Origin of the sequence: Maribacter algae, from assembly GCF_047345745.1 — a bacterium.
Lineage (GTDB): Bacteria > Bacteroidota > Bacteroidia > Flavobacteriales > Flavobacteriaceae > Maribacter.
On record NZ_JBLFES010000001.1, the window covers coordinates 1 to 115,343 of the forward strand.

The 115,343-nt window shown below is 37.7% G+C and carries 101 protein-coding genes and 2 tRNA genes (1 of these 103 running past the window's edge); 83 read left to right on the plus strand and 20 right to left on the minus strand.

Annotated elements, in window-relative coordinates:
- Nucleotides 1-160 precede the first annotated feature (160 nt).
- From ACKWBX_RS00005 to ACKWBX_RS00210, 42 genes are all read left to right on the plus strand, one after another.
- Nucleotides 161-2,311: a nuclease-related domain-containing DEAD/DEAH box helicase gene (locus ACKWBX_RS00005; RefSeq protein ID WP_413966582.1), complete on the plus strand. Its 2,151-nt coding sequence runs from the start codon at nucleotides 161-163 to the stop codon at nucleotides 2,309-2,311.
- 591 nt (nucleotides 2,312-2,902) lie between these two features.
- Complete coding sequence (locus tag ACKWBX_RS00010; protein ID WP_413966583.1) at nucleotides 2,903-3,748, plus strand: alpha/beta fold hydrolase; 846 nt, start codon at nucleotides 2,903-2,905, stop codon at nucleotides 3,746-3,748.
- Nucleotides 3,745-4,206 carry an RNA polymerase sigma factor gene (locus tag ACKWBX_RS00015; RefSeq protein ID WP_413966584.1) on the plus strand — a complete coding sequence of 154 codons (462 nt, stop codon included), beginning with the start codon at nucleotides 3,745-3,747 and terminating at the stop codon, nucleotides 4,204-4,206. Before ACKWBX_RS00010 ends, ACKWBX_RS00015 begins: the two co-directional genes overlap by 4 nt.
- On the plus strand, nucleotides 4,196-4,807 hold the full coding sequence (locus ACKWBX_RS00020) for a hypothetical protein (RefSeq protein WP_413966585.1): 612 nt from the start codon (nucleotides 4,196-4,198) through the stop codon (nucleotides 4,805-4,807). The genes ACKWBX_RS00015 and ACKWBX_RS00020 overlap by 11 nt, the downstream gene beginning before the upstream one ends.
- Before the next feature lie 563 nt (nucleotides 4,808-5,370).
- The gene (locus ACKWBX_RS00025) at nucleotides 5,371-6,672 is read left to right on the plus strand and encodes a hypothetical protein (protein WP_413966586.1); all 1,302 of its coding nucleotides are present in this window, start codon (nucleotides 5,371-5,373) and stop codon (nucleotides 6,670-6,672) included.
- A gap of 594 nt (nucleotides 6,673-7,266) precedes the next feature.
- On the plus strand, nucleotides 7,267-7,833 hold the full coding sequence (locus ACKWBX_RS00030; RefSeq protein WP_413966587.1) for an adenylate kinase family protein: 567 nt from the start codon (nucleotides 7,267-7,269) through the stop codon (nucleotides 7,831-7,833).
- 367 nt (nucleotides 7,834-8,200) lie between these two features.
- Complete coding sequence (locus ACKWBX_RS00035) at nucleotides 8,201-8,545, plus strand: hypothetical protein (RefSeq protein WP_413966588.1); 345 nt, start codon at nucleotides 8,201-8,203, stop codon at nucleotides 8,543-8,545.
- Between the two features lie 276 nt (nucleotides 8,546-8,821).
- A complete protein-coding gene (locus tag ACKWBX_RS00040) occupies nucleotides 8,822-9,547 on the plus strand; it encodes a tetratricopeptide repeat protein (RefSeq protein WP_413966589.1) in 726 nt (241 codons plus the stop codon).
- A gap of 400 nt (nucleotides 9,548-9,947) precedes the next feature.
- Nucleotides 9,948-10,652, plus strand: coding sequence for an MBL fold metallo-hydrolase (locus ACKWBX_RS00045; protein ID WP_413966590.1), 705 nt, complete (start codon nucleotides 9,948-9,950; stop codon nucleotides 10,650-10,652).
- 612 nt (nucleotides 10,653-11,264) lie between these two features.
- Complete coding sequence (locus ACKWBX_RS00050) at nucleotides 11,265-12,098, plus strand: sterol desaturase family protein (protein ID WP_413966591.1); 834 nt, start codon at nucleotides 11,265-11,267, stop codon at nucleotides 12,096-12,098.
- A gap of 506 nt (nucleotides 12,099-12,604) precedes the next feature.
- Entirely contained in the window at nucleotides 12,605-13,069 is a 465-nt protein-coding gene (locus ACKWBX_RS00055; protein WP_413966592.1) for a GNAT family N-acetyltransferase, read from the plus strand.
- Between the two features lie 569 nt (nucleotides 13,070-13,638).
- Nucleotides 13,639-14,097, plus strand: coding sequence for a hypothetical protein (locus tag ACKWBX_RS00060; protein ID WP_413966593.1), 459 nt, complete (start codon nucleotides 13,639-13,641; stop codon nucleotides 14,095-14,097).
- A gap of 308 nt (nucleotides 14,098-14,405) precedes the next feature.
- A complete protein-coding gene (locus ACKWBX_RS00065) occupies nucleotides 14,406-14,846 on the plus strand; it encodes a DUF4279 domain-containing protein (RefSeq protein WP_413966594.1) in 441 nt (146 codons plus the stop codon).
- Nucleotide 14,847: 1 nt separating this feature from the next.
- Complete coding sequence (locus ACKWBX_RS00070) at nucleotides 14,848-15,081, plus strand: hypothetical protein (protein ID WP_413966595.1); 234 nt, start codon at nucleotides 14,848-14,850, stop codon at nucleotides 15,079-15,081.
- Between the two features lie 516 nt (nucleotides 15,082-15,597).
- A complete protein-coding gene (locus ACKWBX_RS00075) occupies nucleotides 15,598-16,068 on the plus strand; it encodes a type II secretion system protein GspG (RefSeq protein ID WP_413966596.1) in 471 nt (156 codons plus the stop codon).
- Nucleotides 16,069-17,133: 1,065 nt separating this feature from the next.
- On the plus strand, nucleotides 17,134-18,363 hold the full coding sequence (locus ACKWBX_RS00080) for a transglutaminase domain-containing protein (RefSeq protein ID WP_413966597.1): 1,230 nt from the start codon (nucleotides 17,134-17,136) through the stop codon (nucleotides 18,361-18,363).
- A gap of 162 nt (nucleotides 18,364-18,525) precedes the next feature.
- Nucleotides 18,526-19,092 (plus strand): hypothetical protein, encoded by a 567-nt coding sequence (locus ACKWBX_RS00085; protein ID WP_413966598.1) that lies wholly within the window; start codon nucleotides 18,526-18,528, stop codon nucleotides 19,090-19,092.
- Between the two features lie 528 nt (nucleotides 19,093-19,620).
- Complete coding sequence (locus ACKWBX_RS00090; RefSeq protein ID WP_413966599.1) at nucleotides 19,621-20,232, plus strand: hypothetical protein; 612 nt, start codon at nucleotides 19,621-19,623, stop codon at nucleotides 20,230-20,232.
- A gap of 269 nt (nucleotides 20,233-20,501) precedes the next feature.
- Nucleotides 20,502-20,720: a hypothetical protein gene (locus tag ACKWBX_RS00095; RefSeq protein WP_413966600.1), complete on the plus strand. Its 219-nt coding sequence runs from the start codon at nucleotides 20,502-20,504 to the stop codon at nucleotides 20,718-20,720.
- Complete coding sequence (locus ACKWBX_RS00100; RefSeq protein WP_413966601.1) at nucleotides 20,720-21,025, plus strand: type II toxin-antitoxin system RelE/ParE family toxin; 306 nt, start codon at nucleotides 20,720-20,722, stop codon at nucleotides 21,023-21,025. The genes ACKWBX_RS00095 and ACKWBX_RS00100 overlap by 1 nt, the downstream gene beginning before the upstream one ends.
- Nucleotides 21,026-21,044: 19 nt before the next feature.
- Nucleotides 21,045-21,470: a hypothetical protein gene (locus ACKWBX_RS00105; RefSeq protein WP_413966602.1), complete on the plus strand. Its 426-nt coding sequence runs from the start codon at nucleotides 21,045-21,047 to the stop codon at nucleotides 21,468-21,470.
- Between the two features lie 596 nt (nucleotides 21,471-22,066).
- On the plus strand, nucleotides 22,067-22,882 hold the full coding sequence (locus ACKWBX_RS00110; protein WP_413966603.1) for an AraC family transcriptional regulator: 816 nt from the start codon (nucleotides 22,067-22,069) through the stop codon (nucleotides 22,880-22,882).
- Nucleotides 22,883-22,956: 74 nt separating this feature from the next.
- Nucleotides 22,957-23,451 carry a VOC family protein gene (locus ACKWBX_RS00115; protein WP_413966604.1) on the plus strand — a complete coding sequence of 165 codons (495 nt, stop codon included), beginning with the start codon at nucleotides 22,957-22,959 and terminating at the stop codon, nucleotides 23,449-23,451.
- Between the two features lie 554 nt (nucleotides 23,452-24,005).
- Nucleotides 24,006-25,163, plus strand: a complete 1,158-nt coding sequence (locus ACKWBX_RS00120; protein ID WP_413966605.1) for an ImmA/IrrE family metallo-endopeptidase — start codon at nucleotides 24,006-24,008, stop codon at nucleotides 25,161-25,163.
- The gene (locus tag ACKWBX_RS00125) at nucleotides 25,160-25,699 is read left to right on the plus strand and encodes a DUF4411 family protein (RefSeq protein ID WP_413966606.1); all 540 of its coding nucleotides are present in this window, start codon (nucleotides 25,160-25,162) and stop codon (nucleotides 25,697-25,699) included. Before ACKWBX_RS00120 ends, ACKWBX_RS00125 begins: the two co-directional genes overlap by 4 nt.
- Nucleotides 25,700-25,937: 238 nt before the next feature.
- Nucleotides 25,938-26,201, plus strand: coding sequence for a hypothetical protein (locus ACKWBX_RS00130; protein ID WP_413966607.1), 264 nt, complete (start codon nucleotides 25,938-25,940; stop codon nucleotides 26,199-26,201).
- 476 nt (nucleotides 26,202-26,677) lie between these two features.
- Nucleotides 26,678-26,866, plus strand: a complete 189-nt coding sequence (locus ACKWBX_RS00135) for a type II toxin-antitoxin system HicA family toxin (RefSeq protein ID WP_413966608.1) — start codon at nucleotides 26,678-26,680, stop codon at nucleotides 26,864-26,866.
- A gap of 4 nt (nucleotides 26,867-26,870) precedes the next feature.
- A complete protein-coding gene (locus tag ACKWBX_RS00140) occupies nucleotides 26,871-27,266 on the plus strand; it encodes an XRE family transcriptional regulator (protein WP_413966609.1) in 396 nt (131 codons plus the stop codon).
- Nucleotides 27,267-27,861: 595 nt separating this feature from the next.
- The gene (locus ACKWBX_RS00145) at nucleotides 27,862-28,239 is read left to right on the plus strand and encodes a VOC family protein (protein ID WP_413966610.1); all 378 of its coding nucleotides are present in this window, start codon (nucleotides 27,862-27,864) and stop codon (nucleotides 28,237-28,239) included.
- The gene (locus tag ACKWBX_RS00150) at nucleotides 28,229-28,693 is read left to right on the plus strand and encodes a helix-hairpin-helix domain-containing protein (protein WP_413966611.1); all 465 of its coding nucleotides are present in this window, start codon (nucleotides 28,229-28,231) and stop codon (nucleotides 28,691-28,693) included. Before ACKWBX_RS00145 ends, ACKWBX_RS00150 begins: the two co-directional genes overlap by 11 nt.
- The gene (locus ACKWBX_RS00155; RefSeq protein WP_413966612.1) at nucleotides 28,678-28,821 is read left to right on the plus strand and encodes a hypothetical protein; all 144 of its coding nucleotides are present in this window, start codon (nucleotides 28,678-28,680) and stop codon (nucleotides 28,819-28,821) included. Before ACKWBX_RS00150 ends, ACKWBX_RS00155 begins: the two co-directional genes overlap by 16 nt.
- 464 nt (nucleotides 28,822-29,285) lie before the next feature.
- Nucleotides 29,286-29,573 (plus strand): hypothetical protein, encoded by a 288-nt coding sequence (locus tag ACKWBX_RS00160; RefSeq protein WP_413966613.1) that lies wholly within the window; start codon nucleotides 29,286-29,288, stop codon nucleotides 29,571-29,573.
- Complete coding sequence (locus ACKWBX_RS00165) at nucleotides 29,570-29,770, plus strand: hypothetical protein (RefSeq protein WP_413966614.1); 201 nt, start codon at nucleotides 29,570-29,572, stop codon at nucleotides 29,768-29,770. The genes ACKWBX_RS00160 and ACKWBX_RS00165 overlap by 4 nt, the downstream gene beginning before the upstream one ends.
- Nucleotides 29,771-30,001: 231 nt before the next feature.
- A complete protein-coding gene (locus ACKWBX_RS00170) occupies nucleotides 30,002-30,334 on the plus strand; it encodes a type II toxin-antitoxin system RelE/ParE family toxin (RefSeq protein ID WP_413966615.1) in 333 nt (110 codons plus the stop codon).
- Nucleotides 30,335-30,365: 31 nt separating this feature from the next.
- Nucleotides 30,366-30,677: a helix-turn-helix domain-containing protein gene (locus ACKWBX_RS00175; RefSeq protein ID WP_462043765.1), complete on the plus strand. Its 312-nt coding sequence runs from the start codon at nucleotides 30,366-30,368 to the stop codon at nucleotides 30,675-30,677.
- 437 nt (nucleotides 30,678-31,114) lie between these two features.
- Entirely contained in the window at nucleotides 31,115-31,708 is a 594-nt protein-coding gene (locus ACKWBX_RS00180) for an outer membrane beta-barrel protein (protein ID WP_413966617.1), read from the plus strand.
- 221 nt (nucleotides 31,709-31,929) lie between these two features.
- A complete protein-coding gene (locus ACKWBX_RS00185; RefSeq protein WP_413966618.1) occupies nucleotides 31,930-33,063 on the plus strand; it encodes an FAD-dependent monooxygenase in 1,134 nt (377 codons plus the stop codon).
- Nucleotides 33,060-33,491, plus strand: a complete 432-nt coding sequence (locus tag ACKWBX_RS00190; RefSeq protein WP_413966619.1) for a DUF3995 domain-containing protein — start codon at nucleotides 33,060-33,062, stop codon at nucleotides 33,489-33,491. The genes ACKWBX_RS00185 and ACKWBX_RS00190 overlap by 4 nt, the downstream gene beginning before the upstream one ends.
- 432 nt (nucleotides 33,492-33,923) lie before the next feature.
- The gene (locus tag ACKWBX_RS00195) at nucleotides 33,924-34,493 is read left to right on the plus strand and encodes a Crp/Fnr family transcriptional regulator (RefSeq protein ID WP_413966620.1); all 570 of its coding nucleotides are present in this window, start codon (nucleotides 33,924-33,926) and stop codon (nucleotides 34,491-34,493) included.
- A 60-nt stretch (nucleotides 34,494-34,553) separates the two neighbouring features.
- Entirely contained in the window at nucleotides 34,554-35,003 is a 450-nt protein-coding gene (locus tag ACKWBX_RS00200) for a hypothetical protein (RefSeq protein ID WP_413966621.1), read from the plus strand.
- Between the two features lie 292 nt (nucleotides 35,004-35,295).
- Nucleotides 35,296-35,766 (plus strand): DinB family protein, encoded by a 471-nt coding sequence (locus ACKWBX_RS00205; protein WP_413966622.1) that lies wholly within the window; start codon nucleotides 35,296-35,298, stop codon nucleotides 35,764-35,766.
- A gap of 334 nt (nucleotides 35,767-36,100) precedes the next feature.
- The gene (locus tag ACKWBX_RS00210; RefSeq protein WP_413966623.1) at nucleotides 36,101-36,475 is read left to right on the plus strand and encodes a hypothetical protein; all 375 of its coding nucleotides are present in this window, start codon (nucleotides 36,101-36,103) and stop codon (nucleotides 36,473-36,475) included.
- Nucleotides 36,476-36,522: 47 nt separating this feature from the next.
- On the opposite strand, the gene ACKWBX_RS00215 is transcribed toward ACKWBX_RS00210, so the two are convergent.
- The 3 genes from ACKWBX_RS00215 to ACKWBX_RS00225 are packed head-to-tail and all read right to left on the minus strand — an operon-like array spanning nucleotide 36,523 to nucleotide 38,330.
- A complete protein-coding gene (locus ACKWBX_RS00215) occupies nucleotides 36,523-36,966 on the minus strand; it encodes a GNAT family N-acetyltransferase (protein ID WP_413966624.1) in 444 nt (147 codons plus the stop codon).
- On the minus strand, nucleotides 36,966-37,886 hold the full coding sequence (locus tag ACKWBX_RS00220) for a cation diffusion facilitator family transporter (protein ID WP_413966625.1): 921 nt from the start codon (nucleotides 37,884-37,886) through the stop codon (nucleotides 36,966-36,968). The genes ACKWBX_RS00215 and ACKWBX_RS00220 overlap by 1 nt, the downstream gene beginning before the upstream one ends.
- A 12-nt stretch (nucleotides 37,887-37,898) precedes the next feature.
- On the minus strand, nucleotides 37,899-38,330 hold the full coding sequence (locus ACKWBX_RS00225) for an RpiB/LacA/LacB family sugar-phosphate isomerase (RefSeq protein WP_413966626.1): 432 nt from the start codon (nucleotides 38,328-38,330) through the stop codon (nucleotides 37,899-37,901).
- Between the two features lie 646 nt (nucleotides 38,331-38,976).
- Between ACKWBX_RS00225 and rnr the strand changes: the two genes are divergently transcribed.
- The 3 genes from rnr to ACKWBX_RS00240 are packed head-to-tail and all read left to right on the plus strand — an operon-like array spanning nucleotide 38,977 to nucleotide 42,585.
- A complete protein-coding gene (gene rnr / locus ACKWBX_RS00230; RefSeq protein ID WP_413966627.1) occupies nucleotides 38,977-41,163 on the plus strand; it encodes a ribonuclease R in 2,187 nt (728 codons plus the stop codon).
- Between the two features lie 60 nt (nucleotides 41,164-41,223).
- Entirely contained in the window at nucleotides 41,224-41,901 is a 678-nt protein-coding gene (locus tag ACKWBX_RS00235) for a head GIN domain-containing protein (RefSeq protein WP_413966628.1), read from the plus strand.
- Nucleotides 41,902-41,907: 6 nt separating this feature from the next.
- Nucleotides 41,908-42,585 carry a LysE family translocator gene (locus ACKWBX_RS00240; protein WP_413966629.1) on the plus strand — a complete coding sequence of 226 codons (678 nt, stop codon included), beginning with the start codon at nucleotides 41,908-41,910 and terminating at the stop codon, nucleotides 42,583-42,585.
- Nucleotides 42,586-42,627: 42 nt separating this feature from the next.
- Here the strand turns inward: ACKWBX_RS00240 and ACKWBX_RS00245 are convergent, their stop codons facing one another.
- From ACKWBX_RS00245 to ACKWBX_RS00270, 6 genes are all read right to left on the minus strand, one after another.
- Nucleotides 42,628-43,134, minus strand: a complete 507-nt coding sequence (locus tag ACKWBX_RS00245; RefSeq protein ID WP_413966630.1) for an OmpH/Skp family outer membrane protein — start codon at nucleotides 43,132-43,134, stop codon at nucleotides 42,628-42,630.
- Between the two features lie 265 nt (nucleotides 43,135-43,399).
- Nucleotides 43,400-44,227, minus strand: coding sequence for a class I SAM-dependent methyltransferase (locus tag ACKWBX_RS00250; RefSeq protein ID WP_413966631.1), 828 nt, complete (start codon nucleotides 44,225-44,227; stop codon nucleotides 43,400-43,402).
- Nucleotides 44,205-44,831 (minus strand): hypothetical protein, encoded by a 627-nt coding sequence (locus ACKWBX_RS00255; protein ID WP_413966632.1) that lies wholly within the window; start codon nucleotides 44,829-44,831, stop codon nucleotides 44,205-44,207. The genes ACKWBX_RS00250 and ACKWBX_RS00255 overlap by 23 nt, the downstream gene beginning before the upstream one ends.
- 65 nt (nucleotides 44,832-44,896) lie before the next feature.
- Nucleotides 44,897-46,765: a tRNA uridine-5-carboxymethylaminomethyl(34) synthesis enzyme MnmG gene (mnmG, locus tag ACKWBX_RS00260; RefSeq protein ID WP_413966633.1), complete on the minus strand. Its 1,869-nt coding sequence runs from the start codon at nucleotides 46,763-46,765 to the stop codon at nucleotides 44,897-44,899.
- Nucleotides 46,766-46,767: 2 nt separating this feature from the next.
- A complete protein-coding gene (gene ybeY / locus ACKWBX_RS00265; RefSeq protein WP_413966634.1) occupies nucleotides 46,768-47,187 on the minus strand; it encodes an rRNA maturation RNase YbeY in 420 nt (139 codons plus the stop codon).
- Nucleotides 47,180-50,635, minus strand: a complete 3,456-nt coding sequence (locus ACKWBX_RS00270) for a hypothetical protein (RefSeq protein WP_413966635.1) — start codon at nucleotides 50,633-50,635, stop codon at nucleotides 47,180-47,182. The genes ybeY and ACKWBX_RS00270 overlap by 8 nt, the downstream gene beginning before the upstream one ends.
- 143 nt (nucleotides 50,636-50,778) lie before the next feature.
- On the opposite strand from ACKWBX_RS00270, the gene gltX reads away from it, so the two are divergent.
- Complete coding sequence (gene gltX, locus ACKWBX_RS00275; RefSeq protein WP_413966636.1) at nucleotides 50,779-52,305, plus strand: glutamate--tRNA ligase; 1,527 nt, start codon at nucleotides 50,779-50,781, stop codon at nucleotides 52,303-52,305.
- On the opposite strand, the gene rlmF is transcribed toward gltX, so the two are convergent.
- Together rlmF and ACKWBX_RS00285 are read right to left on the minus strand one after the other, a co-directional pair.
- Nucleotides 52,306-53,262: a 23S rRNA (adenine(1618)-N(6))-methyltransferase RlmF gene (gene rlmF, locus ACKWBX_RS00280; protein WP_413966637.1), complete on the minus strand. Its 957-nt coding sequence runs from the start codon at nucleotides 53,260-53,262 to the stop codon at nucleotides 52,306-52,308.
- 9 nt (nucleotides 53,263-53,271) lie between these two features.
- Nucleotides 53,272-53,694, minus strand: coding sequence for a VOC family protein (locus tag ACKWBX_RS00285; protein ID WP_413966638.1), 423 nt, complete (start codon nucleotides 53,692-53,694; stop codon nucleotides 53,272-53,274).
- Nucleotides 53,695-53,822: 128 nt separating this feature from the next.
- On the opposite strand from ACKWBX_RS00285, the gene ACKWBX_RS00290 reads away from it, so the two are divergent.
- Nucleotides 53,823-54,767 (plus strand): SPFH domain-containing protein, encoded by a 945-nt coding sequence (locus ACKWBX_RS00290; protein WP_413966639.1) that lies wholly within the window; start codon nucleotides 53,823-53,825, stop codon nucleotides 54,765-54,767.
- A 72-nt stretch (nucleotides 54,768-54,839) separates the two neighbouring features.
- Here the strand turns inward: ACKWBX_RS00290 and ACKWBX_RS00295 are convergent, their stop codons facing one another.
- Nucleotides 54,840-56,120, minus strand: a complete 1,281-nt coding sequence (locus ACKWBX_RS00295; protein ID WP_413966640.1) for a POTRA domain-containing protein — start codon at nucleotides 56,118-56,120, stop codon at nucleotides 54,840-54,842.
- 190 nt (nucleotides 56,121-56,310) lie between these two features.
- Nucleotides 56,311-57,996 carry a glutamine--tRNA ligase/YqeY domain fusion protein gene (locus ACKWBX_RS00300; protein WP_413966641.1) on the minus strand — a complete coding sequence of 562 codons (1,686 nt, stop codon included), beginning with the start codon at nucleotides 57,994-57,996 and terminating at the stop codon, nucleotides 56,311-56,313.
- A 225-nt stretch (nucleotides 57,997-58,221) separates the two neighbouring features.
- Between ACKWBX_RS00300 and ACKWBX_RS00305 the strand changes: the two genes are divergently transcribed.
- The 7 genes from ACKWBX_RS00305 (at nucleotide 58,222) to ACKWBX_RS00335 (ending at nucleotide 78,667) form a co-directional block, all read left to right on the plus strand.
- A complete protein-coding gene (locus tag ACKWBX_RS00305) occupies nucleotides 58,222-60,468 on the plus strand; it encodes a T9SS type B sorting domain-containing protein (RefSeq protein ID WP_413966642.1) in 2,247 nt (748 codons plus the stop codon).
- A gap of 7 nt (nucleotides 60,469-60,475) precedes the next feature.
- Nucleotides 60,476-62,620 (plus strand): PorP/SprF family type IX secretion system membrane protein, encoded by a 2,145-nt coding sequence (locus tag ACKWBX_RS00310; RefSeq protein ID WP_413966643.1) that lies wholly within the window; start codon nucleotides 60,476-60,478, stop codon nucleotides 62,618-62,620.
- Nucleotides 62,621-63,000: 380 nt separating this feature from the next.
- A complete protein-coding gene (locus tag ACKWBX_RS00315; RefSeq protein ID WP_413966644.1) occupies nucleotides 63,001-77,013 on the plus strand; it encodes a T9SS type B sorting domain-containing protein in 14,013 nt (4,670 codons plus the stop codon).
- Between the two features lie 19 nt (nucleotides 77,014-77,032).
- Complete coding sequence (locus tag ACKWBX_RS00320; RefSeq protein WP_413966645.1) at nucleotides 77,033-77,992, plus strand: PorP/SprF family type IX secretion system membrane protein; 960 nt, start codon at nucleotides 77,033-77,035, stop codon at nucleotides 77,990-77,992.
- A 44-nt stretch (nucleotides 77,993-78,036) separates the two neighbouring features.
- The gene (folB, locus tag ACKWBX_RS00325; protein ID WP_413966646.1) at nucleotides 78,037-78,393 is read left to right on the plus strand and encodes a dihydroneopterin aldolase; all 357 of its coding nucleotides are present in this window, start codon (nucleotides 78,037-78,039) and stop codon (nucleotides 78,391-78,393) included.
- Nucleotides 78,394-78,436: 43 nt separating this feature from the next.
- Nucleotides 78,437-78,508, plus strand: a tRNA-Cys gene (locus ACKWBX_RS00330).
- Nucleotides 78,509-78,593: 85 nt separating this feature from the next.
- Nucleotides 78,594-78,667, plus strand: a tRNA-Cys gene (locus ACKWBX_RS00335).
- A 27-nt stretch (nucleotides 78,668-78,694) separates the two neighbouring features.
- Here the strand turns inward: ACKWBX_RS00335 and ACKWBX_RS00340 are convergent.
- Both ACKWBX_RS00340 and ACKWBX_RS00345 read right to left on the minus strand, forming a co-directional pair.
- Nucleotides 78,695-79,093 carry a DoxX family protein gene (locus ACKWBX_RS00340; RefSeq protein ID WP_413966647.1) on the minus strand — a complete coding sequence of 133 codons (399 nt, stop codon included), beginning with the start codon at nucleotides 79,091-79,093 and terminating at the stop codon, nucleotides 78,695-78,697.
- 4 nt (nucleotides 79,094-79,097) lie between these two features.
- On the minus strand, nucleotides 79,098-80,261 hold the full coding sequence (locus ACKWBX_RS00345) for a DNA polymerase III subunit (protein ID WP_413966648.1): 1,164 nt from the start codon (nucleotides 80,259-80,261) through the stop codon (nucleotides 79,098-79,100).
- Nucleotides 80,262-80,388: 127 nt separating this feature from the next.
- Here ACKWBX_RS00345 and ACKWBX_RS00350 point away from each other — a divergent pair, with 127 nt between their 5' ends.
- The 3 genes from ACKWBX_RS00350 to ACKWBX_RS00360 all read left to right on the plus strand — a co-directional run bounded on the left by ACKWBX_RS00350 (nucleotide 80,389) and on the right by ACKWBX_RS00360 (nucleotide 84,340).
- Complete coding sequence (locus ACKWBX_RS00350) at nucleotides 80,389-81,579, plus strand: phosphoglycerate kinase (protein ID WP_413966649.1); 1,191 nt, start codon at nucleotides 80,389-80,391, stop codon at nucleotides 81,577-81,579.
- 107 nt (nucleotides 81,580-81,686) lie between these two features.
- Complete coding sequence (locus ACKWBX_RS00355) at nucleotides 81,687-83,327, plus strand: lytic transglycosylase domain-containing protein (protein ID WP_413966650.1); 1,641 nt, start codon at nucleotides 81,687-81,689, stop codon at nucleotides 83,325-83,327.
- Between the two features lie 14 nt (nucleotides 83,328-83,341).
- The gene (locus ACKWBX_RS00360) at nucleotides 83,342-84,340 is read left to right on the plus strand and encodes a DUF4837 family protein (RefSeq protein ID WP_413966651.1); all 999 of its coding nucleotides are present in this window, start codon (nucleotides 83,342-83,344) and stop codon (nucleotides 84,338-84,340) included.
- An 83-nt stretch (nucleotides 84,341-84,423) separates the two neighbouring features.
- On the opposite strand, the gene ACKWBX_RS00365 is transcribed toward ACKWBX_RS00360, so the two are convergent.
- The 4 genes from ACKWBX_RS00365 to tatA all read right to left on the minus strand — a co-directional run bounded on the left by ACKWBX_RS00365 (nucleotide 84,424) and on the right by tatA (nucleotide 88,134).
- Complete coding sequence (locus ACKWBX_RS00365; RefSeq protein ID WP_413966652.1) at nucleotides 84,424-84,600, minus strand: DUF6747 family protein; 177 nt, start codon at nucleotides 84,598-84,600, stop codon at nucleotides 84,424-84,426.
- Between the two features lie 214 nt (nucleotides 84,601-84,814).
- Nucleotides 84,815-84,931: a DUF6747 family protein gene (locus tag ACKWBX_RS00370; protein ID WP_413966653.1), complete on the minus strand. Its 117-nt coding sequence runs from the start codon at nucleotides 84,929-84,931 to the stop codon at nucleotides 84,815-84,817.
- Nucleotides 84,932-85,124: 193 nt separating this feature from the next.
- Complete coding sequence (locus ACKWBX_RS00375; RefSeq protein ID WP_413966654.1) at nucleotides 85,125-87,629, minus strand: OmpA family protein; 2,505 nt, start codon at nucleotides 87,627-87,629, stop codon at nucleotides 85,125-85,127.
- 319 nt (nucleotides 87,630-87,948) lie between these two features.
- On the minus strand, nucleotides 87,949-88,134 hold the full coding sequence (tatA, locus tag ACKWBX_RS00380; protein WP_413966655.1) for a twin-arginine translocase TatA/TatE family subunit: 186 nt from the start codon (nucleotides 88,132-88,134) through the stop codon (nucleotides 87,949-87,951).
- 202 nt (nucleotides 88,135-88,336) lie between these two features.
- On the opposite strand from tatA, the gene ACKWBX_RS00385 reads away from it, so the two are divergent.
- The 23 genes from ACKWBX_RS00385 (at nucleotide 88,337) to purD (ending at nucleotide 112,708) form a co-directional block, all read left to right on the plus strand.
- Nucleotides 88,337-89,206 carry a M23 family metallopeptidase gene (locus ACKWBX_RS00385; protein ID WP_413966656.1) on the plus strand — a complete coding sequence of 290 codons (870 nt, stop codon included), beginning with the start codon at nucleotides 88,337-88,339 and terminating at the stop codon, nucleotides 89,204-89,206.
- Nucleotides 89,207-89,211: 5 nt separating this feature from the next.
- On the plus strand, nucleotides 89,212-90,717 hold the full coding sequence (locus tag ACKWBX_RS00390) for a GH3 family acyl-acid amido synthetase (protein ID WP_413966657.1): 1,506 nt from the start codon (nucleotides 89,212-89,214) through the stop codon (nucleotides 90,715-90,717).
- An 82-nt stretch (nucleotides 90,718-90,799) separates the two neighbouring features.
- Nucleotides 90,800-91,810: an NAD-dependent epimerase/dehydratase family protein gene (locus ACKWBX_RS00395; protein WP_413966658.1), complete on the plus strand. Its 1,011-nt coding sequence runs from the start codon at nucleotides 90,800-90,802 to the stop codon at nucleotides 91,808-91,810.
- Between the two features lie 87 nt (nucleotides 91,811-91,897).
- Nucleotides 91,898-93,580, plus strand: a complete 1,683-nt coding sequence (locus tag ACKWBX_RS00400) for a DUF6909 family protein (RefSeq protein ID WP_413966659.1) — start codon at nucleotides 91,898-91,900, stop codon at nucleotides 93,578-93,580.
- Nucleotide 93,581: 1 nt separating this feature from the next.
- Nucleotides 93,582-94,568, plus strand: a complete 987-nt coding sequence (locus tag ACKWBX_RS00405; RefSeq protein ID WP_413966660.1) for a hypothetical protein — start codon at nucleotides 93,582-93,584, stop codon at nucleotides 94,566-94,568.
- A 1-nt stretch (nucleotide 94,569) separates the two neighbouring features.
- Nucleotides 94,570-95,565, plus strand: a complete 996-nt coding sequence (gene rfbB / locus ACKWBX_RS00410) for a dTDP-glucose 4,6-dehydratase (protein WP_413966661.1) — start codon at nucleotides 94,570-94,572, stop codon at nucleotides 95,563-95,565.
- On the plus strand, nucleotides 95,562-96,419 hold the full coding sequence (gene rfbA, locus ACKWBX_RS00415; RefSeq protein ID WP_413966662.1) for a glucose-1-phosphate thymidylyltransferase RfbA: 858 nt from the start codon (nucleotides 95,562-95,564) through the stop codon (nucleotides 96,417-96,419). Before rfbB ends, rfbA begins: the two co-directional genes overlap by 4 nt.
- Complete coding sequence (gene rfbC, locus ACKWBX_RS00420; protein WP_413966663.1) at nucleotides 96,420-96,959, plus strand: dTDP-4-dehydrorhamnose 3,5-epimerase; 540 nt, start codon at nucleotides 96,420-96,422, stop codon at nucleotides 96,957-96,959.
- A 1-nt stretch (nucleotide 96,960) separates the two neighbouring features.
- Nucleotides 96,961-97,740 carry a dTDP-4-dehydrorhamnose reductase gene (rfbD, locus tag ACKWBX_RS00425; RefSeq protein ID WP_413966664.1) on the plus strand — a complete coding sequence of 260 codons (780 nt, stop codon included), beginning with the start codon at nucleotides 96,961-96,963 and terminating at the stop codon, nucleotides 97,738-97,740.
- A gap of 98 nt (nucleotides 97,741-97,838) precedes the next feature.
- Nucleotides 97,839-98,894 carry an N-acetylneuraminate synthase gene (neuB, locus tag ACKWBX_RS00430; RefSeq protein WP_413966665.1) on the plus strand — a complete coding sequence of 352 codons (1,056 nt, stop codon included), beginning with the start codon at nucleotides 97,839-97,841 and terminating at the stop codon, nucleotides 98,892-98,894.
- Nucleotides 98,885-100,177, plus strand: a complete 1,293-nt coding sequence (locus ACKWBX_RS00435; RefSeq protein WP_413966666.1) for a GNAT family N-acetyltransferase — start codon at nucleotides 98,885-98,887, stop codon at nucleotides 100,175-100,177. Before neuB ends, ACKWBX_RS00435 begins: the two co-directional genes overlap by 10 nt.
- Nucleotides 100,167-101,264 carry a DegT/DnrJ/EryC1/StrS family aminotransferase gene (locus ACKWBX_RS00440; protein WP_413966667.1) on the plus strand — a complete coding sequence of 366 codons (1,098 nt, stop codon included), beginning with the start codon at nucleotides 100,167-100,169 and terminating at the stop codon, nucleotides 101,262-101,264. Before ACKWBX_RS00435 ends, ACKWBX_RS00440 begins: the two co-directional genes overlap by 11 nt.
- Nucleotides 101,261-102,295, plus strand: coding sequence for a GDP-mannose 4,6-dehydratase (gene gmd, locus ACKWBX_RS00445; protein ID WP_413966668.1), 1,035 nt, complete (start codon nucleotides 101,261-101,263; stop codon nucleotides 102,293-102,295). Before ACKWBX_RS00440 ends, gmd begins: the two co-directional genes overlap by 4 nt.
- A 9-nt stretch (nucleotides 102,296-102,304) precedes the next feature.
- Nucleotides 102,305-102,982, plus strand: coding sequence for an acylneuraminate cytidylyltransferase family protein (locus tag ACKWBX_RS00450; RefSeq protein WP_413966669.1), 678 nt, complete (start codon nucleotides 102,305-102,307; stop codon nucleotides 102,980-102,982).
- Nucleotides 102,983-102,996: 14 nt separating this feature from the next.
- Nucleotides 102,997-104,409 carry an oligosaccharide flippase family protein gene (locus ACKWBX_RS00455; RefSeq protein WP_413966670.1) on the plus strand — a complete coding sequence of 471 codons (1,413 nt, stop codon included), beginning with the start codon at nucleotides 102,997-102,999 and terminating at the stop codon, nucleotides 104,407-104,409.
- Between the two features lie 54 nt (nucleotides 104,410-104,463).
- Entirely contained in the window at nucleotides 104,464-105,492 is a 1,029-nt protein-coding gene (locus ACKWBX_RS00460; protein WP_413966671.1) for a hypothetical protein, read from the plus strand.
- A gap of 11 nt (nucleotides 105,493-105,503) precedes the next feature.
- On the plus strand, nucleotides 105,504-106,901 hold the full coding sequence (locus tag ACKWBX_RS00465; protein WP_413966672.1) for a hypothetical protein: 1,398 nt from the start codon (nucleotides 105,504-105,506) through the stop codon (nucleotides 106,899-106,901).
- 289 nt (nucleotides 106,902-107,190) lie between these two features.
- The gene (locus ACKWBX_RS00470; RefSeq protein WP_413966673.1) at nucleotides 107,191-108,048 is read left to right on the plus strand and encodes an O-antigen ligase family protein; all 858 of its coding nucleotides are present in this window, start codon (nucleotides 107,191-107,193) and stop codon (nucleotides 108,046-108,048) included.
- 57 nt (nucleotides 108,049-108,105) lie between these two features.
- Nucleotides 108,106-108,561: a PssD/Cps14F family polysaccharide biosynthesis glycosyltransferase gene (gene pssD, locus ACKWBX_RS00475; RefSeq protein WP_413967969.1), complete on the plus strand. Its 456-nt coding sequence runs from the start codon at nucleotides 108,106-108,108 to the stop codon at nucleotides 108,559-108,561.
- A 3-nt stretch (nucleotides 108,562-108,564) separates the two neighbouring features.
- Entirely contained in the window at nucleotides 108,565-109,047 is a 483-nt protein-coding gene (locus ACKWBX_RS00480) for a glycosyltransferase (protein ID WP_413966674.1), read from the plus strand.
- Nucleotides 109,048-109,056: 9 nt separating this feature from the next.
- Complete coding sequence (locus ACKWBX_RS00485) at nucleotides 109,057-110,409, plus strand: exopolysaccharide biosynthesis polyprenyl glycosylphosphotransferase (RefSeq protein WP_413966675.1); 1,353 nt, start codon at nucleotides 109,057-109,059, stop codon at nucleotides 110,407-110,409.
- A 5-nt stretch (nucleotides 110,410-110,414) separates the two neighbouring features.
- The gene (locus ACKWBX_RS00490) at nucleotides 110,415-111,398 is read left to right on the plus strand and encodes a UDP-glucuronic acid decarboxylase family protein (protein ID WP_413966676.1); all 984 of its coding nucleotides are present in this window, start codon (nucleotides 110,415-110,417) and stop codon (nucleotides 111,396-111,398) included.
- A gap of 38 nt (nucleotides 111,399-111,436) precedes the next feature.
- Nucleotides 111,437-112,708, plus strand: coding sequence for a phosphoribosylamine--glycine ligase (gene purD, locus ACKWBX_RS00495; RefSeq protein ID WP_413966677.1), 1,272 nt, complete (start codon nucleotides 111,437-111,439; stop codon nucleotides 112,706-112,708).
- 71 nt (nucleotides 112,709-112,779) lie between these two features.
- On the opposite strand, the gene ACKWBX_RS00500 is transcribed toward purD, so the two are convergent.
- Nucleotides 112,780-113,001, minus strand: a complete 222-nt coding sequence (locus ACKWBX_RS00500) for a DUF6341 family protein (RefSeq protein WP_413966678.1) — start codon at nucleotides 112,999-113,001, stop codon at nucleotides 112,780-112,782.
- A gap of 41 nt (nucleotides 113,002-113,042) precedes the next feature.
- Between ACKWBX_RS00500 and ACKWBX_RS00505 the strand changes: the two genes are divergently transcribed.
- The 3 genes in view from ACKWBX_RS00505 to ACKWBX_RS00515 are tightly spaced (at most 53 nt apart) and all read left to right on the plus strand, a layout consistent with a single transcriptional unit that may run on beyond the window.
- Nucleotides 113,043-113,981: a hypothetical protein gene (locus tag ACKWBX_RS00505; RefSeq protein ID WP_413966679.1), complete on the plus strand. Its 939-nt coding sequence runs from the start codon at nucleotides 113,043-113,045 to the stop codon at nucleotides 113,979-113,981.
- A 30-nt stretch (nucleotides 113,982-114,011) separates the two neighbouring features.
- Nucleotides 114,012-114,632, plus strand: coding sequence for a DUF4254 domain-containing protein (locus ACKWBX_RS00510; protein ID WP_413966680.1), 621 nt, complete (start codon nucleotides 114,012-114,014; stop codon nucleotides 114,630-114,632).
- Nucleotides 114,633-114,685: 53 nt separating this feature from the next.
- Nucleotides 114,686-115,343: the 5' portion of a glycosyltransferase family 9 protein gene (locus ACKWBX_RS00515; RefSeq protein WP_413966681.1), read on the plus strand. It continues 428 nt past the right edge of the window; the window shows 658 of its 1,086 coding nt (coding positions 1-658); the start codon lies at nucleotides 114,686-114,688; the stop codon falls past the right edge of the window.

A 115,343-nucleotide genomic window follows, 5' to 3' on the forward strand; every position in this document is an offset into this window, starting at 1 on the left:
CGGCAGGCCTGACCGAGAACCATGACAGAAGATAAAGCGGATGTCCGACTTCTCCTGTCATGGTTGAAAGGATTTTGCTATATTTCCTTAAAATTCGCCGGACTGCACATAGCGCGGCGTTATGCTTCATACTAAAAAAGAGACACTACCAATAAACTAAATGGCTACATTGATTCCGACATATGACAAAATTCTTTCTTCAAAAGTGAAACCTGAAGAAGGAGAGTTGCATTTGTTAAAATTCTTGGATTCACAACTTGACAATTCTTTTGAAGTATATTTTAATCCATATATGAATGGAGACCGACCTGACGTTGTTGTAATGAAGAAAGGTCAAGGTGTTTTAATAATAGAAGTCAAGGATTACAATCTCAATAGCTACGAATTAGATGAAAGAAAAAATTTTGTAATTAAAAGCACCCATGCCAAAACTCATAAATCGCCTATCTCACAAGTCCTAAAGTATAAAGACAATTTATTTGAGTTACATATTGAGAAGTTACTCGAAAAGAAAATTAAAGATATAAGACATTTTAATACGGTTTCTTGTTGTGTTTATTTTCATAATGCAAACTCAAACAGTATTAATGAGTTATTAGTTGAACCATTTAATCACGATAAAAAGTATCAAACTTTTTTGAAATATAATATAAACCTTATTGGTCGTGATAATTTGAATGAATTTGATTTGAATAAGTTGTTGAAAAAGACATATTTAAAATCAAACTCTCCTTCTTTTCTTTTTACAGACGACATTTACAAAAATATCAAACGCTTTCTGAAACCACCATTACATTTAAAAACAGAGGGAGAAGATATTGCTTATAGTAAAAAGCAATTAGAAATTATTTATGACGCAACAAAAAAGCAACAACGGATAAAGGGAGTTGTTGGTTCTGGCAAAACGACTGTGCTTGCTGCAAGAGCTGTACAAGCACATAAAAGGAACGGTGGAAAAGTACTGATTCTAACATACAACATTACTCTGCGAAATTTTATTAGAGATAAAATAAGTAAAGTGCGTGAAGATTTTGAATGGGAAAATTTTATAATTTCTAATTACCATTTATTCATAAATTCTGAACTAAATAATTTAGGTATAGACATCGAGATTCCTAAAGACTTCTCAGATTATACAGAAGACCAAAAAGACCAGTATTTTGAAAGGAATTACTACTCAAACAAACAGTTGTTTATTGAAAATCGAAACGAAATTAAACTTTATGACGTAATTCTTATTGACGAAATTCAAGACTACAAAAGAGCTTGGATGGAAATTGTTAAAGAGTGTTTTTTGAAAGAAGGCGGAGAGTATGTGTTATTTGGGGATGTAAAACAAAATATTTATAATAACAAAACAGATTCTAAGGATATTTCAACAAATGTTAAAGGTGTTACTGATTTAAAAAACTGTTTTCGTTCTGATTTTAAAATTAAAGATTTAGCTATTCATTATCAACAAGATATATTTAAAGACAAATACGAAATTGATTCTTTCAACAAAAAACAACAAAGTTTAGAAATTGCATTCGAAAGAAACCAAGAAGGCAGTATTAATTATATTTATTTACCCAAAGCAGATAGTGTAAGTACTTTATATACTATTATTCACGAAAATGCAATTAATAAGGATATTCCTACCAATGATATAACCATTTTAGGCAATTCGATTTCATTACTAAAAAAGTTTGAAGCATACTATCGCTACTCTTCAAATGAAAGAACGAATACAATGTTTGAGACGTTTGAAATGGTTTATAGAATGGGACTTAATTACTTGAAAAATGACAAACCAGAATGGCTTGTAAATGGAATTAAATTAATTCATCGCCAAAATGACAAGTCAGAGACAAGGGCGTTTAATCAGTTAAGTACATTATTCACGATAAGCGATTTATACTCAGAGTACCCTGAAAGATTTAAAGAAAAATTGGATATTTATTGCAAAAAAATCTCATCTAATAGTACTTATTTTTTGAATTATATTGAAAAATACAATGAGGAAATAAGCAATTTTAAAAGAGACTATGGTCCACAAAGGCAAACCAGTAATTTAAAAATGATTCGCAATAACAAAAAGATTCATTTTTATATGAATAGTGGTACAGTTAAAGTTTCAACCGTACACAGTTTTAAAGGATGGGAATGCGAAACTGTTTTTCTTATATTAGAAAACTATAATTTTCAAATGACATTTGATGAAATCCTTTATACAGGTATAACAAGGACTCGCGCTAATCTGATTTTGATAAATTATGGAAATGAAGAATACCATAATAAATTGAAAGATTTAATAGAGAAAGTAAAATAAAGTACGAAAGCATAACAATGTATAAAAATAATAGCCGAAACAGTAGTAATTTCAAGGGTTGTAGCCCGCTTCAGCTTTTCTGTAATTTGACAGGAAAGTGCAACGCAGTCGGCTACTATTTTTATACGAGCCGATGATGTCGAATACGCCTGCGGCGTACTTTTGTTGCACTGCTAACGCAGCTACCGCACCAAAAGCGGGTCGACATCATCGCCGCGCTATGCCGGATCGCCAAATCCGTAGGATAAGGGACCTCTTTGCCATAATCGCCGCTACGGCTTAACTACTCGACATATCAGGACACTAAATGCAATCCGGTTCGGCCAATTTTATTCCCAATACCGCAAAATCCCTAGACCATTAGACCGCTGCGCGGTCCGGCCGGGAACCATAACGAGAGACTAAGCGGAGGAACCTTTCTCTCGTTATGGTTTTACAGGATTTTGCTATATTTCCTTAAAATTAGCCGGACTGCACATAGCGCGGCGTTATATGCAACCCTACAAAAATTCTGCAAAAAAAATTCAAGGACTTTGTAACATTTTGTAGTTCCCCGTATCTAAAAGGCGAACCATTAAGAAAAACTACAAAATGAAAAACTTACATTTATTTGGTATCATCTTATTAATCGCCACTTCAGCTTTTGGACAAACGATTTCGGACTATCCTTTTGAAGTCGATAAAAGTGGGAACGGAAATCGGGCAATACTGCTAATCCCGGGATTTGCTTGTTCGGGCGAAGTATGGGCTGAAACCAAAACAGTTTATGAAAAAGACTATGTCTGCTATACCCTTACAATGGCAGGATTTGCAGACGCCGAACCTAGCCCAAATCCGACTTTTGAAAATTGGAAAATTGGAATTGCAGATTTCATCAAAGAAAAGAACCTTGAAAAGCCTATCTTGATTGGACACAGTATGGGCGGAGGTTTGGCGATGGCAATAGCTGCCGATTATCCTGAGCTGATCGAAAAAATAGTTGTCGTAGATGCTTTGCCCTGTTTAGCGGCCTTGACCAATCCAAGTTTTAAACAGCAGGAAAACATCGATTGTTCTGCTATCGTAGAACAGATTACAGCTTTATCAAAAGAACAATTTTATCAAATGCAAAAAATGTCTATGCCGCAACTCGTTCAAAACACGGAAACGCTAGAAACCATTGTAAATTGGAGTATTCAATCAGATAGACAGACCTTTGCCGAAGTGTATTGCGATTTTTCAAATACGGATTTAAGAGAAAAAATTAAGGATGTTAAATGCCCTACGTTAGTTCTACTGGAAGCTAACTTCAAGAACTTTAAGCCCGCCATTGAAGAGCAGTTCAGGAACCTCGGATCAGCTGATTTAAAATATGCCAACAAAGGGCTTCATTTTATAATGTACGATGATAAAGAGTGGTATTTTGACCAATTAGCCAATTTTTTAGCCCAAGATTGAACGTGTTCGAAGAAATCTACAAAAACTATTGGCAGAGAATCTTTCGGCTATGTATGGGCTACGTAAACGACAAAGATCTGGCTCAAGAAACTTTTATAGTTGTATTCAAAAAACTTCCTGAGTTCAGGGGCGAGGCGAAAATAGGCACTTGGATTTTTAGAATAGCATCGAATATTTGTTTACGCCACATCGAACGCCGAAAGCGTTATCCAAAAGACGAATTACCGAAAAATATTTCTGAAGAAAATGTACCTGATATTGAACCACAAATTAAGTTTTTGTACAAGTGTATATCGGAACTGGCCGAAACCGACAGAATAATAATATCACTCGAACTGGAAAACATCAAACAGGAAGACATTGCATATATAGTTGGACTTTCCAACACAAATGTTCGAGTTAAAATTCATAGAATTAAAGACAAAATAAGAACAAAATTCAGGGAATATGGACAATGACACAAACCTAAACGAATTGTGGTCTAAGCAAACCACCAAACCACCTCAAATGGAGGAATTACTTTCAAAGTTTGCTAAAATTAAGAGAAAGAACCTTACAAAATTAATTGCTATTAACATTTTGATGGTTGCCACAATTGCGTTTATCATTTTTATTTGGGTTTATTTTGAACCCAAATTGATTACAACAAAAATCGGAATAGTTTTAACGATTTTAGGAATAATCGTTTACCTGTTCGTTTACAATCAGCTTATTCCATATTTGAGAAAAATCAATGAAAATCAGAGTAATAACGATTTTTTAAAGGTGGTAATAAAACTGAAAGAGAAACAAAAATTTTTACAAACCAGAATGTTGCAGATTTATTTCATTACGCTTACCGTAGGAATATGTTTGTACTTATACGAGTATGTGTCGCTATTATCATTTCCTTGGACTATTTTTGCCTACACAGCCACCTTGATTTGGATTGGCTTCAATTGGTTCTATCTCAGACCAAAAGTAGTCGGAAAAGAACGAGACAAACTAGATGGAATTATTAAAAAGTTTGAAAACATAAATCGCCAATTCGATAAAAATACCGCCAAGGGCAGCATATAACACCGTATATAAAAAATAGGGCGAGTAAGTGCTAGGCCCATTGGCCTGGGCGTATTTTCTAGGTCGCCGAACCTTTTGATTTGGCAACTAAATGAAAAAGATAGTCACAAAATGCAAAAGGCTCGGCTTGTGCGAGGCCGATAGGCAATCGCCCGTCCCCTGCCCTACTTTTCATATACAATCCCGATGATGTCGAATACGCCTGCGGCGTACTTTTGTTGCGCCGCTAACGCAGCTACCGCACCAAAAGCGGGTCGACATCATCGCCGCGCTCTGTCAGATTGCTCAATCCCTAGGATAAGGGACCTTCTTGCCATAATCGCCGCTACGGCTTAACTACTCGACATATCAGGACACTAAATGCAATCCGGTCGGCAAATTTTATTCCCAATACCGCAAAATCCCTAGACCATAAGACCGCTGCGCGGTCCGGCCGGGAACCATAACGAGAGACTAAGCGGAGGAACCTTTCTCACGTTATGGTTTTACAGGATTTTGCTATATTTCCTTAAAATTCGCCGGACTGCACATAGCGCGGCGTTGTCATCAAGCTAAAAAAACATATGAACGAAGAAGGAAATATTTCTGATTTACCATCGTATAAAAAAACTCATAATGATTTCAAAGGAGCTCATACGATTGGGAAACTCATTAAAGTATTTAACTTTTTCGGCATAAAGGACCAAGGATTGAATGAGGCTTTTGCAAAACTTCCCAAATTAAAAGATGTCGAAAATTTAATTTCCCTACCTGACAGATTTAATTCTCAATTTGCTGAGATTGGATGGATTGCTCACGAGTCTATGAATTCCACGTTAATTGAGAAAGCAGTTGAGTTAGCTGAAAATGGTCAAAAATCTAAAGCCGAAAAATTATTATCAGAGCACTTTACTTCAACTGAAATTAAATGGCTTCAACACAGATTTAGGGTACTACCTGCTTTCTCTGTTCGTTTTGAATTGATTGAACAAGCATATAAAAATACTCTAGAAGAAAGATTTCATTCCTGCGTACCATTATTGCTTACCATAATCGATGGAGCTGTTAACGATATCAGTAAAAGCAAGGGCTTTTTTTCAGAAAACACGGAATTGAAAGCTTGGGACAGTATAGCATCTCACAGTAGCGGATTAACAGCAATTAAAGAGATTTTCAATGCTTCAAGAAAAAAGACCAATAGTAAAGAGATTTTCTTACCATATAGAAATGGAATTTTACACGGAAGAGATTTAAAGTTTAACAACAAACACGTAGTTGGTAAATGTTGGTCAACATTATTTGCGATTAACGATTGGGCTAGAGCACTTAAAGAGGAAAAAGAAAATCCACCAAGTCCACCAAAAGAACCAACATCGTTAAAAGATAGTTGGAAAGAATTGACAAAAGCCATTACGGAACATCAAGAATGGAAAGTTCAAAGTGATAAAAAATGGAAAGAACTTGAGAACTGGAAACCAAGAGAAAATATTAGTATTGAATTAGAGAATTTCAAAGAATTTAGCCCAGAAAAAACCGCTCTTGAAATTATTGAAAGTTGGAAAACAAAAAATTATGGCAAAATAGCTAAATTGATTCACAGAATAAGTGACAAAGAAATCAATATTGGTGTTGAAGCAGGGAAAATAAGAAGAGACTTAGAAAATAAAAATCTAAAGTCTTTTCAAATAAAGAAAATATCAGACAATTCAGCTGCTATTTCTGAAATTACTATGGACATTGATTATGAACTGAATGGAGAAGATAAAACGAAAGAAATAATTATACGTTTAATTTGCAAAGATGAAAATGGAGAAATGGGAATGAATGGTAAAGAAAATATTACTTGGGAATTTATAGATAATTTCTTCTTTACATTAGACTTCTGAGAAAAGCCAGATGACAACAATGTATATAAAAAATAGCGCAAGCCATTGCTAACACAAAGGTTCGGGCATTTTTGGAAAGTCGCCAAATTTTTAAATTTGACGATTTCCAATAAAAATATAAATAGTAAAATTTAAAAATTCGGCTTGTGTATAGCCAAAAAGTAGTCGCTCATTTTCAGCGCTACTTTTCATATACGGAGCCGATGATGTCGAATACGCCTGCGGCGTACTTTTGTTGCACTGCTAACGCAGCTACCGCACCAAAAGCGGGTCGACATCATCGCCGCGCTATGCCGGATCGCCAAAATCCGTAGGACAAGGGTCCCTTTTGCCAATATCGCCGCAACGGCTCCATTACTCGACATATCAATCGCTATATGCAATCCGGTTCGGCTAATTTTAATCCCAATACCGCAAAATCCCAAGGCTTCACGGCCTGCCAAGCAGGCCTGGCCGGGAACCATAACGAAAGACTAAGCGGAGGAACCTTTCTCTCGTTATGGTTTTACAGGATTTCGCTATATTTCCTTAAAATTAGCCGGACTGCACATAGCGCGGCGTTGGCATTCATTATCAAAATACACTAAATAAAATATGAACATAATAATTTTCGGACCTCCTCTTGCTGGAAAAGGAACACAAAGCAAAAGAATTATTAATGATTTTGGACTAACTCATCTTTCAACGGGAGATGCATTAAGAGAAGAAAAAGCTCAAAAATCAGAATTAGGAATTAAAGCGTCTGAATATAGTAGTAAAGGATTATTGGCTCCTGATGATTTAGTAGCTGAAATAGTTGAAAAATTCTATCATAATAATAAATCTGACAAAGGAATTTTATTTGACGGATATCCCCGAAATATTGAACAAGCAAAGCATTTGATGAATGTAATTGAGAAAGATGGAAATAATATTGACCGAATTATATTTTTAAAAGTCCCTAAAGAAGAACTATTAAAGCGAGCCATAAAAAGAGCTAAAGAGGAAAATAGAACTGATGATAAGGACAGTGAAATAGTTATGACTAGAATTAACGAGTTTGGAAACTCGACAATTCCTGCAATAAATTTCATAAAAGAATCTGGAATTAAAACTATTGAAATTGACGGAAATAAATCTATTGAGAATATTTATGAAACTATAAAAAGTGGATTAAAGTAAAACGAAATGCCAACAATATATAAAAAACATAGGGCTTTTGTTCTTAATCGAAAGGTCTGTGCTTATTTGCAAAATCGCCAACTATAAAATTTGGCGTTTACGAAAAATGATAAAAGCAAAATATTTATATTTGGCTTAGTACCAATCCGAAACGTATAGCTTGTCACCTGCCCTACGTTTCTTATACGAGACGATGATGTCGAATACGCCTGCGGCGTACTTTTGTTGCACTGCTAACGCAGCTACCGCACCAAAAGCGGGTCGACATCATCGCCGCGCTATGCCGGATCGCCAAAATCCGTAGGACAAGGGTCCCTTTTGCCAATATCGCCGCAACGGCTCCATTACTCGACATATCAATCGCTATATGCAATCCGGTTCGGCTAATTTTAATCCCAATACCGCAAAATCCCAAGGCTTCACGGCCTGCCAAGCAGGCCTGGCCGGGAACCATAACGAAAGACTAAGCGGAGGAACCTTTCTCTCGTTATGGTTTTACAGGATTTCGCTATATTTCCTTAAAATTAGCCGGACTGCACATAGCGCGGCGTTGACTACAAGTGCTCCCCAAAATTCAAAAGACGGAATCCGTAATAAAAAAACGGGCGGAAACGGAACCGAGCAACAGGGCGCAAATCGAAACGGAACGGAAAATCGGAACCCCCGAAGCGCCGCCAAATGGACTTTCCCCTGCCCGCGGATCTTAAAATAAACGGAACCTGAACAATAACGGCGGACTTTTTGGCCGCCCGCGCAACGGAAAAACGGAAAAGCCATTCGCCGGCTTAACGAAAAAACGGAAACGAACGGAATCCAGCTTTTGCGCGCCCGAACAACACGTGTCGCACCGGTAGTCAACACGGGCTAAAACCCATACGGGCGGATTTTCCCGTCGGAAAATCCACGTATCTTTGCCAAGGCCCCCGCACGGGCGGAAATCCTACGGATTTCTGACCCGAACGGGTCATAGCCCTAGACGTTGTAAGTAATGCTGAAAAAACTATCATATTTAAATTCTATCATAATCCTTTTTATAATATCTAGCTGTGATTTCACGTCGGCCGGAGAATATTATAACCAAGCGCAGGAATTGGAGAAAAAAGGTAATCTTGAAGCTGCGATTTCTAAGTTGGATAAAGCGATTAAAAAAGAACCCGAATTTAGGGCAGCCCTTTTAAATCGGGGAGTTTACAAATCCGAACTTGCGAAATATGACGAAGCTAATAAAGATTATCAAAAAGTACTGGAATTTGATTCGGACAATACATACGCACTATTTAACATTGGACTTAACTTTCAAAAGCAAAAACTACATAAACTGTCAATTCCGTATTTCTCAAAGGCCTTGAAAACAGAAGGAGCTTTGGAAAGTATTGCGAGTTCTAATGGGGACGCCTGGGCAATCAACACAAATATTGACCTGAAACGATTTGACAGCGATGCGGATTATAATATGTTCGATAGTGAAATTTACTATCAAAGGGCCGTGGGTCATTTGGAGATGAAGGATTTCGATAAAGCTATATCGGATTTTAAAACAGCTTTGAAATCAAATTATTCTAGAGCAGACTGTTTTTATCTTATCGGCGAGGCATATCTCGGAAAAAAAGATTCTACAAATGCTTGTCAGAATTTTATTGAATCTGCAAAACTTGGAGATTTAGAGGCTAGGGAAATGCTAAAAAAACATTGTTTGAACAACGAAAACAAATGAATCTGATTCTGAAAGTCATATCATGGATTCTGATAATTTTGTTCTTCCCTTTATCTTTAGTGGTAGTAGGCTACTATAAACAGAAAAAAGCAAAACAAAACTATTGGATTAAACAAGACAGTACGGAAAGCACTACTTACAACAAGGGCTATAGCAAATAGGGCGTTAAGTCCTGTTCCCATTGGTCTGGGCGTGTTTGCTAGCACCGCCGAATCTTTTGGATTCGGCATTTAAAAAGAAAAAGATAAATACGAACGCAAAAGATTCGGCTAAGGGCCCGGCGGAATGGCCGGTGCGGCCCGACCGCCCTACTTGCCATAGCCGAAGCCGTTATCTGCAAGCTAAAAAAAACAATATGATTAAAATTCACCATCTTAACTGTGTAAAAATCGAATCGCCAATGGGTTCAGCAATTGGCCATTGTATGTTGCTCGAAGAAAACGGTAAACTTGCTCTAGTCGATACGGGAATTGGACTTGCGGAAACAAAAGAACCCATATTAAAACTTGGCAAGGAATTAATCGAGATTACAGGATTCAAATTTGACGAAGGAATCACGGCCATAAAGCAAATAGAAAAATTGGGGTTCGGAGCCAACCAAGTTCGTAATTGCATTGTTTCCCATCTTGATCCTGACCATATCGGCGGGCTTGCGGATTTCCCAAATATGAAAATCCACGTTACGAAAGAAGAATACGATAGTTTTAAAAGCGGGAACGAAAGATACCTTCCCCGACAACTGAACCATAATCCCGAAATAAAACTATACCAAACAAACGATAGCGAATGGTTTGGGCTTCCTGCCAGAAAAATCGATTTGGATTTTGAAACGGAAATCTATTTGATTCCCTTGTTCGGACACACTCTCGGACATTGTGGAATAACCTTTAGGAAAAACGAGAAATGGATTTTCTATGTTGGCGACGCTTATTACTTAAGAGCCGAAATCGATGAACTTAATCATCCTGTAGACGAATTGGCAACAATTAGAGCAGTCGATAATAAATTAAGAAAAAAGAGTCTAAATACAGTCAGGGAAATTATAAAAAGGCACGGAAATGAAATCGAGTATTTTGGTTATCACGACCCAACTGAATTCAAGTAAGCCGAGTAAAGCCAGCAGATAACAATGGCTATAGGCAATACGGGGCTTTTTGCTTGCCGAATGGTAGTAGCTTGAATCAAGCTCCGCAAAGCCCTGTTCTTAGTATTTATAGTTAAATTTAAAAACGAAAACAGGGCTTTGCTACTTGCGAGACCGGAACGTGTTTCCTTGAAAATTCCCCGTACTGCCCATAGCCGAGACCGATGATGTCGAATACGCCTGCGGCGTACTTTTGTTGCACTGCTAACGCAGCTACCGCACCAAAAGCGGGTCGACATCATCGCCGCGCTATGCCGGATCGCCAAAATCCGTAGGACAAGGGTCCCTTTTGCCAATATCGCCGCAACGGCTCCATTACTCGACATATCAATCGCTATATGCAATCCGGTTCGGCTAATTTTAATCCCAATACCGCAAAATCCCAAGGCTTCACGGCCTGCCAAGCAGGCCTGGCCGGGAACCATAACGAAAGACTAAGCGGAGGAACCTTTCTCTCGTTATGGTTTTACAGGATTTCGCTATATTTCCTTAAAATTAGCCGGACTGCACATAGCGCGGCGTTAGGTGCAAGTTGTAAAATGATAACGTATTAATTAATCTAATATTTAAACTATGGATTTTCTAGATAAACTATTGGGGATTGACCCAAATTACATTGTTATTGGATTAATTGCCCTCTTCTTTTCTTTAGAACAGATAATGAAATCGCCATTCAATTTTAAGAAACGAATTAATCATCTATTTCAAAATTTACTATTTCAAATCATACTTGTTATCCTAAATATATTTTTTGTGACTTTTCAAGTCTTTTCAATTGAATGGTTGAATAGTAATCATATCGGACTTTTATATTTGGTAGAACTACCCTTTTGGGCAAAACTTTTTATCTCTGTTGCCTTATATGATGTTACAGCATATTGGGTACATAGAGGTACACACGCAATCCCTTTACTCTGGAGATTTCACAGAGTACATCATAGCGACACTACGATGGACTCTTCAACAGTTTTTAGATTCCACCCATTGGAATTAATACTAGTATTTGGAATCGGAAATATAGTAACTGCCGCTTTATTTGGTACTGATGTGTTTTCTATGGCTTTGTATTATTTCTTTTTATACCTCTTCTTCTTTTTTGAGCACGCAAATCTTAAATATCCAAATTGGCTGAATTCTACGTTCGGACTGATTTTTGTGATGCCTGACCATCACAGAGTACATCATCAGCAAGACCAGTTTTATACAGATTCAAACTATGCGGATATTTTTATTATTTGGGACAGAATATTTGGAACGTTTAAAATGATGCCTTTAGAGCAAATGAAATACGGATTAGTCGAATTTGGAGAAGATAAAAAACAAACATTTCTCTATTTAATTAAAAGCCCTTTCATTAATATAAAAAGAATAACATCTGACATAAAAGAAGAAACTAAAACTGAATAAAAACCAGCACCTAACAATGGCTATAAGTAATTGCTTGTTCTCGCCTACTTTGGAAATTCCTGCGGAATTTCTAACTTGGTGTGTACTTGCAAAGTTAAGTGCTAACCCACGCAACTACTCATAGCCGAACCGATGATGTCGAATACGCCTGCGGCGTACTTTTGTTGCACTGCTAACGCAGCTACCGCACCAAAAGCGGGTCGACATCATCGCCGCGCTATGCCGGATCGCCAAATCCGTAGGATAAGGGACCTTCTTGCCATAATCGCCGCAACGGCTTAACCACTCGACATATCAGGACACTAAATGCAATCCGGTCGGCGAATTTTATTCCCAATAACGCAAAATCCCAAGGCTTCACGGCCTGCACGGCAGGCCTGACCGAGAACCATGACAGAAGATAAAGCGGATGTCCGACTTCTCCTGTCATGGTTGAAAGGATTTTGCTATATTTCCTTAAAATTCGCCGGACTGCACATAGCGCGGCGTTGTAGGTAATTACCAAAATGAAAATTGAATATAGAAATATAAGCCCGAATGAAACTGAAGCTATAAATCAAATTTCTGATTGGTATTTAAGCGAGTGGAAAATCTCAAAAATAAAAACAACAAAAAGTCTGACTGAAAGTATAAATCAAAATGTTATTTTTCAGACTATAATGACTGATGAAAAAAGGCTTATAGGTACTGGTGGACTTTATCATAAAGTTGGAATCCAAAGCCGAATTAAAAAATATGAAAATTATTCCCCTTGGATTGCTTTGATGTTTACTGAACCTAAAATAAGAGGAAAAGGTTACGGAGGAAAGCTATTAAAGGAGATAGAATTAGAGGCAAAAAGAAAAGGATTTGACAAAATATATCTTTTTACTCATACTGCTGAATCACTATACAAGCGTAAAGGGTGGAATGAAATAGACAGATATAACATTGAGGGAAAAAACATTGTAATTATGGATAAAAAAATATAAAACTACCTACAACAACGTGTAAAAAACATAGGGCGATTTGGGCTCGATTTTAAGGCTTGGGTTTCTTTATGAGGTCGCCAAATTTCCAATTTGGCATTTAAAGAAAAATAAAAGCAAAATATGTAAATTTGGCTTAGTGAGAACTCGAAAGACAGTGTATATCCTCTGCCCTACGTTCCTTACACCAAACGATGATGTCGAATACGCCTGCGGCGTACTTTTGTTGCACTGCTAACGCAGCTACCGCACCAAAAGCGGGTCGACATCATCGCCGCGCTATGCCGGATCGCCAAAATCCGTAGGACAAGGGTCCCTTTTGCCAATATCGCCGCAACGGCTCCATTACTCGACATATCAATCGCTATATGCAATCCGGTTCGGCTAATTTTAATCCCAATACCGCAAAATCCCAAGGCTTCACGGCCTGCCAAGCAGGCCTGGCCGGGAACCATAACGAAAGACTAAGCGGAGGAACCTTTCTCTCGTTATGGTTTTACAGGATTTCGCTATATTTCCTTAAAATTAGCCGGACTGCACATAGCGCGGCGTTACCCAACATTTTGCAAAAAATGAAACCTGGAATCAAAATTACAGATACCGAGTTAATATTTACGGAGTTTGCTTCTAAAGAAACTGGAATCGTCAAATATTGCAAATCGTTTAATTTAAAACTGAACGAAATAAAATTAATCGGAATTAGTCCAAGGCTGGCTCTTGACGATGAAATCGTTTTTATACTGGTTATAGATAATGAAGACCAAATATTTCCTATTCCCGACAATGTAATAGGAACAAAAGGACTTGAAAATCTTGAAAAACATTTTAAGCTAAAGTCAATCATAGAAGAATGGAACAAGTTTGAATATGACGACCACTATGGAAAAATAGATAAGGTTCTGTACCCAAAAGAAAGGTATTGGGCTGACTTGTTTGAAAAAGACTGGAAATTAAATTTCAGAACCTTATATAGTTGGATAAAACCAAAAACTTTCTATGGCAGTCTAAACGACAAAAATGGACTTGAATAAGTTTGCGCAGATGGACAACTTACTCAAATGAAAGTGTTGTGTTAATGGACTTGCCAATTGGACTGAAAACTTACTCAAACGGAAAAAAAACGTTGGGTAACAATGCCTAAACGTAATGCGGGCTTTAGGGCTAAATAGAAAGGTCTGTGTATATTTATGAAGTCGCTAAATCTTATGGATTTAGCTTTGGACGAGGAAAAAATAAAACTAAATAATAAGCTTTAGCTTCGTGCGCAGACGGAAACGAAAGGTCTCCTAACTTCCGCACTACGCTTAGCTAAACCGTTGTGTGCAATTAAAACAAACAGATGTACGAGAAATTAACATATAGTGGAAATGAATGCAATAGCTATTTGTATTTCTCTTTTGATGCAGAATATTTCGACACGAAAAAAATAACGGAGGAATTAAATATTGAGCCAACTTCTGTTATGATAAAAAAAGAGCCTGTTCCAAAATCAACCGCTTGGAAATATCAAATTGATGCAGGAAACGAAATTGATTTGGAAAATTATCTTGAAAAACTGATTGATATAATTGAGCCCAAAATAGAAATCATAACCCGACTCAAAGAGAAATACGATTTAACAACCAGAATACAATTTGTAATCGACATTGATATAAATCTAGAATCTTCAACGCCATATTTCGGACTGAATAAAAGAACGATTGAATTTTTAGCCAAAACTGGAACTGAAGTAGACTTTGACCTTTACAAAGCTGACACAATTGGATTATTAAACAACTAGTATGGAAAAAGAAAAGAATCAATTAATAACAAAAAAAGTAGGTTACGAAGCAATGTTATATTGCATAAAAGCATACTGGGAAAATAGTGGTTCAAATGATTTGACAGATATTTTGAGTGGCGGAGAATATTGGAAAGGCACTGATGAACCTGCTGATTCGGCATTTTGGGAATATTGGACAGAAGCAATTGAGAAAGTAAAATCTGATGGACCAATGATTAAGGAATTAAAATAAAAACTGCACACAACAATGGCTATAAGTAATTGCTTGTTCTCGCCTACTTTGGAAATTCCTGCGGAATTTCCAACTTGGTGTGTACTTGCAAAGTTAAGTGCTAACCCACGCAACTACTCATAGCCGAAGGCGATGATGTCGAATACGCCTGCGGCGTACTTTTGTTGCACTGCTAACGCAGCTACCGCACCAAAAGCGGGTCGACATCATCGCCGCGCTATGCCGGATCGCCAAAATCCGTAGGACAAGGGTCCCTTTTGCCAATATCGCCGCAACGGCTCCATTACTCGACATATCAATCGCTATATGCAATCCGGTTCGGCTAATTTTAATCCCAATACCGCAAAATCCCAAGGCTTCACGGCCTGCCAAGCAGGCCTGGCCGGGAACCATAACGAAAGACTAAGCGGAGGAACCTTTCTCTCGTTATGGTTTTACAGGATTTCGCTATATTTCCTTAAAATTAGCCGGACTGCACATAGCGCGGCGTTGTAGCACATTTACCAAAACCACCGAATGATTGAATTAATACTATCAACTTTAGCTGAATTTGGACTCATTCGAGAAGATTTTAAACATCACAAAAAAATCTCGAAAATGGAAAAAGCTGATGGAAAGAAACGACCTTTCCAAAGGTATTTTCTACAACCGAGTTCAATTATGGTTATTTCTGTTTTAGTCATTGGGAGTTTAAGTGCTATTCTGTTTTTTACATATCAAAGAAAATCTGTGTTTCCTGAAAAAACCAAACAAGAAATATCGGAAATGAGTGACAGAATGGATAATTGGAAAGAAAATTTAGGAAAATATCCAACGGAACTGAATGAATTAATCGGAAATAGTCCTTTAAGACAAGAATGGAAAAAAGATGCTTGGAACCGAGAATATGAATTTAAGATTATCGAAAATGGAAACGGATATTTAATAACATCTGCTGGCTCTGACGGAAAATTTGGAAATGAAGATGATATTAAGTCTGTGAAATGAAAAACAAGATAAATGTAGTTTTAGGTTTAATTCAAATATTATTATCTGTTTACTGGATTTATGAAATGATATTGCTTTATTATAAATATCATTATACAGATATACTTTTTGCTTTTATGTATCCGAATTGGGTAATATTCTTAAATATTATCTTGAGTATTGTAAACATATATTTTGGAATAAATTTAATGAACGGAAAAACATCCAACAAACGAAGTTATTTGACAATGATAATTTTAATAATCATTGGAGGAATAATAAATATATTGAGTGTAGCATAAATAAAAACGTGCTACAACACCGTATATAATTTATTGCTAGCTTCTCGCCTACTTACGAAAATCCTCGCGGATTTTCTATTCGGTTTTTATTTGCTAAATTACGTGCTAAACCACGCAACAAACCATATACAAACACGTTGTACTTAAGTTGGAATGATTCTTGTTTCAACTTTTACATGAAAAAATTAATCTCAATTTCTTTATTCCTTTTTGCTTCAATAATTCTTAGTCAGGAAAACAAAATCTCTAAGTCGGACTTAGTTGGATATTGGACAATTGACCGATTTCACCCGGACGCGGATAATGAAACAACAATTTATAAGCGCTGTAACTTCAATCAAAAAGGAACTGTTATACAGTTTAAATCAAATGGACTGTTTAATTTAAAAGATAATTGGGGGCCGAGAAGATGTGGAAATGATAATCGGAGACCGAAAAATATCAATGGAACTTTTTCTTGGGACTCAAATCTGAAAAAAGTAAAGTTAAAAAGTTATACAGTTGGATTACGCACTAGTTGGAATCTAATTTGGGTAGGTCGAAATTCCTTTGCTGTAAAAAAAACCTAAGCACAACACAACCTATAAACAATACGGGCTTCGGGCTTAAACGCTGGGTTTGTGTATTTTTATAAAGTCCGCAAAATCTTTGGGATTTTGCTTTAAACAAGAAAAAGAAAAAACAAAACAAAAAGATTTCGCTATGTGCGTGGCGGAAAGCAAACGTTAGTTTGCTCCCGTACTGTTCATAGCTCAACCGTTAGGCATAAGCTGAAGAAATATTTATGGCGAAATACATTTACATCATAATTCTTCTTTTTACGGTTCCCAGTCTTTGGGGAAATCCTAAATATGACAAAATTGACAAAGAGTCGAAAAGCGTTCCCGATTCACTAAAAACTACCGAGAAAATTGCAAAATACTTGACTATAGAACTAAAAAATGATGATGAAAAATTAAGAGCTCTGTACATATGGATTACTCATAATATTAAATACGATTTAGGCCAAATCAATAGTGAATTTCAATATGGCTCTTACGACGAGATGGTAGAAGAAACTTTGAAAGCCCGAAAAGGTGTTTGTGGACATTATGCGCAACTTTTTCACTACATGTGCAAATCTATCGGAATTGAATCCTTTGTTATTTCAGGTTATACTCGACAACTAGGTAGCAACAAAATTTCAGAGCTAGACCACGCTTGGAACGGTGTCAAAATCAACGATAAATATTTTTTTGTGGACAATACTTGGGCCGCCGGGTATCTTGGTTACAAAGGCAATTATGTTCATGAATTTAAAGATAATTACTTCCTAATAGAGCCAAAAAAATTTATTAAAACACATGTCCCATTTGACCCCGTTTGGCAGTTTTTAACCAACCCGATCAGTAATGTAGAATACCAAAAAAAGGACTTTTCAAAACTCAATAAAAGTGGGAGTTTCGTCTTTAAAGATTCAATTTCTGTGATTGTCCAATTGGATACTATAACCCAAATCAGGAAGAAAATTGACCGCATCATTAAATCAGGGATTACTAATGTTCTAATTGAAAGAGAAATCTATAAAGATGAAGAACTAATTGAAAGCCTTACATATGATAAGTGGGTTTCAAACTATAATGCCATTAACGATAATATTAATAGCGCGAACGATGAATTGAATTTGGGAATAAATTTCTCAAACATCTTTATTGGTTACATGAACAAGAATTTCAGAAACCCAAAGATTGAAGATAGCGAAATAAAGAGTACCATTGATAAAATGAATTTACACTTTTATCAAGGTAAAAATCAATTGAAAAAGTATAAACCATCAGTTTATAATTTAAAATACTCTGGGAAAAATGAGGAGTTCATAAGACTAACCAAATACTATAAAGAAACTCTCATAGATTTTGTAATTCAATTAGAACGTACAATATTTAAAGTTGAACCAACCATCATTAAGGACACAGATTACTCGAAAAGGTATCTAAAAAAGTGGAAACCTTTAAGGGACTTAGTACCATATTAAAAAAAGCCTATGCCTAACAATGGCTAAAATTCATTGCTTGCGGATTTCCTAAACGGAAATCACGCGCAAAAAGCTATCTTTAGGTTCGGCTGGATTGTCCTTCGGACGAATCACAGCAACGAACCTTAGCCGAGACCGTTGTGTGTAATGCTGACCAAAATTATGGGAATATTTGACTTTTTAAAACCTGGAGATAATTCCAAGCCTTCAAGAAAGCATATTTCGTTTTCAAATTTAGCATTGGAAATAATTGGAAATCGGTTAGGACAAAACGGATTTGAATTTTATCGGAAAAAAGTAGAAGCTTACTTTACAACAATAATCTGGAAAAAGGAAAAACAGTATGTGAAATTATCCGCATCTGACTTTCCAACTGATTATCCATACACCTTTGATATAATTCTTGGAGAAGGAGACTGTGACGACTTCTTTGAAACGGAATGGGATTCTATCTCAATTTCCGATATTCAAAGATTAACTGAACCGAATAGAAAATACAAAGGTTATGACTTCCCAAAAAAGCGTGAATTTAGAGCAGTTTTGGAAAAAGCAAAAAATGAGTTGATTGAATTTGGGAATGGTTTTTTAAATGGAGATTTGGAATTATTTTATGAGGCACGAATTCAGGCAAACGGAAAAAACAAACCCGAAAAGATTATTAAAAAAGATAAGAATGGAAAAGTTATTGTCGAACTTTTACCATACAACGTAATAAAGAAAAACGACTGAATTAAAGCACATACACACAACAACGGCTATAGTTCATTACGGCTGAAATTCCTAATCGGAATTTCTAGCCTTTTTGCTAAATTTATGGTTACGGCGGAATGATACTCGCGTACCATTCCGTAACGAAACCATAGCCAAAACCGATGATGTCGAATACGCCTGCGGCGTACTTTTGTTGCACTGCTAACGCAGCTACCGCACCAAAAGCGGGTCGACATCATCGCCGCGCTATGCCGGATCGCCAAAATCCGTAGGACAAGGGTCCCTTTTGCCAATATCGCCGCAACGGCTCCATTACTCGACATATCAATCGCTATATGCAATCCGGTTCGGCTAATTTTAATCCCAATACCGCAAAATCCCAAGGCTTCACGGCCTGCCAAGCAGGCCTGGCCGGGAACCATAACGAAAGACTAAGCGGAGGAACCTTTCTCTCGTTATGGTTTTACAGGATTTCGCTATATTTCCTTAAAATTAGCCGGACTGCACATAGCGCGGCGTTGTACACCATTTATCAAATCTTTAGAAATGTTGGAATTAGGAGGAATATATAAAGCTTCGTTTTATGATGAATACGACCATATTGAACCTAAAGAAAGTACGGTTCGAATAATTGGACTGGATAAAAATGAAGTTTTTTATGACGCATTATGGAGCGACAATAAATGGATATTTTCTGGAAACTTAAAGCGTAAATCCTCTTTTTACAGAATGCCTACTAAATATTTTTCCTCAAAGGCAAAGCAAATTGATTTCAAAAAATTAAGCGAGGAGGAACTAAACTGTTTCCGACCTGACTTACCAATGCGTTTCGGACGGACTAGAAATGTGGATTGGAAAAAAATCGCTGAAAACGGAATCGAATGTTTACCTGCTGAAATCGCAAAACAGGAGATTGACTCAAACAAAATTATGCTTGTGCCATTTGGACCAAAAGGTGGAACTAAAAAAAGTGCTTTAGTTGACGGAAAAACCAATCTTACCGTATTGGAGATTGTAAAATTCGCAAGCAAAATTCAAAAACCGATTGAGGGACAAGAAAATAAAGGAATTGGATTTTTTCGCTTTGGTTCTGAAAAGGGTTTACCGAGCTATTACATTGGCAACTACATCGACAAAGCTGGAAATCAGTACGAATAAAAAACGGTGTACAACACAACCTATAAACAATACGGGCTTTGGTCTTAAACGCTAAGGTTTGCGTATTTTTATGAAGTCCGCAAAATCTTTGGGATTTTGCTTTTTAGCAGGACAAAGAAAAAAAGAAAACCAAAAGATTTCGCTATGTGCGTGGCGGAAAGCAAACGATAGTTTACTCCCGTACTGTTCATAGCTCAATCGTTGTGCTTCATACTGAAAAATCGGACCAGAAAGGGAATTTTTAGTAAATTTGAGAAAAGGGAATTGAAATGGACATCAAAACATCGAAAATAGAGCTCGTCAAAATAATATTGAATATCGATAACGATAAGTTCATCAAGAAAGTGACGGATTTCATAAACAATGAAAAATCGGACTTTTGGAACGAGTTGACCAAATCAGAGCAGGCCGAAATCAAAAAAGGAATTGAACAATTGAACAAAGGCAAGCGGACTTCTTACGAGGAAGTTCTCAAAAGGATTTCTTGATGGAGGTCTTCATTTCCGAACTTGCCGAGTACAAACTCAAAAAACTTACCGAATACTTGTTGGAACAATGGAGTTTTAAGGTCAAAAAAGATTTTTTAGCCAAATTGACCAAGAAAATCCAACAAATACAATCCCAACCTGAAAGTTGCCCGAAATCAAATGAATTTGGGGGAATATATAAGTGTGTAGTTACAAAACAGACGACTTTTTTCTATCGCGTCAATTTCGAGCGGGAAGAAATAGAAATAATTACTTTGTTCGACACGAGACAAGACCCTGAAAGACTCAAGCAGCAATTGGATTAGCTTCAAAAACCGATAGTGAATGTTTGACGAATTAGATAAATATAAATCAAATGGACATTTCTTTTTTTCAGCCGATGATGAATTATCAACGGTCTGTAACGCTCCGAAAAACGGAGTTGGAATTTATATCGTTTACGCACTCAAAGGCGGTAAAATTGAATTGATTTACATTGGTTCTTCTGGAAAAATATTACAAAGCGGGCATAAAAAAGTTCGGATTGGCGGAATGTGCGACAGATTGGTAAACGGAAAACAATTTGGAGATGCTCGAAAAAGGAGTTGGAAAACCAAATTAATATCGGAAAAAATTGAAGCTCTGGATATCTATTGGTACGAGACTTTCGATAAAGCAAACAGGGATATTCCAAACACAGTCGAAGGAATAATTATCCAACGATTTTACGAAGTTTATGGAGTACTTCCTAAATGGAATAAGGAATATTAGCGCGGAAAGTACGAAAGCACAACAAAACCTATAAACAATACGGGCTTCGGGCTTAATCGAGAGGTTTGTGTATTTTTATTAAGTCCGCAAAATCTTTTGGATTTTGCTTTTTAGCCGGACAAAGAAAAAAACAAAACCAAAAGATTTCGCTATGTGCGTGGCGGAAAGCAAACGCTAGTTTGCTCCCGTACTGTTCATAGCCCAACCGATGATGTCGAATACGCCTGCGGCGTACTTTTGTTGCGCCGCTAACGCAGCTACCGCACCAAAAGCGGGTCGACATCATCGCCGCGCTCTGTCAGATTGCTCAATCCCTAGGATAAGGGACCTTCTTGCCATAATCGCCGCTACGGCTTAACTACTCGACATATCAGGACACTAAATGCAATCCGGTCGGCAAATTTTATTCCCAATACCGCAAAATCCCTAGACCATAAGACCGCTGCGCGGTCCGGCCGGGAACCATAACGAGAGACTAAGCGGAGGAACCTTTCTCACGTTATGGTTTTACAGGATTTTGCTATATTTCCTTAAAATTCGCCGGACTGCACATAGCGCGGCGTTGTGCGTCACTCTGAAAAAACTTCTGGACAATAATGAACTACCAAACATACGAACCACATTCTGACCTAAAACCACTTGTAGATTGCTATTGGACTTTGGAAGTTCCTGAACAGTCCGAACCGCAAAAACAACGAATTGTACCTGATGGCTGTATTGAAATGGCATTTATTCTTGGAAATGACATAAAACGTTACACCTCCGAAAATGAATTTATACTTCAACCACGTGCAATGGTGCTCGGACAAACAATTGAACCTTTTTATATTGAGCCAACAGGGCTTGTCAAAACATTTGCTGTCCGATTTTATCCTTATGGGTTTGCAAACTTTGTTTCTGAACCAATCAGCAATTTGGCAAATAAGGAAACACCAATAGTTCAACTTTTTGGAACAGAAAACGCAGATGATTTGGAGCAAAAGATAATCAAGGCGGAGAATACGGAACAACGAATAAGTATTATCGAAAAATTTCTTTTGGATAGGTTAAATGATGAAAAGACGATTAATATAATTGTAAAAAACACCGTTGATTCTCTTTTATTCACAAACGGAAGTGCCTCAATAAACTCGATTCTGAAAGACGATTTATCAAAGCGAAGACAGCTTGAAAGAAACTTCAAAAAGCAAATTGGAGTAAGTCCAAAGCAATTAGGAAAAGTAATTCGATTACAGACAGCTTTAAAAATGATACTCAACCAAAAGTCGGAAAACCTGACCAATATTGCGTACGAAAATGAATATTTTGACCAAGCCCACTTTATAAAAGACTTTAGAGAATTTACAGGAATAAACCCAAAAGAGTTTCTTACTAACGAAAACTTAACCCTTTCTGCTCTTTTTTATAAATAATTCAGTGTGTCGTATTTTTACAATTTCAAACGACTTTCTAGCACTATTTTTGTTCCGTCAACAAAGAACATAAAATGAAAGGAAAAATATTTATTACAATTTTGGCTTTAACCTTAGGCATTACTTCCTGCAAAAACAAAGGAACTTCTGCCATCAATTCAAATCCTAACACAGAAACAACAATCAAAAACGATAAAAATATGAACAGTTTTATATCAATATTTGAGATTCCAGCAACAGACATTTCAAGAGCGATTAACTTTTATAGAGAAATTTTAGGTGTCGAAATTGAAAAAATGGAATTCCCAGGAATGGAAATGGGCTTATTTCCCTACCAAGACCAAATGGTAACCGGAGTAATTATGAAAGGTGAAGGTTACGAACCTTCTGCCAGCGGAATTACAATATATCTGAATGGCGGAGATAACTTGCAAACAATTCTTGATAAAGTAGAAGGGAATGGTGGAAAAATAATTATCCCTAAAACACCTCACGCTGACGAAATTGGATTTTTTGCAATTTTCCACGACTCGGAAGGAAACAAAATCGGACTTCATTCGCCAAATTAAAAAAAGAGCGAACGCACAACAATGTATAAAAGCAATAGCGGTTCGGGTGCAAACTCGAATCGTTTTTGCGTTTAATTAAGTATATTACTTACCGAAAAGTAGATGCGTTTTAATCCGCTACTGCTCTTATACTAACCGATGATGTCGAATACGCCTGCGGCGTACTTTTGTTGCACTGCTAACGCAGCTACCGCACCAAAAGCGGGTCGACATCATCGCCGCGCTATGCCGGATCGCCAAAATCCGTAGGACAAGGGTCCCTTTTGCCAATATCGCCGCAACGGCTCCATTACTCGACATATCAATCGCTATATGCAATCCGGTTCGGCTAATTTTAATCCCAATACCGCAAAATCCCAAGGCTTCACGGCCTGCCAAGCAGGCCTGGCCGGGAACCATAACGAAAGACTAAGCGGAGGAACCTTTCTCTCGTTATGGTTTTACAGGATTTCGCTATATTTCCTTAAAATTAGCCGGACTGCACATAGCGCGGCGTTATGCACTAGTGAAAAAAAACACCGTATCTTTAAAAATTATTTTAGAATAACAAATTCTTGACAGTAGAACATAACATATCGCGATTAAAGCATTTGCTGAATTTATACAAAATTTCAGTTGAAGATTTTTTGGATTTAATCAGTAATGATTTAAAAAATAAAATCAAGACCTCCGACATATTTTCTGAAAGCATTAAAATCAATCACCTGAAACGCATTGATAAGGTTTTCAAAAAAGGACTTCACTACTATCTCGATCCAAAAGAACCTGAGACCTCCAAAGATGCTAGTATTTTTTTCAGAAAAGAGAAATTCAATTCAGATTTAAATATCGGAGCTAAGAAAGTTGTAAATCATTTTGAAGAATTTAAAATATCTCTTTCAGCCATCGCTCAATTAGCCGATTTAGATTTACAAAGGTCATTCCCGGTTTATAAAATTACTCATGACCCTAAAGTTGTCGCTCAAACTATCCGTAAACAGCTCTATCCTAGTTTTACTGGAAATCTTAAGGAGTTTTTAAAAGCCCTTATTTCAAAATTTGCTGAGAAGAATATTCTAGTTTTTGAGTTTGTAGAATATTGGAATCAAAAAGAAAAGGCAAACATTGATGGTTTCTTTTTGAATCCCAATGTTATCGTTTTAAAAAGACAACAAATATCCTTTCGCCGTGAGATTTTCACTCTAGCACACGAATTGGGTCACTTTCTATTAAACGAAGAAGAAATTGAAAAACTTGAAATTCAAAATCTAGCTAACGAAAATTTATCTTCAGTTGAAAAATGGTGTAATGACTTTGCCTTTCATTTTTTAGCTGGCGAATTTTCTACTGTATTAGATAACATCGATAAAGCTGATTCATCGAATGATTACCACCACGAGTTAATCGAAAAGATCTCTAAAGCAACCCATCTCAGTCAAATTGCAATTTTCACAAGATTACTTTTCCAAAATAAGATAACCAAGAGGGACTATTCAAATATTAAGGAAGGTTTTGAATCAGCATTCAGAGAAAGACAAAAGGAATTAGAAAAACAAAAAGCTTTAGATAAAGAACGTGGAATAGAAAAAAGAGGTTCTGCACCAAAACCAATTAAATCACCTTTACTTATTTCAACAATTCAAACAGCATTCTATGAAGGTATTTTGAACGAATACGAAGTATGCAAACGTCTTAACATTAAACCGGAAAAATTAGATAGTTATATACAATGATAGTACTAATTGACACGAGTTCCTTATTGTCCTTGGTACGTTATTATCTGCCATTTGACAAAAGTGGTATTTTATATAAGTTCATTAAAGAGAAAATCGAGAATAAAGAAATTCTAGTGATTGATAAGGTTTTTGAAGAGTGTAGATATACATCAAAAGGTTTAGTTTTGGAACGACTTGAATACCTAAGAAGCAAAAAGAACCACGAAAAAACTGATTTGATTTTACCGTCCAAAAAGTTCTTTAATCAACTAGAAAACAACTTCATTAATGGTTCTGCAAAGAATAAATTGACCTCTGTAGAATTTGAGAATAGAAAGGGTGAGTTTCTTGAATCTGCCGATGCCAAATTGATTCTTTACTGCCTACAAAATGACAATGAGAATATAACAATCGTTTCAGAGGAATCTGAATCCAACAACGATAATAAAGCTTTCAAAAAACTACCAAGTATCTGTAAATTTCTCGAGTTAGAAATAATCACGTTACCTGAATTGATTGAAAAGTACGAAGGTATAAATCTAACATTCGGGTAATCACCAGTGCATAACAATGGCTATAGCAAATAGGGCGTTAAGTCCCATTCCCATTGGCCCGGTCGTACTTGCTTACTCCGCCATATCTTTTGGATTCGGCATTTAAATACTAAAAAATAAATACGAACGCAAAAGATTCGGCTAAGGGCGAGGGCGGAATGGCCGGTGCTTGCCGACCCGCCCTACTTGCCATAGCCGAAGCCGTTATCTTCAATAGCTCAAAAAAAAATACATCATTATGAAAGAAGAGGAATTAAAAAGTAAAACTGTTAAGGAATTAAAATCCGAAATCAAAAAGCTTAAAGCAATTTCGGGAGCAGTATTAGGAATTTCCCTTGTTTTGGCAGCGGTTACTATTTACAACATGATAACTAAAGAAGACACATCGACGGACATGGCTTTGCTAGTTGTAGCAATTGCCTGTAGTGCAAGTATTCCTGTTCAATTTAGTTCGATTAAAAAAATCAAAACGGAATTAGCATCAAGAGAAGCGAATAGCTGAATTTAGCAACTTTAAGCATGGACTTCACTCCTATGCATTCGACATGTAAAGGGACTTTTTAGCTTGTTTTCGCAAATGGACTAAACTCCTATGCAACTGTTACGAGTGGAATTTTCACTGGAAAGGAGATTTAGATAGTTTGCGCAAATGGAACTTACTCGCACTCAACTGTTGCTATGGACTTCCAACTCGGGCGGAGAAAAAAAGAAATCGGAGTCGAAACCTGCTTACTCGAGCGTGTCGCTACAGAAGATAACAATGTATAAAATTAATGCGAGCGGAATTGCTAAATTGCAGCTCCGTGCGTGCTTTGTAACGGCGGATTTTCCGGTGGAAAATCCACGCGTACAAACCCCGCACTAATCTTATACGAGCCGTTGTGCTTAATGCTGAAAATTTGTTTCATTCGACAAAATTTCTTGCCAAAAAGTATATTTTTATTTACCTTTGCTCTTTGAATTCCAACCGAGAACCAAATGAAATGTTCACAGCTTTATCGGATTCTGACCAAAGACGGTTGGTATCCCGTTTCCCAAAAGGGTTCGCACGTAAAAATGAGACATGACAAGAAAAAGGGTATTATCATTTTCCCCAACCACGGGAGTCAGGAAATGGGCAAGGGACTGGAAAAGAAAATATTGAAGGACGCAGGAATTAAAAAATAAGGCAATGGCAAAAAAGAAAAAAATAACTATGACCGTGGAGAAAACGGACACCGGATTTTCCGCTTATTCGGACAAGGATTCGATTTATACTACTGGAAAGACCATTCCGGAACTGATAAACAACGCTTTTGAGGCGGCCGAACTATTTTTCGAGGGAGAGGACGTAAAACTGGAGCATAGCGATATCAAGTTTGAAATCGACCTGCAACAGTTCTTTAAGTACTACAAAGTACTGAACGCCAAATTTCTTGCCGAAAAAATCGGTATGAACGCAACATTGTTATCCCAATATGTTCGCGGACACAAAAAGCCGTCAGAAAAACAAACGGAAAAAATTCTTACTGGAATCCATCAAATCGGACAGGAACTTTCAGGAATAAACCTATTGCGCACGGCATAAGTTTGCGGAAAGCACTAAGCACAACAAGGGCTATAACAAATAGGGCAAAAAGTGCCGGATCCATTGGCTCGGGCGTGTTTGTGAAGTCCGCCAAATCCTTTGGATTTGGCATTTAAAATAAAAAAGATAAATACAAAACAAAAGGCTTTGGCTACGAGCGCATACGGAAACGAAAAGGTTTCCTTACCGCCCTACTTGCCATAGCCGGACCGATGATGTCGAATACGCCTGCGGCGTACTTTTGTTGCACTGCTAACGCAGCTACCGCACCAAAAGCGGGTCGACATCATCGCCGCGCTATGCCGGATCGCCAAATCCGTAGGATAAGGGACCTCTTTGCCATAATCGCCGCTACGGCTTAACTACTCGACATATCAGGACACTAAATGCAATCCGGTTCGGCCAATTTTATTCCCAATACCGCAAAATCCCTAGACCATTAGACCGCTGCGCGGTCCGGCCGGGAACCATAACGAGAGACTAAGCGGAGGAACCTTTCTCTCGTTATGGTTTTACAGGATTTTGCTATATTTCCTTAAAATTAGCCGGACTGCACATAGCGCGGCGTTGGCAACAACCCACAAACAAAAAAACTATGAAATCAATTTCACCTAATATTTTCGTTCAAGACATTGATGAAACGATTAAATTCTATGAAAAAATCGGATTTGAATTGACCACAACCGTTCCAGATGAAGGAGAAATCGTTTGGGCAATGATGACCAACGGTAAGGTAACGTTCATGTTCCAAACATTCGACAGCCTCAAAAATGAACTGCCCGAGATATCAAGAAACAACGGAGGTTCACTTTTGCTTTACATCGAAGTTGAGAACATCGAGAAATTATTCGACAGGCTAAAGGACGAGGTAGAAATTATAAAAGATTTGGAAAAAGCCTTCTATGGAGCTATGGAGTTTTCCATAAAAGACATAAATAATTATGTATTAACGTTCGCCGAAAATGAAAAGTAAATCGAACATACAACTTGAACTATCGGACAGGGAGCGAAAAAAATTGCGGTCGAACAAAATTAAAAAAACCGATATTTTAGAATTCGCTCCAGATGAATTACAAGAACTGTTGAACGTTCCCAAAAAGAGAGCCAAGGAAATTTATGCCCTGGCAGATTTTCAGCAAATACCGCCGATCGGAATTAAATTTGCAAAAGATTTGATTTACTTGGGGTATCACAAAGTCGAGGAACTGAAAGGAAAAAGCGGGGCAAAATTAACCGACGAATACGAAAAAAAGAAAGGCTTTCATACAGACCCCTGCGTAGAAGACCAATTTAGGCTGGCAGTAGATTTCGCCGAAAGCAGAAACTTCTCAAAAAACTGGTGGGACTTTACAAATGAGAGAAAAAAATATAGAAAGGAATTTGGCTACCCTAAAGACAGACCGAAGAAAAAATGGACGGAAGTTTGAACACCGGAACAGGGCAGTTGCCAACACCGTATATAAAACATAGGGCGAGTAAGAGTCAGGCCCATGGGCCATTGCGTGTCGGCGGGGTCGCCGAACCTTTTGATTTGGCAACTAAAGAGAAAAGATAGTCACAAAATGCAAAAGGTCCGGCTTGTGCGAGTCCGATTGGCAATCGCCCGTCCCCTGCCCTACGTTTCATATACAATCCCGATGATGTCGAATACGCCTGCGGCGTACTTTTGTTGCACTGCTAACGCAGCTACCGCACCAAAAGCGGGTCGACATCATCGCCGCGCTCTGTCAGATTGCTCAATCCCTAGGATAAGGGACCTTCTTGCCATAATCGCCGCTACGGCTTAACTACTCGACATATCAGGACACTAAATGCAATCCGGTCGGCAAATTTTATTCCCAATAACGCAAAATCCACAAGGATACGTCCGCTAGCGCGGACTCCTTGACGAACAATAAAGCGAATCTAAACGGATGACTATTATCCGATTCATTGTTGGGGGATTTTGCTATATTTCCTTAAAATTAGCCGGACTGCACATAGCGCGGCGTTGTAAAACATTTAAAAATAGTATATTCAATGGATTTTGATGACATTAAAAAAGAAATGAATAATCCGAATTTCAATATTGACCTGGGCGCTTTATTAATGCGAATCCATACAGGAAATTTAATGAATGGATACCATTTAAAAGCAATCTTAAAAAGACAAATTGAGATATTAGAAATCCAAAAAGGTAAAACCGGACAAGAACTTGATGATACGATATTGTCTGAAATAAAAAGACTGAATGACCAATTTTCAGAATGGTTAAAAGAGGATATAATTGACGATGTGAATGACTTTAACCCAGATAAGGAATCTTGAGAAATTATAAAATCACGTCCGAATTAATAGAAGAAGCCAAGAAAAACCCAAACGGATGGATTTACGTCTTGGACAAAGAATATGAGGGAAAAGAAGAAGTACCTCCCGAGTTTATCCAAGGTGCTTGGAAAGTGGACGGAAAAGGAGAAATCGAAGGAGATTTTATGCCGAATCCAAAATATCACGGAAATAAGTAGAACGAAAAAAAACGTTTTACAACAAAGCCTAAAATTCATTGCTTGCGGATTTCCTTAACGGAAATCACGCGCAAAAAGCTATCTTTAGGTTCGGCTGGATTGTCCTTCGGACGAATCACAGCAACGAACCTTAGCCCAACCGTTATCTTTAATGCTCAACATTCTTCAAGGTTTCCATATAATTCAACTTTTTGTTTTATCTTTGTTCAAAACGAAAAGAACACAGATTGAATGGAGAAAAAATTTGAAATAGTCTTTCTTCCACAGGCCAGTAAATTCATGTCAAAAGTCGACAAAAAGGCCAAAAAGAAAATCTATTACAATCTCGATAAGGCAAAACTAGGTCTCGACCCCAAACTTTTCAAGAAACTCCAAGGCGATATCTGGGAGTTCAGAACAAAATATCAGGGGCTTCAATATCGCCTCCTCGCATTTTGGGACAGAACCCAAAAAACCGAGACCCTGGTAATATCGACACACGGAATCGTGAAAAAAACCGACGGGGTGCCAAAGGCCGAAATCGAGAAAGCCGATAAAATCAGGAAAAGATATTTTGAGCAATAAATATAGAACCATGGCAACAAAAAGAAAAAAAATGAAAACGATGACACTCGATGAAATGAAAGATCGCGACATCGGAGCGATCGGGACCGAGGAACGTGACAATTACGAGTTCGACCTTAGAATGGAAGTTCTCGGTGAAATGATACGGTCGGTCAGAAAAGAAAGGAAATTGACACAAAAACAATTGGGGGAACTGATTGGTGTCCAGAAATCCCAAATTTCAAAACTGGAACGGAGTGCCAAGAACGTGACAATTGAAACAATCTCTAAAGTTTTCAATGCACTGAAAGCGAACATAAAATTCCGGGTCGAAATGAACGATTCCGATTTCAAACTGGCATAACGACGGGAAAGCACTAAAGATAACAACGTATAAACGCAATACGGGCCATATACAAGACCGATGAAGTCGAATACGCCTGCGGCGTACTTTTGTTGCACTGCTAACGCAGCTACCGCACCAAAAGCGGGTCGACATCATCGCCGCGCTCTGTCAGATTGCTCAATCCCTAGGATAAGGGACCTTCTTGCCATAATCGCCGCCAAGGCTTAACTACTCGGCATATCAGGACACTAAATGCAATCCGGTCGGCAGATTTTATTCCCAATACCGCAAAATCCCAAGGCTTCACGGCCTGCCAAGCAGGCCTGGCCGAGAACCACAACGGAAGAGTAAGCGGAGGAACCTTTCTCCCGTTATGGTTTTATAGGATTTTGCTATATTTCCGTGGAATTAGCCGGACTACACATAGCGCGGCGTTAGCAAATATTTACAAAAGAATGAAACAAACTTTACTATTGACTCTGCTCTTTTTAGCTTCAATCTCGGCTAAGGCTCAGAAAATCGAAATTGGAGGAGAGATTGGACTAAATTTCTCTCAAATGGAATATAACGGACGTACTTCTGACAGAACTGGGAATTTAGCAGCTTTGTTCATTGCCGATTTTTTAATATCTGATAACTTCTCACTCGCTGGAAAAATTGGTTACATAGGAAAAGGTGGTGGAGATAATCTTGATGAAAGTAATACGAACTTTGATGCGAATTTTGGTTATCTATCTCTTTACGTTTCACCTAGATTGTATTTCTTAAATAGAAATAAAATTCATCCATACTTTCACTTTAGTCCATCTTTATCTTATCTCTTAAGTGGAAATGTTAATGGAACGGATGTTAAGAATGATGCCGAGCAATTGGATTTCGCACTTCAAGGTGGCATTGGGCTAAAATTTGACTTAAGCCAAAACCTAATAATGGATTTGAACGCTGGATTTGAACAAGGGTTTAGTAGAGTGATTTCTGTTTTTCCAAACCAACTTCACAATCGTTCTTTTCCATATATCGGAGTTGGAATTCGTTACGTTATTGAATAAAAAAACATTTGTTAACACAACCTATAAACAATACGGGCTTCGGGCTTTTTCGAAGGGTTTGTGTATTTTTATAGAGTCCGCCAAATCTTTTTGATTTGGCTTTTAAAATGAAAAAATTAAAACAAAATAAAAAGTTTTGGTTGTGCAGGTTCGAAGGTTATCACTCTCCTACTCCTACACTATTACAGTAAAGATATTACCATCAATTAGAACAAACAACTATGAATATTGATATTATTGGAGCAGGAATAGGAGGATTAACTACTGCTATTGCTCTTGAACAAAAAGGAATTAAGACAAGAATCTTTGAACAGACAGAACAGATAAAACCAGTTGGAGCGGGAATTATTTTGGCTAATAATGCAATGCAAGTTTATGAAAAGTTAGGTTTACGAAAAGTAATTGAGGAGAATGGAAATCCAATTTCTTCAATGAATATTACCAAATCCAATTTAAAACCACTTTCTAAAATCGACTTAGCGTATTTTGAACAAAAACACAATACCAAAAACATTGCAATTCATAGAGGAACTTTACAAAAGATATTAATTGACAAATTAAAATTGACCAAAATTAATCTTGACCATAAACTCACTTCAATAGTTGAAAACACAAATGGATATTCGTTAGAATTTGAAAATGGTGAACGAATACAATCCTCAACGGTTTTGGGTGCTGATGGACTAAATTCAGTAGTTAGACAAAATTTATTCCCGAATAATAGCATCCGGAATGCCAATCAAATATGTTGGAGAGGAATTACGGAATATAAATTGTCAGCGAAATTTAAAAACGAATTAAACGAAGCTTGGGGAAAATCGGAACGTTTTGGTTTTGTTCAAATTGCAGAAAATAAAGTGTATTGGTATGCTTTAAAAACATTTAAAAAAGATAAGGATGTATTCTCTATCAATGATTTAGATAAATATTTTAGCAATTATGATTCAATAATTAAAAACATCATAAAGTCTACTAAAAATGAATATATACATACTGCCGAAATTTCAGATTTAAAACCTACAAACGTTTGGTTTAAAGAAAATGTGTGTTTAATAGGAGACTCTGCACACGCAACAACTCCAAATATGGGGCAAGGTGCTTGTCAGGCTATCGAAGATGCTTTTGTACTCTCAGAATGCATAGACAAATATGAAATCAACAAAGCATTTACAGAATATCAAAAATTAAGGTTACCAAAAGCACATCAAGTAGTTAAAGCAAGTTGGCTTGTTGGAAAAATGGCACATCTTAAAAACCCAATATTAATTGGTTTACGCAATCAAATGTTAAGATTAACGCCTACATCAATCAATAGAAAACAGAATGGACAAATTTTTCAATTAGCAGAAATATGATAACAGCACTATTATCTATTATACTACTAATCATTTTCATTTTTTTGGGTTCTATCCATTTTTATTGGCTTTTTGGCGGAAAATGGGGTCTAGAAAAAGCTTTACCTACAAAAGAAATTGGAACAAAAGCAATACAACCACCTAAAATAGCTACGGCAATAGTTGGTCTGGGTTTAATTTCATTCGGTTTATTTTATTTAGTAAAATCAGGATTTATTACTTTTCAAGTTCCAAATTGGATAATCGCCTACGGGAGTTGGATAATTCCTTCCATTTTTATTCTGCGAGCAATTGGAGACTTTAGATATGTTGGATTTTTCAAAAAGATAAAGAATACTGAATTTGCTAAAGCTGATTCAAAATGGTTTGCACCTTTATGTTTAACAATTGGAATATTTGGAATACTGATACTATTTATGAATAAATAACTGATGGTAATAATACTATTAATAAAGGCGAAATAGTAATGAAATCAAGACATTTAAATCGTATCAAACTTTATACTTAACGGAAATTTGAGTGTTTCGTAACCACCTACCGTTCTTATACAATATCGATGATGTCGAATTATTCTTTTGATTTTCATTGTTTTTATATAAATTCCTCGGTCGCCTGCGGCGTACTTTTGTTGCACTGCTAACACTGACTATGCAGACGAAAGTGCGTCGACATCATCGTAGCGCTATGCCAAATCGTCAAATCCGACAAAGGAATGTCCGCTCACGCGGACTCCTTGACGAACTATGACATGTGATTGTACGGAAGCCCGATTCACATATTATGGTTGAAAGGATTTTGCTATATTTCCTTAAAATTCAACGGACTGCACATATAGCGCGGCGTTAAGTGCAATTAGAAAAATGAATGATTTAATTAACAAAATAGAATCCAAGATTACTTTAAATGAGGTTGAAAAAAATCATATTCTTTCGATGGATACGCCTATTTTTCATAAAAAAAAAGAAATACTTATTAGGCAAGGTCAAATTGCAGAAAAACTATTTTATGTAAAAAATGGAGTTCTAAGAAGTTATTCAATATCAACTAAAGGAGATGATTTGACAGAAGAAATTATTAGTTCATCAAATCTCTTTACAGTCTTCGAAAGTTTTGGTGAAAATAAACCAAGTAAATTATTTGTTGAAACTGTAACAGATTGCGAATTAATTGAAATCCCTAAGAAAGAGTATTTAGCGCTGTTTAATAAAATAAAAGAATGGTTTATGTTTTGTAATCATATAAATGGTGAGTACTTAAAAAAGAGTTCTAATAGAATTTCCTCTCTTAAAAACTTGTCTGCTAAACATAGGTATGACAATTTTGTTTCTGAAAACCTCGAAATTGCAAAATTAGTCCCTATAAAACATTTAGCTTCTTATTTAGGGATTAAACCACAGTCTTTAAGTAGAATTAGAAAACACAGAATTTAGTAACATTTGTGATTTTTTATCCTTTCGACTGATAATATTTTTGTTCAAAAGCAAATAAATATGGACAAATTAGACTATCAGGAAATTAAAGAGAGAATAGCTAAGCTATCTGAATCAACACCAAGAAAGTTTGGAAAAATGACTGCACAGCACATTGTTGAACATTTAACTTTTAGCGTAATGTTTTCTAATGGAAAAATGCCTCAAGAATTAATAGTTTCAGAAGAAAGTGCCAAGGAAACAAAAGAATACTTTATAAAACATGATAATGATTTTGAGGCCGGTTTTAAAACACCAATGCTGGGTGAGGAACCACCAGAGTACTTTTTCAATAATTTAGAGGAGGCAAAAGACAATTTACTAGTTTCAATTGAGGATTTTCACAATTTCTTTAAAGAGAATCCAACTGAAAAACCAATCAACCCGATAATGGGATATTTGAATTACGAGGAATGGATTATTCTTCATAAAAAACATTTTAAGCATCATTTTCATCAATACGGAATATAAAAAAGAACATAACAAGGTATAAATGCAATAGCGGTTCGAGTGCAAACTCTAATCGTTATTACTTTTTTAAATATATTACTAAACGAAAAGTGTATGCGATTATTCCACAACTGCTCTTATACAAACCCAATGATGTCGAATTATTTATTTGATTTTCATTGTTTTTATAGGAATTCATCGGTCGCTCCAATCGGTCGCCTGTGGCGTATTTTTGTTGTCGTGCATAAAAAAACGTAAGAATGAACTTCGAATTAAGTAAATCAATAGAAATTTTAGAGAAAACCCTCAAGTTTTGGAAACTTTACTGAACGGTTTATCTAAAGAATGGATTGAAAACAACGAAGGTAAAAATACTTGGAGTCCATTTGATATTGTTGGGCATTTAGTTTTTGGTGAGAAAACAGACTGGATTGTAAGAGTAAAAACAATTTTAAGCGAATCTGAAAACAAACTTTTTGAACCATTTGACAGATTTGCCCAACTAACCGAAAATCAAGAAAAGACAATTAGAGAATTAATAAATGAATTTAAAGAATTAAGGAGGGAGAATCTGAACGAATTGAATTCACTAAATATTGAACCAAAAGATTTTAATCGAACAGGAATCCACCCAGAATTCGGAGAAGTGAATTTAAAGCAACTCATTTCGACTTGGGCAGTTCACGATTTAGGTCATTTAGGACAAATATCACGAGTAATGGCGAAACAATACAAAAACGAAGTTGGACCTTGGATCAACTATTTAGGAATTCTAAAAAGATAACGACACCTCAACTACGTATAAACGTAATATGGGCAGTCTGGGCGATTCCGAAAGGTTCGGGCATATTTACAAAAATCGCTAAATCCGTAGGATAAGGGATCCTTTTGCCAAGACCGCCGCCAAGGCTCCATTACTCGACATATCAATCGCTACCTGCCCGTCCGGCAGGCGGGTATGCAATACGGTCCGGCGAATTCCACTCCCAAGACCGCTAAAGCCTTGTCAAAATCAAATAGGTAGCTTATCTCTAAAAAAGTTGGTTTTAAAATAGTTAACAACCTGTTAATCAAGTTTAAAAATTTGGATTTCTGTCTTTATTGAGTATATTATAATTATGGTAAAAATTGAAAAAACAGAAAACAAAGAATTTTTAGAAAAGTCAATCCATCATTTAGAAGCTACCGGCTTTGAAAATATAAAGGCCGATATGGACGGATACGAAACCCCAAAATCGTATGTTAGAAAAGGAGCGGACGGTAAAATTACACCGGACATCGTCGCCATTAAAAATGGTAGAAAATACTTTTTTGACATCAGTCTAAAATCTCAAAAACCAAGATTGTTAAAAACAAAATGGTTGTTTTTAGATACGTTGAGCAGAATGAAATCCGACCGTTTCCGTATCATTACTACCCGTGGGCATTATAAGTTTACGGATATGATGTTAGAGGACATCAACTTGTCCAATAAAACTCCTATAAAAATATAAGAGTAATTGTTTATTAAGGTATTAAAAAGGGCGCCTGAGGCGCCCTTTTAGTTTTTTATCATTCCTATATGCGGTATACCATCTTCCAAATATTCCTCCCCAACAGATTCAAAACCCAATGATTTATAAAATTTTTGCAGATAGCACTGCGCAGATATTTTTATAGTAGTATAAGATAACTGATTTTCAACCGCTTTTATAGAGGCTATCATAATTTCTTTCCCAAAACCGAATTTTCTTTCTGTTGCGGCCACTACGACCCTACCGATACTGGCTTCTTTAAAATAATCTCCAGGACGAAAAATACGTGTATACGCGACAATCTTCCCTTCTTTTTTCCCTAAAACATGTAGCGCGGTTTTATCCTTGTCGTCCACATCTTGATAAACACAGTTCTGTTCTACTACGAACACTTCCGAACGCAAACGGAGTAGTTCATATAGTTCCGTTATGTTCAGTTCTGAAAATTGCTTTACTGTAATTGCCAACATTAATCTTGTACTATAACTTGTTTACTGTCACATTTACCAAATTCTGGTTGAATGTTCACATGGTTGATTCCGTATTTACGGAATACTTCTTCTTCAATCTCTTCTAAAATAGTGTCAAATTCCGATAATTTAATATCTTTTTCAAAATCGATATGGGCTTCCAAATGAACCTCGTCTTCGTTCAGCTGCCATATGTGCACATGATGTACATTCTTTATCAACGTTATTTCATTTATCGTCGCTACTATTTTTTTCACTTCAATGGTGTTCGGTGTAAAGAGCATAAGTACTCTTGTAGATTCTCGTAATAGGTCTATTCCCATGTACACCAAGTAAATTGCAATAGCCAAGGTCAATGCCGGATCTACCCAATATTGTTGGTAGAACTTCATCAACAACCCACCTACCAATACGGCAACGGAAGCCATCATATCCGTCAAAAGATGTAAGTAGGCAGATTTCATGTTCATGTTACTATCTGCGTCTTTCTTCAGCAATACAACACTAAAACCATTGGCCGCGATTCCTAAAAAAGAAAGCCAAATGACCAAATTGGATTCTATTTCTTGAGGTAAAACAAAGCGTTCAATAGCTTCTTTTATCAATATAATAGCAACAATAATCAAAGTAGCGGAATTAACGAACGCCGCAATAATTTCCGCTCTTTTATATCCAAATGTTTTATTGGTGGAAGCTTCTTTTCTTGAAAGTCTATTGGCAAAATAACTAACGATCAATGAAAGTACATCGCTAAAATTATGAAGCGCATCTGAAAGCAAGGCCAAACTGCCCGAAACAATACCACCAATGACCTGGGCAGCAGTAATAATAATATTCAGAAAGATAGAAATGACAAGATTCCTACCGGTTACTTTTGAGTGGGAATGGCCATGCGAATGGTGATGGTGTCCGTGGCCCATGTGCCTAAAATTTTATTTGCAGGGTATTTTCTCGATACGACGTTCGTGCCTACCTCCGGCAAATTCCGTATTCAAAAAGGTATTTACCATTTCGAGAGCTTGTGGTAAGGAAATATATCTGGCCGGGAGGCTCAAAATATTGGCATCATTATGTTCTCTTGCCAATTCCGTTATCTCTTTCGTCCAACACAATGCGGAACGTACTTTTTGATATTTGTTTGCGGTCATGTTTGCGCCATTTCCGCTACCGCAAATAATGATTCCTAAAGCTACTTTACCAGATTCTACATCTTGCGCTACCGGATGTACAAAATCAGGATAATCTACACTATCCGTTCCGTCCGTTCCGTAATTGGAGATTTCAAAATTTTTAGACTTCAAAAGACCTACGATTGCCAATTTATATTCCGTACCGGCATGGTCGTTACCAATAGCAATTTTCATAAAGTGTTGCTTTTTAATAGCATCATGCTCAATTCTTATTATTTGGGAAAATCATATTTGTAAATACAAAGGTACAATATCCTATAGTTCACCACAAAAAAGAACACTTTCACAACATTGATTGTGTAGCCATGATTTTGAATTGTTAATTAGTAGATTAAAAGAAAGTCTATTCACTTTAAAAATTGTTTGTAAAAAAGAGGTTTAAAATTTGTGATTTCGTATTGGTTTTTCAATCAGAAGTCAATTTGTATTTACCTAATTTTTCTTTTAGAACAAGTGAAATTCTTTTTCATTGAAATTACCTTCCAGTTAACATTAATTTTACAAAAACTTATTAAAAAAGAGTTGTTGAAAGTGGTTATCAACTACAAGGGATAAGTTTTTCAATTTTCTGATTATCAATATACTTTACTACTCATATAGTGTCAACAACTTCTGGTAAAGCGTAATGTCAAGTAAAATCAAAAGAAGTTATTACCACTATTAACACCCTATCATTACCATCATTTTTAATTTAAATTTTAAAAAGAAAAGGATGAATATGTAGTTATTGTTCATAACCTATTCAAATTATCACGAATTGAATCGTATGAACATCCCTACTAGATTATAATTCGTAATTTTCCCACAAATAAAATGATGAATGTCGAAAAGAAACAAGAAGGCGAGAAACCATAGAAAAAATGAAATCACAAAAGGAATTTTTACCGTATTGGAAAAAGATCCTGAAAAAAGCTTCAACTATAAACAAATAGCTGCTAAAATTGGAATTACCGATGCCAATGAACGAAACGTACTGATCAAACGATTGATACAATTAAAAGAAAAGAAAAGAATTAAGGAAGTAGAGCGAGGTAAGTATGGTGTAATAGCAGATACAAAATCCTATCATGAGGGTAGTGTGGATATTACGGGCAAAGGAAATGCGTACATTGTTATAGACGGTTTTGATGATGATGTATTTGTACCCTACAATAAATTAAATAAGGCTTTTCATAAGGATAAAGTACAAGTCTATGTACATCCTAGAAAAGGGAACAAGAAGCTAGAAGGAGAAATTGTCAAAGTACTGGAAAGAAACAAGACCTCTTTTGTAGGGGTTGTAGACATGCAAAAGACATTTGCCTTTGTTAGGGCAAGTGATTTTAGAATGTATACAGATATCTTCATCTCCCAAGAGAAATTGGGTAAAGCCAAAGATGGGGACAAAGTTGTCGTAGAGCTATTGGAATGGCCGGATAATGTGGACTCCCCTTACGGAAAAGTGATTGAGGTACTTGGAAAACCAGGAGAGCACAACACAGAGATACATTCTATTTTGGCGGAGTATGGTCTTCCGTATGAATTTCCGGTAGAGGTACAACAGTTTGCGGACAAATTGGATACCACCATCAAAAGAGAAGAAATCGCCAAAAGAAGGGATATGCGAAATGTATTGACCTTTACCATAGATCCTAAAGATGCCAAGGATTTTGATGATGCGCTTTCCTTTGAAATTTTGGAGAATGGAAATTATCAAATTGGGGTCCATATCGCAGATGTTTCCCATTACCTAAAAGAAGATACTATTTTAGATGATGAAGCATATGAAAGGGCAACATCCGTTTATCTTGTTGACAGGGTGGTACCCATGCTACCGGAAGTACTTTCAAACAATGCATGTTCCTTACGTCCCAACGAAGAGAAATATACTTTTTCTGCTGTATTTGAATTGAACGATAAAGCCGAGTTGAAAAACCAATGGTTCGGGAGAACGGTAATCAACTCAAATGAACGTTTTGCCTATGAGGAAGCACAGTATATCATTGAACACAAGAATGGTAAAATCCCTAATGATATTTCTATAAGAAATAAGGGTTATATTGTTACGGATGAAGTTGTGACTGCTACGTTGACCATGGACAAACTTGCGAAAATAATGCGGTCCAAAAGAATGGATCATGGCGCAATTTCTTTTGATAAGGTCGAAGTTAGATTCCAATTGAACGAAAAGAACGAACCAACAACAGTCTATTTTAAGGAATCAAAAGATGCCAATAAATTGATTGAAGAGTTCATGTTGTTGGCCAATAGAAAAGTTGCCGAGTTCATTGGGAAACAAAAACCCGTGAAGACTTTTGTCTATAGGGTGCATGATGACCCGGACGAAGATAAATTAATGGCCCTGAACGGAATCATATCTCGGTTTGGGCATAAACTTAATTTTAAGGATAAAAAGACGATAAGTGCCTCGTTGAACCAATTGTTGGAAGATGTAAAAGGTAAAAAAGAACAAAATTTAGTAGACACCTTGGCCATACGCAGTATGAGCAAAGCAGTGTATACCGTTGATAATATTGGTCATTACGGTTTGGCTTTTGATTATTATACACATTTTACATCGCCCATTAGACGTTATCCAGATGTAATGGTGCACAGGCTCCTACAGCACTATTTAAATAAAGGCAAATCACCAAAAGCGGAAATATATGAGGAAAAATGTAAACATTCCTCTAATATGGAAGGTTTAGCGGCAAGTGCGGAGCGGGATTCCATTAAGTATATGCAGATAAAATTCATGCAAGATCATCAGGATCAAGAATTTTTGGGTGTTATCAGTGGCGTAACGGAATGGGGAGTTTATGTAGAAATTATTGAGAACAAATGTGAGGGAATGGTGCGTATCAGAGACATAAAGGGAGATTATTATATCTTTGACGAGAAGGAATATGCCATTGTAGGCGAGCGCACCAAAAAGAAATATCAATTAGGGGACGAAGTTTACGTAATGGTGAAGAATACGGATTTAATAAAACGACATTTGGATTTTTCCCTAATAGGAAAGAAGTAGCTGTTATTTTGGAACGGATTTTGGTTCAAAAGAGCTGTTTGTAAATTAAAAACGAATAGAATGAAGCATATTGTAGTGCTATTTTTCCTTTTCGGTCTGTATACCTTAAGAGCGCAAGAGAATAAGATATCCAAAAGTTTGGATGCATTTTCAGAGGTCAAGGTATTTGATGGTCTTTCGGTTAATCTTATAAAATCCTTGGAAAATAAAGCAATTATTACGGGAGCCGACACGGATAAGGTGGCTATTGTAAATAATGATGGGAAGCTTAAAATCCGTATGCAAATTGGTAAAATTTTTAGTGGATATAAGACTTTTATAGACCTCCATTATGTAGATAAAATAGTGATTATAGATGTAAACGAGGATGCTCGGATTACATCTCAAGAAATCATAGAACAAGATGTTTTGGAACTAAAGGCACAAGAAGGTGGAGAATTGGTCATAGCGGCGGAGGTAGAACAGATGTTGATCAAGTCCGTTTCCGGGGGTGTCATAGAAACTTCAGGTTCTTCGGATGTACAGGATGTACAGATAAATACAGGAGGGGTTTATGAAGGTAAAGATTTTAAAACAAAATTTTCTACGATCAATGTGAATGCGGGATCCAGGGCAGAAGTCTATGCCAGTGAATACGTGAAAGCAGCCGTGAAGGCGGGAGGAGAGGTTTTGGTGTATGGCAACCCTCCTAAATTGGAAGAAAAAACCGTTTTTGGAGGTATAATCAAAAGAATGTAGAGGTAAATGCTAGAAGATATACAAGGAGCGATACCGTTAGGCTTTTTATTAAGTTTTATGATTGGTCCTGTTTTCTTCGTTCTTCTCGAAACAAGTGCACTAAAAGGTTTTAGAGCTGCACTGGTATTTAATATAGGCGTCATTATTGCGGATATTATTTTTATCTGTATAGCCTACTTCAGTAGTTTTCAGTTATTGGAGAATTTGAGTAACCAACCGGGACTGTATGTTTTTGGTGGCGTTATTTTGTTGGTATACGGGTTGACCACTTTTTTTAAACCTGGCGTACGCCAAGATTTGAGTCAACCGCTAAAGGTTACCAAAGGAGATTATTTAAGTCTTTTTATTAAAGGATTTCTATTGAATTTTATCAATATTGGAGTACTTGTTTTTTGGTTGGGAGTGATTATTATTGTGGGTCCAAGCTTGGATAATAATTCGGATAGAATAGTGGTCTTTTTTTCGGCAATGTTGGCTACTTATTTTATTACTGATATATTTAAAATGCTGTTAGCCAAACAGTTAAAACGAAAACTGACGAGTAATCGCATACGTTTCATCAAAAAAGGGATAGGTCTGGTACTGGTTATTTGCGGTCTTGTTTTAATCACCAAAGGATTTTTACCAATGGATAATTTTAATATCGAAAAAGGGATTGAACGTATTGAAGAAATAAGGGAATAAAAAAGCCGGCACTTTGCCGGCTTTCATTTTTTAATTGAACAATTACTTTTTGTAGCTATCGTTCAATATTTTAATAACTTCTTCGGTCAAGTCATTGGCTTCTGTGCCATAGAGAACACTGCCACCATCGCCACCACCTAATATATAGGTGTAGCCGTTAGCTTTACCATATTTTTTTATTTCTTTCTTAACGTTGGAAACAACACTGTCCATTTCTACTTGACCTTGGGTCTGTAATTGTTGCTCTTCCTGTTGTAACTGTTGTCCTATAAATTGACCTTTTTGTTGAAAGACCGCATATTCTTCTTGTGCTTTTTTCTGGGACATTTTTTGAGCTTTCACTTGAAATGCTTGAGCTTCTATTTGGAACGCTTGTGAAATACTGTCCCTTTTTTTCGATAATGCTTCTGACTTCGTTTTAAACTTTTCTTCAACATCAATTTTTTCTTGATATTTTTCCATCAATTTCACATTGTCTACATAACCTATTTTTTCTTGTTTACAAGAAAAGGAAATCATCAATACGGCTACTATAAAAATTTTCTTCATTATTTATGAATTTAAAGTGGGGCAAAAATAGCAAAGCTTTTTAAACCAATATCCTGAAATACAAAATTTATAGTTTAGAGGAGAAGAATGGCATTTATATGTATAAAATATAAAAATAAGGTTTTCTTATAATAATAATTAAAATCAATAGTTTTTGATTATTAAATGTAACAATATAGAAGCTATATATAGGAGGTTTTCATTGATTATATATAAGATGTTAAACACGTTAAAGAAAAGCTCTTAAATCGCTTTAAAATAAAAATTAAGCTCTTTTGAGTATATAAATGATAGAAGAATACTCTCCCGTTAACAAAGCTTTGATATTCGACGATAAACCAATAAATAGAGCCTTGATAAAATTGCTTTTACCTGTTTTATGTTTTTCGGACAAAAGGGAAACATAAAAGGAATCAAAATACATTCCTTTCGTGTTAATAACCTTCATTCCATATTTTTCAAATAAAAGGGGAATAGATTTTTTTGAAAAATGCCAAAGATGCCGTGGAGTATCAAAAGCGGCCCAAAACGATTTATAATATTTGGCATCGAAAGATTTAAAATTTGGCACGGCTATAATTAAAAGACCATTTTCCGTAAGTAGATCCGTAATAGTTTTTATTTGAGAATTTAAGTCGGGCAAATGTTCCAAAACATGCCAAAGGGTTATGGCTTCAAATTGTTTTCCTTTTAAATTCGTTAAATTTTCATGAAGATAAATATTCTTGTCACAAGCCAATTTTCTTGCTTTTAAATTTGGTTCTACTCCATTTGAGGACCAACCGTTTTTTTTTGCTTCGTTTAGAAAATCACCTGTACCCGCACCAATGTCCAAAAGTTCTTTTTTTTCGGGTTGATGTTTATTTAACAAACGAATTTTTAATGCTAGATTATATTTCTTTACGAGTTGATATATTTTATCTAGGAATGTTTTTTTTGAGTCTGAATGGGAAATATATTTTTCGCTTTCATAGTATGTATTAAGAATTTCGGGTTGGGGCGAGGTTATGAGCATATCCAGCTTTTCATCATATAGAAGGTCAAAATTTTCGTGGGACACCAAATAATCCTTAGTTTTTAAAAACGGTTTCATTGTAATTGTATGTAGCCAGATATTCTTTTTTCAAATCACGAAGATACTTTAAAACAGATTCTCTAAAAACTGAAGAATCGGTTAGACAATCCGATTCCAAATCATTATAAACTTCTATAGCAATATACCAGTTACCGTTTCTAACAATTTCGTTTCCACTATCGTAATTCTCCAACGGATCATTATCACCAAGAGCAGCACCAACTGCTAAATGAACAAGCATTGGAGCTAAATTCAAAGTTTTATTTGGGATTTCAACTTCATACCAAGCAAAAAAATATTGTTGTTCATCAATTTTAAACGGGATATCATCATATACGGCTAGATGGTCAAGCTGAAATTTAATGTTTACAAAGTTATAAAACGCTTCCGCTTCTTTAGGATCATCAAAAATAAACATTTGCCGTTTTGACAAACTTCTTTTAAAACGCTTTCCTTTGGATATTTTATAATCATCAATATTGGGTGCAATGCGGAGCGGAACACAAGATTGGAAAATAAGAATAGCAATTAAAGTAAGTATTGTAATTCGCATTGGTTGTTTTGGTTTTCCATTGATTATCAAAAACCAAGCCAATGAAAAGCCAATGATATATAAAGACAAAATAAAAATTGTTCCACGTGGAACAATTAAAACACAAATAACGAATTCAGCTATTTACCTGAAACTTACCTTCCCAAAAAAACCAAAAGCACACTAATGTCACTAGGTGTTACACCACTTATGCGAGAGGCTTGCGAAATGGTAACAGGTTGTATTGCGGTAAGTTTTTCTCTTGCTTCAAAGGAAAGTGATTTTAATTTAGAGTAGTCAAAACCGGGAGGAATTTTTACGGCCTCCAATCTATGGAGTTTATCAGCATTCACTTTTTCTTTAGCGATATACCCAGAATATTTTACTTGAACTTCGGCCTGTTCCAAAACCTCATTGTTTAGATTATTGTCGTGAACATAAGAAGAAACCGCATCAAGTTCCAACATATGTTCCATAGTGACTTTAGGTCTGGAAAACAGTTTGAACATTTTGTCGGATTGTTTGATGAGCGAAGAATCAACACGCTCCAAAAGTGGATTTATCTGCTCTGGTAAAACACTTGTTTCTTTAAAAAACTTTACGAATGCATTTGATTTTTGAAGCTTATCTTCCATATTTCTCATCCGCTTATCATCGGCCAGACCTATTTTATGGCTCATAGGAGTCAACCTTAAATCGGCATTATCTTGCCTCAGCAAAGTTCTATATTCCGCCCTAGAGGTAAACATTCGGTAAGGTTCTTCGGTCCCTTTTGTTATTAAATCATCTATAAGAACTCCAATATAGGCTTCGTCTCTTTTTAAAATGAATGGTTCTTTTTCGTTTATTTTTAAATGAGCGTTGATTCCGGCCATTAAACCTTGAGAAGCCGCTTCTTCATATCCGGTGGTCCCGTTTATCTGACCAGCAAAATATAAATTATCAACAAGCTTTGTCTCAAGCGTGTGCTTTAATTGCGTAGGTGGAAAATAATCGTATTCAATGGCGTAGCCCGGCCTAAAGAATTTAACGTTTTCAAAACCGACTACAGAACGCAATGCTTTAAATTGAACATCTTCAGGAAGAGAAGTTGAAAATCCGTTTACATAAACCTCAACGGTATTCCAGCCTTCAGGTTCAATGAACATTTGATGACTGTCCTTATCCGCAAACCGATTTATTTTATCCTCGATAGAGGGGCAATATCTAGGGCCAATACTTTTAATTCTTCCATTGAACATGGGCGAGCGATTAAAACCTTCTCGAAGCAAATCATGAACCAATGCGCTGGTATGCGTCATATGACAATCGCGTTGTTTGGTTAAAACAGCTGTGTTCGTATAGGAAAACTTTTCAGGTTTTTCATCACCGGGCTGAACGATCATTTTAGAATAGTCCAACGATCTTCCATCTACTCGTGGAGGTGTTCCTGTTTTCATTCGACCACTATCAAAACCAAAATCGGTCAATTGTTCGGTTATTCCGGTCGCCGCTTTCTCACCTGCACGCCCACCACCAAATTGTTTTTCGCCAATATGAATCAATCCATTTAAAAAGGTACCATTGGTAAGCACCACAGCTTTGCTTTTAATATCAATCCCCAAAGAGGTTCTAACCCCGATAATGCTATCTCCTTCGACCAAAAGGCCTGAAACCATTTCCTGATAGAAATCACAGTTAGGAGTACGCTCTAAAGCCAAACGCCATTCTTCGGCAAACCGCATACGATCGTTTTGTGCTCTCGGGCTCCACATCGCCGGTCCTTTTGATTTGTTGAGCATCTTAAACTGTATGGCAGACTTATCGGTTATTATACCACTATACCCGCCAAGCGCATCAATTTCCCGAACAATTTGTCCTTTTGCAATTCCACCCATTGCAGGATTGCAGGACATTTGCCCAATGGTCTGCAAATTCATGGTGACCAAAAGGGTTTTGGAACCCATATTTGCGGAGGCGGCCGCCGCCTCTGCGCCGGCATGACCGCCTCCAACTACAATAACATCGTATTCTTCTCCAAACATAACTATCGTTCCACGTGGAACAGTTTTATTTTTTCCTCTTCTTTTTCCCGCATGATTAATGAATCCTCTTCAGATTTATCTTTGTACCCCATCAAGTGTAAAACTCCGTGGACCATTACGCGAAGTAATTCATTTTCAAAAGCAACCTCAAATACGGCTGCATTTTCCCGAACGCGCTCCTCGGAAATATAAATATCTCCTGAAATAGTTTTTCCGGAAACATAATCAAAAGTTATGATATCCGTAAGCGCATCATGGTCAAGATATTTTTTATTGATTTCCAAGAGGTAATCATCATTGCAAAAAATATAATTTAATTCGCCTATTGAATATCCTTCCGAAACACAACATCTTTCAATCCAATTCTGATAAAAAATCTCTTTATCTATTTGAAAATCAGACTCATAGTTGAAATTAATCATCTTTTTTGAAGTACTCTTTTACCTTGTTCTGGAAATTTTGGCGCAAAGGTAAGGCTTGTCTGTTTAAAATTTCAACTTCATTCCGATAATTCTCTAATAATGAGGGTTTAGTGGTAATGGGGTTGTTAAAATCCTTTTGATTGGTGTTGCTTTCCCGCTCCGATTTTTTTCCTTGCTTTAACGCAGCGTTTTCCAATTTCAGCAATTCATACTGAATGGTATTTGCTTTGTTTATCGTTCTTTGCGTGATGCCGTTTTCCAATAGGTCATTTTCAAAGTTTTCCATTTGCCGTACCAATTTCTCCCCTAGTTTTTTGTCACCGGCATTGATCATATTTTCCAACTGTTTTTCCAGTTCCTGTCTGATACGCTGTTGCTGCTGGTAAATTTCATAAATTTCTTGTAGCTCACTTTCGCTCATACCGCCCCGCCCTTCTTGATTTCCTCCATTAGCGTTTCCTGAACCGCTTTGTCCCTCTCCTTTTTCTGTTCCCTCACCTTTACCTTTTCCGCCTTTACCTTGTTCACCACCTTCTCCTTGCTCTCCCTTTTGACCGTTCTTTCCACTTTGCCCCTTTTCACCTTCCTGTTTTCCTTGGCCCTCCTCGCCACCTTTTTCACCTTGTCCTTGTTTTCCGGATTTACCCTTCTCACCCATCTTTTCACCAACATCTCCTTGACCCTTGATGATGTCCGGTAATTGAAAGCCTTCGCCCTCCCCCTGTCCTTGGCCCATTTGCATACTTTGGTTCATATTGTCCATTACCTCTGCTAGAAAATCTGCCAGACTATTGGATGCGGTGAGCACATATTTTTGATAGGAAACACTCTGATAGGTTTGTCCTTCTGCCATACGATCCAAGGATTTATCTATATTGTAATATACTTCGGTGATTTGTTCATTTACAAATTCGGAAAGTTCTGCCTGGCGCAATGAGAGCGCAAAAAGACTGTCGTCTACATGTTCAAAGAGGTTTCGCAGCTCTTTCTGGTCACGTACCGTTTTAGAATATTGGGAAACATCCTGTTCTTCTTGGTTACTTAATTGGTCAAAAAGACTTTCCTGCTTAAAAGAAAATATAATCAGGTTGTCCAAAATTTGACGTAGCATTTCTGCATCTTCTGCCGTAGAAGAACTACTTCCTCCAGCTGCTGAAGACTGACTGAGCTCCTCTCCCATCTCTTTCATTTTTTGTGCCGCCGCCTTTTGTTTTTTCTGGGCATTATTTTTATCGATTTTTGAATCGTTTTCCTCGGAATCGTCCGTTTGTTTGCCCAATTGCTCCAAAGCTTCTTGTTGGTCGGATTTTACGCCTTCTTTTTTGTTCTCGTCAATTTTAAGTTGAAGCGGTTTCTTTAAATCGGCATTATCCTTTTTTAAACTTTCCAATTCCTCGGCCAGCTTTTCGAACGCATCGTTCAATTCTTTTTGTTGTTCTTTTTGCGATTCTTCCTCGGCCAAAGTGTCCTGTTCTTGGGCCAACTTCTCCAAATCCTGTGCTAGCTGCGCCGCTTTTTCGGTTACATAATACCTTTTTGTAAGTTCCAAAAGCTGCTCTAGACTTCGTTCACTGTTCTGTTGCTTCTTGCCCAGCTCTTCTAAACGTTTGCTAAGCTCCTCCTTGTTGATCTTATCGGCAATTTTATTCAGCTCTTCCAATAGTTTTTGGTTCTTTTTGGCTTCCAATTCTTGCCGCTCCAAACGTTCCTGCAGCAACTGATTGAGTTTATCGTCCTTTTCGCTCTTATTCAAGTTATCTTTGAGCTCTTTGCTGAATTTTTGCATTAAGGCTTCTTGACGCTCCTGTTTTTTGAGATAGTCCTTAATCTGGTTTTTATCATTGAAATTAAGGCTGTTCTTTTCTTTTTGTTGTTGGTTTATTTCTTGTAAAACATCCTTCTGTTCTTTGGCCTTTTCCAATGATTTATCCAAATCGTTAATAAGCGATTCTTGCGCTTCCAAATCGCGCTTCTTCAACTGCGCATCATCTAACAAGGTTTGATTAAAAACCTGACTTTTTACCGTTTTTCCATTGTGAATGGCATCATTATCGGTGACCAAAAAGTAAAACGCATAATTTTTACCGGAATCTATATTTAAGCCGGAAGGATAGGTATAATAAAACTGTGTAAATCCGCTTTTCGGCGTATTGATGTTAAGTGTTTTTTTCTCCTCTTCTTTACCCTGCTCGTAATACACCAGATCAATCTTGGACAAACCATAATCATCGCTTGCTTCACCTGAGTAATAAGAAACATTAGGGTTGAGCGAATCCATAATTTGATTTACCTTAATGGTTGGGTATCCGTCCTTAATGACCTTAAATTGATAGTCCAGTTTTTCATAATCCTTTGCATTTTGGTTGGAAGTGCTCAATTGATAGTCCAGATCCGAGTAAACGAGCTTGCTAAGCCCAAACCTTTTAACCTCCTTTTCAAAAGAAATGGCAGTGTCTTTCGTAATCAAACGGATATCTTCCGTGTTTTCGGAAAGAATGTTCCAAGTAACTCTTGTGCCTTCCGGAATGATCGCGTTTCCTGTACTTTTAAGGTTCTCGCTTCTTTTTTTGAGGTAGGAAGGATAATCCAATTTTAACTCAAAGTCGATAATGGCGGGAGCTTTTAGCGCATTTAGGGTATACTCGCGAGATTGCACATCATTCGCTTTAAAACTAAAGGTAGATGTGGTCAATGGCGGGGACAACGTATATTGATGTATGCCATTTTCATACTGTAATAAAATTTCCCTCCCGTCAACAAGCATATATATTTCTTCCGGCTTTATTTCACCTTGGGTTTTCACTTGAACTTGAAAAGCTTCACTTTCTATAACGTTCAAATCACGGGACAACAACTCAAATTGAAAGGGCGCGGGAGGCTCATAGGCTAAATCATAGTTGACCACACGTTCGTATGAACCAAAAAAATCGTTCCAATTGCCCGATATCCAAAGCAATCCAATTAGGATTAGTGGTATTACGGCATACTTCATATAGGATAAAGCGTGTTTATAGGTAATGGCGTTGGTAAAAGGAACGGGTTTCAGTTGCTCGGAACGCTGTTCAATACTGGCTAAAAGCAACTCGGATTTCTCCTTGTTTTCGGCTAGGTCCAAAAGATTATAAAGCTTATCCCCCACATTCGGAAAATGCATGCCAATAAGTTTTGCGGCATCTTTGGGACCAATACCGTTTTTTATCTTAAAAAGATAGAATAACGGGGTCAATATATAAGTAAACAGCAAAAACCCTTCTACCGCAATAAAAAGTAAAAGTAAAATCAATCTTCCTGTACCATTGAGCCAAAGCGTATATTCTACACCCATGACCATAAGGAAAAACAAGAGACCGAACGTCATAAAAAGCAAAACACCCTTCAATAATTTTTGGGCATAGTGTTTTTTGATAAATTGATTGAGTTTGTGGAGTATATTGTTATAAACGGACAAAGTGCAGCTATTTTTACACCAAGATAGCCTTAATTGTATTTTTTCGTTACGAAAAAACTGTTAAAAGGCAGCCGCGCTGGCTTTTAACAGTTTTACACATCCATTATTTTTTAAGCCCCCTTACCTTTTTATACCTTTACTGCATGACAAAAAAAGTACGCGTTCGTTTTGCGCCCAGTCCAACAGGCCCACTCCATATCGGCGGGGTTAGGACAGCACTCTTTAATTATCTATATGCTAAAAAAAATGGCGGGGATTTTATCCTTCGTATCGAGGATACGGACCAAAACCGCTACGTGGAAGGCGCAGAGGATTATATAGTCGAAGCCTTAAATTGGTGTGGAATCCCATTTGACGAAGGTCCGGGAAAAGAAAGCGGTTTTGGCCCCTATCGCCAGAGCGAACGAAAACATTTGTACAGACAATATGCCGATGAACTCATCAACAAAGGAAAGGCCTATTATGCCTTTGATACGGCTGAAAAGTTGGATTTTCACAGGAAAGACCACGAAGCCAAGGGCAAAACCTTTATTTACAATTGGCACAATCGCTTAAAGTTGGACAACTCCCTCTCATTAATGCCCGAAGAAGTTGAAAAACGGATTACTGATGGCGAAAATTATGTGGTCCGGTTTTTAACCCCACCGGACGAGAAACTGCATTTAAAGGATAGTATTCGTGGGAATATTGAAATTGACACGAATGTATTGGACGATAAAGTCTTGTTCAAGAGTGATGGTATGCCCACATATCATTTGGCAAATATTGTGGATGACCATTTAATGGAAATAACCCATGTCATCAGAGGTGAAGAATGGTTGCCGTCATTGGCCTTGCACCAACAGCTGTATGACGCCTTTGGATGGGAAGCACCGGAATTTGCACACCTTCCGCTGATCATGAAACCCACGGGAAAAGGAAAGTTGAGCAAACGTGACGGTGAAAAGGGAGGATTTCCTGTTTTTCCTTTGTCTTGGAACGAATCCGAAGGATACCGGGAAGCGGGATATTTTCCAGAGGCCGTAGTCAATTTTTTAGCTATGTTGGGCTGGAACCCGGGCACGGAACAGGAGCTTTTTAGTTTAAAAGAATTGATCGAAACCTTTAGCATAGAGCGAGTCAATAAATCAGGGGCGCGATTCGACCCTGAAAAGACTAAATGGTATAATCATCAATATTTGCAAGGGAAAAGCGATGCTGAATTGGCCAATTTGTTCATAAAGGATGTCAGGTTGAGCCTGCCTAGCCGGCAGGCAAGCGCAGTCGAAACCTCTTTTAATGATGCCTACATTAAGAAAGTAGTGGGTTTGATTAAGGAACGTGCCAATTTTGTGTCCGACTTTTGGAAACTAAGCGATTACTTTTTTGTTGCACCATCCACCTACAATGAAAAGGCATCCAAAAAACAGGTAAAAGAAGACACTCCGGCAATCATGGAGAGTTTGATAACCGTTTTGGAAAATATTACGGATTTTACTCCACAAAATGTGGAAACCATAGTAAAATCATGGATTGGTGAGCAAGAACTATCTTTTGGGAAGGTAATGCCGCCCTTACGCCTCTTTTTAGTAGGCGATATGAAAGGACCTCATATTTTCGATATCATGGGAATGATAGGAAAAGAAGAAAGTATTGCTAGAATCAGAAAAGCGCTAGAGGTAATAGGCTAGTTATTTCCAGTAATTTCTTGCCCAATTTGCGCGCTCCTTTTCGTCAAAAAACGTCCAAGCCACCACTCTACTTTTTTTGTTGCCTTGACCCATTGGAATCACCTTAAAATCAGCCACACCTACTTTTTGAAGTGCTTTTTTGATAGAAATCAAATGGTCGGCTTTGGAAACTAGGGTAGAAAACCAAAGGCAAGACGTTGCAAAGTCCTTACTTTCCTTAATCATTCGGAGGATAAAAGCTTTTTCGCCACCTTCGGTCCATAATTCGTTGGATTGCCCACCAAAATTCAAATCAGCTTTTTGGATTTTTCGGTTTTTTAGATTTCGTAATTTTCTCAATGTACCTGCCTGTGCTTCTTTTTGAGAGCCATGAAATGGAGGATTACATATTGTAAGATCAAAACGCTCCTCTTTTGCAATGATTTTAAAAAATATACTTTTTGGTTTTTTCTGCAATCGTATTTCAACTTTTCCGTTTAAGGCCTTATTACGGTCAATAATAGTCTGGCAAGAAGCAATAGCTACAGGATCAATGTCCGCACCAATGAACGACCAGCCATATTCGTTGGTTCCTATAATCGGATAAACACAATTTGCACCTACTCCAATATCCAAGCACTTTATACAACTGCCAGTCGGCACTTTTCCGTTTTTGCCGACTAAAATATCGGCCATATAATGTAGGTAATCTGCTCGGCCCGGGATAGGAGGACATAGATATCCTTTTGGGATTTCCCAAAAAGTAATGTTGTAATAATGAATCAGTAATGCTTTATTCAAGGCTTTAACTGCATCGGCATTGAAAAAATCAATGCTTTCATCGCCATATTGGTTTTCGAGAATAAATTGTGATAATCCAGGAGAGCTTTTACTAAGCGTCTTTAAATTATAGCGTTCCCGATGTTTGTTTCTAGGATGAAGGCTAGATTTTTTGGTAGGACGCACTTTCTTTTTCATAAAAAACTATTATTTGTAAAACACTTCAGGATTAACCACTAGAGTAGTCAATTCAACCGTGTGGCCATCGGGGTCTTTGGTATAAATTGAATGGAAATAGTGGTGGTCTTGGATACTAAAATCCAATTTTAGTATTTGATAACGTTTTTTGGCTTTTTCAAAGTTGGTCTGTGATACATTAAAGGCAAAATGGTCTATAGTATCATTTTTAGGGGATGGCTTTGTTCTTTGATTGTCAATAGAAATCGGAAAAAGTGCTACACCGGACTTTCCCGCCAGCATAAACACAGGAAATTTGCCCCATTCAGGTAATTGATATTTTTGAAGACCCAATACTTTTTCATACCACAGGATAGAAGCTTGTAAATCGGCTACGCGTATGGCGACATGGTCTAAAAAATCTATTTTGAAATCGTCCTTTACATTATTCATCTTTAAATCTGTTCAAAATGCTGCCATAAGATATTAAAATTGGGACACCTGTAACAATTCCCTGAAAAATGGGACCTATATGAAGCAGTCTTTTCGTAAATTACTTCACTAAATAAAACAGATAGATTATGGGAAATTACCTTTTAATACCGATTATAATTTTTGTTGTCCTGATTGTTATTTCGGGCATTTTTATCGTAAAACAGCAGACCGCGGCCATTGTGGAAACCTTTGGTAAATTCAGCAGCATACGACATTCGGGACTTCAATTCAAAATTCCGTTCGTTCAGCGCATTGCCGGTAGATTGAGTCTTAAAATACAGCAGTTGGATGTCATTATCGAGACCAAAACACTGGACGATGTATTTGTGCGCCTTAAAGTATCCGTTCAATATAAAGTAATAAAAGACAAGGTGTATGATGCCTTTTATAAGTTGGATTATCCCCACGATCAGATTACATCTTATGTATTTGATGTGGTACGTGCCGAAGTTCCAAAAATGAAACTGGACGACGTTTTCGTAAAAAAAGACGACATCGCACTAGCGGTAAAAGCAGAATTGAACGATGCCATGTCAGACTACGGGTTTGATATCATCAAGACCTTGGTAACGGATATTGATCCAGATGCACAGGTGAAGCAGGCGATGAACCGAATCAATGCTTCCGAACGTGAAAAAATTGCTGCGCAATTTGAAGGAGATGCTGCTAGAATTTTAATCGTGGAAAAGGCAAAGGCCGAAGCGGAAAGTAAGAGACTGCAAGGACAAGGTATTGCTGACCAACGCCGTGAAATCGCTAGAGGTTTGGAAGAATCCGTTGAGGTGTTGAACAAAGTGGGCATCAATTCTCAAGAAGCTTCCGCTTTGATCGTTGTAACGCAACATTACGATACGCTGCAGAGCATAGGGGAGGAAACGAACACTAATTTAATATTGTTGCCGAACTCTCCACAAGCGGGCAGTGATATGCTCAACAATATGGTGGCTTCTTTTACCGCAAGCAATATGATAGGGGAATCCATGAAGAAAACGAACACTCCCGCCAAAAAAACAAGCCCTAAAAAAGAATAAAATACTTTTAGGTATTATTAAAAAGGCCCGAGTACATTTGTACTCGGGCCTTTTTAATGGAAAGGGGGTCGTTTAAAAATATTGTCCAATTCCAAAGACGATGCCGTTAGTGGCATCATCACCTATACCGAACCCATAATCCAATCTAAAAACGGCATTGAATATGCGTTTATGAATAAATCGGATACCCAAACCGGGATATAAACGAGTAGCCGAACCATTGAACAATTGCGAGAAATCACCTCCGGGTTTGCGCCAGGCACCTGCATCGACAAAGGCATTGCCCTGCACTACGAACCAGCCTTTTTCGTATAGGGTGTGCCGATATTCCGTGTTCAGGACTATTGCGGCCGTACCTCTGTCCACAGTGTTTCCCACACCGCGTATGTTCAATTGGTTGTCTAGTGTAAAAGGCGCAAAGGGTGAATCCTCATTTCCTATAGCGGCCGCCAAGCGAAGCCTATTGGCCCAGTTGCCTCCCTTTCCTATTTTTTTATAATAAATAAAATCGTTGCGCAAGGAAACAAAACTTTTTAGAAATTCATTCCCAGGCGCATCACCGTCCAATAATTGAATATACTGTCCGGTAAATTCGCTTTGAATTCCATCAAAATATTGGTATTCAATATCCAAATCCACATAACGGTATGCCGCTCTATAAATTAATTTATCGGCATTTAAATCCAAAGGCCTGTTGGGCAAAGGCGGCTCATCTCCTACAAAACTATAGTTTTCCTTGACCAGTATGGCACCTAATTCGGCTTCATTGTTAAAATCGAAAGAGAACAACACATTGGCTTCGATATTTCTGGAGTTAAAACGATAATTCTTGTCACCCTCTTCAAAGAAAACAGGCTCCTGTGTAGTTACATCTTGATAATTCAAACCAATGCCCAACTTATCGCTAAAAAGAAAGGGATGTTCCCAAAAAGCTCCATATGAATTGAATACGTTCTTTTCGTAAAAGGCTCCCAATAATTGATTGTTTCCAAATAGATTGAATTCAAAGGCGGAAACTCTATAGGCAAAACTTCCATCGTTTGCCGTAGCGATACGCAGTCCGGGAATCAAAGTGAAGTTTTCTTCTACCTTATAAACAATGACCGTCCCATCGGGTGTTTTTTCTAACGTGTAGCTGGCGTTGGCAATTCCGGGAAGCCGTTTTAAACGTTCCACATCCTTCCGGACCTTTAACGTATCTAATACAGCACTTTCCTTCGTTTTGATCAACCTTTTCAGAAAAGACCCCTTGGTTCTTTTAAGTCCATCGAATGTTATGTTTGAAACATTGTTTTCCTGAGCACTCAGTATAAAAGAGAACGTCAGAAAAAATAGGACTAGTATTTTTTTCATGTTGGCAAGTTTCTTGGGTAAGACGTTCTTTTATCAATTTCCCTACGGAACTATAGCATATTTAACAAGAATTTTGCAGCTGTTAAGAGAAAGTAAGCTCAAAAAAGGAGGCTGATGAAATTTATACCCAAAAGTATAATTTAGACAAGAGAATGAACATTGCCCTCAATAGAAAATGACGCTTAAGGGATTAATCCTTCTGCTGAATTTTTGCCCACGAGTCACGAAGGCCCACAGTTTTATTAAAGACTAACTTTTTTGGGTTAGAATCCTTATCCACACAGAAATAACCGATTCGTTGAAATTGAAAGCGATCTTCTGTTTTGGCATCTTTCAGGCTTGGTTCCACATAACCTGTAATTACTTCCAAGGAATTAGGATTTACAAATTCCATGAAATCCTTGTCTTTGTGCCCGTCGGGATTTTCATCGGTAAACAATCTGTCGTATAAACGAATCTCGGCCTCCAGGGCATGAGCAATGGAAACCCAATGCAAAGTGCCTTTTACTTTGCGCAAGCTCTCTTCCGTGCCACTACCACTTTTACTTTTTGGGTCATAAGTACATTGAACCTCAATGATATTACCATCATTATCTTTAGTACAGCTTTCAGCCTTGATGATATAACCGTTTTTTAAACGCACCTCATGACCAAGCTTTAGTCGAAAGAATTTTTTGTTCGCCTGTTCCTTGAAATCGGCCTTTTCAATATATAGTTCCTTGGAAAAAGGAACCTCTCTGAAACCTGCGGATTCGTCTCCGGGATTGTTTTCCGCTTCTAGCCATTCTTCCCTCCCTTCGAGATAATTTGTAATGACAAGTTTTAGAGGGTCTAGAACGCCCATAACTCTTGGAGCGACTCTATTAAGGTGTTCTCTTATATTAAATTCCAGTAAGGAAACATCTATAAGATTTTCCCGTTTTGCAATACCAATGGTATCCGCAAAATTCCGAATGGCCTCGGGCGTATAACCCCGCCTTCTAAGCCCAGAGATAGTTGGCATTCTTGGGTCGTCCCAACCTTTCACTATATTTTGTTCTACCAATTGTGCCAATTTTCGTTTGCTGACCACCGTGTGGCTTAAATTTCTTCTTGCAAACTCACGTTGTTTGGGGCGTATTTTCTGGGAATCGTACACTTGGTCCAAAAACCAATTGTAAAGCTCACGATGCGGCAAAAATTCTAATGTACACAAAGAGTGGGACACCTGTTCTATATAATCACTTTCCCCGTGGGTCCAGTCATACATAGGGTAAATACACCAATCGGTATTTGTCCTATGGTGCGGTCTATGTAAAATACGGTACATAATGGGGTCGCGCATGAGCATATTGGAAGATGCCATATCAATTTTAGCCCTTAGCACATGGGTGCCTTCCTCAAAATCTCCGTTTTTCATTCCTTCAAAGAGAGCTAGATTTTCATCGATAGAGCGGTTTCGAAACGGACTTTCTGTCCCTGATTCGGTAGGCGTTCCTTTTTGTTTGGCCATTTCTTCCGAGGATTGACTATCTACATAAGCCTTCCCATTTTTGATGAGTAAAATGGCCCAATCGTAGAGCTGTTGGAAATAATCGGATGCATACCGTTCGGTATCCCACCTATAGCCAAGCCATTCTACATCTCTTTTAATGGCATCTACAAACTCCTGTTCTTCCTTTGCAGGATTGGTGTCATCAAACCTTAAATTGACGGGTGCATTATAGCGCAGACCAAGACCAAAATTCAAACAAATAGAGCTGGCGTGGCCAATATGAAGATAACCATTGGGCTCTGGTGGAAAACGAAAGCGAAGCTCGTCTTTGGAATATCCTTTTTCCAAATCTTCCTCAATGATTTGCTCAATAAAATTCAATGATTTGGCGGTCTCGCTCATAGCTCGATTTTTAAGGATACAAAAGTAGCAAAAATGCGGTAATAGCCAGTTTTTAAATGCGCACACCCTATATTAATCGTGTTTCACAACAGAATTGATTCGCTCTACAACATTAAGTTCATATTTAGCGTTATATATAGCATATTTGATAATGAATACTAGGTTTATGTGAAAATGAACACGGCATTCAACCCATAGTAGTGGCCCCCAAATCTACTTTGACTTATGAAAACAAACTACAAAAATTACGTTTTTAGTGCCGTATTTGTGCTGTTCTGCCTCTTGCAATCGCAAGCGCAGGCCATTGTTATCAACGCGCCAGAACCAGCGGACAATCCTAACCTTTCGGGTAATTCTCCATGGAACGCCATTTGTGCCGGGAACGGTGGGTTCAATGAATATTTTGTTAATATATCATGGGCAGGAACCGTAAACGCGGGCAACGAATTTATTTTAGAACTGTCGGATGCACAAGGTAATTTTGGTAGCCCGTCCATATTGAAAACGATTACGGATAAAAATACGACTACAGATTTTGATATTTCTTTTGCCATACCCGAAACAACTAGGGGACAGGGTTATAAAATGAGGGTGAGAAGTACCGATCCCGTTAAGACGGGGAGCGCATCAGACGCGTACAACATGTATTATTTGGATGTTACTACCAACCTGAACATAAGTCAGGCAGGAGACGGGGTACCACCAGGAAGTGTTTGTAGTCCAGACCCTATTACACTCCAAGTGGACAATATCACTAACCCAGAGACCTATCAGTATATTTGGTATAGAAGCGGCACGCTTTTGACCGGTGAAACAGGCCACACGTTGAATGTGACGCAAAGTGGCATGTACAACGCTTTCGTAGATTACGGCCCAGTTTGTACCGGATCTGGAAATACGGATTCCAACATTGTGGACGTAACCATTGGTACTGCGGGAGAAGGTATTGCGGTTGCAAATCCTACTCGTACCGCATTGTGTAGGACAGACACCGAAACGCTTTCCATTGACCGTACGGATGCAACTTGGAACTACAGATGGTACAAGGATGGAAATCCTATACCGGGAGCTGTTGCCAGCTCTTTTAACGTTAATGGTGCCAACGTTGGTTTTGAAGGTGAATATGCTGTAGAGATATCCGGAAATAGCATCTGTACAGAAAGATCCGCTCCGATTACGATAACAAATGCAGAAGTGTATACCGTAACTAGGGACAATCCAGAAAACATTGTAGTATTACCTTCACAAACGCAGACTTTAAGCATTAGCACTACAGCAAATGCCCCAACTTATAAATGGTTCAAGGACGGAGCTGAAATTTCGGGTGAGACGAATGCCACTCTAGAGATTACACAAGCTGGAGATTACTACGCGGAAGTAACGCAAACAGGGGGTACATGCGGTTTAAGCAGCAAGAATTCGGAAGTTACCCGAGCAGTTGCCCCAGCATCGTTCGAAATCATTGCGGGTTACCAAGATACCTATACATCATGTGAATCTACGAGCACGGTTTTAGAGGTGACCACAATCAATGCAGTTGCTTCGGATGGAACTAAAACAGATGTAACTACAGATTTAGCGGACACTTTTTCATATCAGTGGGAGAAGGACGGAGCAACCGTCTCGGGCGAAACGAACAAAATTATAAGTCTGGCCTCTGATGCAGAAAACGGTGAATACAAAGTCAATGCAATTTTGGATAGCTACAACGAAGACTCGAATGTGTTATCCGTCAAGCTTTTGACCAGTGAAACAGTCCTTATAGAAAGTAACAGCACCACCTATTGCAGTGCAAGCGATATCGTAACCATTACTACGGATAAGGATTTGTCCGCGGAAAGTTTTGAATGGCAGCGAGATGGTGTTCCGGTAGGCACAACGGGTCAATCCTTGGATGTGAATGCAACAGGAACATACCGATTGGTCTTAGATAAAAACGGATGTTCGTTGATCTCAAACGAGATTACCATTGTTCCTTTTGATGAAGACTCGATTACTTTAAATGTAGAGGAAGAGGTGGTAATTCCCGAAGGGACTTCCCTTACGGTCAGGGCACAAGGAGGAACGGCTTACAGTTGGATGAATGCTAACAATGAGGAAATGAGCAACACGGATAGTGTGACCATAACCGAGGAAGGTACATATACCCTTGTTGCAAGGGTTGATAATTGCGAAGTGGTCAAACAAGTTTCCGTAACTTATTTGGACTCTTTTCAAGTTCCCAATGTAATAACAGTAAATGGAGATGGTATTAATGACCAATGGATTATTCCCAATTCTTTCTCTAATAAAGCCGATGTAAACGTTATTATTTACAATGAGCAAGGAGAGGAAGTATTGAACGAATTTGATTATAAAAACAATTGGCCGCAGTCATCTACGGCTTTCACTAGACAAAATATGGTATTCTATTATAAGATAAGGGATGCCAGTGAGGTACTTAAACAGGGTACCATCACAGTAATACGCTAAAATCAACATGTTAAAGAAGAGTGTCTTTTACTTATTATTGCTCGTACTTATAGGACTTAAGGGGAATGCCCAAGAGGAGAATCCATATGTGGACTATGAAGTGCCTGCTCAGAACCTATTAAAGTATAATCGGTTTTTGATAAACCCTACCTTTTCAACGGTAAGGGAAGATAAGTCTTATATTAATCTTCTACATAGAAACCAATCGGTACAATTAGAGAACAACATCCAAAACTATTTTTTGAGTTACAGTGGGCGTATAAGCGACAGGACAGGTTTGGGGCTTAGTGTCTACAATCAGAGAGAAGGGGCGTTGAGCAACTTTGGTGTCTTGGCAAATTACGCATATGGTTTAAAGTTGAATGATAAGAGCAACTTCACCTTTGGGGCCAATATTTCGTATTATAATAGTGGAATTGACCGTAACCGAACCGTAACGGTAGAAGATGATCCTCTGTTAAACGGTTTTCAAGATCAGAACTTGATATTGTTTCAGCCTGGATTCAATCTATCCTATGGGAAATTTGATATCGGTGTTTTTGCAGAAAATCTTTTCGATTATAATTTAAAGACCAGCGAATCCTTGACGGAATTTGGCGATAAGACATTTTCTGGCCATTTGCAATATACCCATCAGTTTAAAAACCAATCGGGTATTTTTGAAGAAGGCCGTATTATGCCATTGGCTCGCGTTAGGATGAACGGGGAACAAGACGACCTTGCCCTGGGCGGAAGTTTAATATTGGATTTGCCAAAACTTGGATGGCTTCAAGGGGGTTATGATACTTTTTACGGTGCTGCGGCGGGTATCGGCTTTAATCTGAATAGAAGAATTTCGCTAGGATATACCATGGAAAAAGGACTCTCCAACAATTTTGCCGATTTTGGGGTAACCCACGAAATATCGGTAGCGTATTCTTTTACACCTAATCTTACGGAAGATAGGGTAATGCTGGAAGACGATGCAGATGATTTAGTAGAGAATGAATTTGTTCCCGAAAACATTGCCACGAACGAAGAGATAGCCGAGCTTAAACGGAAGTTGGCAGAGAACGATGCCATTATAGAGGAATTGATGTTCCGCCAGGATTCGTTGGAGTCCGGCAGGCAAAGGGATTTAGAACGCCGTTTTGAAATGGTGATGCGCATGGTCCGTAATGAAACAGAAGGCGAAAGACCTGATTTGGAGCGTAGGGCAGAAGAGATTTTTAAGGGCAAGGATAATTCAGCAGCAACTATTGCTACGGCAAATACCACTACAAAAAACGACTATCAAAATAATGAAAATACCGGTCAGGATAAAATAAATAAAGACGCTATTGCAAGCACTGTTCCCAAAAGAGTTGTTAAAACAAACAACAGTTTAGCGGAAAAAGATAGGTCAGCCCTTCCTGTAACTCAAAAAAGAGATGCTGTAGTAGCTATAAATAGCCCAGCAATTAAAAGTATGGGTTCGCAAAAAGACCCTGTTCAAGATAAGGTAAAGAGTAGAAGATTTAGGGATTTACCCGATGTAACGGATGGTTATTATGTGGTAGCTAACGTTTACAAAGGCGGGAAATATTTAGATAACTTTTTGAATAAATTAAATGAAGATGGTATTGATGCAAATTATATAGACAATCCTAATAATGGGTTAAAATATGTTTACCTTAAGCGGTATGACACTTGGCAGGAGGCGCTAGCCGCTCACAAGTCCAACTTTAATGGTGCCTATAATGATGCTACATGGATCATGAACGTAGAAAATAGATATACCAATGAAGCTTATGCCGAAAACGTAAACAAAATTAAGGAACGGTCTTCTAAATATGATTTGGACGCATTGCAGTCCAATGTAGTGGTGAAAGATAAGATGGCGGCAAATGAGGCGGAACCAAAGACTTACAAAATTAATGGTATAGGATCTGGATATTATATTATCGCCAATGTGTTCGCCAACCCGAGAAATGCAAATCGTTTTGTAAAGCTCTTAAACTCCTATGGGCTAAATGCAAGTTACTTCATTAATCCAGAGAATAACTATAGGTATGTATACTTGAAACGTCATGAATCTTGGAGCAATGCATTGATTTCATACTACTCAAAATTGAACGATGCCTATAACGATAAGATGTGGATCATGAGGGTAAATCCCGGTCAATTGGCCTAATTGATAATCATACTAAAAAACATAGATTTCATTTGGATTTTCTGCATGCTGAAAATATAAAACGCTTTAAAACCTGAATTAGTTTTCAGGTTTTTTTATTTCAAATAGGTCATTCCTCAACATAACCGACCACTCGGTCGGTACTGAAAACAAAGGGTTTACGAGAAATCTGACTCTATCTAAGTGCGCTTTCACAACATAAAGCGACCATACCACAACATTAAATTTAGTTCCTCATGTTTATGGTGAATATTTGTTTTTGGAGTATTCCGTTGTAACACTTTCTTACATGGATAGTGATAGGGATAACCAAACAAACCATATAGATAACCAACATGTTTATATTTTCGGATACCACCAAACAGATTCCTTTCCTAAAAATGGACAAAAATAAGTTTATATACTTTTTTGTATTTATAATGGGCATGTTCTCTTATATCGGATTTGCTCAGGAATACACTAGTTTCACAAGAAGCAGTCCCTCCACCGGATACAACAATTTTAGATATGAAACCCGACTAAGAGGGGATTTAGTGTTGATAGGCAACAGTATCTTGAATAGAGATAGTGGAACAGCTGGTGAGCGGCCAAATGATGATTACAACAATTTGCTAAATGACAATAGCAGATGGTGGTCAAATGATGACAGTAGTGGTTTTTTTAATTACAATGACTATAAAAACATGCAGTATATTGATGTTGACGCCCCAAGTGAGGGCACATTCAACTCAAGTACGGCATCCTTTTCGTTTGCGGACAACTCCTGTAATATCATTAGATATGCAGGTTTGTATTGGTCTGCTACCTATCCAAGCGCAACTGCTAATGGATCCTATTCTTACGATAGCGGTAGTGGGTCCCTGGTGTATCAATCAAATACCGTTCCTGTTGGTGATGGTAGACAAACAGATTTTAATCAGGTAAGGTTTAAAGTTCCCGGAGGTAGTTATGTAGATATTACGGCAGATGAGGTTCTTTATGATGGATTTACTAGTACCGATAGCTCCATCCGCTCCAATAGTCCTTATGCTTGTTATGCTGACGTTACGGCATTGATTACTCCTCTCTTAAACCCAGAGGGCGATTATACCGTTGCCAATATTAGAGCAACTACAGGTGGGCTTACTCCAGGAGGAGGTTCTACTGGTGGTTGGGCCTTGGTAATAATTTACGAAAACCCAAATCTACCGGGGCGTTATATCACAACATTTGATGGCTTTGCCCGAGTTAATGACACTAATTCCATTGATATTGATTATTCAGGCTTTACCACAATCCCTTCGGGACCGGTCTATGCAGATCTTGGTGCTGCTACCTTAGAAGGGGATTTTAGAATTGTAGGGGACGGATTAGCAATTCAAGCGGAACAAAATAGTATTGCCAATGGAGGTACGGGATTTGTGACCATCAGTGATGCAGCAAATGATGCGAACAACTTTTTTAATAGTAACGTTTCCTCAAGGGGAGCCATAACGACCACAAGAAATCCGGCTAGTTTTAACACGCTTGGTTTTGATGTTGACCTTTTGGAACTGGCCAACACGCCAGGTAATTCTATTATACCAAACAATGAAACGGAGGCTACTTTTAGATTTTCAACAGATGGAGACCAGTATTACCCATTTTTTAATTCATTCAGTGTAGAAATCATTGAACCGAATATCGTATTGGAAAAAAGGGTAAATACGCCTGGAGGCGTAGACATTACCGGCCAAGGTGTAAATTTAGGACAGATATTGGATTATGTGTTGACCTTTCAAAACGTTGGAAACGATGACGGGGATAATTACACCATACGGGATGTTCTCCCGGTTAATGTCTCTCCACCGGATGGCAGAACTGATTTTATTGCAAGTGATTTTGATTTACCTCCAGGGGTAGGTCTACCTACCTATGACCCGGCCACAAGAGAAGTAGTTTTCACTATACCCAATGATTTAGTGGTAAAAAACGGACCTGATTATGTCATTCGTTTTACAGTGCAAGTCGCCGAAAATTGTTTTGATTTTGTAGACGCCTGCTCTACTACAATAGAAAACGTGGCTTATTCAACTTATCGTGGAATAGATAATCCCGCAGTAATTACAGATGACCCCAGTGTTACTGATTTTGATACCTGCGGTTATACAGTTCCTGGTGCTACCAACTTTTTATTGGACGATTTAGAAAATTGTGATTTTAATAGAACCGCAGAACTTTGCGGAAACGAAGCGATTCTACAAGCCGGTTCAGGATTTGATTCCTATATCTGGTATAGGGATGAAAACAATGATGGTTTAATTGATTCAGGAGATACCTTATTAGACGATGGTGATCCGGATAATGACCCTAGTACCTTTGTGGTGACTACAACGGGCACTTATATAGTAGATAAAATTATTCCTGCCCCATGTATTGGTTTTCAGGAAGTAATTACGGTAGTGCCTTATGGCACTGGAACCATTCCAAACCCAATAATTGAATTTTTTAATGATGTAAATGCGGATGCGGATCCCTTTAATGATATTACCGGTGAAATTGTACAATGTAGTATCGATAATGATGACCTACCCAAACTATTCCTTTGTGGAATAGGGGACACCAAGCAGCTTCAGGTAAATATCGCGGATGCGCAGACAATTACATGGGAGCTAATGGGTTCCTGCAGTACGCCAGACACTACAGGAGATGATTGCGCAAATAAGGATTTGACCTGTTCTTGGACTTCAGTCGGTACCGGAAATAGCTATGTTGTGAACAATGCCGGTAAATATAGGCTTTCGGTGACCTATCAAAATGGTTGTACAAGTCGTTTCTACTTTAATGTTTTTCAAAACACATTGGATATTCAATACAATGAGCGAGATATCTTTTGTACCAATCCTGGAAATATTACCATTACAAATTTGGGAACAGGTTATGGATATCAACTTGTTAATGATGATACGGACTCCATTATAATTCCATTCAGTGCCAATAATGGGCCTAGTTTTGATTTTAATCCAGGAGAAAATGGTTCTTATATTGTACAAGTCACGCAATTGGACGCTTCCGGAACCCCTATACCCAACGCTTGTGTTTTTGAGACGCCGGTCATTGGTATATTGGACAGGCAGCCTACCTACAATGTTACGCCAACAAATGAAGGGTGTACTGAACAAGGAGCTATAAACATACAAGTATCTAACGTTCGAGGAGACTATAACTACGAATTACAGCGTATAGTTTCTGGTACGCCAACCCTAGTTGATGACGCTGCTGGTGAAACCAGTAATAATTTTACATTCTCAGGCTTAACAGCGGGAGAATATATAGTATCCGCAAGCACGGCCGACGGCTGTTCCTATAGCGAAAATGTTACTATTTCAAATGAAAACGATTTGGAATTAACTGCTAGAGTGTCACAACACATCACTTGTAAAGAAGGAAATATCCTGATGGAATCTACAGGAGGGACAACACCTCATAATTATGCTATTTGGTCCTATATAGACGATTCTGGAACTACGATTACTTCATATGCCGATCCCAATGATATTCCGCCCTCAGAATTTCAACAAAGAAATATATTCGATATTCTGGACCCAGGTGAATATACATTTGTCGTTTTTGATAGGAATAATTGTTATGCATTTTCAAATACGGTTACTATTGAGTTTCAGCCTGCCGCAACCTTTAATGCAACCGCTATAACAGATGTAAATTGTTTTGGTGATGTAAGCGGAGCTATTCAGTTTGACCTCGTAGATGATAATGGTTTTCAGCTTACATATTATTTATTTGATGCCGCTACATTTGATGAAAACCTATACAATGTAGCAGATGCGATCGCCACCAACGGTTCGGGCTTTTTCCCAAACTTGGGGGCTGGAGATTATGCTATAGTTATCAATCAGAGAAAGGGAAGCTCGGACTGTGATTATTTTGAATATTATACAATTTCTACCCCCGCAAATGCCTTAAATGCAACTTCGACATTAATACAAGATTACACCTGTACACAAGAAGCAATAATTGAAGCCCAAAATATCACTGGAGGTACCGCTCCATATTCATATAGTATTGATGGAGTGAATTTTGTTCCTGACACTACACCAAATGCGAACCGATTTGAGAATTTGACAGACGGCACCTATACAATCACGGTGAGAGATGCAAATGATTGTGAGTTTGACATCGTGCCAGCTATTGTAATCGACCCATTAAACCCACCTACGGATTTAACCTTTACGGCAACCGCTCCTAACTGTCCAACACAAATATCGGACGTTACGGTAACGGTCACGGACGGCAACGCACCTTTCGTATTCGAAATCATTGCACCATCATCGATTTCGGCGACCTCAATTTCCGGGAATTCTGCAAATTTTGACGGCTTGGCCCCAGACACCTATAATTTCAGGACAACGGATAACAAAGGTTGTGTTTATGAAGAAACCTTCACTATAAACCCAGTCACACCTATTGGTGCCGTGGGTCAATTAGTAAGCAATGTTACTTGTTTTAACGGCAATGATGGCGAGGCACGATTTACGGTTTCTGGTTTTGGAACAAACTTCAACTATTCTGTAACAGGACCTTCTAGTTTTAATGGAACTAATGAAACTAGCGGAACGATTGATTTAACCGGACTAACAGCAGGAACCTATGAAATTACGGTAACGGATAACATTACCAATTGTACGGATACGGCAAGTGTAATTATTCAACAACCAACAGCGGCATTAGCCTTGATGGTAACCGAAACACAGCCCACATGTATTACTGATGGCAGTGTGAATGTAAGCGCTACCGGAGGTTGGGGCGGTTATAGCTATGCCTTGAACAATCCTGATGCTTCCCTTTTCGGAACAAATACTTCGGGCAATTTTTCAGGATTAACGCAATCTGGCACCTATAATGGAATCGTTACCGACACTAACGGATGTACAGAACCTTTTTCATTCGTATTGAACGCTGCGGTTGCTCCAGTTTTAGAAATAGTCCCTAATGATAATTGTTATACGGCCGTGATCGGACTTACATTAACCGCGAATGTAACATCCGGTGGAGATGGAAATTTTGAATATAGTTTAAACGGAGGCCCTTTTGATACGACAAATACATTCTCAGGACTAGCCCCTGGCACACATACTATCAATGTTAGAGACGGCAATGATTGTACAAGTGCAGAAACCATTACCATTAATCCTGAACTGACCGTTATTGCCAGTGCCGACCCAATAACAGTTTGTGGAACCGATACGGATATAACAATAACCGCTGCAGGAGGTGACGGAAACTACGTGTATTCTGTAGTTCCCGATGGTGACCCAGCGGGAACCTTTGCCACTACAAACCCTGTGTCCGTATCGGGAATTGGTGTCTATGACGTTTATGTAAGAGATAATGCTGGAGGTACGGATTATTGCGAGGCTGTTTATGAAATCACCATTGCACAGGATGCACCTATTGTAATTACACCAACGCTTACGGACAACACTTGTTTTGGAGCAACGGAAGGAGAGATTTCATTGGCAGTCAGTGGAGGAGAACCGCCATACAGATATAGCATTGATGGTGGAAGCAACTATCAGACAACAACCGATTTCTTCAACCTAGCCGCAGGAACATATAATATAAGCATTCTGGACGCGAACAATTGTCCGCAAACCGCAACGGTAACGATTGACCAACCTGATATGATTACTGCGGACGCCGCACAGACATTAGCCTATACTTGTAACCAGTTGGGTGAGATTTCTGTAGGTGTCGGCGCATTGACCGCTACAAATGGTGGGTCTGGAGATTATCAATACAGTATCAATGGAGCGCCGTGGACGGCTTCTACAACGGGAGGAACGGTATTTACTGGGCTTTCTGACGGAACGTATACCATTCGTGTCAGGGATGCTGCTGTGGTTACTTGCTTTATCACTTTGCCAGATGTAATTATACCACCATTACCGGTAGCACCAACACTTAGCGAGTCGGTTTCTTATAACTGTGATGGTACAGGAAATATAACAATCTTGCCGAACGACCCCTCATATACATATAGTTTGGATGGTGGCACTACCACACAGACCATTAACGTATTCAACAATATAGCCGTTGGGACATATACGGTAACGGTGGATTATGGTAGTGATTGTGAAACGGATATTGCAGTAACGGTTGAAGCGGGCAATCAGTTTGAGGCATCTGTTACAGCGTTTGAGAATCTAGACTGTAACGGAGATAATTCGGGAACCATTACAATCGATGCCAATAATTACGGGGTAGGCGGTTTTGAGTATAGTCTTGATAATTTTACAACGACACCGTTACCGGCCGAAACAGGTCTAACGGGACCAACTACCATAAATGGTCTGGCCGCTGGGAATTATACGATTACGGTAAGGGATGTTGACAACCCAGTAGTGGGCTGTACCGTTACATTGAACCAAACAGTAACGGAACCAACGGTATTGACCGTGAGTAACGTCCTTACACAACCTACTTGTATATCGGATGGATCAGTCGTCATAACCCCTTCTGGTGGTATTGGCGGGTATACATACGAAATCGCGCAGCCTAATGGCGCGCCAAATCTTGGCCCACAAACAAGCGGCACATTTTCAGGTCTGTCAGAAATAGGTGTGTACACCATTACAGTAACCGATGCCAACGGTTGTACAGCAACGGATACATTTACAACGATTGCAGCTTCTAACCCAACGGCAAGTATAGACCCAACCTCTGACCTATGCTATTCTTCTTCAATTCCAGGAGCGGCAACGGTCGTTGTTGGAGCAGCAGACGGTGTAGCACCGTACTTATACAGTATCAACGGAGGCCCAACAAGAACGTCAAATACATTTACGGATTTGATTCCTGGAAATTATACCTTCACCGTAACGGACAGCAATGGATGTTCGGATACCACCCCATTGACAATAGCACCGCAGTTAACAGCTAATTTGGTTCTAACTAAAGACTTGGACTGCTCGGCTTCCCCAGATGCAATTCTAACATTAACAACAAGTGGTGGTTATGGTCCGTTTACCTATGAACTTAGTACTGATAGCGGTACTAATTATTCCGCGTATACAGGCGCATTGCCTTATGTTACGGCTGTTGCTGGAACATATAGGTTCAGAATAACGGATACTGAGGGCTGTATGGCAGAATCCAATGATATAGAAGTTTCGGCAATCGTTAATCCGCAAGCTACTGCCACATTAACAAATCCAACTTGTAATGGGGATAGTAATGGAATTATAGAAATCAATATTGACCCTGCTTTTGGAACCTCTCCTTACGAAGTAAGTTTTGAGGGATCATCGTTTACGGCACAGAGAGTTTATCCGGGTCTCGCCGCAGGGAATTACACATACATTGTACGGGATAGCAAAAGTTGTACGTTCACCGAAACGGTAATGCTTACGGACCCTGTATTATTTGATGCCAATGTAGTTCCTACGGATGTAAGTTGTGGGCCAATGGGAGACGTTCCTGGAAGTATTGCCATATCAATTACCAGTGGAGGAACACCGGGCTTTACGTATACCCTATATGATAATCTAAATAATGTAGTGGCATCGCCTACTACAAATCCAATAGTAACATCTGCCACATCGGTAACCTTTGATAATTTAGATTTTGGAGATTATTATGTTAGGATTATTGATGCTAACGGATGTGAGTATTATGAAAACCCGGTACGCGTGTTCGCTAATCCATATTTATCAGTGGATGCGTTTACTCCGGCGGTAAGCTGTATTACCGGTGCAACGGTAGATCTATTGGCCAGTGGAGGATCGGGAACCTATGATTTTTCAGTATTTGGATCTTCCCCGCTTATCACTCCTACGACCGAGGTTGCAGGGCCGGGCGCGGATGAAGAAAGTGCTACTTTTGATGGCCTTACACCTGGACAAACATATATATTTGAAGTTATAGACACTGGCGTGCCTAATGGCTGTTCCAGTTATATTGAGGTTATTGTTCCTCCTGTCTCTTCAATTGATGTGGTTGCTGACCCAACAATAACTGATGTTACTTGTTTTGGAGATACTGATGGATCAATAGCATTTCAATTTGAAGCATATGACGCATCGGTAACAGATATCAATTATGAAATAAGGGAAAGATTGACCAACGCACCTTTAGGGGCTGCGTATTCTGGAACAGCAACGGGACCAAATGGTCCTGGACCAACGGTCTTGGAAACAGTTAGTAATATCCCTCCTGGAGACTACGTACTTTATTTTATTGAAGCAACAAATCCTTCTTGTTCCAATACATATGAATTTAGGATTTTAGAGCCTACTCAGGTTGTCTTGACCGTAGTTGACCAAAACAATGGCAACTGTAACGAAGATGCTAACGTAACAGTAATCGCAAGCGGAGGTAATGGGTCTTATACCTATGCTTTTGTAGAAGATGGTGATACGCCTGTAGCGGGAGATTATACCAATACCTCTGGGTACGCTGAACTGGACGCTTCCGTAAACACGGATTGGGATGTTTATGTATTGGATGGCAATGGCTGTGCGGCTGCTACACATTTGGATATCAGTATTGCAGACGACCCCTTGCCCGTTATTTCGGCAGTGGTAGCAAACCAATGTGCCATGGGTGCGGAAGAAGGAGACTTTATCATTGAAGTTACTTTGGACAATGCAGGGATACAACCTTTCAATCTAAGCCTAAATGGCGGTGGATTCCAAACGTCTACTTTAACGAATGCCGGAGACACATATCAATTCACTGGTTTAAGCTCAGGAAATTATACCATTGAAGTACGTGATTTTAATGGATGCGGCAATTCAGTTTCAGTTGAAATTTTCCCGCCCACTTCAATATCTGCGGAAGTTACCACACAACCTACTTGTTTAGGAAGTGATGGAGAGGCCTTGATTACGGCTTATGGCGGATCAGGTAATTTTAGGTACGAACTCTTTTTAGGAGCAGTTAGCGTTACGGGGTCTCCTCAAGTGAGTCCTACGTTCACAGGGTTGAATCCTGGTATATATACGGCATTTGTATATGATCAGGTATTATCGGGCTGTGATGCACAGATAGACCTTACGCTAGAAGTACCAACGGCAGTGGTATTTACGACCGCATCTACAGATGTAAGTTGTTTTGGCGCTACGGACGGTACTATTACGGCTACTTTGGATCCTGCAATGGACAACCCTGTATATACCTACCAATTATTTGATAGTGGCGGTATAGCGGTAAACGCAACACCTCAGACTTCAAATGTTTTCACAGGACTAGCTGCAGACACCTATAATGTAAGAGTATTTTCCGGTAGGGGCTGTCTGGCCAATCGAACGGAGACAGTAGGAGGACCTACGGATATTAATACAATAACGCTGAACCAAGCAGAATATTTATGTCCCTCTGGGAACAACCAAAACAATGCTTCCATAACTATTACGGGGGCTATCGGCGGCAGCGGCACCTATGTAAGGTATGATTTCTATGACAATAACGGAACCGTAGGCAACCTTGCGGATGATAGCTTACTGCAGTCAGGAACAAATGATACTTATATTATAACCGGGATTTTAGGAGGAGATTACAGAATCGATGTTTTTGATGATAATGGTTGTAGTGGAAGCACTCATACGAGTATAGCTCCTTTTGACGAGCTCTTATCCGCTACAATTGTCGTAGTTGAACCTATTTCATGTATTGCTCCCGGCAATTTGGGAGAAGATGTTCGCATAGACGCTACTAGCTCTATTACAAATTCAACGGCAAATCCTGGTAACTATGAATTTAGACAATTGCCTAGCGGAACATTTGCGGCAAGTAATACGTTTGCAGATCTGGCCCCTGGCAATTACACTTTTGAGGTGCGAAATGTAGCAACGGGCTGTATTATACCTATTGTGCATAGGGTTGAAGAACCAAATACCTTTGATATCCAGATCGATGTCCAAAGTAATGTAATCTGTTTTGGGTCGAATACAGGCGAGGTTGCCTTTTCGATTACAGACGCGACCTACACGGGCGGGTTCAACTATCAGGTGTTCACGCAAGTGACGAATATCGCTCAAACGGCTGTGTTGAACCATGCGAACCTAGGCCCTACACCAGTGGTAAATTTAGGAGCGGGCGATTACTATGTGGTCATTACGCAGGATGGTTTCCCCGAATGTACAAATCAAGAGAACTTTAGCATTGCAGGGCCTGATATGGCGATTACCGGAGATACGGAAGTGACACAGATTACCTGTACCCCTTTAAATGACGATGGTATTATCCAAGTAGTGGATGTTGAAGGCGGATGGGGCGGCTACCAATATTACGTAAGCACAACGGCAATTCCAGACGAATTTGATGCTTCAAACTATGTTACAAACCCAAGATTTGATAACCTAACAGCTGGAACATATGAAGTATGGATTATTGATAGTGAAGGCTGTCCACATCAACTTACAGATGTTGTTCTGAACAATCCAACAGCTATAACGGCCGATTTACAAATCAATCAAGAAAATTGTATAAATCTTGAAGGAGAGATTTCAGTGGTAAACGTATTGGGAGGCCAAGGAACCAATTACACCTATCAGTTGTACAGGAATGGAACTCCATTTGGAGCATCCCAAGGCTCTACGATATTTGCCGCATCGGGTGAAGGAACAGTATTCTCAGGACTTGGAGAGGGCATTTATGAAGTAATGATCAGTGATCAATGGTCCTGTGTTACAGCTTCCTTGATCGGTCCAAGGGAACTTTATGAAGAAATGAACCTTGGTGTATCCGTCCAAAAACAGTTGGATTGTACTGCCACTCCTGAAGGGGCAATTACGGTAACGGTTAACGGAGGGTCTACAAATCTAGAATTCAGTGTATTCTATCCTGGAAATGTATCTGGTATAGCAGACCAAATCAGAACAGATGGAATGTTTACAAATTTACCGGATGCTGGAGTATATACGTTTAGGGTAAGGGATTTGGATACTACCAATCCTGTTTGTGAGAAAACAATCACACAATCACTTGATGCTCCCGTGAATCCAACTTTATTGGACGCTACGATTGTTGATGTAAGTTGTTTTGGAGGAAGTGATGGTAGCATTTTGGCAAGTCTTGATCCGGCAACGGATGTAAACCCAATTTATCAATATGAATTGATAGGGATAAGTGCAGGTGCACATAGCCGTCCGCTGCAGAATAGCCCATTGTTTGATGGCTTGCCAGCTGGGGATTATCAAGTGCGGGTAGTTTCGGGAAGAGGCTGTGAAGACACGAAGAATGAAACTATAGCGGAGCCAACCCAATTATTGATAGATGCTTCCGCTACGGCATTTGCCTGCTCGGCAGATAATACGGTAAATACTGCTACGATTACTGTTGCTATTTTAGATGGCGCTACCACTCCTGGAACCCTTTCAGGAACATCACCCTACTTGTATAGTATTGACAACGTGAATTTCCAAACGGCTAATACCTTTGAAATAATAGACACTGGAGCCGTACAGAACATTACGGTTTACGTAACGGATGGCAATAGTTGCCCACAGACCGATACGGTAAGAATAGACCCTATAAACACATTTACCGCCACAGTTGCACAAGACGTTGCAATATCCTGTGCAAATCCGGAAGAGGTTACAATAACAGTAATTGAAACAGGAACTCCTGGAGATGTGTACACTTTTGAGCTGTTGCCTGTTCCAAACACGGATGGTACAATGACTTTTAGCACGAACACATCTGCAGAATTTGATTTGACCGAAGTCGGAACCTATACATTCCGAGTAACCAATCAAACAACAGGCTGTTATGTGGATACCGCACCATATACCATAGCGCCATATGATTTGATTGAAGCTACAGCGGTTGCCACTGCTCCGGTGACATGTTTAGGGGATGATAACGGTGAGTTGGAGATAGACGTGAGAGGATATAGCGGCAATTATAGTTATCAGGTATTTGATAGCGCGGACAACCCTATTGGTAGTCTCGTAAATACGGATACGAGTGTAAACCCACGTCCTATTTCCGGATTACCTGGTGGTAATTATTATGTAAGGATAATCGAAACAGATGTGACAAGCTCAAGATGTTTTGATGATACGAATACTGTGACCATCATATCGCCAAGTATTCCATTGGACGCTACGGTCTCAATATTGTCCGAACCAACGTGCGATAATGATAGAGGCGAAATACAGATTATTCCGGAAGGGGGTTATCCTCCATATGATATTATCATGACTAATACGACTACAGGCCAGCCAGCATATACGGCTACGGATGTATTCTCTGTTTCATTTGAAGGTCTTTCCGCAGGAAATTTTGATATTACGGTAACTGATAATATTGGATGTGTGCGACCATATAGTGAAGTACTGAACCCGGCAACACCGATTATTGCGGACGCAACGCCTTTAGTGACCAACTTAGCTTGTTACGGAGACACTGGAGCGGTCGTTACAGCTAATATTACAGGTGGCGGAAGTGGCAACTATGAATATATTTTAAATACATACGATGCCACAGGAACTACTATCGTAAGTGCCACAGGACAGCAGTCAAGTCCAGACTTTAATGACTTGGGAGCAGGTATTTATAGCGTTACTGTTGTTGATGGATGGAATTGTGATGTAACAACGAACACTGTTGAGATTATACCAGCGGTAGAAGTAGAAGCACTATTGCTGAGAACCGACCCATTAACCTGTGCGACCGGAGCAGAATTTGAACTGTCGGCTACGGGAGGTAGTGGTACCTATGAGTACAGTACCGATAATATCATCTTCTTGCCAATGACAAGCAATCCATTAGGTTTACCCACTACCGCAGTATTACTTCCGGCAGGAACGTATCAATATTATGTAAGGGATGCCATAAATGGCTGTGAGGCCGTGCTTTCCAATGCCATTACAGAAGACCCCATTATGGACTTGATATTGGAAGTAGATAGTTCTGCCGCCTTTATCAATTGTACAGGAGAAAGTACGGCTAGTATTTATGCCGAAGCCACAGGAGGTCTTGGAAATTATAGATATGAACTGTACAGTGATTATGGTGGCCCATTGACGGACTTAGATAATCTGGACCCCGCACTTTTGAGTGTTTCGGACCGAATGGTTGGACCGATCCCTATGGGCGAGTTTAGAGATTTACCGGCAGGCACTTATTACGTAAACGTATTTAGTGGAGACTGTACGGCAAGTCCGGTTCAGGTCATTATTGAAGAACCGATTCCATTAACATACACCGAGGCTGTGTCTAATGTGAGCTGTCAGGATTTGGACAATGGTAGTATAACCGTTACACTTTCAGGGGGTGCCGGAGGATACCAATATGCCATTTCGCCTAATCTAAATCAATTTGATACAATCAATTCTTTCACAGATTTAGCCCCAGGGATCTATACAGTGATTGCACAGGATCAAAATGGCTGTTTTGAGTATTTAGAGTATACAATTACTGAACCTACGGCTATAACTGTAACCTCACAAACTACACCAGAAATTTGTTTGGATAGCGAGGACGGTACAATAGTAGTGGATATTACAGGAGGAACAGCTCCATATAGCACAGCGTTGAATTCTAACGAAGATGCGGATTTTGTCCTTGATAGGACGGAATTTTCAAATCTTGCCGCAGGGAACTACTTGGTGTTTATAAGGGATGCCAACGGTTGTGAAACCAATGTAGTCGTGGACATAGAAAGAGGTGTAAATTTGAACGCCGAGATTACCCCTGTATATGAATGTAATAGTGATCTACCAAGTAATTTTGTTAATATCACTTTAGAGGACCCATCGGTGCTTGGAGAAATATTATATGGTTTGGATGTAACAGACCCGCTTAATCCGGCTGCCAATGAGCTACAGCTAAATCCGGATTTCAGGAACTCAACACCTGGTATACATTACATCACTATTGCCCATACCAATGGTTGCGTTCAAACTTTTGAATTTGAGATAGAAGCTTTTGAGCCGTTGACACTATATGCCGAGCAACGGAATCTAAACGAAATTACCGCCATAGCCGAAGGTGGTAGAGAAGAATATATCTTCTATTTTGATGGAAGGGAGAACGGCAATGATAACACCATTTTTATTACAAGGACCGATACATATGAGATTCGCGTTGTAGATGCCAACGGTTGTGAAGCAATCACCAATATTTTTATGGAATTCATAGACGTAGAAATGCCAAACTTTTTCACACCGGATGGAGATGGGCAAAATGATTTTTGGGTTCCTAGAAATTTAGAACCGTACCCAGAGATACTAATTAAAATATTTGATCGTTATGGTAGAGTGGTTTCCGAACTAGCTCATGATTCCCAAGGGTGGGATGGTTTGTACAATGGCAAAGAATTGCCAACTGGAGACTACTGGTATGTGATTCAGCTCAATGGAGAGGAAGACGAAAGAGAATTTGTGGGTCACTTTACATTATATCGATAAAAACTTAACCTAAAAGACTATGCGCCTTAAGCTATTGACATTGGTTCTTATTGCAAGTGCCTTCTCCTTTATCAGGGGTCAAGAACTTAATTCACCGCAATTATCACAGTATTTGGCGGACAATCCTTTTGTACTATCTCCCACGTATGCAGGTATTGGTGACCATGTTAAGATTCGTATGAACGGTTTAGCGCAGTGGGTAGGAATCAAAGACGCACCTAGAACACAATCTTTGGCCGCGGACATGCGTATTGGGGAAAAGTCGGGTATCGGGGTTTTCTTTTATAACGATAAAAACGGATTTACAAAACAGCAAGGGGCCCGTGTCTCTTTTGCGCATCATTTGACGTTGGACCGTTACGAAGACGAGTTTTTATCCTTTGGAATTTCATATAACTTTAACCAGTTTAGGATCGATACAGGTGAATTCGATTTATTGGAATTTCCCGATGGCGGAGTGGTAAACAATCGCCAGACCACCAATCATAACTTTGATGTTGGTGTGCTGTATAGGTATGACAAATTCTATTTTGCAGCGAACGCATCAAACTTGATAGATAAAGACCCGCAGAACCTTACTTTTGATATTTCCGAGCCAAATGAGTTGAGAAATTACTATTTCTATTCAGGCTACAGATATACTAAAAACAAAAACAGTAAGGTGGAGATAGAGCCTTCCGTATTGTTTAAAGTTTTTGAAAGTGATGGGCGTTCCGAAACGGATTTAAACCTGAAGTTCAGATTTTATGATTTTGAGGACTATTATTATGTTGGGGCAAATTATCGTTTCCTGAATGACCAAATAGGGAGTCCGCTCTATATTTCCCCTATTGCGGGTCTAAAGAAAAGCAACTTCTATTTTGGATATTCCTATCAGATAATTTTAAATGAAATTTTAGGATATAGTTCAGGTACACATGTTGTTACCATTGGTGTAGATCTCTTTCAGGGCATCAGTAATTGTAGGTGTACCTATTAAATTAGGCTACTTTGTCATAAGTTTGCGAAAATCTTCACATCGCTATGGGCAAAGTTTTAGTTGAAAACATAAGGATTTATGCACATCATGGTTGTTTGCCGGAAGAAACAATTATTGGCTGCCAATATTCCGTAGATGTTTCGGTCAAGACCGATCTTTCCAAAGCTTCACTGTCCGATGATTTAGTGGATACGGTAGATTATGTACATATCAATAAAATCGTAAAAGAAGAAATGGCTGTCCCCTCCAAACTATTGGAGCATGTGGGTAAACGTATTTTAGATCGGATTTTTTCGGAGATTCCCATGGTCAAAAAAACGGCGGTCTCCGTATCAAAATTAAATCCTCCCATTAACGGTGATGTAGAAAAAGTCACCATTGTCCTAAAATCTTCTCGATAGCGATAATTTTCCAGAGATTAAACCGTTATTTTCGATATAATTTGGCATTGTGGTCGAATTGGATAGACAAAGTCCCGCAAGGACTTTCATGGTGGTTCGAGTCCACCCGATGCCTCAAAAGTTCAATTTAATTGTAAAGAATAAGCCTACATAAGTTGAACTAAACTAGAATTATTGTTTATTTTTGCCGTCACTAAAATGGCATCGTGGCCGAGTGGCTAGGCACAGCTCTGCAAAAGCTTGTACAGCGGTTCGAATCCGCTCGATGCCTCCAAAACCTTCCCCTGTTCGGAAGGTTTTTTTATGCCTGTAAGAGAAACACCAAGAAAATAGCAGGAATAAAATATATGGCTATGGTTCTGGCACCTTCATAATCTTTGGCCATACGCTGTCCAAAGAGCAGCATCAACAAGGCTGCACAGGATAATATTGCACCGTAGAGCGCCATAGTGCCGTCTCCGTTTAAAAGGAGTTGGTAGACGCCCACGAAACACAAGATACCGGCAATGATTTCCGTAAGCATGACAATACCTAGAAGTGCAGGTACAAGCCCTTTTAAAGGGGTTTCGGCAAAATGACCTTTTAACCAGGACAAATTTCCTTGCCAGTCCATGATTTTATCGATACCACTTTGTAGAAAAGTAATGATCAAAAAGAGCAACAGTAATAGTTCGGTAGCATTGTTGAGTAAGTTTTCCATAGTATTATGATTGTATTTGAGTCGCATTGGTGTGCAGGAGCCGGGTGAGCCTAATGGAAAGGTCAGTAAAGATAATTTTGGCGTTACCGTTTCGCTCTACATGGTACAGAGCACTTTCCAGCTCTTTAGTGATGTCCATAATATTGTTCTCGTGAACAAAAGGAGCGAACTTTTTCAATTGAAATCCATCGGAATGAATTTTCATATAGGCCAGTTCATCGGCACCATAATTTAAAAGCAATGCTTGCCGCATGACCATTAAACAATAATGGAGAAATTTTTTCTGGGTTTCCCTGCCCGTTTTGGCAAGTTCTTCGCTCCAAAGAATCAATTCCCTCACGGCACCTTTATTTCCTTTGGCTTTGAATGCGCTACGCACCCACTGTACAAACCACTTTTCAAAAACCAGATCCTCAGAATCCTGATTTAATAGGTCCAAAGCCTTATTATAATTTCCATTGGCTTCATGTGCAAGACGCATGGCCTCCTGTTTTATGGCTCCGTTTTGAATGAGCGCATTGGATATAACCTCCTCGGGAAGTGGTGGGAAATGTATGGCTTGGCAGCGAGACCGTATCGTCTGTATAATTTGTTCCTCATCTTGGGCCAGCAATAGAAATACCGTTTTTTCTGGTGGTTCCTCAATCAGTTTCAGGAGTTTATTGGCAGCGGCATTGTTCATTTTTTCCGCCATCCATATCAGCATCACCTTATAACCTCCCTCATATGATTTTAGGGATAGTTTTTTGACGATGTCCAAAGCTTCATCAACACCTATCTGCCCTTGCTTCTTCTCAATTTCCAATAATCGGTACCAGTCAAATAAGTTTCCGTAGGGCTGTTCCTTGATAAACTGCCGCCATTCTTGCATGTAGTGATTGCTCACGGCATGACTTTTTGCCTTTTCAGAATTGGCGACCGGAAAGGCAAAATGGAGGTCAGGATGCGCCAACCCATCAAACTTAAGGTTGCAAGCATCATCTCCCCCCTTATTTTCCCCGCCCTTGTTTTGGCAAATAATATATTGTGCATAGGCCAAGGCCATGGGCAATACCCCAGAGCCTTCAGGGCCTACAAAAAGCTGGGCATGTGGAATCCTGCCTGCCTCAGCACTGGCCGTAAGATGATTTTTTATATGGGGAAGCCCTAAAATTTGATTGAACAACATTAATTCAAATATAGTTGTTTTCGGGTATTACGGAATTATCATAGCTTGTTATAAATAATCGGCGGCTGCGCTTTACCCCAAACCCATTAATCTTTACATTTGCCGTTCATTTAAAAGCATAATCAAGATGAAGACATTGGACCAGATCAATTTTGAAGATAAAAAAGCATTGATCCGCGTGGATTTTAATGTTCCTTTAAACGAGAATTTTGAAGTAACGGATACCAATAGGATAGAAGCTGCTAAACCGACCATCATCAAAGTGTTGGAAGATGGTGGAAGTGCAATATTGATGAGTCACTTGGGAAGACCCAAGGGCGAGCGTAATCCAGATTTGTCTTTAAAGCATATTTGTGCATCGGTTTCGGATATTATCGGCGTTGAGGTAAAGTTTATTGCCGATTGTGTTGGCGAGGAGGCCGAAAAGGCTGTTGCCGAGCTTCAAAACGGAGAAGTGCTTTTATTGGAAAATTTAAGATACCATGCCGAGGAAGAGAAAGGCGATGAAGCATTTGCGGAGCAGCTTTCCAAACTTGGGGATGTATATGTAAACGATGCTTTTGGTACGGCGCACCGTGCGCATGCCTCAACTACTATAGTAGCAAAATTTTTCCCGGATGCAAAGTGCTTCGGTTATTTATTGGCCAAAGAAATCGATGCCATTGAAAAAGTGATGCAAACGGGCGAAAAACCGGTGTTGGCCATTTTAGGGGGTGCAAAAGTATCCTCTAAAATCACGATTATAGAAAATATATTGGACAAAGTCGATGATTTGATTATTGGCGGGGGAATGACATACACCTTTGTGAAAGCGCAAGGAGGGGAAGTAGGTGATTCTATCTGCGAGGACGATAAGATGGATTTGGCGATGGATATTCTAAAACAAGCCAAAGAAAAAGGAGTAAACGTTCATATTCCGGTAGATGTGGTTGCTGCGGATGATTTTAGCAATGACGCAAATACTAAAGTAGTGGATGTGGACAAGATACCCAGTGGATGGCAAGGTTTGGATGCCGGCCCCAATACGTTGGAAAACTTTCGGACGGTCATAACCAATGCAAAAACTATTCTTTGGAACGGGCCCGTTGGCGTTTTCGAAATGGAAAGTTTTGCCAAAGGAACCATCTCCGTAGGTAATTCTATTGATGAAGCCACCCAAAAAGGGGCGTTTTCGCTTGTAGGAGGAGGAGATTCCGTTGCTGCGGTAAAGCAATTTGGCTTTGAGGAAAAAGTAAGTTATGTTTCTACTGGAGGCGGTGCCATGTTAGAAAGTCTAGAAGGTAAAACCTTGCCAGGTATTGCCGCAATATTAGCATAGTAAAGGCGTTATCGATAAACGGGCTGGAATCATTTTAAGAGATAATATTTTATTCTCCCAAAAAAATGTGCGATTTTCGCTAGTCCCGCTTAGAAATTTTTGCCTTTATGAAAAAGTTCCTTTTTACCTGTACGTATTTGCTTACCGTACTTTTTGCGTCCATTTCGGCTTATGGACAGCAAACAGACTCCTTACTGTTGAGAAAAACTAAAGATAGTATTGTTCAAATGCCTTTGGATACGGTTGCTATAGACCAAAGTACCGTAGATAATATGGGAGCGCTTGAGGGAGCTGTAATACAACCCGATGCCCCTTTATCACTCTTCAGGTCCAAAAAGACCAATAAATACAATTTGCAGGACAACAAACTTGCGGCAAAGTACGATAGTCTTTGGATGAAGGAACTCATTGCAAGTGCTCCTCTTTTTAATGAGATGCAATCGGAGGTTGTAGGCTTGAACCCCACAATCGAATACGAATATGAATTATCTACGGACACCTTAAAACAACGCTTAAAAAAGCTTAATGAAAAAACACCGTTCAATGTAGCGTATAATCCATCTCTGGAAAATGTCATCAAATCTTTTTTGACGAGAAAGCGCGATTTGATGGAACGTATGCTAACGTTGAGTCAGTTTTATTTCCCACTCTTTGAGCAGACCATGGACAATTATGATATTCCATTGGAGATGAAATATCTTTCCATAGTAGAGTCGGCCTTAAATCCTAGGGCACGTTCAAGAGTAGGGGCAACCGGACTTTGGCAATTTATGTACGGTACAGGCCGTGAAATGAAATTGGGAATAACCAGTTATGTGGATGAACGGAGCGACCCTATAAAATCTACCGAAGCCGCTTGTAAGTATTTGAACAGGTTGTACAGTATTTATGAAGATTGGGATTTGGCCCTTGCGGCCTATAATTCTGGGCCCGGCAATGTAAACAAGGCGATTAGAAGGTCTGGAGGGTACAAAAATTATTGGAACATAAGACGAAATTTACCTAGGGAAACAGCAGGTTATGTACCCGCTTTTTTAGCAACTATGTATATTTTCGAGTATGCCGAAGAACATGGACTAAATGGCAAAAAAGTGGACCGGGCTTATTTTGAAACGGATACGGTGCATGTAAAAAACATCATTACGTTTAATCAAATTTCGGAGTTGGTCGGGATAGAAAAAGAAGAACTTCAGATTTTGAATCCGTCATATAAATTGGGCGTTATACCTTACATCAAGGGGAAAGATTACGCTTTGCGATTGCCCGTAAGGGCCATGGGAAGATTTGTAGCGAACGAGACCGCTATTTACGCCCATGTAGAAAAGGAGCTAAAAAGCAAGGAGAGCCCGTTACCACAATTGGTAAAACAGGCGGAAGCAGGCAGAATACGCTATAAAGTACGTAGTGGGGATTATCTAGGAAAAATCGCTGAACGATACGGGGTGGGCGTAAGCCAAATAAAACGATGGAATGGCATGCGCAGTAACAATTTACGGGTTGGCCAAAGGTTGACCATCTTCCCAAGAAAAACTCCGGTAGTGGCAACGAAATCACAGAGTACTACTTCAAAAAAAGTAGTTTTTGATAGCAATACAAAGGTACACGAAGTACAGAGCGGCGACTCACTATGGACGATTTCTAAGAAATATCCAGGAATTAGTATCGAAAATTTAAGAGAATGGAACGGTATTAGTGGTAAGAACCTGAAACCGGGCATGAAGTTAAAGTTGTGCAATTGCCCATCATAAAATGAATATCCAAAATGAAAAAATTCAGCATAGTTTCCATCTTTGTATTCGTAATTGTTCTTTCTTGCAAGGAGGGTGGAAAACAGGACTATCTTCCTGAATCCTTGGGAGCGATAAACAGCCTTACCGTAGTGATTGACAATGAGTTATGGAAAGGAGCGGTAGGCGATAAAATAAGGGAAAATTTTGCAGCCCCGGTTTTGGGCCTTTCTTGGGGGCAGGAAGCTAAATTCAGCATTACGCAAATACCACCACAGATTTTCTCGGGAGCTGTTCGGAACACAAGGTCCATTCTTTATGTGATGGAAGATTCGTTGGACATAGCCCATATGAAATCCAACATGTACGCAAAACCTCAAAAAGTAGGGGTAATCAAAGGAAGAAACAAAGCGGAACTCATAGAGAACATCAGTGAAAAAGCACCAGAGTTTATCACCACATTTAAAAAGAATGAACTTGCACAGGCACAAAAACGTTTTTTAAAGTCGCTCAGCAAGGAAAAGGCCCTGCAAAATAGGTTGGGTATAAATTTGAACGTACCCTCAGTATATAAGGTAGGCCGTGAAGACGATAATTTTGTTTGGGTCGATAGGCAAATCCAAAAAGGCAATATGAATATAATTGCCTATTCGGTTCCTTGGGATACATTTAGTAGCGATTCTACCTTTGTTCAGGACATTGTTAAAATGAGAGATTCCATAGGAAAATTATACATTCCCGGAGAAGACGTTCCCGGAAAGGAGAATTACATGATTACGGAAAAGGCTTTTTCTCCCTATGTATTTCCGGCGGAGGTTGCCGGTAGAAAAGCAGCTGAAGTTAGAGGTGTCTGGGAAATGTCCGGATATCCAATGGCCGGCCCTTTTCTTACATATATCATAAATGACAAGCCGAATAATAGAAAGGTAGTACTGGAAGGTTTCACTTTTGCCCCGGCCACAGAAAAAAGGGACTATATGTTTGAATTGGAGGCGATATTAAAAACAGTAAAATTCAATGATGTGTCCAAATAATCAGCCCTAAACCTTTGAAGATATAAAAAACGGGCCTGAGTATACACTCAGGCCCGTTTTTTGATTTTAACACTGTATTTGTATTATAGGTTGCTAAAAGAAAAGCCGGTTGATATCCTAAATACGAAAGCGTAAAGGACCAAACCTATTAAAAGAAAGCAAATCCAAGAGAAAACCTTAAAGTAGTTCTCCAAAATAATGTTTCTCCAATTTCTAAAAGCTTCAAAATAAATTTCTTTTATAAGTAAAAATTTTTCCATACCTGAACATTTTAATTTTTCATACAAGGCAAAGTTCGGTCGAATTAAAAACTTGATTAAAAAAAATAGGCCAAAGGAGAATATCTTCCACAAAAAGACAATGATATTTTAAACAATCTATGAAGGGCCTATTTACTCGATATGCGGTATGAATGCGAAAACAAAAAGCACCGATAAACGGTGCTTTTATAGGGCTGGGTTGATTGGACTTGGTTTAGTTCATTCCAAAACGAAACCAAGAAAAGATTTTTAAATAAGACCTTACCAAGCTATTTCCAGAATGCTTAAAAGTCTCTGGATACGTTTCTTTTGTAAATAAGGCTTTTTTCATGATTTAGGATTTTAGGCTATTTATATAACTGTAAATCATTCGTTTAGGTATGTATTTCAACATTTTTGTTGTGAATTTGATTTGAACTGTTGTGAAATAAGTATTAAAAAAGGAAGGATTTGGATTTCATCATAAAAAAGGCCGTTGCAATGAATTCATTGCAACGGCCTTTTTTAAGCTTTATAAACCGGATTTACATGCTTACGATGATAAATTCCGACCTACGGTTAAGATAGTGCTTTGGTTCCGTACAGTGCACGCTACCGTCACATTCGTTCAACAATCTTTCCTCACCATAACCAATGGCACTTTGTATGCGTTCTGAATCAATACCCTTGGAAATGATATAATCGCGTGTAGACTTCGCTCTTTTGTCCGACAAATATTTATTGTAAACTGCGGCACCCCTAGAATCGGTATGGGATTCAATCTTTATGACCATTTCTGGATATTCGTTCATCGTGGCGATTAGTTTATCCAATTCAGCGGCAGCATCTTTCCTAATAGATGACTTATCAAAATTGAAATGAATCATTTCGGTTTTCAATTTTCGAATACCGTCCTGTACTTGTATCAGCTCGTTCAGTTTCCGTAGCGATACATCCACTGAGATGGTATCCCCCTCCGCCGTGGTCGCTATACGTTCATCCTCAATATAATTGTCCCTTTTTGTTCTAAGTGTGTATCGGGTATTGGCATTCAAGTCTTCAAATATAAAACTACCATCATCGCTAGCTTCTACCTCTTTTAGTTTAATGTTGTTCTCATCTAAAAGCACTATTAAAGCCTTGGGCATTATGTCGCCAGTAATCAGTTCCGTGATTACACCTGCAATGGCATTTACGTTATTTGGAGTTTCTTCAACAGTCAATCTTTTAAAGGAATAAATATCGTCATCTCCTTTCCCTCCCTTTCGGTTAGAGGCAAAAAAACCTTTTTGTGTTTCTTCGTTAACGATATAGGAGAAATCGTCCTTATTACTATTAACGGGCTGTCCAAGGTTTTTGACCTCGGAGAACACTCCTTTTTCATCATAGGTGGCCTCATATACATCCAAACCGCCCATTCCCATATGACCGTTGGATGAAAAATAAAGCTTCTTTTCATTTATAAAAGGAAACATTTCCTTCTGTTCCGTGTTCACTTCTGGACCAAGGTTTCTTGGGGAAGAGAATTCGCCGTTTTCCAAAACATCTACCACGAAAATATCTGTCTGGCCAATACTTCCGGGCATATCAGAGACAAAATACAGTTGCTTTCCATCTTTACTTAATGCCGGATGTCCGGTCGAATAAAAATCGCTGTTAAAAGAAACTTCGGTAGCTTCTGTCCATTCTCCATCTATTTTCCTGGAACGGTAAATTTTCAGATGGTTGATTCCTTTTTTATCCCTCTTAAGCTTCTTCCCATAGTTGTTCCGCGTAAAATAAACAGTTTCTCCATCTGGAGAAAAAGTTACGGACGCTTCATGATATTTAGTATTGATTTTTTTAGAGAACTTTACAGCGTTTTTGAGCTCCATAGATTCCTCGTTCAGTTTTGCAACATAAAGGTCAAGATAGGGTTGGTCGTTCCATTTATACCTTCTGGTATTAAAAACGGAAGAATCTTTGGAAGAAGCATATACAACCTCATCCCCATTATAGAACATTGGTGAAAAATCAGAATATGGAGAGTTAAGGTTGATGTTCTTGATCTCAAAATTATCCTTGCCGCCCAAGATTTTATCCAATACTATTTCTTTTCTACTATAGGTCAATGATTTTGATGCCTGAGCGGCACTTTCTTCTTTGAGCTTTTTATTGTACAGGCGCATCAACCGTTTGGAACGGGCATAATTACCGGTTCCTTTTAATGAATGTGCGTATTTGAAAACATTATCCGAAGACATTTCCTGACCTCGTTTCTCATAGAGTATATTGTACCATTTGTACGCTTCCTGCATATTGGTGTTGAAATAATGTGCATCGCCAGCTTTTTGTAATACTATATAAGAGTAATGCTCCGGATTTTTAGCTAGGGCCAGTTCATAAAACTTTGCAGCTTCGGCGTACCACATCTTATCAAAATACTCATCGGCCCGCTTTAATAGCTTACTTTCAGAAGCACTAATTTTGGTGGAATCCCTCTTTATTTGCTCAACATACTGTAAATCAAATGGTTCTTCAGATGTATCGGATTTCGCCTCACTTAGCATATCATAGGTAACTTCTTCCAATGGTACTACATTCTCAATTGGTTTGCTATTGGTAACGTTGAGCAACCAAACATCGTCTTTAAACCGATTGTCGAAATTAGATTTACAATCTTCTAAAGCAATTTTCCAGGAATCGTATCTTGAAACGTATAGGTAGTAAAGGTTGCTTTCGGCATTAAAAAAATAACCGGATTCAAACCCTTTTCTTTTAAGCTTCCGAACCTGTTTTTTTAAATTTTTGGATTTACTGAACACTCCGGAGATGACATAAAACCCATTGGTTACATCATTCAAGTTCTCAAAAGTACGATGGGGAACCTTGTATGCTTTAGCCGTTTCGCTAAATGAAGTGTTATTACCAGAGGTAGATTCTGGATCAGTTTGATCAGTGGCAACAGTTTGCTGCCCCGAAGCGTTTTCGGATACTAAATCTTCTTGGAATCCTTGTGCAACAGTTCCAAAAAAGAAAAAAAGCAAACAGGTTGTAATAATACTTTTCATTACACTATTATGTGAAAACCTATTTTAATACACACTATTTTTTGAATGAAAAATTAAATTGGACAGTGTAAAACAATAGAATTCCAAACGAAATTAATCCTAATGTACGGGGTGATTTATTTTTTGTTGTGAAATGGTACATTTCTGTCGTGTATAAGTCTTTCAATGTAGACTATGTCCCTAAATGTGGTGCCTGATAGATGAAATACACTCAAAAACCCTACTTTTTCCGAGGTTTGAATTTTTTTCTTATTAAAAAATAAAAAACGCCCAAATTTTGGGCGTTTTTTTGAAATATAATATTAATTTTTGGAAGATTTTACTCTTTGCTTTTCTCTTCTAATTTTTCTTCATCTTTAGAAGCATCCTTAAATTCTTTGATCCCACTTCCAAGACCTCGCATAAGTTCGGGGATTTTTTTGCCGCCGAATAATAATAGGACCACTACCACTACCAATATTATTTGTGGAGCTCCAATTGCCAAAAAAGTAGATAAAACTGTCATAGGAAATATGATTAATAATGATATCAAAGGTACTAAAATCTAGTTAAGGGTGCTAAAATATTAACGTTACGTGTTTATATTAATTGCCTTAATGGAAAAATACCCTATTTCATGGTTTTACTTTTGGACATAATGAAATTGAGAATTGTATTTTTACAATAGATTTTAAGCTAGATAGGTTACTAAGTTTATATTTGCGGCAATGGCCAAGAAAATAAAGAAAAGGAAAGAGATAAAACGGAAACTACTGCACAAGTACCGGTTGGTAATTCTGAACGAAAGCACTTTTGAAGAAAAGATATCTTTTAAATTAAGCAGGCTTAATGTGTTTGTTACGGGCTCTTTGTTTATGATAGGCCTTATCGGGTTGACGATTCTTTTGATTGCCTTTACGCCGCTAAGGGAATATATTCCCGGATATTCCTCTACCAAACTTAAAAAACAGGCTACGGAACTTACCTATAAGACAGACTCTCTAGTGAGAACCTTAAATTATACCAACAAGTATTTAAATAATATTCGGATGGTGTTGGCCGGAGATATTGAAAACAATGAAATTAACCGTGATTCACTTTTTGAAAAGTTTAAACTAGACCCTGCTTCTATAGATTTGACCCCGATAAAAGAAGATTCCATGTTAAGGGCGGAAGTTGCTCTAGAGGATAAGTACAATTTGTTTGAACGAAATACGGACAAAAAGAGCCTGATTTTGTTTCCTCCTCTAACGGGGACGCTCTCCATGGCCTATGATTTTAACAAGAAACATTATGCGGTAGATGTTGTTGCCCCAACCGATACTCCCGTTAAAGCAATCGCCAATGGCACGGTAGTTTTTTCCGAATGGACGGCAGATACGGGTTATGTAATTATTCTAGAACACGACGGAGGCTTGTTGAGCGTCTATAAACATAACGGTTCTTTGGCCAAATCACAAGGAGCTATCGTAAGGGCCGGAGAAGTAATCGCTTCTGTAGGGAATACGGGAGAGTTGACTACGGGGCCACACTTACATTTTGAACTTTGGGATAATGGGACCCCGGTAAATCCGGTCGATTTTATTGATTTTAATTAAGAAGCATGTCCATTAAAGGAATAGCGGCCAAAATTTTTGCTAGCGTAATAGCAAAAAAGACCCAAAAATGGGTAGACGCTCCTTTGGAAACACAGCAACGTGTTTTTGAGGGGTTACTGAAAAAAGCCTCGAGTACGACCTTTGGTCAGGACCATAGTTTTTCTAGCATCAAATCTTATCAGGATTTTGCAACTAAGGTCCCTGTACGTGATTACGAGGAGTTGAAACCTTATGTAAATAAAGTCGTAGCGGGTAAGAGCGATATACTCTGGCCCGGCAAACCTACTTATTTTGCAAAAACTTCAGGGACCACTTCAGGTGCCAAATATATCCCGATTACCAAGGAATCAATAACCCACCAAGTTGAAGCTTCTAGAAATGCCATTTTAAATTACATCCATGAAACAGGCAATGCGGGTTTTGTAAACGGCAAGATGATATTTTTACAGGGAAGTCCTGAACTCACTGAAAAAAATGGAGTTAAACTGGGTAGGCTTTCTGGAATTTCCGCCCATTACGTTCCCAATTATCTACAAAAAAACAGATTGCCCAGTTGGGAAACAAATTGTATTGAGGATTGGGAAACAAAAGTTGATACCATAGTGGAAGAAACCAAAAAAGAGGACATGACGGTCATTGCTGGCATACCTTCTTGGGTGCAAATGTATTTTGAAAGGTTGAAAGAAAATACCAATCAGAATATTGGAGATTTGTTTCAAAACTTTGAACTTTTTATATATGGCGGAGTCAATTATGAACCCTATCGGAAGAAGTTTGAGGAACTGATTGGCAAAAAAGTGGGAAGCATAGAACTCTTTCCTGCGAGCGAAGGATTTTTTGCATATCAAGACCGGCAAGATAAAAAGGGAATGTTGTTATTATTGAATTCGGGCATTTTTTATGAATTCATACGAGCCGATGAATTTTATAATGAGGATAGAAAACGCCTTACGTTAAAGGATGTTGAAGTTGGTGTGGATTATGTAATGATCATCTCTACAGATGCTGGATTATGGGCTTATAACCTTGGTGATACCATTCGGTTTATTTCGATTAGGCCATATAAAATTATTGTTTCGGGAAGGATCAAACATTTTATATCGGCCTTTGGTGAACATGTGATAGCAAAGGAAGTAGAGGAAGCTATGGCTAAAGCTATTCAAGAGACAGACGCCAAAGTGAATGAATTCACGGTCGCACCGCAGATAACTCCGGAGCTAGGGGAATTGCCCTATCATGAGTGGCTCATTGAATTTGAGCAAACCCCCGCGGATATGAAAAAATTTATTTCCATTTTGGACCAGTCGTTACAGCAGCAAAATAGTTATTATTTTGACTTAATTTCAGGTAAAATATTACAAACGTTGAAAATTACTTCAATTAAAAAAGATGGATTTAGAGAATATATGAAGTCAGTAGGAAAACTAGGGGGTCAAAATAAAGTACAACGATTAGCAAATGACCGCAAAGTTGCAGATATTCTTGTTGAATATCGAGTAGATTCACATTGAATAGATTTTCCAAGCGATACGATAAAATAGAGAAAATGAACGTAAATTCAGTCATATCTTTTTCGGTCAAGAATAGCGTTATATGAAAATACTTGTAACAGGCACGGCTGGTTTTATCGGGTTCCATTTCACCAAAAAACTGATTCAGTTAGGACATGAAGTGGTAGGTCTGGACAACATCAATGATTATTATGATATTACTTTGAAATATAGTAGGCTAAAGAATCTAGGATTAAAGAAAAAGGAAATAACTTCTGAACGGCTTGTGAAAAGTAAAACATATGATAATTTTCAATTTATAAAATTGGATCTTATCAATAATGAAGGCCTTGTTCAACTTTTTAATAAAGAAAAGTTTACTGTGGTAGCCCACCTTGCCGCACAGGCAGGTGTACGATACTCCATTGACCATCCCAGTTCATATATTGCCTCCAATCTAGTAGGTTTTGGAAATATCTTGGAGTGTTGTAGAAAGTATAGAATAGACCATTTGGTATATGCCTCTAGCTCCTCTGTTTATGGTGACAGCAAAAAAACACCTTTTTCAGAAGAAGACAAGGTTGATCACCCTGTAAGCCTATATGCCGCTACCAAAAAAAGTAACGAATTATTGGCACATGCCTACAGCCATCTTTATAAATTCCAAGCAACGGGATTGCGCTTTTTTACCGTTTATGGCCCTTGGGGAAGACCGGATATGGCTCCAATGCTGTTCGCTAAGGCAATCACTCAAAATGAACCAATCAAAGTCTTCAACCATGGGGAAATGCAAAGAGACTTTACCTATATAGACGATGTCGTAGAAGGCATGGTGAAAACAATAGGATACAAAAACAAGAAAAAAACAAAGCATCAAATCTTTAATATTGGAAATTCCAAACCTGTTGATCTGCTTAAATTTATAGAGATAATGGAAGATGCCCTAGGACATAGCGCTGAAAAAATAATGATGCCAATGCAATTGGGAGATGTTAAAACAACTTACGCAGATACCTCAAAATTAAGGAATGAAACAGGATACGAATCAAAAACGGATTTAAAGAAAGGGGTAAATGAATTTGTGAAGTGGTACCGGAGCTATTATAAAATCTAACCTAATTGTTCTCTTCTGATGAGTTTATGGCGGTTTTTAAACTGTTTAACTCAATTAAATATGTTGTAATTTTGTACGAAATCATTGATGAAAACAACCACAGCAACTACAAGGGCACAGGAATCTACCAATGCTATAGAACGTTTGTACGTTACCATGCGACATTTGTTCAATCGTGGTTTTTATAAACCGAATGGAGTTTCAGGCGAAGCCTTAAAAAATGCATTGCTCTTATTGAGACCGGAAATATATGGGTCCATAGCCGAAGAAAAAGCGGAATTGAACGGACTTACTTATGTTTTGGATAGATTGCCAGAAGGGATAGAGCAATGCCGGTTTATCAACCTTACTTCGGACGAGGGTTATGGTGCTTCGCATATCAATCCTATTATTCCTCCAAAGAGAAGAAGAAATTGTTATCGGATCGATGACGAACAAATGAATATTGAGATTACCAGAGGCAGATCGGATATCTATGATATTTTAACCCACCTTACCTTTCTATTCATAGAGTCTGAAAAAATATGCAAGCGTGTCCTGATTCCCGATACGGAAAAAACGATTCGGGATTGGGTAAAATTGGAAAGTGCCTTAAAGAAAGAAGAGCTCTCTCAAGCAGAGCGGGAAATTGCATTGATACATACGGCCAATATTTTGGGAAGATCGTTCGAGGAGATTTTAGAGGTATATACTAATTTTTCTACAAAAGAGAACCCGGAGCGCTTCCTTCGCATTATTTTTTGGTTGGGAAAACTGGCTTTGGAAGAAGAAATCACGGGAGAAAAGAGGGCAATAACCTTCAGTTCTCTGTTAAGAGAACGATTGGGGCATCACATTCATGGTGAAATATGGGCCAACAATATTAAGGAAACATTAAATGCGCACAACCTATTAGAAAGGCCCATTCACATAATTTCTGCCAATATGCACAGTGTGATGAATTCCCTATTTGCGAGGAAAGCACTTATTGAAGAATTCAAGGAAGACTCCGACAATCTTGAAATATATGAGGCCCTGAGCAGTTCTGGAAATGTTTCTCTGCGTATGAAAGTGCAGGAACATGCAGAACGCAATGGTATGATATCTATTGATGACACTTCCGGAACCAATATAAATGTCCAGATTTTTGATACTGCAAAGATTGAGGATGGAGCCTGTTGCTATGAATTCGAGGAGATTCCGGATGACAAAAAACCTGTTATCTTTGTAATGGATTACGCTTTCGGGGAACAGGCGTACGAGACCATTGATGAATTTTTAAAACCGTTTGGCAAGAAAAAAAAGCCTGTTTTAATTGACGTAGTTTCAGTAAATATTATGGGGAAAGCCGGAATTTTGCAAGGAGGCAAAGGAGATTTGATGATACCCTCCGCTCATATTTTTGAGGGAACGGCGGACAATTATCCTTTTAGAAATGAATTGTGCGCAGCGGATTTTGAAAACCATGGCCTTAAAGTTTTTGAAGGAACCATGGTAACCGTTTTGGGTACATCCTTACAGAACAAGGATATTCTAAAGTTTTTTCATAAGTCTACATGGAATGTCATAGGTTTGGAAATGGAAGGGGTACATTATCAAAAAGCGATACAATCGGCCTCTAAAATCAGAAAGAGCATTAGAGAAGACGTGAAAGTGAGCTATGCCTACTATGCTTCGGACAACCCCTTGGAAACAGGGAGCACATTGGCATCAGGTGGATTGGGCACTACCGGGGTAAAGCCTACGTATTTAATTACGGATAGAATTCTAAAACAAATATTTAGTTCATAACATGGCCGATAAACAAACAGCAAATAGTTCAGACGAAATTGATTTGGGACAATTGTTCCAAATGATCGGGAATGGTTTCAATAAACTTTTTATAGCATTCCTAAGATTTTTTCTATATCTCAAGAAAAATATACTCATTCTATTAGGTCTTATTATTGTTGGTTTAGCCGTAGGATATGGTCTCAATCAAATCATTTCCAAAGAACTGAAGACAGATATTATCGTAAAGCCCAATATGGAGAGTAAAAACTATCTCTATGATGTAGTGGATGAAATTCAAGCAAATATTGAAGCTAAAAATCTCCTTTTCTTCAAAGAAATCGGGATAAATATCGATAACCTGAACGGCTTTAAATTAGAAATTGAAAGGGTGGATAATGTTGATAGTTCTGAAAGTGATATTAAATATTTGGAATTATTACAAAGCTTTGAAAAGACTGATGCCATATCAGATATTGTCCGTGCGGAACTACAGAACAAAAGCTCCTTTAACCATAGAATCACCCTTTTTTACAAAGACGCTGCCAGAGGTCAAAAATTCGCACAAGAAATCATTAAATATATTAATACTAATGGATATTTTGATGGCTTGATACAGATTTATAGAGACAACGCCAAGAACCGAATTGAACAAAATAAGACACTCTTAAAACAAGTAGATGAGTTGGTGGCCAATTACTCTAGAAGAATGGCACAAGAAGATAGACCAGCTGGAAATGGGCAAATTGTTTTAGATAGTGAAGAAAAGCTAGACATTACGGGTCTTTTTGAATTGAAGAATGATTTAATTCGTGATATCGAGTCAAAAAAAATGGATTTAGCAGAAAATACAGATGCGGTAAAAGTGATAAACTTTGGAAAGCCACAAGAAGTCCAGAAAGCAGTTTATGGTAGAACGGTTTTTTTGATTCCTTTAGTACTTCTCGGAGCATTCTTTCTTTTCTCGATGATAAAATTTTTGAATAGAAAAGCGTCTGAAATAGGATAGGATGACTACGCTTATTACAGGAGGGGCAGGTTTTATAGGAAGTAATTTCATACCTTATTTTTTAGAAAAAAATATTGGTGCCCAAGTAGTGAATTTGGATAAATTGACCTATGCAGGAAATTTAAATAACCTTGAAGAAGTTTCTAACAAAAGATATCATTTTGTAGAAGGAGATATTTGCGATAGCAGATTGGTTAATTCAATCTTTAACAAATATAGTATAGATGCGGTCATACATTTTGCTGCAGAATCGCACGTGGATAATTCAATTAACAATCCGAACAGTTTCATTAAGACCAATGTTAATGGAACATTTGTTTTGCTAGAGGCGGCTAGAAAATATTGGGGAGAGAACAATGTTAACAATCGTTTTCATCATATATCTACTGATGAGGTTTATGGAAGTTTGGGGAATTCAGGGTTTTTTACGGAAGAAACCCCATACGCTCCCAACAGTCCTTATAGTGCATCAAAGGCGGCTTCGGATTTTTTGGTGAGGAGTTATCATCACACTTATGGAATGAATACGGTAACTAGCAATTGTTCCAATAATTTTGGTCCAAAGCAACATAATGAGAAATTTATACCGACCATTATCCGAACAGCTTTGGAGGGAGAAAAAATTCCTATTTACGGGAATGGCAAGAATGTTCGGGATTGGCTATACGTTAAAGATCACTGCTGTGGCATCAATAAAATTTTCCATAGTGGAAAATCGGGTGAAACATACTTGCTCGGGGGAAGTAATGAATATGATAATTTAGAAATTGCTGAAAAAATTTGTACTATTTTAGATGTTGAACGACCTAAAAAAAAAGGTAGTTATACAGAACAAATTGCCTTTGTAACAGATAGAAAAGGCCATGACTTCAGGTATGCTATAGACGCTTCCAAGGTCAAAAAGGAACTGGGTTGGATGACTGAAGAAGAATTTGGTTCAGGATTACGAAAAACGATAAAATGGTATTTGAACAAGTATAAAGAGACGAGGATATGAAAGGGATTATATTGGCTGGCGGCTCGGGAACGCGCTTATACCCTTTGACATTGGCAGTAAGTAAGCAGTTGATGCCCATTTATGACAAGCCTATGATTTATTATCCTTTGGCTACCTTGATGTCCGCAGGTATCCAAGAAATCTTAATTATCACAACAGCCGATGATGCACCTTTATTTAAAAAGCTCTTAGGGGACGGTTCTCAATTAGGATGTGATTTTCAATATACAGTACAGGATAAACCCAAGGGTTTGGCGGAGGCTTTTCTTTTGGGAAAGAAGTTTATAGGAGACGATAAAGTCTCATTGATTTTAGGGGATAATATTTTTTATGGAAATGGACTCTCAACACTTCTGAGAAGCAATATTGATTTGGAAGGTGGAATAATTTACGGATATCATGTAAATGACCCTAAAAGATATGGCGTAGTTGAGTTCGATGATGATGGAAATGCATTGTCAATAGAAGAAAAGCCCAGTTTTCCAAAATCCAATTATGCTGTTCCTGGCATTTATTTTTATGATAACTCTGTAATTGAAATTGCGGGAAGTATTGAACCTAGCGAAAGGGGAGAACTAGAAATCACCGATGTAAACAAAGCATTCTTAAAAAAAGAAAAATTGAAGGTAAGCGTCCTTGATAAAGGAATTGCATGGTTAGATACGGGTACATTTAGTTCGTTGATGCAAGCTTCTCAGTTTGTTCAGGTGATAGAAGAACGGCAAGGTTTAAAAATAGGGGCCATTGAAGAAACCGCTTACAAAATGGGCTATATTTCTAAAGAACAATTACATACGTTAGCTAATCCACTATTAAAAAGTGGTTACGGAGAATATTTGATGCAATTGGACTAAATGAAGGTTACAGAAACAATTTTAAGAGGCTGTTTTATTATTGAACCTACAGTATTCAAAGATGAAAGAGGTATATTTTTCGAGTCGTTTAGAAAAGACAAACTTGAAAAAGCGATAGGTTATAGTGTCAATTTTGTTCAGGACAATCAGTCAATTTCAAAGAAAGGTGTATTACGAGGATTACACTTTCAAAAAGATAATGCGGCACAGGCTAAGCTAATTAGTGTAGTAAAAGGGAAAGTACTGGATATTGTAGTAGATATCCGCCCAAATAGTTCTAATTGTGGCAAATATATTAAAGTTGAGCTGTCTTCTGAAAACAAAAAAAGAGTGTATATACCAAAAGGTATGGCACATGGGTTTCTAGCATTGTCCGATGAAACGATTGTCAATTACAAATGTGACACTTATTACAATCCTGAAGCAGAAAGTGGAATTATTTACAACGACAAAGATTTGGATATAGATTGGGAATATCCAAATGAAGATTTAATCATTTCTCCCAAAGATTTTAAGTTTCCAAATTTTTCAGAATTGTGATATGAAAAAAGTTTTGGTCACAGGTGCTAATGGTCAATTGGGGCAATGTATTCAAAAAATAGCCGAAGAATATGATTCAGTTGATTTTGTTTTTAAAGATTCCAAAGAGCTGAATATTATAAATGCTGACAAAGTCGATTCTATTTTTAAGGATATAAATTTTGATTTCTGCATCAATTGTGCTGCCTATACCAATGTGGAGCAGGCAGAAAAAACACCAGAAATAGCCTTTAAAGTAAATGCGGAAGGGGTTAGAAATTTAGCATTGGCCTGTAAAGATTATAATGTAGTCTTAATACATATTTCTACGGATTATGTTTTTGATGGAGAAAAAGAGGGGCCCTACACTGTTGAAGATATTCCCAATCCTATCAACGAATACGGAAAATCCAAACTAAGGGGAGAAAAATATATTCAAGAAATCTTGGGTAATTATCTAATAATAAGAACATCTTGGTTGTATTCCGAGCTTGAAAGGAACTTTTATAGTACAATTTTAAAAAAGGCTAAAGCAGGCGAAGAGTTGCGGATAACAGATGATCAAACTGGCTGTCCAACAAACGCACTCCATCTAGCAAGATTTATCATTGAACAACTGAGTATAGCGAGGCCCAATTCTGGTATTCTCCATTTTACAGATGGCAAGGCTATGACTTGGTATGGCTTTGCAAAATTAATTTTAGAAGAAAATAATCTGGCTTGCAAAGTGCAACTTGTTAAGGATGATAATTATCGTACTTTTGCCAATAGGCCAAGAAATAGTGTTTTATATACTTTATGATGCTTTATGCATAATGAGGTTTTTTATTACGTTATGAATTTGGATTTTGGTAATTATTGAAGAGAAGTATCTAATTTTAAACTCTCAAAGTACTGTTAATGAAGTCTATTCAAATAGAAGATTTTACAATAAATGATGAAAGCCATTGCTATATAATTGCCGAAGCCGGGGTCAATCATAATGGAAATCTTGAAATGGCACTTGAATTGGTTAGACAAGCCAAGGAAATAGGTGTCGACTGTGTGAAATTTCAAACGTTTAAAGCTGAGAGCGTTATCACTAAAAACGCACCGAAAGCTAATTACCAGTTGGAGGTAACCGACCCGAGTGAAAGTCAATTCGAAATGCTCAAAAAACTAGAATTGACCCACAAAGATTACCTTCGAATTATTGATGAATGCAAAAAACATAAGATTACATTTCTCTCTACCCCATACAATGAGGAGGATGCTGATTTTCTTAATAAATTGGGAGTATCAGCATTTAAAATAGCATCAGGACAAATAGTAGAACTCTCTTTTCTTGAGTATGTTGCAAAATTTAATAAGCCTATGATATTATCTTCCGGAATGGCAACTTTGGCAGAAGTCTTTGAAGCTGTTACGGCAATAAGAAATTCAGGAAACAATCAGATAGCCATTTTACAATGTACGACAAACTATCCATCACGGAACGAGGACGCTAACATTAGAGCCATGGTCTCAATGGGTCAATCACTGGACATATTATATGGTTATTCAGATCATATTGAGGAAAATTATGCTTGTTTTGCTTCAGTGGCATTGGGCGCAAAGATAATAGAGAAACATTTTACATTAGATCGGACACTCCCTGGTCCTGACCATAAGGCTTCGCTAAACATACCGGAATTCAAATCGCTGGTAGAAGGTATTCGAAAGACTGAAATTGTCCTTGGTAGTCCAATTAAAATACCATCTCCCAAAGAGATTTTGAATACCCAAGGCATGAGAAGAAGTATAGTATTAAATACTCACTTAAAAAAAGGGGAAATCATTACTGAAGAGCACGTTTCTTTTAAAAGACCAGCTACCGGAATAGCCCCTAAAAGAATAAAAGAGTTAATAGGAAAGCGTGCTGCTGTTGATATTAATCCTGATGAGCCTTTAAAAGAGGGTATGGTAGCATGGGATTAAACCTTAAAATATTAGAAGTTTTCGCAGATGAAACGCATACTTTAAAAGCCTTTATAGAAAGTCTCGATGATGAGCAAAATTCATTTAGATATTTTAAAAATAGAACGTTTGAGGTTTTAAAGAATCATCTTTATACGTGCCTTTTGCTGAACAATGACCTCCCAATTGGTTATGGGCATTTGGATAAGGAAAATGCTATTGTATGGCTTGGAATAGTCATCAAGAAAGAATATCAAGGTAAAGGTTTGGCGAAAAAAATAATGCAATCCTTAATAAAAAGAGCAGAAGAGCTTAAACTGGAAAGTATACATTTGTCTGTAGACAATGACAATGAAAGAGCAATAACGCTATATGAACGTTTTGGTTTTCATTTAGCTTCTTCTGCAAAAAACCATTCAATTTTAAAAAAGAAATTATCTTTTTCAGAAAAAGATATTGTTCTTGGTGTAAGCTCTCTTGCATTTAAAGGTAACAACAGAGAAGAAATAGTTCGTCTGGCTAAAGAAAACAATTGGACAATTGAATTTAGCTCAAGTTTTCCTTTCCAAGAAGACATGATAGATTTTTTTATTAAAATAAATGTAATACGTTTAGCCCACAATTATTTTCCAGCTCCGGAGTCTCCTTTTGTTATTAATCTCGCAAGCAGAAATGAAGAAATAAGACAGCGATCTATTGCGCATTGCATTCAAGGACTTGAGCTCTCTTCGAAATGTGAAGCGCCCTGTTTTTCGGCTCATGCCGGTTTTTGTGTAGATCCTGACCCTAATCAGTTAGGAAAAAACCTGAATATAAATATAGACATTGATCGTAATTTGAACTGGAAGCTATTTCTTGACTCCATACAAGTGATCTTATTGGAAGCAGAGCGGTTGAATGTGCTATTTTTAATTGAAAATAATGTTACTGCCAAATTTAATCTAAGAAATGACGGGCAAGAAGTCCTTTTTTGTTCTAGAGCGGAGGAAATGGTAAGATTGATTGAAGAAGTGGATTCAGATAATTTTGGTTTACTTTTGGATACAGCACATTTAAAAGTTTCTTCGTTGGCTCTTAATTTTAACATCTCCAAAGCTGTTCAAACAATAAAACCTTTTGTAAAATACGTACATCACAGTGATAATGATGGGTCAAGAGATACTAATGATTCCATAAACGAAGATTATTGGTTTTTGTCGGAGATGAACAAGTTCAAAGACTGTATTCATATATTGGAAGTGAAAAATATTAATATTAATCAAATTAAAAAACAACTAAGTTTATTAAAGACTTATGCAAACTGAAAGAATCCCGATTTATAAACCTTACTTAGGGGAAGAAGAGAGAGAGATTGTTGCCGAGTGCATGAAATCTACCTGGATTTCTAGCCAAGGTAGATATATTGATGATTTTGAAAGAGGAGTTGAAGCATATACTGGTGCCAAACACGCGATTGCAGTAAATAATGGTACGGTTGCAATACACTTGGCAATGTTAGCATTGAATATTACGTCAGGAGATGAGGTTATAACGACTAACTTTACTTATGTGGCCTCTTCAAATGCCATACTTTATGTGGGAGCTTCTCCAGTTTTTGTAGATATTGACCCTTTGACATGGAATATCAATGTTGATTTGATAGAAGCTAAAATTTCCTCAAAAACAAAAGCCATACTTTATACTAATGTATATGGCGCGCCTGCTGATTATACCAAATTAAAGAAGATTGCGGACAAACATGATATTTATCTCATAGAAGATGCGGCAGAATCTTTTGGAGCAACTTACCATGATAAAAAGTCAGGGACATTGGGAGATATTTCTACGTATTCTTTTTTTGGAAATAAAACTATAACTACTGGCGAAGGTGGAATGGTATTGACACCACATAAAGAGCTGGCAGAAAAAATTAGAAAGCTAAAGAACCAAGGAAACTCAGATACAGTTAGATATTATCATGACATATTAGGCTACAATTATAGAATGACCAATATTCAAGCGGCAATTGGCGTAGCTCAACTTGGCAAAATAAAGGTGATACTGGAACTTAAAAAAACGCTACAGCAAAATTATGAGAGAGAACTTGAAACTTTAGTAGATTTTCAAAAATTGCTTGAAAATTCGACATCTTCATATTGGATGTGCTCGGTGTTGTTTAAGTCTGCAGAAGAGAAAATTAAGGTAATGAACGCATTGGAAAAAGAAAACATAGATACTAGACCTTTTTTCACTCCAATTGATGAATTACCCTTTTACGATAAAGTTGATGACTGTCCGCATTCTAAGGAAATATCTGCTAAGGGTATGAATTTACCAAGTTTTCCGGATTTGAAAAAAACAAACCAAGACAGAATAATAGAAATAATCAGAAAAAATATTAGCAAATCGTGAAGAAAAAAGCATTTATTACAGGAGTTACTGGACAAGATGGAAGCTATTTGGCAGAATTTTTATTAGAAAAGGGATATGAGGTTCATGGAATGGTCAGAAGGTCTAGTCTAGAACAAAAATTGAGAATAGACCATTTGTATAAAGGCGTGGATAGCCATGAATTGGATTTTCACGTTCATTATGGCGATATGACAGATTCTTCCAATATCATGAGACTTTTGCAGCAAATTCAGCCAGATGAGGTTTATAATCTTGCAGCCCAAAGTCATGTTAGGATTTCGTTTGATATTCCTGAATATACTGCAAATGCTGATGCCGTAGGAAGCTTAAGAATTTTGGAAGCTATCCGAATATTGGGTCTTGAAAATAAAACAAAATATTATCAAGCTTCAACTAGCGAACTATATGGAAAAGTCCAAGAAATTCCGCAAAAGGAAACCACCCCTTTTTACCCAAGAAGTCCTTATGGGGTAGCAAAAATATACTCCTATTGGTTGACGGTAAATTATAGGGAGGCCTATAACATTTATGCTTGTAATGGCATACTCTTTAATCACGAGAGTCCAAGAAGGGGAAATAGTTTTGTTACAAAAAAAATTGCAGAATCGGTAGCCAAGATTAAAGCAGGAAAATTAAGTAAATTACGTCTTGGAAACCTAGATGCTAAAAGAGATTGGGGTTACGCCAAAGATTATGTGGAGGCAATGTGGTTGATGTTGCAACAAGAAACTGCTGAGGATTTTGTTATTGCCACTGGAGAAACCCATACGGTAAGAGAATTTTTAGAAAAAGCGTTTAATCATATCAATATTGAGATAAAATGGAAAGGCTCAGGAGTTGATGAAATAGGCTATGATGGTAAAACAAAGCAAGAACTGGTTACCATAGATCCCTATTACTTTAGACCTACAGAGGTTGACATTCTAATAGGAGACGCTACGAAGGCCAAAGAGAAATTAAATTGGGAAGCCAATATTAAATTTGAGGAATTGGTAAATATTATGATGGAGTATGAGCTGTCTAAAATCTGATAGTTGCAAATGAAACCATTGATAATAATTCCGGCAAGAGGAGGATCTAAGGGAATTCCGGGAAAAAACATCAAGAAATTGATGGGCAAACCACTAATTCAATACACTATTGAAGTAGCAAAAGAAGTATTTGAAGATAATGAAATATGCGTTTCTACGGATTCGCTGGAGATAAGCAGATTGGTAGAAAATTTAGGCTTGCAAGTACCCTTTCTAAGGCCTGATGAACTGGCTACGGATACTGCAAGCACTTATGATGTATTACTACATGCGCTTCACTATTATGAAACGCACAAATTTATTCCTGATTTAATTGTCTTGTTGCAAGTGACATCGCCCTTTCGGACCAAAAAAAATATTATTGAGGCGTTAGAATTATATAATGAATCTTATGACATGATTGTTTCGGTTAAAGAGACAAAATCCAATCCATATTATGTGCTTTTTGAAGAAGATGAGAACGGATGGTTATCCAAATCAAAAAATGGTGATTTTACAAGGAGACAAGATGCACCTAAAGTCTGGGAATACAATGGTGCAATATATCTAATTAACCCTAAATCACTTAAAAAGGGAAATCATCTGGAATTTAAAAAGGTAAAAAAATATGTTATGGATGAAAAATCCTCTTTGGACTTGGATCTTCCGTTGGATTGGATGTTAGCAGAAGCTTTATTGAGTAAATAGAAAACAAATATCAAATGGGCGTTGTTAAAAATACTGGAATTTTATTGATTTCAGAAACGATTGCCAAGGGTATAGCTTTCTTACTTATACCGTTATATTCCTATGTAATAGACCCAAAGGATTTTGGCAAAATAGCCATCCTGCAATTAGTCTTTACCGGATTTTTCTTAATTGTCTCTTTTTCGTTAAAAAGTACATTTGACAAGTTTTTTTTTGATAATATAAATACGTCAACAAAGACATTATTTTCCAATGTTTTTGCACTACAAGGAATTGCTATTGTAGTTGGAGGATTTACATATTTATTGTTAAAAACAATCATTGTTGGATTACTTGAAATAAACCACCCTGTCTATTTGGATATTGTGATGATTACTGCGGTTTGTGCGGTGTTCTTTCCAATATTTAACTCATATTTTATATGTGTTGGAAAGGTTAAAAAAGTAGGCTTTTATTCTATCGTTATTTCTTTAACAAGAAGTGTATTGGCTTTGATGCTCGTCCTTAAAATGGAAGATAAAATCCTTGCCGTATTGGCAGCGAATTTCATGGAACATCTGTTAGGATTCATAATTTCTTTGCCAACATACGTAAAAAACACTCGCCTTAATCTAATCAAATTTAAAAAAATAAGGGAACTAGGTGTATATTCTGTGCATTACTTCCCAACAATATTGTCCAATTTTGTAATTAAATTCTCTGATCGATTTATGATACAATATATGTTGGGCTACCAAAGTTTAGGAGTATACTCTATGGGAACTCGGTTGGTCAATATACCGGGCCAATTTATTTCTACAATAAATAAAAACTTTACACCTCAAATATATCAAAGCCTTCAAGAAGTAAATGGACTAAAATTTAACCAGTTAGTACGTTATTTTCTAGTGGCTCTTTTTATTTTGCTATTTTCTTTAATACTTTTTTCAAAAGAAATCTTTTTGTTGATTGGTCCTGAATATAAAAAAGCATTTGTGGTATTTATTTTCCTTTGCTTTTCATCTTATCTTAATGGATACAGTTTGCTTATACAACCGGTAATGACTTACTTTAAAGAATATGTTAAGCGCAAATCAATTATCTTCATGTCTGTAGGGGCAATGAACATAATTTTAAATTTGTTGTTTATTCCAGAGTATGGTATCAATGGCGCTGCATTGGCTACAATATTTTCATATTTAGTAGCAATCCCCTTTAACTATTTCTACACGATTAAGGCTTTTAGTGCAAATTATTACATTCAATGGTTTTTCCTTTCTTGTATAATATTGTTGTTGTCGGGACTATATATGATTTTTGGACATAGTCAGTTTTCTTGGATAGAATTTACTTTAAGAATGTTCTTGTTTCTTATGACGGTATATTTTTTCATTTCTAAATTGGTTAATCTTAAAGATTTAATACATAAATTCTCAAGAAATTTTTAAAGCGGATTCCCAAGTTCAAAAAGTTGTAACAAAGAGCTATAACATTTAAATTTCATGCCAAGGAATATATTAATAATAGTTGAGTCGCCTTTGCAATTAATCAATGCAAATGAATATTTAAAAGCGTATGAAATGGAATCTTTGACAGATTTCTTTTTAGTAAGTTCAAGAGAGAAAAGTAATATTGATCAAATGAACAAAGCTTTTGAAAGCTTAAATCTCAAAGGAGATATTTCAAGAATTACGGTATGCGATATTGATAAAAGTCTGATTACACGTTTCAAGTTTTATTGGAAAGTAATAAAGGCTGCAAGAAAAAAATCTTCAAAACGGTATGACTTATTGTTGGTTGGTCATATAGCTTCAATATATCAGGCGATATTGGCAAATTCTCGCAAAAACATGAAAACCATATATTTAGATGATGGAACTGCCGCATTTTATGAACATGCTCTTTTAAAAGAGAAAAAATTAAAGTCGTTTTCTCCCATCCATAAAAGAATATTCCCAATCCTTTTAGGGCTCAAAGCCAATATAATATCTTATCAAGGCAAAATACATTTTTTTACTATGTACAAAGATTTAGTGGAAGAAGACCATGATTTCCTATCTTATACATTAAACGAATTCCTTTATTTAAAGGAAGAGTATAAAAAAAAGAGGATAGATACAGATTCGATTTATTTCATAGGGACCCCATTCTACTGGAATTCGGATTCTTTGAATAACGCAGAAAGTATTTTTGCACAAGTAGGAGAATTTTTGAAGGATAAAAATGTTACTTATTTCCCCCACAGATACGAAAGCGATGAGCACTTTAAACTTGTTGAAAAATTAGGCTGGAATGTTGTGGAAGCAAAAGTCCCAATAGAATTATCCCTTATAAACATTTCTTGTTTGCCCAATGAATTTGGAATGTTTACATCTTCCGCATTTTACACAATTAATAAATTAATTCCATATGTTAAGTTCAAGTCGTTTGAGTTAAATAATTTAGAAGATATATTCAACGGAACAAATACTTACAAATTATATAGAGATTATGATGAAAACCTTAATATTGAGGTAATAAAACTCAATTAAACGGTATTTTGATGTCCATTAAATTTAGCAAAGAGGTTTTCGAAATAGGTATTGTTGCATTTTTTCTTAACCTTCTTGTTTTTTTCTCTTTGGCGTTGAATCTTATTCTAGGAATCGTTGTTCTAATTGCACTTTTTTTCTTTTTGGCAGAGAGGAAGAAGTTATTTTATAGTTTTTTTATTCTGGCGGTATTTTTTCAAAACACCTTCATTGCATTTTTTACAGGTGTTATAAATTCTGAAACACACTTCAAAATCCTTCACGGAATTAATTTTTTTTTACCGTCATTACTCACCATGTTTGTGTTCAAAAATAGTTCTGAATATTTTGACAAAGCCTTTTACCGAAAATCAATTTTCATCATTATTATATTAATTGCTTATTTTGTTTTTGGAATATATGGCTACGGTTTTTTAAACAGTGCGCAATACTTAAGATTGTTTTTGTTACCCGTGCTCTTTCTTTTATCAGGGATTTATTTTTCAAAAAAGATAGATATAGCTTTTTTAAACTCAAGCTTGAAGGTAATGCTTCTTATATGCTCCATTATTACCTTGTTCCAATTTATATTTCCTTATATTATAAGTTACGTATTAAATGATTTGGAATACTTCTCCATGAAGTGGGGAATAGAGGGGTGGGATGAGCTTTTAGGCAGGTATAAAAGTAAAAGGTTGTTTAATATTTCTTGGTTTGATTTTAAATTGGCAAGAATTGGGTCCTTGATAAAAAGTATTATTTCTTTGGGTTATTTCTTAACTATCTTAGGAATATATTTCTATTTACCTAATAATAAGTTTAGGCTTTTCGGAATAATTTTACTGGTCATTTTTGCTGTAAATTCTAAGGGAGCGGTTTTGGTATTTTTATTTTCTTCTTTTTTGTATTTTCTAGTATATCATACCAATCTTTCCAAAAGAATATCATATTCTCTTTACATATTCGCTAATTTATGCCTTATATATGTTGGTTATTTAGGAAGGAACGAGCACATTGTTGGATTTGTTTCAGGAGCTGAATATCTGATTTCATTTGGAAACGGTCTTGGTTTCGGCGGAAATTTATCTACTTCTATGGTAAGTAGCTATAAAGGAATGCCGCTTACCGATATGGGCTACTGGACAAGATTTCAAAATGGTAGCGAAAGCGTTTACGGAGTGTTGTTTTCTAGTTTAGGGATATTTTCTTTTTTCTATTTATATTATTTTTTTGAGATTATAGTTATGCTTTTTAGGAAGTTTAAATCAAAAATTTCTCAAATAAGGGTTCTAAATGTCTTAGCTGTGGTACTTTTTGTGCAAGGTATTTATCAAGAAGAAGCATTTTCACCTTATGCTTTTGGATTGGTGATGTTTTTGGTGGGTTTAAATTTTAAAAGGCAATATGAAGGAGAGATTGTACCGGTATAGCATCTATCTATTTGCATTTAGCATGGTGTTTGCTCCGGATTGGAGCAGTAAAACCCTTATTATTTGTTGTTTGCTAGCATTATTTAACATCAGGATGAATGTAAGGGCACTAAAATCTCTTTTAACCTTAACGGTAGTAATCCTATCATTATATTCTATATTTAATCTATACTTCATAGGTGATTTTGCCGATTCCGATTTTCTATCTCTTTTGGGGACCCTCGTCTTGTTTATATTATTGTTTTATTGCACCAACATAGAAAAAACACTACCTCAAAAAATATTACTTGTGTTTTCAATTGGAGTTTACTGTGCGGGTATTTTTAATCTCTGTGCTCTTCTATTTGGTAATTCAAGCATTGGAATACGCAATTTCTATAATTCATGGGAAATCTCTTCAAATATTGATATTCATAAAATATATTATGGAATGTATTTGAATCTTGGATACATTTCAATAATAGATTTTCTTTCAAGAAATAAAATTAATTATAACGTCATTTTAAGCCTATTGCTCGCGGCTTTAACTATTTTTCTGATTGTTTACGTAGGCGCAATGAGCGGTGTTTTTATTTTCTTAAGCCTGAATTTATTGTTGTTAACTGGACTGATAAGCAAAAAATTGAGATTTGGGTATACCTTAACTCTAATTGGAATGCCTTTTCTTATAATGTTTTTCTTGGCTTTTCCTAAAGCTCAATCTATTTTCTCTCACTTGGACGGGGAATCCTCTAGAATGAGAAATTATGAGGTTAATAAGAATTTATTTTTTGAAGCTCCTATTTTTGGTTATGGAATTGGAAATGAAAGAGCGGTAATGCAATCAGGTAGAGACAATAAAAGTTGGGAATATAAAAACAATTACCACGCACATAATCAATATTTCGAATTACTTATTGGTGGAGGGCTTACATTATTAATGATCACACTCTTTTTGCCTGGACTACTTGTCTGGAAATCAATTACATTTAATTTTAATTTACCAGCAGTTAGTTATGTGATTATTCTATTTGCCATATTTTTAATTGAATCTGTATTAAGACGTCACCACGGTATAATATTCTTTTCTTTCTTTCTACCATTGTTTTTGTTTATGATAAAAAGCAATCAAAAGATAAATACAAGAATTAATAAGCATGAAGATTAAAACATGCATGAATCCTTTATCTTTGGTTTTCACTAATGTTATTGAATGACCAAAATCATGCTAATATCGAGCTTAGGAGGACATTTAGAGCAACTCCTTAGTCTGAAGGACATAATAGAAAAATATGACGTTCATATTGTTACAGAGAAAAACTCATCCACTAGCAAACTTCATCATAAATATTCTAATATTTCATTTATACCTTATGTTTCAAGGAAAAATTTTCTCTTCTTTATCTTCACTTATGTTAAAATAATATTTCACTCAATAAAGCTTCTTCTCAAGGAAAACCCGAAAATAATTGTTTCGACAGGTTCAGGATGTGCGCTTCCTATGTGTTTCTTAGGAAAGATAATGCGAAAAAAAATAATATTTATCGAAACCTTTTCTCGGATAAATTCAAAAACGCTAACAGGCAAACTTTGTTATCGTTTCGCTGATGTTTTTGTTATACAGTGGGAGGAATTAAAAATTCTATATCCAAAGGCCGTATATTTAGGCTCTATTTATTAGTAAATGATTTTTGTAACGCTTGGTAATCAAAATTTTCAATTTAACCGTTTATTGATTGCATTAGAGAGACTTGTAGAAGAAGGTATTATAAATGAAGAAATAATAATTCAATGTGGTCATACAGATTATAAAAGTGATTTATTTAAAACGGTAACTTTTTTGGGCAAAAAAGAATTCGATATATATATTGAGACTGCTAACTATGTGATTTCACATGCTGGAACAGGCTCAATAGTAAATTGCTTAAAAAAAGGTAAAAAGGTATTGGTGGCTGCAAGACTTTCCAAATATGGGGAACACATAGATGACCATCAAAAGGAAATTTTATTTGCTTTTGAGAAAATGAAGTTAATTGTTGGCCTTGACCATGAATTGAAAGATTTTAAAGATAAAGTTGAAAATTTACAAAATATTAGACTTGAAAAATTTGTATCGAACAATGAAAGTTTCAACAAGGAATTGATAAAAATTATAGAGCAATTATAAAAATTCTCAATGTTTTTCAAGCAAGGCAGATATTCAGGCTTCATAACTCCTTTTTCTTATGGCATTGATTTGTTGGTCATAAACTTGTTCGCCTACTATCTGCCCATTAATTTTTTAAACCCCTATTTATTCCATGCTTATATCTCATTTGCATGGTTAATTATTTCTTTTAAAACAGAATTCTATAAAGTCTACCGCTATAGCAAAGTTACCTACATCCTTAGGTTACTTTTCATACAATTCGTTTTCTTTTTTTTAATCTTGTATGCATTCATAGGCTTCTTTAAACAACCCAATATTAGCCGGTTGGCACTGGGAAAGTATTTCATCTTTACCTTTTTAGCTGTATTTGCATTGAAGTTCCTTAATTACATTCTTTTGATGAAATATCGTGAAAAAGTCAAGGGAAACATACGAAATGTGGTAGTTATTGGAAAAAGCAAAAAAGCAAATCAACTAATAGCTGTTTTTAATGAAAGAAGGGAATATGGATTTCAATTTAAGGGACAGTTTTCGCCAAGAGAAGAGAATTTTGACCTTCTCAGTTGCTTTAAGTTTATTGTAAACAACAAAATCGACGAAATATACTGCTCGGTTTCAGAACTCAAAAATGATGAACTATTAGATTTTATCAATTTTGCGGATAACAATCTAAAAACACTGAAATTCCTTCCGGATAACAAGAATATTTTTTCCAAAAAGTTAAAGTTTGAATATTATGACTATCTGCCAATCCTCTCACTTCGTGATATCCCACTGCACAACTCCCTAAATGCTTATTCAAAAAGAGCTTTTGACATTCTTTTTTCTTTAGTGGTTATTTTTGGTTTATTAATATGGTTCGGACCCTTATTAGCCTTATTAATAAGTTTAGAATCTAAAGGACCGGTTTTCTTTATTCAAAAACGGACAGGTTTTGATAATCGCGAATTCAAATGTTTTAAGTTTAGATCTATGGCTATGAATGACGATGCAGATGCTAAACAGGCTGGTAAGAATGATATGCGTGTCACCAAGATTGGAAAATTTATAAGACGTACCAGTATCGATGAGCTTCCTCAGTTTTACAATGTACTTTTCGGAAATATGTCAGTTGTAGGCCCAAGACCACATATGTTAAAGCACACAGATGAATATGCCAATAGGGTGGATAAATACATGCTCAGGCATTTTGTAAAGCCTGGAATTACAGGTTTGGCACAAGTAAGAGGCTATCGAGGTGAAATTGAGAAAGACAGTGATATTCAAAATAGGATTAAGTTCGATATTTTTTACGTGGAAAACTGGTCTTTTTTCTTGGATATCAAAATAATTGTCCAAACGGTGATTAATGCTGTTTCCGGGGAAGAAAAAGCTTATTAGTAAAGATGAAAAAAGTACTCATAACAGGAGCAGCGGGTTTTTTAGGTTCTCACCTTTGTGATCGGTTTATCAAAGAAGGTTATCATGTCATAGGGATGGACAACTTGATTACGGGCGATTTGAAGAACATAGCACATCTGTTTCCTTTGGAGCAGTTTGAATTTCACCATCATGACGTTTCCACTTTCGTACATCTAGAAGGTAAGTTGGACTATATACTGCATTTTGCGTCGCCAGCAAGTCCGATAGATTATCTGAAGATACCTATAGAAACATTAAAAGTAGGTTCTTTGGGAACTTTAAACCTTTTGGGGTTAGCCAAAGAAAAAAACGCAAGGATTTTGGTTGCGTCTACTTCAGAGGTGTATGGAGACCCTTTGGTGCATCCACAAAATGAAGAATATTATGGCAATGTAAGCCCTGTAGGACCAAGAGGGGTATATGATGAGGCCAAACGCTTTATGGAATCTATTACAATGGCATATCATCGCTATCATGGTCTGGAAACACGTATCGTGAGAATCTTTAATACATATGGTTCCCGAATGCGATTAAATGATGGTCGAGTAGTCCCGGCATTTATGGGGCAAGCTTTGAGGGGTGAAGATTTAACAGTTTTTGGGGATGGTTCACAAACACGTTCGTTTTGTTATATTGATGATCAGGTCGAAGGAATATACCGACTGTTATTTAGCGATTACCCGGAACCGGTCAATATTGGAAATCCACATGAAACTAACATAAAAGAGTTTGCGGAGGAGATTATTGCCTTAACAGGGACCAATCAAAAAGTAATTTATAAGCCACTTCCTAAGGATGATCCGTTGCAAAGACAACCGGATATTACAAAAGCCAAAGAAATTTTAGGATGGGAGCCAAAAGTAGATAGAAAAGACGGACTCAAAATCGTATACGATTATTTCAAATCCCTTTCTCCAATGGAGTTACAGAAGAAAGAGCATCGTAATTTCACATCCGATAAGGAATAATATTACACTTAAGCTTATTTTTGCCAAAATCTTTTAAAATGAAAATCCTTATACTCGGTTCTGGAGGTAGAGAACATGCATTGGCATGGAAACTAAAACAAAGCGCTAAGCTTACAGCACTTTTTGTTGCACCTGGCAATGCAGGAACAGAATTGATTGCCAAAAATATACCGATTAGTGTAAACGATTTCGATGCTATTAAGGACTTCGTTTTGTCCCGAGAAATAGAAATGGTCGTTGTTGGACCGGAAGACCCATTGGTCAATGGTGTGCACGATTTCTTTTTGGAAGATGGCCAATTAAATAAAATCCCTGTAATCGGTCCTCAGAAAGCTGCCGCCACTTTAGAGGGCAGTAAAGAATTTGCAAAGGAATTTATGATGCGCCATAAAATTCCAACAGCGCAATATCAAAGTTTTACAAAGGCCAATCTGGAAAAGGGATGCTATTTTCTTGAGCAGCTAAAGCCCCCATACGTTTTGAAGGCGGACGGGCTGGCCGCAGGGAAAGGAGTGGTGATTCTTTCCGATTTGGAAGAGGCCAAAAAAGAATTAAAGGCAATGTTGTTGGATAAGAAGTTTGGTGATGCCAGTGCCACCGTGGTTATCGAGGAGTTTTTGGACGGTATTGAATTAAGCGTTTTTGTGCTGACGGATGGTGAAAATTATAAAATACTTCCTACAGCTAAAGACTACAAACGTATTGGGGAGGGAGACACCGGACTTAATACGGGCGGTATGGGGGCCATATCCCCAGTTCCTTTCGCTGATAAAGCTTTCATGCATAAGATAGAGGAGCGAATCGTTAAACCGACGGTAGAGGGCCTTAAAACGGATAATTTGCCGTATAAAGGATTTATTTTCATCGGATTGATAAAAGTTGGCGATGACCCCAAAGTAATAGAATACAATGTTCGCATGGGAGATCCCGAGACCGAAGTTGTAGTTCCTCGCGTTAAAAACGACTTGGTCGAAGTACTTCAAGCCGTTGCAAATCAAACTTTGAACGAAATTGACCTACAAATAGATGAGCGTTCCGCTACAACCGTGATGACGGTTTCCGGTGGATATCCTGGAACATATGAAAAAGAAAAGGAAATAACGGGAATAGATGCTATCGAGGATGCTATCGTATTTCATGCCGGAACAAAGTTGGTCGATGGAAAAGTACGGACTAACGGAGGAAGGGTGATGGCTATTACCTCGTATGGCAAAGATTTCAAAGAGGCTTTGAAAACGTCCTATAAAAATGTGGCTAAATTGTCCTTTGAGGGAATGAACTATCGAAAAGATATCGGGTTCGACCTCTAAATTCTAAATTTAAAATCGAGAAAAAACCTATTTATTGAATAGCTATTTAGGATAGTGGAGCGTAGCCGAAATCACAAATAGGAGTGGGAAGAAATCGATTTGTCCTCTTCGCCGTTATCATTGAATTTCTTCAATTGTATCATCCAGTAGACAAAGGCCACGGAACCGATTAGCATAAAAATCCAATTAAGGCTATTGGAAAGTGTCCAGCTTTCCATGAACCGGAAAAAATCAAAAGGAGCAAACAATCCGTTTACGAACAAATCCTCAATACCTTCAAAAAATGACTTCATCTTATTCCTATATTTACAGCACAAAAGTATAAAAATCATACATGATTTCAAGCATTTTTGGAAAAACTAAACCTATAAACTTCATCATCCTCTTAGGTTTTCTTTTTCTTTTTTATTGGTGTGTTCAATTCTACGTCATAGAAAAGGAATTTTCTACGGAAAACATCGTAGTGGAAATTTTGGCTTTAAGCCTCTTGCTATTCAGTATTTTCGTGGTAGATTTTATTGTAAAGCGTAATAAATTAACAGGTCCCAACTCTTTTTCAATTCTCTTCTTTACGCTCCTTATTGTTGTTTTTCCGGAGACATTGGGAGACAATAACGCGATTTTAAGCTGCTTTTTCCTGCTTTTGGCCTCTAGAAGGCTTTTGAGTTTAAAATCGCTTAAAAATATTAAATCCAAGATTTTCGATACCACACTATGGATTATGATTTCCAGTCTTTTTTATGAATGGAACCTTCTTTTTATGATTTTGGTGTTTTCCGCCATTTATATTTACGAACCCAAGAACATCCGCAATTGGCTCACTGTATTGCCGGCCGTAATTTGTTATTTTTTTATACTGTACAGTATATTAATATTGATGAACTACACGCAATTTATTGAAGACCATTATGATTTCAACGTTGATTTCAATTCTATCGTCGCCACGGGTTGGTCCACCAATATTAAATTGATCGTCTATGCGTTCCTAAATCTCTTGTTGGCATTTTTTGCCTTTTTAAAGTTGGGAAAATCCGGTGTCGGAAAAATCGTTACCATCAGACTTATCGCTATTTCCTTCGTTATCGGTTTACTTGTTACGCTCATGGTGAGTACGGCACAGCACCAGGCTATTATCATCACCTTTTTTCCTTCGGTTATATTTATTGGCAATTATATAGAATCTATCAAAAAGCCAAATATATTGGAAGTAGTACTGATGCTGAGCATATTTCTTCCGCTCATGCTGTTCCTCTCCAAACTTATAATTTCCTAATTAAGGGTATCTTTGTAAAAAACGAGGAAAATGTTCAGTGAATTCGCCTTTTCAATTTTTGAGCAAAGCATTAAGGAATATCATAAAAAAGATGATGTTTATCAGGATTTCACCAATCCGTACCCTAAAGATGAAGTGGCCCATTTGTTATATCGAAAAAATTGGATAGACACCGTTCAATGGCATTACGAAGATATTATTAGAGATCCACAGATAACACCAGCGGCAGCATTGGATTTAAAGCGAAAAATAGACGCTAGCAATCAGGACAGGACAGATTTGGTCGAATATATCGATAGTTATTTCCTCAAAAAATACCAATCGGTTGAAATCAAATCTAATGCCACTATCAATACCGAGAGTCCGGCTTGGGCCATTGACCGGTTATCCATTCTTGCATTAAAAATCTATCATATGCGAGAGGAAGTAGCGCGTACAGATGCTACTCCTGAGCATATTGAAAAATGCCGAACCAAACTCAATATACTTCTAGAACAGAAAAAAGACCTTTCCAATGCGATAGACCAATTATTAAAGGATATTGAGGAAGGAAACAAGTACATGAAGGTCTACAAGCAGATGAAAATGTATAATGATGAGGAATTAAACCCCGTCCTGAGAAGTGGATCCAATACTTCAAATGGAGCTTAAAGTTTATACTTGTTCGAAGCAAGATCGGTCTGGCCTTAATATTCATTTCGTCCATGGATAACAAACCCCCGTTAGAGGATAATGTCCCCCCCTTGGAGGTTAGGGGGCAGCATCTTTTGGTGATCCGCCTATCCGCAATGGGCGATGTCGCCATGACCGTTCCTGTTCTTTTGGCTTTAACATGTGCTTACCCAGAGCTAAAGATTATTTTTTTGACCAAAGATTTTTTTAGGCCTATAATCGAACAGATTCCCAATGTATCCGTATTTCCTGCTGATGTTAAAGGAAGGCATAAAGGGCTATTGGGGCTTTGGAGGTTATACAAAGAACTTAAAACATTGGAAATTGATGCCGTTGCCGACCTTCACCATGTGCTACGTAGTACTATTCTAAAGCTTTTCTTCAGCTTTTCAGGAATACCCTATCAGCAGATAGATAAAGGCAGGGCAGAAAAAAAAGCATTGACAACGGCCGTAAACAAAACCTTTATACAGTTGACGACGACGCATAAGCGATATGCCGATGTTTTCAAAAAACTGAACCTTTCCGTGCAATTGTCTTCTGGGAATACGCTTCCAAAACTGAATTTGGAAGATAAGTTTAATGGGTTATCCATAAAAAAAGAAAAAATACTAATTGGTATTGCCCCTTTTGCAGCCTTTGAAGGCAAAATGTATCCGTTGGAATTAATGGAAATGGTGGTAGCGTCTT

What these genes read in the sequence shown, in the direction of transcription:
- ACKWBX_RS00005 (WP_413966582.1), top strand. Translation starts at nt 161, where the DNA reads ATGGCTACATTGATTCCGACATATGACAAAATTCTTTCTTCAAAAGTG.
- ACKWBX_RS00010 (WP_413966583.1), top strand. Translation starts at nt 2,903, where the DNA reads ATGAAAAACTTACATTTATTTGGTATCATCTTATTAATCGCCACTTCA.
- ACKWBX_RS00020 (WP_413966585.1), top strand. Translation starts at nt 4,196, where the DNA reads ATGGACAATGACACAAACCTAAACGAATTGTGGTCTAAGCAAACCACC.
- ACKWBX_RS00025 (WP_413966586.1), top strand. Translation starts at nt 5,371, where the DNA reads ATGAACGAAGAAGGAAATATTTCTGATTTACCATCGTATAAAAAAACT.
- ACKWBX_RS00030 (WP_413966587.1), top strand. Translation starts at nt 7,267, where the DNA reads ATGAACATAATAATTTTCGGACCTCCTCTTGCTGGAAAAGGAACACAA.
- ACKWBX_RS00035 (WP_413966588.1), top strand. Translation starts at nt 8,201, where the DNA reads ATGCAATCCGGTTCGGCTAATTTTAATCCCAATACCGCAAAATCCCAA.
- ACKWBX_RS00040 (WP_413966589.1), top strand. Translation starts at nt 8,822, where the DNA reads ATGCTGAAAAAACTATCATATTTAAATTCTATCATAATCCTTTTTATA.
- ACKWBX_RS00045 (WP_413966590.1), top strand. Translation starts at nt 9,948, where the DNA reads ATGGGTTCAGCAATTGGCCATTGTATGTTGCTCGAAGAAAACGGTAAA.
- ACKWBX_RS00050 (WP_413966591.1), top strand. Translation starts at nt 11,265, where the DNA reads ATGGATTTTCTAGATAAACTATTGGGGATTGACCCAAATTACATTGTT.
- ACKWBX_RS00055 (WP_413966592.1), top strand. Translation starts at nt 12,605, where the DNA reads ATGAAAATTGAATATAGAAATATAAGCCCGAATGAAACTGAAGCTATA.
- ACKWBX_RS00060 (WP_413966593.1), top strand. Translation starts at nt 13,639, where the DNA reads ATGAAACCTGGAATCAAAATTACAGATACCGAGTTAATATTTACGGAG.
- ACKWBX_RS00065 (WP_413966594.1), top strand. Translation starts at nt 14,406, where the DNA reads ATGTACGAGAAATTAACATATAGTGGAAATGAATGCAATAGCTATTTG.
- ACKWBX_RS00070 (WP_413966595.1), top strand. Translation starts at nt 14,848, where the DNA reads ATGGAAAAAGAAAAGAATCAATTAATAACAAAAAAAGTAGGTTACGAA.
- ACKWBX_RS00075 (WP_413966596.1), top strand. Translation starts at nt 15,598, where the DNA reads ATGATTGAATTAATACTATCAACTTTAGCTGAATTTGGACTCATTCGA.
- ACKWBX_RS00080 (WP_413966597.1), top strand. Translation starts at nt 17,134, where the DNA reads ATGGCGAAATACATTTACATCATAATTCTTCTTTTTACGGTTCCCAGT.
- ACKWBX_RS00085 (WP_413966598.1), top strand. Translation starts at nt 18,526, where the DNA reads ATGGGAATATTTGACTTTTTAAAACCTGGAGATAATTCCAAGCCTTCA.
- ACKWBX_RS00090 (WP_413966599.1), top strand. Translation starts at nt 19,621, where the DNA reads ATGTTGGAATTAGGAGGAATATATAAAGCTTCGTTTTATGATGAATAC.
- ACKWBX_RS00095 (WP_413966600.1), top strand. Translation starts at nt 20,502, where the DNA reads ATGGACATCAAAACATCGAAAATAGAGCTCGTCAAAATAATATTGAAT.
- ACKWBX_RS00100 (WP_413966601.1), top strand. Translation starts at nt 20,720, where the DNA reads ATGGAGGTCTTCATTTCCGAACTTGCCGAGTACAAACTCAAAAAACTT.
- ACKWBX_RS00105 (WP_413966602.1), top strand. Translation starts at nt 21,045, where the DNA reads ATGTTTGACGAATTAGATAAATATAAATCAAATGGACATTTCTTTTTT.
- ACKWBX_RS00110 (WP_413966603.1), top strand. Translation starts at nt 22,067, where the DNA reads ATGAACTACCAAACATACGAACCACATTCTGACCTAAAACCACTTGTA.
- ACKWBX_RS00115 (WP_413966604.1), top strand. Translation starts at nt 22,957, where the DNA reads ATGAAAGGAAAAATATTTATTACAATTTTGGCTTTAACCTTAGGCATT.
- ACKWBX_RS00125 (WP_413966606.1), top strand. Translation starts at nt 25,160, where the DNA reads ATGATAGTACTAATTGACACGAGTTCCTTATTGTCCTTGGTACGTTAT.
- ACKWBX_RS00130 (WP_413966607.1), top strand. Translation starts at nt 25,938, where the DNA reads ATGAAAGAAGAGGAATTAAAAAGTAAAACTGTTAAGGAATTAAAATCC.
- ACKWBX_RS00135 (WP_413966608.1), top strand. Translation starts at nt 26,678, where the DNA reads ATGAAATGTTCACAGCTTTATCGGATTCTGACCAAAGACGGTTGGTAT.
- ACKWBX_RS00140 (WP_413966609.1), top strand. Translation starts at nt 26,871, where the DNA reads ATGGCAAAAAAGAAAAAAATAACTATGACCGTGGAGAAAACGGACACC.
- ACKWBX_RS00145 (WP_413966610.1), top strand. Translation starts at nt 27,862, where the DNA reads ATGAAATCAATTTCACCTAATATTTTCGTTCAAGACATTGATGAAACG.
- ACKWBX_RS00150 (WP_413966611.1), top strand. Translation starts at nt 28,229, where the DNA reads ATGAAAAGTAAATCGAACATACAACTTGAACTATCGGACAGGGAGCGA.
- ACKWBX_RS00155 (WP_413966612.1), top strand. Translation starts at nt 28,678, where the DNA reads ATGGACGGAAGTTTGAACACCGGAACAGGGCAGTTGCCAACACCGTAT.
- ACKWBX_RS00160 (WP_413966613.1), top strand. Translation starts at nt 29,286, where the DNA reads ATGGATTTTGATGACATTAAAAAAGAAATGAATAATCCGAATTTCAAT.
- ACKWBX_RS00170 (WP_413966615.1), top strand. Translation starts at nt 30,002, where the DNA reads ATGGAGAAAAAATTTGAAATAGTCTTTCTTCCACAGGCCAGTAAATTC.
- ACKWBX_RS00175 (WP_462043765.1), top strand. Translation starts at nt 30,366, where the DNA reads ATGAAAACGATGACACTCGATGAAATGAAAGATCGCGACATCGGAGCG.
- ACKWBX_RS00180 (WP_413966617.1), top strand. Translation starts at nt 31,115, where the DNA reads ATGAAACAAACTTTACTATTGACTCTGCTCTTTTTAGCTTCAATCTCG.
- ACKWBX_RS00185 (WP_413966618.1), top strand. Translation starts at nt 31,930, where the DNA reads ATGAATATTGATATTATTGGAGCAGGAATAGGAGGATTAACTACTGCT.
- ACKWBX_RS00190 (WP_413966619.1), top strand. Translation starts at nt 33,060, where the DNA reads ATGATAACAGCACTATTATCTATTATACTACTAATCATTTTCATTTTT.
- ACKWBX_RS00195 (WP_413966620.1), top strand. Translation starts at nt 33,924, where the DNA reads ATGAATGATTTAATTAACAAAATAGAATCCAAGATTACTTTAAATGAG.
- ACKWBX_RS00200 (WP_413966621.1), top strand. Translation starts at nt 34,554, where the DNA reads ATGGACAAATTAGACTATCAGGAAATTAAAGAGAGAATAGCTAAGCTA.
- ACKWBX_RS00210 (WP_413966623.1), top strand. Translation starts at nt 36,101, where the DNA reads ATGGTAAAAATTGAAAAAACAGAAAACAAAGAATTTTTAGAAAAGTCA.
- ACKWBX_RS00215 (WP_413966624.1), bottom strand. Translation starts at nt 36,966, where the DNA reads ATGTTGGCAATTACAGTAAAGCAATTTTCAGAACTGAACATAACGGAA.
- ACKWBX_RS00220 (WP_413966625.1), bottom strand. Translation starts at nt 37,886, where the DNA reads ATGGGCCACGGACACCATCACCATTCGCATGGCCATTCCCACTCAAAA.
- ACKWBX_RS00225 (WP_413966626.1), bottom strand. Translation starts at nt 38,330, where the DNA reads ATGAAAATTGCTATTGGTAACGACCATGCCGGTACGGAATATAAATTG.
- rnr (WP_413966627.1), top strand. Translation starts at nt 38,977, where the DNA reads ATGTCGAAAAGAAACAAGAAGGCGAGAAACCATAGAAAAAATGAAATC.
- ACKWBX_RS00235 (WP_413966628.1), top strand. Translation starts at nt 41,224, where the DNA reads ATGAAGCATATTGTAGTGCTATTTTTCCTTTTCGGTCTGTATACCTTA.
- ACKWBX_RS00240 (WP_413966629.1), top strand. Translation starts at nt 41,908, where the DNA reads ATGCTAGAAGATATACAAGGAGCGATACCGTTAGGCTTTTTATTAAGT.
- ACKWBX_RS00245 (WP_413966630.1), bottom strand. Translation starts at nt 43,134, where the DNA reads ATGAAGAAAATTTTTATAGTAGCCGTATTGATGATTTCCTTTTCTTGT.
- ACKWBX_RS00250 (WP_413966631.1), bottom strand. Translation starts at nt 44,227, where the DNA reads ATGAAACCGTTTTTAAAAACTAAGGATTATTTGGTGTCCCACGAAAAT.
- mnmG (WP_413966633.1), bottom strand. Translation starts at nt 46,765, where the DNA reads ATGTTTGGAGAAGAATACGATGTTATTGTAGTTGGAGGCGGTCATGCC.
- ybeY (WP_413966634.1), bottom strand. Translation starts at nt 47,187, where the DNA reads ATGATTAATTTCAACTATGAGTCTGATTTTCAAATAGATAAAGAGATT.
- gltX (WP_413966636.1), top strand. Translation starts at nt 50,779, where the DNA reads ATGACAAAAAAAGTACGCGTTCGTTTTGCGCCCAGTCCAACAGGCCCA.
- rlmF (WP_413966637.1), bottom strand. Translation starts at nt 53,262, where the DNA reads ATGAAAAAGAAAGTGCGTCCTACCAAAAAATCTAGCCTTCATCCTAGA.
- ACKWBX_RS00285 (WP_413966638.1), bottom strand. Translation starts at nt 53,694, where the DNA reads ATGAATAATGTAAAGGACGATTTCAAAATAGATTTTTTAGACCATGTC.
- ACKWBX_RS00290 (WP_413966639.1), top strand. Translation starts at nt 53,823, where the DNA reads ATGGGAAATTACCTTTTAATACCGATTATAATTTTTGTTGTCCTGATT.
- ACKWBX_RS00295 (WP_413966640.1), bottom strand. Translation starts at nt 56,120, where the DNA reads ATGAAAAAAATACTAGTCCTATTTTTTCTGACGTTCTCTTTTATACTG.
- ACKWBX_RS00300 (WP_413966641.1), bottom strand. Translation starts at nt 57,996, where the DNA reads ATGAGCGAGACCGCCAAATCATTGAATTTTATTGAGCAAATCATTGAG.
- ACKWBX_RS00305 (WP_413966642.1), top strand. Translation starts at nt 58,222, where the DNA reads ATGAAAACAAACTACAAAAATTACGTTTTTAGTGCCGTATTTGTGCTG.
- ACKWBX_RS00310 (WP_413966643.1), top strand. Translation starts at nt 60,476, where the DNA reads ATGTTAAAGAAGAGTGTCTTTTACTTATTATTGCTCGTACTTATAGGA.
- ACKWBX_RS00315 (WP_413966644.1), top strand. Translation starts at nt 63,001, where the DNA reads ATGGACAAAAATAAGTTTATATACTTTTTTGTATTTATAATGGGCATG.
- ACKWBX_RS00320 (WP_413966645.1), top strand. Translation starts at nt 77,033, where the DNA reads ATGCGCCTTAAGCTATTGACATTGGTTCTTATTGCAAGTGCCTTCTCC.
- folB (WP_413966646.1), top strand. Translation starts at nt 78,037, where the DNA reads ATGGGCAAAGTTTTAGTTGAAAACATAAGGATTTATGCACATCATGGT.
- ACKWBX_RS00340 (WP_413966647.1), bottom strand. Translation starts at nt 79,093, where the DNA reads ATGGAAAACTTACTCAACAATGCTACCGAACTATTACTGTTGCTCTTT.
- ACKWBX_RS00345 (WP_413966648.1), bottom strand. Translation starts at nt 80,261, where the DNA reads ATGTTGTTCAATCAAATTTTAGGGCTTCCCCATATAAAAAATCATCTT.
- ACKWBX_RS00350 (WP_413966649.1), top strand. Translation starts at nt 80,389, where the DNA reads ATGAAGACATTGGACCAGATCAATTTTGAAGATAAAAAAGCATTGATC.
- ACKWBX_RS00355 (WP_413966650.1), top strand. Translation starts at nt 81,687, where the DNA reads ATGAAAAAGTTCCTTTTTACCTGTACGTATTTGCTTACCGTACTTTTT.
- ACKWBX_RS00360 (WP_413966651.1), top strand. Translation starts at nt 83,342, where the DNA reads ATGAAAAAATTCAGCATAGTTTCCATCTTTGTATTCGTAATTGTTCTT.
- ACKWBX_RS00365 (WP_413966652.1), bottom strand. Translation starts at nt 84,600, where the DNA reads ATGGAAAAATTTTTACTTATAAAAGAAATTTATTTTGAAGCTTTTAGA.
- ACKWBX_RS00370 (WP_413966653.1), bottom strand. Translation starts at nt 84,931, where the DNA reads ATGAAAAAAGCCTTATTTACAAAAGAAACGTATCCAGAGACTTTTAAG.
- ACKWBX_RS00375 (WP_413966654.1), bottom strand. Translation starts at nt 87,629, where the DNA reads ATGAAAAGTATTATTACAACCTGTTTGCTTTTTTTCTTTTTTGGAACT.
- tatA (WP_413966655.1), bottom strand. Translation starts at nt 88,134, where the DNA reads ATGACAGTTTTATCTACTTTTTTGGCAATTGGAGCTCCACAAATAATA.
- ACKWBX_RS00385 (WP_413966656.1), top strand. Translation starts at nt 88,337, where the DNA reads ATGGCCAAGAAAATAAAGAAAAGGAAAGAGATAAAACGGAAACTACTG.
- ACKWBX_RS00390 (WP_413966657.1), top strand. Translation starts at nt 89,212, where the DNA reads ATGTCCATTAAAGGAATAGCGGCCAAAATTTTTGCTAGCGTAATAGCA.
- ACKWBX_RS00395 (WP_413966658.1), top strand. Translation starts at nt 90,800, where the DNA reads ATGAAAATACTTGTAACAGGCACGGCTGGTTTTATCGGGTTCCATTTC.
- ACKWBX_RS00400 (WP_413966659.1), top strand. Translation starts at nt 91,898, where the DNA reads ATGAAAACAACCACAGCAACTACAAGGGCACAGGAATCTACCAATGCT.
- ACKWBX_RS00405 (WP_413966660.1), top strand. Translation starts at nt 93,582, where the DNA reads ATGGCCGATAAACAAACAGCAAATAGTTCAGACGAAATTGATTTGGGA.
- rfbB (WP_413966661.1), top strand. Translation starts at nt 94,570, where the DNA reads ATGACTACGCTTATTACAGGAGGGGCAGGTTTTATAGGAAGTAATTTC.
- rfbA (WP_413966662.1), top strand. Translation starts at nt 95,562, where the DNA reads ATGAAAGGGATTATATTGGCTGGCGGCTCGGGAACGCGCTTATACCCT.
- rfbC (WP_413966663.1), top strand. Translation starts at nt 96,420, where the DNA reads ATGAAGGTTACAGAAACAATTTTAAGAGGCTGTTTTATTATTGAACCT.
- rfbD (WP_413966664.1), top strand. Translation starts at nt 96,961, where the DNA reads ATGAAAAAAGTTTTGGTCACAGGTGCTAATGGTCAATTGGGGCAATGT.
- neuB (WP_413966665.1), top strand. Translation starts at nt 97,839, where the DNA reads ATGAAGTCTATTCAAATAGAAGATTTTACAATAAATGATGAAAGCCAT.
- ACKWBX_RS00435 (WP_413966666.1), top strand. Translation starts at nt 98,885, where the DNA reads ATGGGATTAAACCTTAAAATATTAGAAGTTTTCGCAGATGAAACGCAT.
- ACKWBX_RS00440 (WP_413966667.1), top strand. Translation starts at nt 100,167, where the DNA reads ATGCAAACTGAAAGAATCCCGATTTATAAACCTTACTTAGGGGAAGAA.
- ACKWBX_RS00450 (WP_413966669.1), top strand. Translation starts at nt 102,305, where the DNA reads ATGAAACCATTGATAATAATTCCGGCAAGAGGAGGATCTAAGGGAATT.
- ACKWBX_RS00455 (WP_413966670.1), top strand. Translation starts at nt 102,997, where the DNA reads ATGGGCGTTGTTAAAAATACTGGAATTTTATTGATTTCAGAAACGATT.
- ACKWBX_RS00460 (WP_413966671.1), top strand. Translation starts at nt 104,464, where the DNA reads ATGCCAAGGAATATATTAATAATAGTTGAGTCGCCTTTGCAATTAATC.
- ACKWBX_RS00465 (WP_413966672.1), top strand. Translation starts at nt 105,504, where the DNA reads ATGTCCATTAAATTTAGCAAAGAGGTTTTCGAAATAGGTATTGTTGCA.
- pssD (WP_413967969.1), top strand. Translation starts at nt 108,106, where the DNA reads ATGCTAATATCGAGCTTAGGAGGACATTTAGAGCAACTCCTTAGTCTG.
- ACKWBX_RS00480 (WP_413966674.1), top strand. Translation starts at nt 108,565, where the DNA reads ATGATTTTTGTAACGCTTGGTAATCAAAATTTTCAATTTAACCGTTTA.
- ACKWBX_RS00485 (WP_413966675.1), top strand. Translation starts at nt 109,057, where the DNA reads ATGTTTTTCAAGCAAGGCAGATATTCAGGCTTCATAACTCCTTTTTCT.
- ACKWBX_RS00490 (WP_413966676.1), top strand. Translation starts at nt 110,415, where the DNA reads ATGAAAAAAGTACTCATAACAGGAGCAGCGGGTTTTTTAGGTTCTCAC.
- purD (WP_413966677.1), top strand. Translation starts at nt 111,437, where the DNA reads ATGAAAATCCTTATACTCGGTTCTGGAGGTAGAGAACATGCATTGGCA.
- ACKWBX_RS00500 (WP_413966678.1), bottom strand. Translation starts at nt 113,001, where the DNA reads ATGAAGTCATTTTTTGAAGGTATTGAGGATTTGTTCGTAAACGGATTG.
- ACKWBX_RS00505 (WP_413966679.1), top strand. Translation starts at nt 113,043, where the DNA reads ATGATTTCAAGCATTTTTGGAAAAACTAAACCTATAAACTTCATCATC.
- ACKWBX_RS00510 (WP_413966680.1), top strand. Translation starts at nt 114,012, where the DNA reads ATGTTCAGTGAATTCGCCTTTTCAATTTTTGAGCAAAGCATTAAGGAA.